Here is a 112,092-nt window from a genome sequence, read left to right as displayed (position 1 = left end):
CCGCCGCCCGGCACGGCTACCACTCGGTGCTGGCCACCGCCCTGCTCCCGGACGCCCGCGCGCCCCGGCTGTCGGGCGCGCTCAACATCTACTCGCGGACGCCGGGCGCGTTCGACACCGCGGCGATCGACACCGCGCTGCTGCTGGCGACGCACGCTTCCCTCGCGCTGGCCCACACCGAAGCGGTGGCTTCGGCCGAGCTGGAGTCGGCGCACCTGCGCCGGGCCCTGGACAGCCGCGACGTCATCGGCCAGGCGAAGGGCATCCTGATGCAGCGCCGCGGCATCACCGCCGACGAGGCCTTCGACGTGCTGCGCCGCGCGTCGCAGGACCTCAACGTCAAGCTCGCGGATCTGGCGACGACGCTCGCCTCCCGGCACGCCGAAGTGGATCTGCCGGCCTCCGAGGGCTGACACAGCCTGAGACACACCGAGGGCGGCACCTTCCCGGGAAGGTGCCGCCCTCGGTGTGGTGGTGCCGCCGTTACTGAGCGGAGTACGGGGACCGGTTCTCCAGCGTCGGGCTCGCAGCCGGGTACCGGCCGTCCTGGCCCGGTACCGGGGTGACCGTCGTGCCCTGCTGCTCCATCTCCGCCCGCGGCCGGGGACCGCGCTGGACGACCGCTTCGACCTCCTGCTCACCGCGGATGCGGGCCAGGACGCCGAGGGTGATCGCGTGGGCCAGCGCGAGGATCAGCAGCAGCACGCCGATCCGCCCGACCACGCCGGGCAGGTCGCTGCCGCCCATGTCGATGGTCGAGATCAGCGCCAGCACCCCCAGCGTCGCGAGGTGGAACAGCACCGTGACCAGGCGGGTCATCGAAGCGCCCGCCGCCGGGTCGCCGTAGGAGTTCTCCAGGTAGCGGCGGCCGCTGCGGTAGATGATCTGCCCGTCTATCAGGACCAGCGCAACGCCGATCGCGAGGAACGACAGGTACGCGTTCGTGGTCATGCCGGACGCTCCTTCCTGGGGGACCTTGCGGGAGGAATACCCGGCAGGTCGCGCAGGGAAACGCCCCCGTCACGCGGTGAAGGTGTCCGGGTCCGGTCCGGTGCGGCGGCCTTCGTCCAGCCGGCCGATTTCCGCCATGTCCTCGTCGTCGAGTGCGAAGCCGAACACGTCGATGTTCTGGCGCATCCGGCCGGGTGAGGCCGACTTCGGGACGACGATGTTCCCGAGCTGGACGTGCCAGCGCAGCACGACCTGCGCCGGCGTCCGCCCGTGCTTCTCCGCCAGGCCGGTGAGCACCGGGTCGCCGAGCACACCGGCCTGCGCCAGCGGGCTCCACGCCTGGGTGGCGATGCCGTGCGCCCGGTGGTACTCGCGCAGCTCCGCCTGCTGCAGTGCCGGGTGCAGCTCGATCTGGTTGACCGCGGGCACCAGGGACGTCTCCTCGGCGAGGCGGTCGAGGTGGGCGGGCTGGAAGTTCGACACGCCGACGGCGCGGGCCTTGCCCGCCCGGACGATGTCTTCGAAGCCCTGCCACGTCCGGACGAACGTGTCCTTGGCCGGCAACGGCCAGTGGATCAGGTAGAGGTCGACGTAGTCGAAGCCGAGCCGGCGGAGGCTGCCTTCGAGCGCGGTGATCGCGTTGTCGTGCCCGTGCGCGTCGTTCGTCAGCTTCGTCGTGACGAACACGTCCTCGCGCGCCACCCCGGACTCCGCGATCCCGGCGGCGACCCCGGCTTCGTTGCGGTACGCCTGTGCGGTGTCGATGTGGCGGTACCCCGTTTCCAGGGCCGTCCGCACGGCTTGGGCGGTTTCCTCGGGCGGGATCCGGAAAACGCCGAATCCGACCTGCGGGATCCGCACGTCACGCCGTTGTCCGGCGCTGTTCAACTCCAAGGTGGGAACGCCGGCAGTGGTGGTCGTCATGCGTCCGGCCTACCCGGCGGTCCCCGGACGTGAAACGCGGCGGGGCGGGTGATCCCGCCCCGCCGCGACAACTCACCCCGAACGGGTGACTCGCGGGTCCTACCGCCCCGGGCGGTCCACGTCACCGCGCCAGCCGCCGGTCTCCCGGCCGCGCTGCTCGATGAACTCCTTGAACCGCTTGAGATCGCCCTTCACACGGCGGTCGAGCACGCCGAGCTTGTCGGCGACGTTCTCGGCGAAGCCCTCCGGGTCGATGTCCATCTGCGCGGTCACCCGGGTGTGCGAGTCGTCCAGCCGGTGGAAGGTGATGACGCCGGCGTGGTCCGGACCGGAGTCCGACGTCCAGGCGACCCGCTCGTCGGGGTGCTGCTCGGTGATCGTCGCGTCGAATTCGCGCGTCACGCCACCGAACCGCGTCACCCAGTGGGTGCGGGTGGCGTCGACCTGGCGGATCTCTTCGACGCCCTCCATGAACTGCGGGAATTCCTCGAACTGCGTCCACTGGTTGTACGCGGTCGAAACGGGGACTTCCACGTCCACGATTTCGGTGATCGTGCTCATGCACTCCTCCTCGTCGATGGTCGGTTCAAATCGGCTACCCGGTGCACCGGCGGTCAAACGCGGCGCGGTTGACGCACGGCCGAGCCGGGTACACGGCGACCAGGCAAGGAGGTGTTCGGTGATCGAAGAGGTGAACAAGAAGCCGGCTTCCGACCGCTCGGTCGGCGAACTGGTGACGGACCTGACCGACGAGGTCAAGCGGCTCGTCCGGGACGAGATGCGGCTCGCGGCCTTCGAACTGCAGCGCAAGGGCAAGAAGATGGGCCTGGGCGCCGGGTTGTTCGGCGCGGCGGGGCTGTTCGCGTTCCTCGGCGCCGGCACGCTGGTCGCGGCGGCCGTGCTGGCGCTCGCGCTGGTCGTGCCGGGCTGGCTGGCGGCGGTGATCGTCGCCGTCGCGCTGTTCGTCGTGGCCGGGATCGCGGCGCTGGTCGGCAAGAAGGAAGTGGCGCAAGGGGTGCCGCCGGTGCCCGAGGAAGCGATCAGCGGCGTCCGCGAAGACGTGGACACCGTGAAGCAGGGAGTGCGGACATGAGCGGGGACTTCCCGAAGAACGCCGAAGAGGCGCGCCTCGACCGGGACGCCACCCGGGAGGAGCTCACCGAGACGCTGGAGGCGCTCGGGCAGAAGCTCGACGTCAAGGCCAGGGTCAAGGAGAACGTCGACGAGAAGCTCGACCAGGCGACCGCGAAGGTCGCCGACGTGACGAACGAGCCGACCGCGGTCAAGTTCCGCCAGGGCGCCGACGCCGTCCGCGCCAACCCGCTGCCGGTTTTTGCCGGCGTGCTGGGCCTGCTGATCCTGATCCGCCTGATCCTGCGCCGGAGGAACTCGTGAACAAAGCGCTCTACAAGCCGCTGAGCTGGGTGGTGGGTGCCCTGGGCGGCATCCTCGCCGGCCAGGTGTTCAAGCAGGTCTGGAGCCGCGTGGCCGGGGAGGACGACGCCCCCGACGCCACCGACCGCGACTACACCTGGCGTCAGGTGGTCATCGCGGCGGCGGTGCAGGGGGCGATCTTCGGTGCCGTCAAGGCCGCCACCGAACGGGCCGGCGCCGTCGGTTACCGCAAGGCGACCGGCGACTGGCCCGGAGACGACTAGCCACAGTGGACGGTGGGAGGCGGGGCCGCCGGGCGGTCACGCCTCCCGGCCGGGCTCGAGGGCCAAGCCGGCGAGCGCGGCGCCGACGCGGGGGTGGATCTTCAGCAGCACGTCGGCGCCGGTGGCTTCGAGCGAGCGGGTGACCGCGTGGCCGCCGAGCACGACGGCGAGTTCGGTGCGGGCGTTGGCCTGCAGCAGCGCGCGGACCCCGGCGCAGCTCAGGAAGGCGACCCGGGTCAGGTCGACGACCAGCCGCTCGCCGGTGGCGAGGGCTTCGTCGAGGACGCCGACCGTGGCGGCGTCGATGTCGCCGACCAGGGTGAGGACGGTGACCCCGCCCGGCCGCTCGGTCGTGGTGACGGTGAGGCCGGAAGGTTCGTAGAGCGTGCGGAAACAGTCGTACATGGCGCTCCCTATTCTCAGCGGTGCAGGGGCGCTGACCGGAGCACGTGTCTGAACAACAGCCAACCCCCCTGACCGTACGCGCCTGGGCGGGGAGGTCAACCCCGCGGGTTTCCCGGCTCCGGCCTCGGGTAATCCGTTCGGGACGCGAATCCGGCCCGGAAGGAGATCCATGCGTGTCGTGATCGTCGGCGGCGGTTTCGCCGGTTACCACGCGGCGAAGAGCCTTCGGAAGGAAGCCGGCGAAGACGTCGAGGTCGTCGTGCTGAACCCGACGGATTACTTCCTCTACCTGCCGTTGCTGCCCGAAGTGGCGGCCGGCATCCTCGACCCGCGGCGCGTCGCGGTGTCGATCCCCGAGACGCTGCGCGGAGTCCGCCTGGTCCTCGGGGTGGCCACCGGCGTCGACTTCGACGCCCGCCACGTCACCTACACCGATCCCGAGGACAACGAACACCGGATCGGGTACGACCGGCTGGTGCTGGCCGCGGGCAGCGTCAACAAGCTGTTGCCGATCCCGGGCGTCCCCGAGTACGCGCACGGCTTCCGCGGCGTGCCGGAAGCGCTGTACCTGCGCGACCACATCACCCGGCAGATCGAACTGGCCGCCGCGGCCGACGACCCGGCCGAACGCGACGCGCGCTGCACGTTCGTGGTGGTCGGCGCCGGCTACACCGGCACCGAGGTCGCCGCGCAGGGTCCCGCGTTCACCGCGGCGCTCGCCGCACGCCACCCCGAGCTGACCGGGCAGCGGATCCGCTGGCTGCTGCTCGACGTCGCCGAGCGGGTGCTGCCCGAGCTCGCCGGGCGGCTCGGCCGGACCGCCGACCAGGTGCTGCGCTCGCGCGGGGTCGAGGTCCTCATGAAGACCTCGGTCGAGCACGCCGACGCCAAGGGCGTCACGCTGACCAACGGCGACGCCGTGCCGGCCCGCACCCTCGTGTGGTGCGTCGGCGTGCGGCCCGACCCGCTGGTGGCCGGCCTCGGGCTCGAGACCGCGAAGGGCCGGCTGGTGGTCACCGAGCAGCTGAACGTGCCGGGCCGCGACGACGTGTTCGCCTGCGGCGACGCGGCCGCGGTGCCCGACCTCACCCGTCCCGGCCAGTACACCGCGATGACCGCGCAGCACGCCGAGCGCCAGGGCAGGCTCGCCGGGCGCAACGTGGCGGCGTCGCTCGGGTACGGCCGGCGGGGTACCTACCGGCACCACGACCTCGGCTTCGTCGTCGACCTCGGGGCCGGCGCCGCCGCGGCGAACCCCCTGCACATCCCGCTGTCCGGGCGCCCGGCGAAGGCCGTGACCCGCGCCTACCACCTGATGGCGATGCCGGGCAACCGCGTGCGCACGGCCGCCGACTGGGTCCTGGAGGCGCTGACCGGCCGCCAGACCGTCCAATTGGGACTCGTCCGCTCCGGGGCCGTGCCACTCGACACGGACAGCCCGGAACTCCCCCGTCGCTGAAACCCTTTCGGTGAAAGGAACGCTCATGCCCGCCGAACCCGAACCCGTCCGCTCCGAAGGCCCCGCCGTGGTGACCGCCGGGGACCCGTCGGGCGCCAAGGTGATCGTCCTCGACCCGGCGGGCGCCGCGAAGCACGACGAGCTGCCCGCGACCTGGCGGCCGCTGGCGGAAGAGCGCGCCGTGTTCTGGTGCCGCATGCCGGCCGGCGGCGCGCTGACCGAAGCCGACGACCTCCTCGGCGACGCCGGCCCGCACGATCCCGAGATCGCCGTGGTGGCGAGCGGCCCGTTCGCGGCGGAGGCGCTGCAGCTCGTCGAGCGGCACCCGGGTGCGGCGACGCACCTGCTGCTGGTCGACCCGGCCTCGGACGCGTTCCTGGCCTCCGACGACGCCCTCCAGGCCAATGACGCCTGGCTGGCCGAACACGACGACGTGGTCGCCAAGCTGCTCGAGACGGGTACGGAGGTGCGGGTGGTCGCGTCGAGCACCATGAGCCCGGAAGACCGCGTGCCGCCACCGCTGCCGCTCGGCCACCCCGACGTCGTCTCGGCGGTGCGCAGGGCGCTCGGCGGGAACTAGCCGGCCGAAGCGAGCGCGACGAAGGCCCGCACCACCGGGGACGCCGAGCCGGCCCGCCAGGCCAGGCCCAGGTCGATCCTCGGGGGCGGGTCTTCGAGCCGCCGCAGCACCACCCCGCGGCGCCGCAGCGCCCGGGCCCGGTGTTCCGGGACCGCCGCGAGGCCCGCCCCTTCGGCGACCGCGCGCATGAGCTGCTCGTCCTCCGGTTCTTCGCGGACGATCGGCGGCAGCCCACCGGGCCAGATCTGGCCGCTGATCGCGTCGTACTGGCCGGGGCCGTTCTCCCGCGGCCAGAACACCACCGGCTCGGCGGCGATCGCGGCTCGCCGGACCCGGCCGCGGCGATGGGCGAGCGGGTGCCCGGACGGCAGCGCGAGCAGGACCTCCTCGGACCCGACCACGGCGACCTCGATGCCCGGCACGGTGACCGGCGGCCGCACGAAGCCGACGTCGATCTCGCCCGCCGCCAGCCGGGCGAGGTTCAGGCTGGTCCAGCCGGTTTCCAGGGCGAGTTCGACGTCCGGGTGCCGCTCGCGGTACGCCGCGACCAGGTCGCCGGCCAGCGGGCCGGGCGCCGAGCGCGTGTAGGCGATCCGCAGCCGCCCGGCGTCGCCGCGGCCGGCCGCGGTGATCGCGCCCCGGGCCCGGTCCAGCCGATCGAGCAGGTCGCGGGCCTCGGCGGCGGCCACCCGCCCGGCGTCGGTCAACGCGAAGCGCGGGCCCGTGCGGTCGAGCAGCGCGACCCCCAGCTCCGCCTCGAAGGCGCGGATCTGCTGGCTCAGCGACGGCTGGGACACGAACAGCCGGGCGGCTGCCTTCGTGAAGTGCATTTCCTCGGCGAGCACGGCGAAGTAGTGCCATCGGCGCAGGTCCACCCAGCGATTATAAGGTCCTCCTATGATTTGATCGGGACGAAGTCTTGGACGCCCCGCCCCGCCTGCTGCTGTCCTGGATCCCGTGACCACGACCAGCGCGCCCCTGACCCGCACCGACCGCAAGCTGCTCGCCCTCGCCGCCGCGGCGGACCGGCGGCTCACCGCCCCGATGGCCGGGTTCGTCGACCTGGCCGCCGTCCGGGAAGCCGCCGAAGACCTGACGAAGGCGTTCGCACCTCTCGGCCGGATCCAGCACACGGTCGCCGCCAAGGCGTGCGGCCTGGCGCCCCTCCTGCGCTTCCTGGGCGACCTCGGGATCGACGCCGAGGTCGCGAGCCCGGGCGAGACGGCGGTCGCGGAAGCGGCGGGCCTGCGCGGCCAGCGGCTGGTGCTCGACTCCCCCGCCAAGACGACCGCCGAGCTCGCCCACGCGCTGGCCGAGGGCACGGCGGTCAACGCCGACAACTTCCAGGAGCTCGCCCGGCTCGACGCACTGGTCGGCGCGACGCCGCCGCGGTCGGTGCTGGGCCTGCGGATCAACCCGCAGGTCGGGGCCGGCCGGATCGGCGACACGAGCACCGCCACGGCGGCGTCGAAGTTCGGCATTCCGTTGCGGGACCCCGGAAACCGGGGGCTGCTGCTCGAGTCGTTCGCGCACCGGCCGTGGCTGACCCGGCTGCACGTCCACGTCGGCTCGCAGGGCTGCCCGCCGGAGCTGATGGCCGACGGCGTCGCGGCGGTGCACGAACTCGCCGAAGAGATCAACGCCGAAGCCGGGTACCGGCAGGTCACCAGCCTCGACCTCGGCGGCGGCCTGCCGGTGGACTTCACCTCCGAAGAACCCGGCCCGACCTACGCCGGCTACGTCGCGACGCTGCTGGCCCGGGTCCCGGCCCTGGCCGACGGGCGCTACGCGTTCGTCACCGAGTTCGGCCGGTCCCTGCTGGCGAAGAGCGGCTTCCTCGTGAGCACGGTGGAGTACACGAAGGTCGCCGGCGGACGGCACATCGCCGTGACGCACGCGGGTGCGCAGGTGGCGGCGCGCACGGTGCTCCAGCCGGAGCACTGGCCGCTGCGGATCGGCGCGTTCGACACGACCGGCACGCCGAAGACCGGACCCGAGGTACCGCAGGACATCGCCGGGCCCCTGTGTTTCGCCGGGGACCTCCTCGCCCGCGAGCGGCCCCTGCCGCTGCTCGAACCGGGCGACCTCGTCGTCGCCCACGACACCGGCGCGTACTACTTCGGCGCGCACTACGCGTACAACACGCTGCCGCGCCCGGCCGTGTACGGGTTCACCGTGTCGCCGCGCGGTGACGTCCGGTTCACGCCGCTGCGCCGCGCGCAGACCCTCGCCGAACTGGTCGCCGACGCCGGCGGCGAATTCCTCGGAGTGCTCCCGGCGGCCTGATCCCCGGCGTACGATCCTCCACACGCCGAGGGGAGTGCGATGGGGGTCGGTCGGGACTTGCCGCGGTTCGCCGCGCTGCCAATCGGAATCGTCGTCGCCGTCCAGGCCGTCGTGCTGACGGCATTTTCCGGGCGCTACGGCTTCCACCGCGACGAGCTGTACTTCGTCGCCGCGGGCCGCCGGCCGGACTGGGGGTACGTCGACAACCCGCCGATCACCCCGTGGCTCGCCCGGGCGTCGACGGCGTTGTTCGGCGAAACGCCCACGGGCCTGCGGGTGATCGCGACCCTGCTCGGGATGGCGACGGTGGTGGTCGTCGCGCTGATCGCCCGTGAGTTCGGCGGCGGCGGCGGTGTCCAGCTGTTCAGCGCGATCGCGACGGCGCTGTCGTCCTATGTCCTGGTCGTGTCGCACATGCTGGCGACCAACTCCGCGGACGTGCTGCTGTGGTCGCTGATCGCGCTCTTCGGCCTGCGGTTGCTGCGCACCGGCGACGGCCGGTGGTGGCTCGCCGCCGGTGCCGCCGCGGGTCTCGGCCTGGCGAACAAGTGGCTCGTCCTGCTCCTGCTGTCCGGGCTCGGCATCGGCGTCGCCATCGCCGGGCCGCGCCGGGTGCTGCGGACCTGGTGGCTCGCCGCCGGCATCGGGGTCGCCGCCGTCCTGGCGGCTCCGGTCGTGCTCTGGCAGGCGTCGCACGGCTGGCCGATGCTCACCGTGGCCGGCGGGATCAGCGAGGACGACGGCACCGAGAACCGCCTCCTGTTCGTGCCGATGCAGCTGCTCCTCCTTTCGCCGCTGCTGGTGCCGGTGTGGCTCGCCGGGCTCGTGCGGCCGTGGCGTGACCCCGCCCTGTGCTGGGCCCGCCCGCTGGCCATCGCCTACCCGGTGGTCTGCGCCGAGCTCCTGGTGCTCGGCGGGAAGCCGTACTACTCGGTGCCGTTGCTGCTGCCGCTGGTCGCGCTGGGCGCGGAACCGGCGCTGCGGTGGCTGGGCCGGGGCGGGACCCTCCGGCGGGCGCTCACCGGCGCGGCCGCCGCGGTGTGCGTGGCCGTGTCCGTCCTCGTCGGACTCCCGGTCGTGCCGGCGTCGGCGCTGAACGGCCCGCTGCTGGCGATGAACAAGGAGCCGGGCGAGCAGGTCGGCTGGCCGGGCTTCGCCGGCAGCGTCGCGGGGGCGTGGCGGCGGATCCCGGACGCCGAGCGCGACACCGCGGTCATCCTCGCCGGCAACTACGGCGAAGCCGGCGCGATCGAGCGCTACGGCCCCGAATTCGGGCTGCCGCAGCCGTATTCGCCGCACATGTCGTACGCGGACTGGGGACCACCCCCGGACCGGCTGGTCGGCCCGGTGCTGCTGATCGGCCGGGTGCGGCCCGGCTCGCCTGCGTCGAGGCTGATCACCGGCTGCCGAGCAGTCGCCAAGCACCACAACGCCGAAGGCGTCGACAACGACGAAGAAGGTGTCGTGCTTTCGCTGTGCACGCTGACGCGGCCGTGGTCGCAGGCGTGGCCCCAGCTGCGGCACTACTACTGAGCGGTTCGTCCGGTTCGCGCTACCCTCGGGCGCATGGTGGCGAGGCGCACGGCGGTGGCCGTGGTGGGGGCGGGCCCGGCCGGACTCACGGTGGCGAACCTCCTGCGGCGCGCGGGGATCGGCTGCGTGCTGCTGGAGGCGCAGAGCCGGGCGTTCATCGAACAGCGGCCACGGGCCGGGTTCATCGAGGAGTGGGCGGTCCGCGGGCTCACCCGGCGGGGCCTCGGCGAGCAGCTCCTCGCGAAGGCGCCGCGGCACGAGGAGTTCGAGTTCCGGTTCGCCGGGCAGCGGCACGTCTTCCGCTACGGCGATGTCACCGGGCAGCGGCATTTCGTGTACCCGCAACAGCTTCTGGTGACCGATCTGGTCGAGCACTACACCGGCTCCGGCGGTGACGCGGTCTTCGAGGTCTCGGACGTCGAACTGCACGACCTGACGTCGGACTCCCCCGCCGTCACGTTCCGGGCCGGCGGCGGCGAGCACCGGATCGACTGCGATTTCGTGGCCGGCTGCGACGGCGCCCGCGGCGTCAGCCAGGGCTACCTGCCGGCGGAATCGACGGTGAAAGCCCACCACGACTACGGAATCGGCTGGCTGGCGCTGCTCGCGGAGGCACCCCCGTCGGCCGACGGCGTGCTGTTCGGCATCCACCCACGCGGGTTCGCCGCGCACATGGCGCGCACGCCGGCGGTGACGCGGTTCTACCTGCAGACCGCGCCCGGCGAGACCGAGGCGGACTGGCCCGACGAGCGGGTGTGGCGGGAACTGCACGCGCGGCTGACCGTGCCCGGCGGCGAGATCATCGAGGGAAAGCTGTTCGAGAAGCGGATCCTCGACATGCACAACTACGTCGTCGAGCCGATGTCGCACGGCCGGCTGCATCTCGCGGGCGAGTCGGCGCACCTGGTCGCCCCGATCGCGGCGAAGGGCATGAACCTCGCCCTGCACGACGCTTTCCTGCTCACCGACGCGTTCGAGGCGTACTACGCGGGCGATCCGGCGCCGCTGGCCGGCTACTCCGCCGCGTGCCTGCCGCTCGTGTGGCAGTACCAGGAGTTTTCGCTGTGGCTGTCCGACATCTTCCACCACACCGCGGCCGCGGGCGAGAACCCGTTCGCGGCGCGCATCGCGGAGGCCCGGATGCGCCGCCTGCTCGGTTCGCCCGCGGCCGCGGCGGCGTTCGCGGAGCTCTACATCGGCAAGAACGCGGACTTCTGAGGCGCGGCTGACGCTGTCAAGAAGAACAAGACTGCACTTCCCGCGAGATTGCGGGCACGCTCTCCGGCATGCCGGAAATCGCCGCGGAGCAGGACCACGTGAACGTTCTTTACGCCCGCCTCGACGCGTTGCGCGAGGAGGCGGCCGCCGCCCTTGCCCGCGGTCACTCTCCGGACGTGTGGCGGGCCGAGGTGGCGCGGCTCGCGGCGATCGAGGACGGGCTGTGCTTCGGCCGGCTGGACCTGGCCGGCGGCCGGCGTGTCCACATCGGACGAGCCGGGCTGTTCGAGAAGGACAAGGCCCTGCTGGTGGACTGGCGCTCGCCCGCCGCCCGGCCCTTCTACACCGCGACCGCCGCCGAGCCGGGCGAAGTCCTGCGCCGGCGGCGGATCACCACCCGTGGCCGGACCGTCGTCGCCGTGGACGACGAACTGCTCGGCCCGGCCGGGCCGGGCGACGGGCTGGTCGGCGACGCCGCGTTGCTCGCCGCGGTGACGGCCGAGCGCACCGGACGCATGCGCGACATCGTCACGACACTCCAGGCCGAGCAGGACCGCATCATCCGGGACGGCGCCCGGGGCGTGCTCGTCGTGCAGGGCGGCCCGGGCACGGGCAAGACGGCCGTCGCCCTGCACCGGGTCGCCTACCTGCTGTACACCCACGAGTACCTGCGCACCCGCGGCGTGCTCGTCATCGGCCCCAGCCGGGTGTTCCTCGACTACATCGGCCAGGTGCTGCCCGGGCTCGGCGAGAACCGGGTGGTGACGGCGACCGTGCCCGATCTTCGTCCCGGCGTCGCGGTCACCCGGGTGGACTCGGCGGCGGAAGCCGCCCGCAAGGGCCGGGCGGACATGGCGTCCCGGCTGGCCGAGGCGGTGCGGGCCACCGTCCGGGTGCCCGAGGAGCCGATGGTAGTCGAATTCGAGCAGCAGGCCCTGCGGCTGGATCCGGCGACGCTCCGCCGGGCCGTGCGGAAGGCCAGGGAGACCGGGCTGCCGCACAACCCGGCACGGGACGTGTTCCACCGGGAGGTCGTCGCCACGCTGACCGGGGAACTGGCCGCCCGGATGGAGGCGGTGGTGTTCACCGAGACCGGCGAGGCGCTCGACGGCGGCAGTGCGGACGGCCGCCTCGGCGAGGCCGAACTGCGGGCGCTGGCCGCCGCGGGCCTCGTGCTCGGCCCGGACGACGACGACAGCCCGCGTACGCTGCTGGACGAGGTGGATCGGGAAGCGTTGCGGACGGCCCTGCTCGGCGACGCCGGCGTCCGGGACGTGCTCGACGGGCTGTGGCCGCCGTTGACCCCGGCGGAGGTGGTCGAGGGACCGTGGAGCGCCGCGGACATCCCGTTGCTGGACGAAGCCGCCGCGCTGGTCGGCGAGAGCGTGCCGGTGTTCGGGCACGTGGTGGTCGACGAAGCCCAGGAACTGTCCGAAATGGACTGGCGGATGCTGGTGCGCCGGTGCCCGTCCCGGTCCATGACCGTCGTCGGGGACCCGGCCCAGACCGGGAGCGCGGCGGGTGCCACGTCGTGGGAACGGGCCCCGCGGCCGCACCGGCTCGCGGAGCTGACCGTCGGCTACCGCACCCCGCGGGAAATCATGGAGGCCGCGGCGAAGCTGCTCGCCGCCCACCACCCGGCGTTGCGGGCGCCGACATCGGTGCGGGCGAGCGGAGAGCCACCGTGGCGCCGAGCCGCCGACGACCTGCCCGGTGTGCTCGCCGAACTCGTCGACGAGCACACCGGGGGGCAGCTGGCGATCATCGCGGTGGCGACCCGCGAGCTGGCGGCCGCCCTGTCGCTCCCGGTGCCGCCGGACCTCTCGGGCAAGGTGGTGCTGCTGACCCCGGCCGAAGCGAAGGGCCTCGAGTTCGACTCGGTCGTGATCGCCGACCCTGCCGCCGTCCTCGCGGCCGGCCCGTGCGGACCCAACGACCTCTACGTGGCCATGACGCGCGCCACCCAGCGGCTGGGCGTGGTCCATCCCGGGCCGGTCCCGCGGGAACTGCGTTCGCTGACCGAACGGCGATCTTCAGGATGACACAGCGTTAGGGTGACACAGCGTTAGGATGACACAGCGTCAGCTCCAGGCGATCTTGAACACCCAGGTGTAGCGGCCCGCCTGCCGGGCCGCGGCGGGGACGTCGATCACCAGCGAACCGTTCTCGACCGTCCAGTGCAGGTTCCCGCGGTAGCCGAGCATGGTCACCCGGTCACCGCTGCGGATCGGCACCGGCGCGTCGACGACCACCCGGCTGCCCGGCGCGGTCAGCGAGTGCACGTAGAACGCCTCGTTCTGCTTGACCGTGAACCGCAGGTCGCCGAGCTGGGCCATCCTCGACCAGTACGTCGTCCCGTAGATCGCCTCGCCGTTGACCTTCAGCCACGCGCCCGCGTCCCGCAGGTGCGTCCGCATGACGTCCGGGATCGTGCCGTCGAAGTCCGGGCCGATGTCGAGCAGGAAGTTGCCGTTCTTCGAGACGATGTCGACGAGCGTCCGGACCACCTCCTCCGCCGTCATGTACCGGTCGTCGGGGGTCGCGCGGTTGTAGCCGTAGGAGAACGGGTCGAGGCCCCGGCTCGCCTCCCACTTCGCCACCACGGTGTTCGGGTACGTCGTGTACTCCGGCGTCGTGAAGTCGTGGTCCGGGATGCCGCCGCGGTCGTTGTAGGTGACGTCCTTGGGGCGCTTGCGGTTCTTCGCGTGGTTGAAGTACTCCGAGATCACCGCTCGGCTGTCGTTGACGCCGCCGATGTCGAACCACAGCACGTCCGGGTCGAACTCGGAGATCAGCTCGAGCACCTGCGGCGCCTGGTAGTCGCGGACGAAGTCCTTCCCCGCGGTGTAGCCGGTGTAGGGCAGCGACGCGCCGGTGTAGGGGTTGCGCGGCGCGTGGCCCATCCACGGGTTGTCGGGGTTGAACCATTCCGGCAGCGAGAAGTACAAGCCGTTGCGCAGCTGCGGGGTGTACTTCCGCGACGCCGTGAAGAGTTCGTTGACGATGTTGCGCTTCGGGCCGAGCTTGACGGAGTTGCGGTCGCTGACCTTCGTGTCCCACAACGCGAAACCGTCGTGGTGCTTGGACGTCAGGACGTAGTACTCCGCACCCGCGTCCGCGATGAGGTTCAGCCAGCTGCGGGGGTCGAACTTCGCTGCGGTGAAGAGCGGGATGAAGTCGTCGTAGGTGAAGTTCTCGCCGTACTTCTGCCGGTGGTAGGCGTAGGTCGCGCCGTTCGGGTCCTGCTGGTTCTGCCAGTACCACTCCGCGTACTGCTGCCCCACCGGCGCCCACGCGGGCACGGCGTACACGCCCCAGTGGATGAAGATGCCGAACTTGCTGTCGTTGAACCAGTAGGGCGCGCGGTGCGTCGAGAGCGACGCGTCGGCCGGCCGGAAGTCCGGGATGCCGAGGGTGATCGGGACCTGCTGCGTGGCGAGCGTGCCGCGGCCGGCGGTGACCCGGATCTGGCCGTTCGTGGTGGTGCCGGGCGGCACGGACGCGTTGGGGGCGAGGCCGAGCCGGACCGTCGCCTGTTCCCCCGGCGCGAGTGCCCGGACGGTCGCGGGCACGACCGTCCGGCCGCCGGGGACGTCGACGGTGACGCTCACCCGGTCGCCCGCGCCGAGCCACACGGTCCCGGCGTTGACGATGGTCGCTTCGGCGGCCTGGGGCCCGCCGTCGGTCAGCAGGTTCGCCGACGAGCGGCCGTCGAGGATCAGCGCCGAGCGGCCCACCGCGACCGGCTGGAGGGTGAGCGCGAAGACGTGCAGGCTGGCGACGTTCGGTGCGGGGTTCGCCGTCGTGGGCAGGGTCAGCGCGACGGCTTCGCGGGCCGGGTCGATCCAGACCTGGCCGGTGGCCACGGAAACCGGGTTGTTGTCGACGACACCGCCGGGCGCGTAGCGGAACGGCGAGACGAGCGCGCCGCTGCCGGTGTACCAGTCGGGGCCGGACAGGGAGCCGGTGCTCGTGCTGCCGTCGGCGTAGTGCACGGTCGCCGGGCCGCCCGCCGCGCCGTAGCTGCCGGCGACCAGGAAGTACGCGACGAAGTAGCGGCCCTTCGGCAGGTCGATCCGCTGCCCGGTGGCGGCGATGTTGTTCTTCGCCCCGGCGGCCGCGGAACCGAGCTTGAACGGGACGCCGCCGGCGGTGACGGTCTGCCCGGCCGGCAGGTGCTCGGCCGGGAAGGTGTAGCCGGACCCGTCGAAGTCGCCGCCGGTGGCCGACGCGCTGTCGATGCCATCGTTGGTGAACCAGGGATCGAGGGCCACCGGGACCGGCGGCGGGGGCGGGACGATCGGGGTGTCGGCGCGGTCCGGGGCGGCGTCCACGGGGATGGCGGCGCCGGCGGGGGTACGGCCGGCCGCGCTGAGCGCGACGGCACCACCCAGGGCGATGCCCAGAGCTTGGCGGCGGGGGAAGGTCGGCACTGAGCCTCCAGGGATCGGATGACTACGGCGGGATCTCGACAGAGTTCGTCCTCATGACGCTCATCTGGCGCTGGCGGAACTGATTCATCCGATGAATGAGCCTGCTTGCTGGCCTCCGCCGTGTCAAGGGGCCAACTGGCCTGATCGTGGTGAACCGTGCTCGTGTTCGCCGCGTATCCCTAGGTAACGAGCTGCAGCCCTCGCCGCCAGAAGCCAGCCGCACCGAAAGGCCAGACCGATGTCCACCGACCCGAACGCGCTGAGCCGCCGCGCGATCGCCATGCTCAAGGCGATCGCCGACGGGCGCGCCGAGATCCGCTGCAGCTGCGAACCCGACCTCCGCGTGGACGGCCTGTCGTGCTGCGACCAGAACACCGCCCACGACCTCGCCCGCGCCGGGCTGGTCAGGGCCACCCGGCTCGTCGCGCCCGGCCAGTGGGCCCCCGCCGAACTGACCGACGCGGGCCACCGGGCCCTGACCGGATTTCCCGCCGCCGCAGCTTGAGCCTCCCGCTCGACGCCGTGAAGGCCACCTCCAGGACACAGCGTCCCCGAGGTGGCCTTCACGGCTTTTCGGTGCCGGACGGAAGAGAAACCTTCGGCCTGCGCTGAACCGGGCCGGGCCGGCGGCCGTGCTTGGGGTGAGGGCGTCTCGCACACGCCCTCCGGGGTCACCACGACGCAACGATCCGGGCCAGCCTCCGCCCGATCGGGACCGGGTAACCCCGGCGAGCGGCCGTCGCGGCAACGGCCACCTCGCGCGGGCCCGTCCGGCATCCCCAGAATCCCGGACGGGCCCGCCCCGGCCCCGCTTCTGTCCACCGGCACTGTTGTCCACCGGCACTTCTGTCCACCGGCACTGTTGTCCACCGGCACTGTTGTCCACCGCGACTGTCCAATGTCACCTGATCAGCGGTCGCCGCTCCCGCGGATCACGGGCAACTGTGGGGACATGCGACGTTTCGTGGCCGTGAGCGCGGCCGTGCTGGCGGGAATCGGCCTCCTCACGACGTCCGGCAGCGCGAACCCCGAAAGCGCTGCCCCGCTGCTCGCCGAGCAGGCCGGCGGCTGGGCCGGTACGTGGGCCACGGCGCCCGCGGCCGGCGTGGCGAACACCCCGGACGGCTACCCCGGCTACTCGATCCGCAACGTCGTGCACACCAGTGCCGGCGGCGACCGCACCCGCGTCCACCTGTCGAACGCCTTCGGTGCCGCTCCCCTGACCTTCGGCCACGTCACCATCGCGGTCCAGCGCACCGGACCGGACGCCGTGCCGGGCACCCTGCGGTCGCTGGCCTTCGGCGGCGCCGCGAGCGTCGTGGTGCCGGCCGGCGCCGAGGTCGTGAGCGATCCGGCCGACCTCCGGGTCCCGGCCGACGCCAATCTGCTCGTGACGACGTACGTGCCGGCGAAGTCCGGGCCGGTGACCTATCATCCGCTCGCGATGCAGACGTCGTACTTCACGCGCAACGGCGACTTCGCGGCCAGCGAGTCCGGCGCCCCGTACACCGAGCAGACTTCGGTGTGGCACTACGTCACCGGCGTCGACGTCCAGGGTGGGCACCCCGGCTCGAACGCACGCGCCTCGATCGTGACACTGGGCGACTCGATCACCGACGGATACGGCTCGGCCACCGGCGCCAACCACCGCTGGCCGGACTACCTCGCCGACCGGCTGCACGGCCGCTACGGCGTGCTCAACGCCGGCATCAGCGCCAACCGGCTGCTGCTCGACGTGCCCGGCTCCAGCGCCGGCCAGAACGCGCTCTCCCGCTTCGACCGGGACGTCCTGAGCGTCGGCGACGTGCGGGCGCTCATCGTGCTGGAGGGCATCAACGACATCCAGCAGGAGCCGCACCAGACCGACCCGGCCGCGATCACCTCGGCGTACCGCCAGCTGGTCACCCAGGCGCACGCCCGCGGTATCCGGGTGCTCGGCGGCACGCTCACGCCGTTCAAGGGCTGGCGGGTCTACGACGACACCTTCGAAGCGACCCGCCAGGCGGTGAACGCGTTCATCCGCACCGGCGGGGTCTTCGACGCCGTCATCGACTTCGACGCGGCGCTCCGCGACCCGGCCGACCCCCTCCGGCTGCTCCCGGCCTACGACTCCGGCGACCACCTCCACCCGGGCGACGCGGGCTACGAGCGGATGGCCGCCGCCGTCCGGCTCGACCGGCTCTGATCGCGCGGGATGAACAGCACCGCGACCAGGCTCGCCACCGCCACCGCCACGAGGTAGAGCGACACCGAAAGCGAAGTGCCGGTGGCCGCCTGCAGCGACACCGCGATCGACGGCGCGAAGGCGCCGCCCAGCACCGCGCCCACGGCGTATGAGAACGAAGCGCCGCTGTAGCGGTAACGCGGCTCGAACAGCTCCGCGAACAACGCCGACTGCGGTCCGTAGGTGGCACCGAGACCGATGTTGAGCACGATCACCGCCACGAGCAGCCACACCGTCGCGCGCGTGTCCACGAGCAGGAAGAACGGGATCGGCCAGACCACCAGGAGCACCGATCCGGCCAGGTACACCGGTTTGCGGCCCACGCGATCGGACCACGCGGCGGCGACGAGGATGCTGACCAGCCACGTCACGCTGCCGACGATGACGACGACGAGCAGGGTGGTGCGGTCGATCTTGAGCACCGAGGTGCCGTAGGACAGCAGGTACGCCAGGAAGATGTAGCCGATGGCGGTGTTGGCGATGAAGCTGCCGGACGCCACCAGCAGCGCCCGCGGCCGCTCGCGCAGCACGTCGACCATCGGCCGGCTGCTGCGCTCCTCCGCCTCCCGCAACCGCGAGAACACCGGGCTTTCCTCGATCCGCAGCCGGATCACCAGGCCGATGCCGACGAGCACGATGCTCGCCAGGAACGGCACCCGCCAGCCCCACGCGGCGAACTGCGCGTCGGTCAGCGTGCGGCCGAGGACGAAGAACATCAGCTGCGCCAGGATCAACCCGGCCGGGACGCCGATCTGCGAGAACGCGCCGTACCGGCCGCGGCGGTCCTCGGGCGCGTGCTCGACCGCCATCAGCGCCGCGCCGCCCCATTCGCCGCCCGCGCTCAGCCCCTGCAGCAGCCGCAGGACGAGCAGCAGGACGGGCGCCCAGACCCCGATCGCGGAGTACGTCGGCAGCAGCCCGACGCCGACGGTGGCCACGCCCATCAGCAGCAGGGACAGCACCAGCATCGCCTTGCGGCCCACGCGGTCGCCGAAGTGGCCCCAGAGGATCCCGCCGACCGGGCGGGCCAGGAACCCGACCCCGAGCGTCGCGAACGCGGCCAGGGTCCCGGAAGCGGGCGACAGCGTCGTGAAGAACAGCTTGCCGAACACGAGCGCCGTCGCCGTGCTGTAGATGAAGTAGTCGTACCACTCGATGGTGGTCCCCACCGCGCTCGCCACGGCGACCCGCCGCAAGGGCCGGGCCGAGACCGCGCGGCCGCTCACGAGCCGGCTAGTGCGGCTGCCGGGACCAGGTCGTCCACGAGCAGGTCCATCAGCAACCCGTCGTGCCAGTTGCCGTCCGGACCGCGCTCGTAGGACCGCATCGTGCCGACCGGGCGGAAGCCCAGCGACCGGTAGAGCCGGATCGCCGCCTCGTTGCCGGCCGCGGGGTCGATCACCAGCCGGTGGTGCCCCCGCTCCGTGAACAGGTACCCGGCCAGCGCGCGGATGGCGTCCGCGCCCAGGCCGCGGCCCTGGAAGTCCGGGTGCACCGCGATGTCGATCCCGGCGTGGCGGTACTGCGGATCGGCCTCCTCGAAGGCCAGTTCGATGCCGATTACGTCGTCATCGTGTTCGATGGCGTAGGTCGTGGTGCCTTCGTCGGGGTCCAGCAGATAGGACACCTGGGCGGCCACCGGCTCCTCGGCGTCGGCCCACCAGCGGGCGACTTCGGGGTGCGACAGGATCTCCTCGAACCGGGCGGCGTCCGGGGCGGCAGCTGGCCGCAGCCGGACACGGCTTCCGGTGATCAGGCCGGTCATCGGCCCAGTGTCGCCCGCCCGGGCGCCCGCTGTCGAGACCCCGAACGGACCGCTCAGGCGTACACCGTGATGACGTCCTGCCCGGCATCGGCCACCTTGCGCAGGGCGGTGAGCACCGCGTCGACCACCTCGGCGTCGTCCTCGTCCAGGTCGCCGGGCCGGTCGCCCCCCGCCTTCGCGAGGGCTTCGGCGAGCTCGTCGGCGAGCACGAACCCGACCATCGGGTAGTCGGTCCAGACGATCCCCTCGAGGTTGCGCGAGAGCAGGTGGTCCGCCACGTCGGCGCCCAGCAGCCCGGCGAGCACGTCGTCGAACAGCTCCTCCCGGAACCGGTCGCCGCCCGCGGAGGTGTGCCCGGTGCGGCCGGCCTCCTCGCCCATCGCCAGCGCCGTGCGCGCGACGGTGTCGGCCACCTCCGGCGTGGGTTCGCCGCCACCCGCGTCGCGGAACGCCGCCACCACCGGGTCGGCGGCCACCCGCGCCCGGAACTCGGCCGCCGACGCGGCGCGGAAGACCAGCTCGTAACCCATGCGCTACTCCCCGTACCCCGGCGTCACCTTGACGACCGCCTTGCCGTCCGGGCCGACCGTCGTGTTGACCGGAACGTACTTGACCGGCGGATGGCCGTTGTGGATGGCGTTCCAGATCGAGGTCCCGACCTCGCCCCGGCCGTCGTAGGTCGCGTTCTCCGGCTTGCTGTTCTTCATGTTCGCGGCGACGTCCTTGAGGTATTCCGTGCTGCCCTGGTCCATCCGGTGTTCGTTGGGCCGGTTCGCGGGGGGCACCGGGGCGCCGGTGTCCGGGTCGAACTTCTGCACGCGGCCGTGCATCGGGCCGCCGGTCAGCGTCGACCCGTTGCCCTTCGCCTCGACGACGTGCATGGTCTTGCCGTCCCAGTAGGCGACGTCGGCGACGTTGTTGCCGTTGAAGGCGACCGCGTTCGGCCACGGCTCGCCCGGCTTGGTGCCGTACTTGCCCGCCGGCAGCGGGTTGGCCTTCGTCGGCGTGATCATGTCGAGGTCGTCCTTGCCGGTGACCTTCTTCAGGTAGTCGTGGGCACCGGCTTCGCCGACGTCCTCGGACCGCTTGACCTTCGTCTTGCCCTCGGAGTCCTTCAGGCGCCTGCCGAGCGGGTTGTTCGGGTCGTCCTTCGGGAAGTTCTTGTACTTGTCGATCGCCGGGTCCTTGAGGTCGTCGTTGACGATGTCCCCGGGCTTGAAGTCCTGGCCGGTCTTCGGCTTCTTGTTCGAGCCGGAGCCGGACGCGTTCGTCGAGTCGTCCTCGGACCGCTGGCGCTTCGGGGGCGCCTTGTCGCTGACCTTCCCGCACGGGGACACCGTCGGCGTGAGCCCCAGCGGGTCGGCCGCGAGGAGCGGGTTCGCCACGTAGGCGACCGGGTTCGGGGCGGGCTCGAGACCCAGCGGATCCGGGCTCAGGTACCGCCCGGTCGCCGGGTCGTAGTAGCGGTAGACGTTGTAGTGCAGCCCGGTTTCCGCGTCGCGGTACTGGCCGGGGAACCGCAGCGGCGTGCCGGCCGGGTCCGCCGGCTCTTGAGGTGTCACCGGCGCGCCCCACAGGTCCGCCTGGCCGCGCCACAGCAGCGTGCCGGCCGCGTCGACCAGCTCGATCGGCGTGCCCACCTGGTCGGTGACGACCGTGGCCAGCCGGCCGGAAGCCAGCTGCGCCAAGGGCTTCCCGTCGTCCGGGTGGTACTCCCAGGTGGTGACCCGGGAGCCGGCCTGCTCCTCGACGAGGGTGGTGCCGTCCCAGGCGAACAGCACCTGCTCGGCCACCACCGGGGCACCGCCCGGGCCCGCGGCGATCCGCTGCTTCGCGGTCCGCCGGCCGAGCGGGTCGTACCGGTAGCGCCACTGGCTGCCGTCCGGCGTGACGACGCCGGTGAGCCGGCCGAGGGCGCTCCACGTGTAGTGCCAGACCGCGCCCGAGGCGTCGCGGCGGGACACGAGCCTGCCGTGGGCGTCGTACTCGTAGGCTGCCCGCTGGTGATCGGCGCTCTGGTGATTGGCGCTCTGGTGATTGGCGCTCTGGTGATTGGCACTGTCGGATGCGGTCAGCCGGGTGCCCGTGTAGAAGCGGCGTTCCCGCGCGGTGCCGGTGATGTTGCCCGCGCCGTCGTAGCGGTAGTGCTCGGCGCGGTTCGGGCCGGTGACCGCGGTGACCCGGCCGGCGGCGTCGAGCTGGTAGCGCACCGGGCCGGTCACGTCGTCGTCGACGCCGGTGAGCTCGCCGTCGGGCCGGTAGTCGTAGCCGCGGGCATGCACGCGCCGCCCGGCGACCGTCACGGCCTGGCCGGTGAGGCGCTCCCCCGCGTAGGCCTGTTCGAGCACGACGTCGCCGAAGACGCGCCGGGTTTCGGCGCCGCCCTCGTGCCCGAAGCGGATCGACTGGCCGGCCGTCTCCAGCGCCACCGGGACGCCGTCCGGGTCGAACCGCCACAGGCTGTCCACTCCGGACGGTGTGCGACGGTGCACGAGGTGGTTTTCGTCGTCGTAGCCGAAGGAGACGGTCCGGCCGTCGACGGTGTGGGCGAGCACGCGGCCCTGGTCGTCGCGCTCGATGTCCACCCGGGACTCGGCGTTCGCCGCGCCGGCGAGCCGGCCGACCGGATCGTGCGCGAACGTCGTGAGCTCGTCGGCCGTGCGGCGCGAGATGACGTTGCCGAGCACGTCGTAGGCGTACTCGACGACCAGGCCGCCGGACTCCGACCGCACGAGCCGTCCCGCGGCGTCGTGGGTGTAGCGGGTCACCCGGCCGTCGAAGTCGGACTCGGCGGCGAGGCGCCCGGCCGGGTCGTAGGTGTAGTGCCAGGTCAGCCCGGCCGGGTTGGTCACCGCGACCGGCCGCAGCTCGGTGTCGTAGGTGTACACCGTGCGCGCGCCGGTCGGATCGGTCACCGCGGTCAGCAGGTCGAACGGGCCGTACTCGCGGGCTTCGGCCTGGCCGAGCAGGCCGGTGTGGCCGAGTTCGTTGCCCTGCCGGTCGTAGCGCCAGACCTCCTGGGCGCCGGACGGCGTGGTCCGGGCCAGCAGCTTACCTTCGACGCTCCAGCGCAGCGCGGACCGGCCGCCGGCGGCGTCGACGACGGCCTTCGGGCGGCCGAACAGGTCGGTGCCGGCCCCGCGCTCGCGCAGCTCGGCGGCGGTGGCCGCCGCGGTGCCCGGCTCGTCCGTGCCCGGTGCTTCTTCGGCGGAACCGTCGGCGATGCCGGGCAGCGTGGTGTACGGATCGGGTGCGCTGCCGGCCGGGTAGTGGCGCCGCCAGACGCGGCCGCCGGCCTCGACCGCGATGTCGAGGGCGCCGTCGAGGTGCCGGGTGAGGGCGACGCGGCTGCCGTCGGGCCGCACGACCGCCCGCAGCTCGCCGGCTTCGCCGTGCTCGAACAGCGTCGTGTGGCCGAGCGGGTCGGTCCGGCTCAGCATGCGGTCGTAGCGGTCCCAGGTGTACGCGGTGACCGCGCCGAGCGGGTCGACATCGCGCACGAGCTGGCCCAGCTCGTTGAAGTGGTGTTCGCTGGTGTGACCGAGCGAGTCGGTGAACCTCGTGACGCGCTGAGCCGGGTCGTAGGCGAACCGGCCGTCGAGGAAACCGCCGTCCCCGACGGTGACCACGCAGCGCCCGGCCGCGTCGTAGACGTAGCGGTACCAGACGCCGTTGCGGTCGTGCCAGCCGGTGATCCGGCCGGCGTCGTCGTATTCGAACCGGACCGGGGTGTCCGACGAGTCGACCACGGCGACGAGCCGCCCGCGTGCGTCGTAGTCGTAGCGCACGGCGCGGACGCGGTAGCCGGTGTCGCCGTCGACGACGTCCACCGCGACCACGCGGCCGCGGTCGGTGGTGAGCGCCACCTCGTAGCCCGCCGAGTGCGTCAGGCGCGACGGTTCACCGGACGGCGTGTAGGCACACGAAAGCACGGCGCCGCCGGCGTCTTCGACCTGCTGCAGCGGCTGCAGCGCGCCGCCGCGGCCGGGCAGCGGCGCGAAGGTGAGCGTGCGCCGGGCCAGGGGGTCGTGCAGCGTGTAGCCGCTCGGCGTGCGGGTCAGCGGCCGCCGCGGTCCTTCCAGCGGCAGCACCGGGACGCCGGGCTCGGCGTGCGGGTACACCAGGATCAGGCCGTCGGCGGAGAAGTAGCAGACGTGCTCGTCGTCGAGCTCGAGCCGCTGGTCCACAGTGGACGTCCACGTCGGACCGAACCACAGCCCGGCCCGGTAGGACGAGACGTGCGTGCGGTCGAGCACGAGCGGGAGGGGATCCGGCAGCTCGAGGTCGCGCTGCTCCAGCACGACGTCGCCGTTCGCGACGTCGACCGGGTCGGACTTGCAGACGCGGTCGTCCGGGCCGACGCCGCGGTCGCGCGGGTTGTCCGGCTTGTTCGACGAGCCCCCGCCTTTGCCGCCGTCGCCCTTGCCCGCGCCCGAGGGCGTGGTCGAGCCGCCGGGGGCCGGGTTGTCGTCGGGGCCCTTCGACGCCGGCGGCGGATCGGTCTTCGGCGGTGGATCGGTCTTGGGCGGCGGGTCGCCCTTCGCGCCCGCCGCGCTGGTGCTGTCGCCGCCCTTGGGTGGTGGGTCGGTCTTCGGGGGCGGTCCGTCCGGGTCACCCTTGCCCTTGGGGCCACCGATGTCCTTCGGACCGCCCTTGATGTCGGCGTGCTTCGGCGGCGGCGCGGCCTTGCCCGGCTTGATCTTCCGCAACGCCTTCGCCGCATCCGCGAACAGATCACCGGCTCGCTTGAGGAGCGGAATCAGCGCCTTCAGCGCCGTCACCAGCCGCTTCACCAGGTCCGCGATCTTCGACGCCGTCTTCGCCACCGCATTGATCACCTGCGGCACAACCCACGTCATCCCGATGCCGAGGGTGAACAGCACCTGCAGCGCCCAGCTGATCAGGTGCCCGACCAGCTCCGCGATGATGTCCCGCACCAGCGCGCGCACCGCGGCGACGACCTCGCCCGCGGTCTTCACCCCGCTGGACGCGCCTTCACAGCCCTTCTGCGCCGTCTCCAGCAACGTCACGGTGTCCTGGGCGCGCTGCCGGTAGGTGTCCGCGGCGGCACCGGTCCAGGACACGGTGTCGGCCTTGACCATCCCGGTCAGGTCCTCGCCGATGCTGCCCAGCTCGGCGGCAACGTTCTTCCACGTCTCGGATTGCGCGGCGATCTCGTCGGCGTTGCCGGTGAGGCCGTTCAGGGCTTCCTTGAGCGGGCCGACGTGTTCCATGAGCCAGCCGACCCCGGCGGCGAGAATCGCGCCGAACGGGTCCATCGCCATCGACAACGCGTCCAGCGCCGTCCCGACGGCCCCGAGCGCCACCGACGCCCAGTCCCCGCTCTCGATGGCCGACTTCAGGTCGTTCGCCGACTCCAGCAGCGAAATGCCCGAATACGCCTTCGTGGAATCCTTCGTCTCCGCCACCAGCGGATTCACCACGGATTGTTGTCCTCATCGTCGGCGGTGGCGGGCCGCCGCGGCGGCGTCGGCGGGGTTCCGGGGGCGGGCGGGGCGGCCGCGCCGCCCGACGGGACCGGTGGCACGGGAGCGGGCGGGACAGGCGGCTGCTCGTCCGGTTCGTCCGGGTCCGGGAACCGGCCGCGCAGGGAGTCGAGCAGCGCGCCGCGGGTCTCGGGGTCCTCGTCGCCGAGCCGCTCGGCCATCACGCCGGCGACGCGGTCGGCGATCCCGGACTGCGCCCGGCGCATCGTCGTCAGGATCTGCCGCGACAGCTCTTCCAGGGGGAACGACTTGACCTTGTTCGAGAACGTCAGGTCGGTGACCGTGCCGTCCGCGCCGACGGTCACGCTGACCGCCCCGTCGGAGCTGGTCGCGGTCAGCCGCAGCCGTTCGGTCTCCTCCTGGGCCGCCTGGTAGCGCTCGGCCTTCGCCGCGAACCCGGCCGCCCAGTCGTCCATCCGGCGGATCGTCTCGTCGGGGTCCCGCATCAGGTCCCCCAGCCCGTGGGGCCCCGTCATGACCGCACCTTCTCTTCCACCGTGCGCGAAGACGACGCGAGCTGACGCTCGAACGGCTGCGCGTTGCCCTCTTCGCCTTCGCGATAGGACTTCGCGGCCGACGTGACGTTGTCGGCCAGCCCGCGCACGCCTTCGATCGACGCCGTCAGCGCGTCCTTCGCCTCCTCACCCGTCGGCCGGATGATCGGCGGGAGAAACGCGCACAGCAGTCCGTAGGCGTGGTCCGACATCGCCGTGTCCGCCGCCGAGCTCGCCGTGTTGAGCCGGTCCACCAGGCTCTCGACGTGACTCGCGTGCGCGACCAGGTCATCCGGTTCGACCTCGAAGCCGGGGGCCGTCATGCCGTCACTTCCAATCCTGGTTCTTCCAGTCCCCGATCACCGGCGGCGCGACCGCCTCTTCGCCGGCGAAGAAGTTCGGGTCGTCGCTTTCGAGGTAGTCGGCGGCCTTGTGTTCCTTGTCGTCTTCCTTCTTGCCGCCCTTGCCGGCGCCCATGCCGCCCATGCCCGGCGATCCCGCGGCGCCGGCCGCACCGCGGCCCGACGTCGCGTTGCGCGCGGCCGCCGCTTCGGCTTCCGCGGCCGCGCCCGAGGCGGCACCACCGCTCAGGTTGCCCGCACCCGTGCCGCGCACGCCGGCACCGGCTCCCCCGGCCCCGGAGCCGCCGCCGATCCCGCCGAGCGAGCCACCGCCGGCGCCCCCGCCGCCGCCCAGGCCGCCGAGCCGGCTGGCGATGCTTTCGCCGTTGATCCCGCCGCCGCGCCCGATGGTGGGCATCTTGGCGCCGCCGGGCGTGTTGAGCCCGCCGGTGCCGGTGGGCAGCCCGGTGATCGGGTCGATGCCGGGCGGGGTGAACCCGGGGATCGGGCCGCCGCCGCGGACGGTGCCGCCGCCCCCGCCGGAGATGTCCGGGATGTTCGGGATCGACGGCGGGGTGAACCCGCTGCCGCCGGTGCCCCCGCCCCCGCCGATGCCGGACGGCGTGAAGCCCGACGACGACGTCGAGTCGTCGAAGTGCGGCAGCGACGAGCCGGGGATGCCGGCGCCGCTGAAGTTGCCGCCGGCGGGCGTGTCGGGGACGTCGAAGTTCGGCGGGGTGAAGCCCGCGCCGCCCCCGCCACTGCCTGGGATGCCACTGCCTGGGATGCCGCTGCCTGGGATGCCGCTGCCTGGGATGCCACTGCCGGAGAAGCCGGAGCCGCCGCCCGGAATGCCGCTGCCCGGGATACCACTGCCGGGGGCGCCGCTGCCCGGGATACCACTGCCGGGAATGCCACTGCCGGAGAAGCCGCTGCCGCTGCCGCCGCCCGAGCCGTCGCCGGCACCCGGGATGCCGCTGCCGGAGAAGCCGGAGCCACCGGCGCCCGGGCCGTCGCCGGGGATGCCCGCACCGCTGCCGCCCGCGCCGCCGCCGAGCGCCGCGGCATTGGCGTCGAGCGGGGTCTGCGGGGTCACGCCGTCCAGCGCGGTCCGCGCCATCAGCGGCTGGTCGGCACCACCACCCGCACCGGAGCCGCTGCGCGCGACGACGTTCTGCCTGGTCGCCGTGGCCGTCGGCAGCTTCGGCGGGGCCGGGAACCGCGGGGTGGCGACCGCGCTGCCGATGGTCTCGTCGTACTGCGTCATGATCTGCGCGGCGTGCTCCCGCGCGGCCTGCTGCGCCCGGTAGGTCTGCATGGCTTCGCCCGCGGCCGACGCGTACTGCACCGGGTCGGTCATCGACATCAGGCGCTGGTTGGTCGACTGCAGGTCGAACTGCACCGGCGGGTTCGCGACCATCTGCCGCTGGGTCTCGTTGAGCGCCTGGGAGTGGATCTCCTGCTGCCGGCCGGCGAGCGTGGCGCCCTGCGCGGTCGCGCCCAGCCACTTGCCGACGCCGGCGAGGTGCTCGCGGACGGCGTCCCCGGCATCGCCCTGCCAGTTGTCGGTGCTGGCGTTGATGGCGTCGGCGAGGGTCTTCTGGTGGGTGCCGAGGTCGTTGCCGACGCTCACCCATTCTTCCGAAGTTTCCGCGACGGTCGCCGGGTTGGCGTCCAGGGTGATGGCTTCGTTCATCTGTTCGTGGCTGGCATTGTTCCACAGCGTGCGCGGCGCCCCGCCGGTTTCGCGCATGGCGAGGCCCTCGTCGAGGCCGTGTTTGGCGTCGGCGAGGTGCTGCTGGTAGAGCTCCTGGATCTTCCGGTCGCGCAGCACGGGGTCGACGACGGGACCGAGCCAGCCGCGCCGGATCTCGTCGTCGACCTGCCTGGTGGCCATCTCGCGGATCTGGTCGCCCGACGGCGAGTTGTCCGTGGTCAGCGGTCCGACGTAGTACTTCGACGACGAATCGGCGGTCACGTCGTAGAGCGGACTGCGCGGGTTGTAGTCCGGGGACGACGGGTCCGAGACGGACTCGGCGGTGGGTGCCACGGTCTCCCTCAGCTCTGGTCGGCGGTCGGGAGCGAGGTCAGCGTCGTGCGCGTGGTCTCTTCCCGGGACTTGTAGTTCTTCTTGGCCAGCCGGATGGCTTCGATGTAGGTCGGGAACTCCTGCCGCGCGGCCTGCAGCTGGGTGACGAGGCCGTGTTCGTCGGCGGCGGTGCTGACCATGTGTGCGGACACCCACTGGCCGGTCGCGGTCCGGCTCATCGCCGGCGCGTCGTGCAGTCGCTGCAGGTTCGCCCAGCGCTGCTCGAGCGACTCGAGCACGCCTTCCAGCGCCTCGATCAGCTGGTTGCCCGTGGTGTCGTCGATGGCGAAGCCACCGCTCTGGGCAAGCCGCTTCAGCTGCGCCCCGGCGAGCCCGACCCGCAGGGCGGCCATCGTCTTGGCCTCGGGGGTCGCGGCGGTCTGCATCTGCACGGCGGCCTGGAGAGCCTGCGTCGTGGCCGCGGTCTCTTCGGTCATCTGACTGTTCCTCCCCGATCAGTAGACAGCGGCGATCGCGTCGCGGATGGCGCGCGCGAGGTCGGCCCGCCCGGCGGGCACGTATTCCGCGGTGAGTTCCCCGCCCTCACCCGTCCGGGTGTGCACGAGGTACCGGCCATCGGCGGTGTCGAGCCAGCTCAGCGGCTCGTTGGCGAGCCGTTCGCCGCGCCGCCCCTGAGCACTGACGGCAATGTGCCCCCCACCCAGCCGAGGTTCGGCGAGCACCCGTTCGAGCACGGCGACATCGGACGGTTTCGGAGCCGGCGGCCGCCGCCCGGGCCGCACGACGGCCTTGACCTCGATCATCCCGAAGGCATCGGTCTCTTCTTCGTCGAACTCGGCGTCCGCGATCCGCTTCGCGGTCATGGCGGAAACCTCCCGCCCGGCGGCCCGGTGCACGACGTGTTTCCCGGTACTGGCGGCGGGAGCCGGCGGCAGCACCCCGGTGACGACCTCGACGAGGTCTTCGTCGGCGAACAGCGAGAAAAGCAGGTCATCGGTGTCGGGAGCCTGCGTGATCCCGAGCGCCTGAGCACCGTCACTGACGACGAGAACGGCCACATCGGCCCCCAGCCCATCGATCCCGCTGACGGCGACCGAAACCCGGGGTTCGGCGAGCAGTTCGAAGGCGGCCCGGACACCGGGGTGCAGCTCACCGGAGACGGACAGCCGCCGCTCCTCGAGCGCGTCGTAGACCTGCCGCGCCACGCGCACGAACCGCACGGGATCGGTGGGCAGGTTCCCGGCCCGGAGCGGGTACCGCCGGACATCGCCCCCGGTAGCCCGCCCGACGACGAGTGCTTCGAAGACCTCGAGGACGAACTCGAACCGCTCCGCCATTTCCCCTCGCCGGATCCTTTTCGTCAAACCTTCAAGCAAGTTCCGTGATGAACATTAGCAGTGCGGCCGGGACGGGCGTCGGCACCGCCACCCGGATGCCCGAAAGACCACGATCCCCTGGACCAGGCGGGCAAACAAGCGGATCACCCGAGGGCTAGGGGGCGGGTGGTCCGTTTGGCGAGGTTCACGGGAGTCTGGCTGGTGGACGGGGTCCTGGGGTGCGGGGGCGGGCGGTGGAAGCGGTGGGCTGGCCGGGCCGAGCCGGGTTGGCAATGCCGCTTCGCTGTTCGCTCGGCTCGCGCACGTCACTGCGAATTCCGCAGCAGAGGCAGCCGGCAACCGCGACGACAAAGGCGCAGGTGGTCACGACGATCCCAACGGCGGCGGCGATCCACGGCGGCGCTGGTGACCATTGCGGTCGCGGCGGAGGAGTGGGCAACAGCGCGGCGAACGCGGCCCGGAAGCAGCAGCGATGGCGCCGGTCGGCGCGGCAACGACCGCGGCAGCGATTTCCGCTGGTAGCAGCAGCGGCAACCGCGGCGAGGACGACACAGGCACGGCGGCGAGTGCGATGGCGGCAGTCATGGTGGTGGCATCAACCACCTCAGCGGACATGACAGCCCGAGGCACACCGTTGATGCGAGATCTAGCGAGTTCAGTGAGCTGTCTGGCGGCGGTCAATTCCGACGGGCTGTTGTCGGCCAGGGGCCGGCGAGCCCGCGCCGTGCCAGGGCCATCGACTTCCGCTGCCCACAGCAAGCAACCGGTCGACCATGCGCGGGCACGGGTGTGGGCCCGTAGCCGTGTGGCTGCGGGCCTTTCCCGTGTCCGGTTGGCTCAGGCTGCGCATGGGAGTGGTTCGTGGATGTTGTTGCGTCTGGGTTTTCGGCGCCGGTCGATGAATACCGGTGGGAGGAATTCGGGGAGGCCGTCGGGGGCGATGCGGACTTCCCAGCCGGAGCGGTGCAGGAGCCGGTGGTGGTGGGCGCACATCAGGACGAGGTTGGTGAGGTCGGTGGGTCCGCCGTCGGCCCAGTGGCGGATGTGGTGACCCTGGCAATGCCGTGGCGGCCGACGGCAGCCGGGGAACGCGCAACCACGGTCGCGCAGGTACAGGGCACGGCGGAGCCCAGCGGAGATCAGGCGGCGGAGGCGACCGAGGTGGAGGGGTTCGCTCTTGTTGCCGAGGACGGCGGGGATGAGCATGCTGTCGCAGGCGTGCACCCGGGCTTCGGCGGCGGTCATCTCACCGGTGTCGCCGAGGGTGGCTGTCCCGACGCCGGTCTTGAGGTCGGTGAGGGATACCGCGACCATCACATGCGCTCGTTCCCCGGCCTGCATGGGCAGGGCCGGGGAGTTGAGGGCGAGGTCGACCGCGTCGGAGAAGGCGTCGCCGTAACGCTGAGGCAGAGTCCGGTGGTCAGGGCCCTCGTCGCTGATGCGGCGTTCAGCGAGCGTATCGAGTAGGGCGCTGGTGCGGGTGCCGGTCTCGTCGTCGAACCTGCCGTTCAACTCCCAGACCCCGGTTCGCTTGCGACGAAAGAACAGTTCCCGGGGCGGGATGGCAGGTTCGGTGTCGTCCGGTTCGGCGCCGTCAGGAGCGAGATGGGCGAGGATGCGGGCACCGAGGGCCGCAACCTGTCTGTGTCCGGCATCGGCGGCGAAAGTCAGAAGGTCGAGCTCGACGCTCGCGTGATGCTCGGGCGGGACTTGGGTGAGCACGCCGGTGATCACATCGATCATCGGGGTGCTCAACCGCCCCGCCAGCGCGGCAACACCCGTCGCGGGCGCCAAAGCGGGAATCGGGCTGCCGTCGAGATTCCGGCCCGGATTGAGAGCCCGAGCGCGTTTCACCATCCGTTCGCCGGCCTGCCTCGGAACATCGCCGAGATGCTCCAACAGTCGCGCGACAGAGCGGTAGCCGAACAGCTCCATCACCCCACGCTGTTCGACTTCCACCAGCAGCGCACCAAGTTCCGCTTCGGCGGAGCGCATGCACGCGAGCAGCTCACCGATGCGGTCGGCGATGGCCACCGCGTCGGAGGAGAGAGCCGCGTTGTCGGACATAGCTCAAGATTACCGACCATCGAACACAGGTTCATCACACGAACGGTACGAGATCCCCCGAAACACCGGAAAGCCAACCAGGGCAACCAAAGCAGCAGGCCTCAAAGAGCCACCCGCCGAGCCCGCTCGATATCCGGACCACGGTAGAGCCGCTCAGGAATCCTTGCCAGGGTTGATGGATGAACCTGCGGCCCCAACCCGTAGAACTTCTGGAAACTCATGATCAACGGCCGCCAGGCGTCGGGGTCTATGCGGTCCTCTTCACCCACCATCCGGATCGACTCGTGCACGAATACCCGCTGTACCCGCACCTCGAAGGCGACCACTCCCCCGTCGTCGCCCACCGGGTGCACCGCCTCGACGACGACCTCCATGGCCACCGGGCATTCCGCGACCCGAGGCGGCTGCACCGTCGACGACGCCACCGGCGTCAGCCCGGCGCGCGCGAACTTGTCCGCCACGTGGAAATACCCCCGCCGGAGCTTGCCGTCGGGCACCGGGTCCGAGCCGGTCGTCAGGGCCAGCCGATCGACCGCCGGGGCCATCGACTCCGACGGCAGGTTCAGGACTGCTTCCCGGGTGCGCAGCAGGTTCTGCGCCGTCTTCGACCGGACGCCCAGCCCGAGCACCGCCCGCCAGCCGAGCCAGAACGCCGAGGACATCGGGGCCAGATTGGCCGAACCGTCTTCGTTGGTACTGGAAATCACCACCACCGGAGTACCGAAATACAGGATACCGGGCTCGATGGCCGTGTGCGCGACAGTGTTCACGCCTCCGATCCTGCCGTCCACACGGGACTCGCCGCTGGCGGGAATCGGCCATTGCGATCAAGGGGGCGGCACCGGCCAAGGTGCCGCCCCCTGCCGCTCACCGCGAGGCTTGCGTCAACGCCCGCCGGGTCAGTACCCGGGCCAGGTGGCGGCGGTACTCCGCCGTCGCGTGGGGCTCGTCCGGCGGGTTCGTCCCTTCGGCCGCCAACGCCGCCGCGTCCTCGATCGACGCCCCGGCCGCCAAGGCCTCCTCCGTGGCCGTGGCGCGCAGGGGTACGCCGCCCATGTTCACCAAGCCCACGCGGCCGCCCACCACCGTCACCCCGACCATCGCCCAGTCGATCGCGCGGCGGGTGAACTTCTCGAACGCCCAGCCCTGGCCCGTCTGGGCCGGGAGGCGGATCTCCGTCAGCAGTTCCGCCGGCTCCAGCGGTGTCGTGAACGGGCCGAGAAAGAACTCCGCCGCCGGGATGCGGCGCTCCCCTGACGGGCCCCGGACCACCAGGACCGCGTCGGAGGCCAGGACCGCCGCGGGGAGGTCCGCCGCCGAGTCCGCGTGGACCAGGGAGCCGCCGATCGTGCCGCGGTGGCGGACCTGGCGGTCGCCGACCTCGCCGGACACGTGGGCCAGCAAGGGCGCGTGCTCGAGCAGCACCGGGTCCTGCACCAGCGCGCTGTACCGGGACAACGCGCCGATGACGACTTCGCCGCCCTCCAGCCGGACGTAGCGCAGCTCGTCGAGCGGGCCGATGTCCACCAGGTACTCCGGTGCGGCCAGCCGCAGCTTCATCAGCGGCAGCAGGGAGTGGCCGCCCGCCAGCACTTTCGCGTCGTCGCCGTGCGAGGCGAGCAACGTCAGTGCCTCGTCCACAGTGGACGCCCGCAGGTACTGGAACGAAGCGGGGATCACCGGTCCACCTCCTGACCCGACGCCTCGACCACGGCGCTGACGATGTTGTGGTACCCCGTGCAGCGGCAGAGGTTGCCCTCGAGCCCGGCGCGGACCTCGTCGCGCGTCGGCTTCGGGTTGTCGGCCAGCAGGGACACCGACGCCATGATCATCCCCGGTGTGCAGAACCCGCACTGCAGGCCGTGCTGCTCCCGGAACGCGCGCTGCACGGGGTGCAGCGCACCGTCCGAAGCAGACAGTCCCTCGACGGTGGTGACGGTGTGGCCGTCGGCCTGCGCGGCCAGCACCGTGCACGACTTGACCGACTCGCCGTCGAGCAGCACCGTGCAGGCGCCGCAGGACGTCGTGTCGCAGCCGATGTTCGTGGCGGTCAGGCCGGCGGTGTCGCGCAGGAAGTGCACCAGCAGCGTCCGGTCGGGCACCTCCTCGGTCACCGGCCGCCCGTTGACCTCGATCGAGACCTTCACTGCGCGCTTCCCTTCCCAGCTTCCTCGAGTGCCGCCCAGACCCGGATCGGGGTCGTGGGCATGTCCAGGTGCGTGACCCCGCGCGCGGACAGCGCGTCCACCACGGCGTTGTGCACCGCCGGCGTCGAACCGATCGTCGCCGCCTCGCCGATCCCCTTGACGCCCAGCAGGTTCCGGTCGGTCGGGGTGGCCATGTCGACGAGCTCGAAGTCCGGCAGCTCGACGGCGGTGATGAACGAGTAGTCCGCCAGCGTCGCGGTCGTCGGGTTCCCGTCCTCGTCGTAGGTGACGACCTCCATCAGCGCCTGCGCCGCGCCCTGCCCGAGCCCGCCGTGGCGCTGGCCGCGGAAGGTGAGCGGGTTGACGATCGGACCGGCGTCGTCGACGGCGACGATCCGGCGGAGCTCGACCTTGCCGGTCTCGGTGTCGACCTCGACGACGGCGAGGTGCGCGCCGAACGGGAACGTCGGCGTGCCGCCCCCGAACCAGACGTCGGCGGTGAGCTTGCCGTCGGACGCCGTCTCGGCGACCTGCGCCCAGCTGAGCACGGAGCTCGACGGCGCGCCGCGGACCTGCCAGACGCCGCGCCCGGCGTCCAGTTCGAGGTCCTCCGGGGCCGCTTCCAGCAGCTCGGCCGCCAGCTCGCGGGCCTGCGTGATCACCTCTTCGGCCGCCTGCCGGATCGCCGAGCCGCCCAGCTGCAGCGACCGGGAGCCGAACGTGCCGATCGCCTTCGGCACCTCGTCGGTGTCGCCGTGCCGGACGGTGATCTTCTCCAGCGGGACGCCGAGCTGGTCGGCCAGCAGCATCGCCAGCGACGTGCCGAGCCCCTGCCCGTGCGGCGAGCTGCCGGTCCACGCGACGACCGAGCCGTCCGGGTGGATGTCGACGCGGCCGCTCTCACCGCCGCCGTCGCCGCCGGTGATCTCGACGTAGGCGGCGATCCCGAGGCCGAGTTCCACCGGGTCGCCCGCTTCGCGTCGCCGCCGCTGCTCGGCCCGCAGTTCCGCGTACCCGGCGGCGTCCAGCACCTTGTCCAGCGCCGCCGCGTACTCGCCCGTGTCGTAGAACGCCCCGGTCGGCGACCGGTACGGGAACTCCTCCGGCCGGATGAAGTTGACCCGGCGCACGTCGGCCGGGTCCAGCCCGAGCTCGGTGGCGAACAGGTCCATCGCCCGCTCGACGGCGGCGGTCGCCTCCGGACGGCCCGCGCCGCGGTAGGCCGCGACCGGCGTGGTGTTCGTGACCACCGCGCGGCTGCGGGTCTGGACCCGCGGGAACCGGTAGACGCCGACGGCCATCAGCTCGGTCAGCGTCGGCAGGAACAGCGTCCGCGGGTACGCGCCGGCGTCCTGGACGACGTCGAGGCGGTACGCGAGGACCGTGCCGTCGCGCTTCCCGCCGATGGTCACGGTGTTGAGCTGCGCGCGGCCGTGCGTCATCGACGTCAGGTTCTCGCTGCGCGACTCGACCCAGCGCACCGGCCGCCCGAGCCGTTTGGCGGCCCAGCCGAGCACGGTCGCCTCGGGGTCCGCGCCGATCTTCGCGCCGAACCCGCCGCCGACGTCCGGCGCGATCACCCGCACCGACTCCTCGCCGACGCCGAGGCTCGCCGCCAGCTGCATCCGGGCGATCTGGGCATTCTGCGTGGACAGCCAGGCCGTCAACCTGCCGTCCGCGCCCCAGGCGCAGGACGCGCCGCGCACTTCCAGGGGTGCGGGGGCGACGCGCTGGTTGGCGATCGTCCGCGTGACCACGACGTCGCAGTCCTCGAAGATCGCGTCGTCGAACTCCTCCGCGCCGTTGACCTGCACGATGTTGCTGCCGGTCTCCGGGTACAGCAGCGTCTCGCCGTCCAGCGCGGCGCCGATGCTCGCCACCGCGTCCAGCGGCTCGTAGTCGACGTCGACCAGCTCGGCGGCGTCGGCCAGCTGGTAGCGCTCTTCGGTGAGGACCAGCGCGACGGGCTCGCCGACGTAGCGCACCACCCCGTCGGCCAGCCAAGGTTCCTGCACCGGCCCCGCCGCGTGCGGATCGAGGCCGAGGTCGGCGGCGGTGAACACGCCGAGCACCCCCGGTGCCGCCTTCGCCTCGCTCACGTCGATGCCGCCGATCCGCGCGTGCGCGATCGGACTTCGCACGAAAACCGCGTGCGCGGCACCGGAAAGCGCTTCCGCCCGCAGATCGTCCACGTAGGTGCCGCCCGCGGTGATCAGGTTCTGATCTTCCTGGCGGACCACCCTGGTCCCGACAATGCTCATCTGGTCTCCTGCTCGCCGCGATACCCCGCCGATCATGCCCTCAGGGCGAGGACGACCGCCAGGCCCAGTCCGCCGATCCCGATCCCGATCCGCAACGGCGTCGCCGGCAGCCGGCGCACGAGCGCGGACCCCAGCCACGAGCCGCCGAGCGAGCCGAGGCAGACGGCGAGCGCGGCCGGCCAGACGACCTTGCCGGTGGCCGAGAAGACGATCGCGGCGAGGAGGTTCGCCGAGCCGGTGATCAGGTTCTTCGCCGCGTTGGTGCGGGCCAGCGGCTGGCTCCAGACGGTGACCAGCAGCGCGAGCATGAGCACGCCGGCGGCGGCGCCGAAGTAGCCACCGTAGATGCCGATCAGGAACGCGACCACGCCGGTCGCCGGGCGGAGGCCGTGGTGTTCGGCGCCTTCCGCCAGCCGGCGCAGCCGCGGCCCGGCCATCAGCACCAGCGACGCGCCGCCGATCAGCCACGGCACGATGAGGGTGAACGCGTCTGACGGCGTCAGCAGCAGGATCAGACCGCCGCACGCGCCGCCGACGGTGGTGATGGCGCAGAGCGGGATGAGCCTGCTGCGCTGCCCGGCCAGTTCGGGGCGCGCGCCGGCCGCGGCGCCCACGGTGGTGCCCAGCATGGCGACGGTGTTGGTGACGTTGGCGGTCACCGGCGCCAGGCCGGCGGCGAGCAGCGCCGGGTAGGACACCAGCGACGCGAGCCCGGCGGTCGCCCCGGTCAGGCCGGCCCCGACGCCGGCCAGCACGAGCAGGGGCAGCACCCACGGGTCGGTGATCACGTTGTCATCCCACCACGTCGTCCCGCCAAGCCGCCCGCGGCTGTCGATCCGGGCCACCACCGTTCGTCTGGGCGGTGACAACCGGCAATGCGGAAGGACATCTTCGATGCGTTCGATCACCGTCACCATGAGCGTCACCCTCGACGGCGTCGTGCAGGGCCTCGGCCGTCCCGACGAGGACACCCGCGGCGGCTTCGCCCACGGTGGCTGGGGCACCCGCTACCAGGACGACGTCCTGGCCCGGGAGATGGGCAAGGGCATGAGCCGGCCCGGCGACATGCTGTTCGGCCGCCGCACGTGGCAGGACTTCACCACCACCTGGGGCGGGCGCACCGACGGGAACCCGTTCACCACGCACCTGAACGCCGCCACCAAGTACGTCGCCTCGACCACGCTCGAGGACGCCGGTGCCTGGGAAAACTCGATCCTGCTGCGGGGCGAGGCGGCCGAAACGGTGGCCGAGCTGAAGACCCGCCCCGGCCGGGACCTGTCGATCATCGGCAGCGCGTCGCTGGTCCGGGACCTGCACGCCGCCGGGCTGGTCGACCACTACACCCTGCTGATCCACCCGCTGACCCTCGGCACGGGGGCCCGGCTCTTCGGCGACGCGCCGCTCACCGAGTTCACCCTCACCAGCTGTGCCCCGACGACCAAGGGCGTCCTGATCGCACGGTACGACCGCCGGGTATAGAGCGTTATACGAATTACTCCGGGGCCTGTCCGAAACCGGACGGGATCGCGCGCGGGACTTGCCCGGTGGGCGGAGGGCGTCCCAGAATCCGCGCTGACAAGGTTGTCAACGAGCGGAGGCGGGCATGGGCGAGCTGGACCGGCGGCGAGCGCTCCGCCTGCTGGGCGCGGGCGGAGCGGCGGCCGCGCTGGCCTCGGGCCTGCTCCCGGGCCTCGGGCGAGCGGCGTCCGGCGGCGGGCCGCCCGATCCGGTCGCCGCGACGTACCTGCGCGTCCTGCTGCGGCACACGCGCTGGGCCGAGCAGCAGTTCGACCCGGCCGCGGGCACCTACCCGGCCCGGGACTTCACCTTCGCCGTCGTGCTCGGCAACGCCGTCCTGCTCACCCGCGACGGCTACGACGCCACGATCGCCGGCGTCGACCGGGAGACCCTCCGCGCGCACACCCTGGCCACGATCCGGCGCTTCGCCGCGTCGAACCGGCTGGCCGGCGGGACCGAGTGGGGCCGGAAGCTGTTCTTCGACACCACCTTCCAGTCGTACTTCGTGCTCGCCGCCCGTCTCTTGTGGACGGACCTCGACGACCCGGCGCGGCAGAACGTCGAACGCATCACCGCCGGGCAGGCCGCCTACACCACCGCGCTCGGCACCGGTGACGACCCGGACTCCGGCAGCTGGACCCCGCACGGCCTGCTCGGCGGCCACGTCGGCGACACGAAGCTCGAGGAGATGGGCGTCTACGCCCAATCCCTCGCCCCCGCGCTCGCGTGGGCCGCCGACGACCCGCGGGCGGGCGAGTGGCGGACGGCCTTCGGCGCGTGGAGCCGCAACGAAGCCGGGCTGCCCGCCGCCGACCTGGCCAACCCGCGGCTCGTCGACGGCCGTCCGGTCAGCGCGAACACCGCCACGAACCTCTACGACACCTTCCTCGTCGAGAACCACGGTTCGTTCGGCCCGCACTACCAGGAAGAGCTCTGGCGCACCTCCGGCCGCAACGCGATGCACTTCCTCGCCGCCGGCACGCCGCTGCCGGAGGTGCTCACCGCGCAGCCCAACGGTGAACTGCTCTGGCGCACCATGCTGCTGATGACCAGCGACGCCGGCGAGCCGCTGATGCCGATGGTCGCCGACCGCGAGCACCTCTACGGCCGCGACGTCATCCCGCTGGCCTTCCGCGCCCAGGTGCTCGGCGACCGCCACGCCGCCCGCGCCGAGGCCGACCTCGCCGCCCGCCTCGAGCCCTACCAGGCCTACCCGCCGGCCGAGCGGATCACGAAGTTCTCCGGCGAACCGAAGTACGAGCCGGAGGCCCGCGCCGAACTCGCCATCAGCTACCTGCTGCACGAATGGCGCGCCGCGCACGGCGGCCCGGTCGTCCCGGTGACCGGCCGGGAGTTCGACGCCCACGCGGCCGGGGTCGCCGACTTCGGTGCCGGGCCCGGCCTGCTGGCCCACCGCTCCCCCGCCGCCTGGGCCGGGACGGTCAGCAAGCCCGGGTTCGTGAAGTTCGCCTGGCAGCCGCACCACGACGACTGGCTGTTCGTGCTCGGCGGCGCGAACCCCGTGCTGCTGCCGTCGACGAACCTCGCGGTGCGGGAACGACACGCCACGACGTATTCGAAGGTCCGCGACGGCTTCGACGGCACCGTCGGCCTCCTGCGCTTCGCCACCGGGTACGCGGCGCTGGCCACGCTGCCGACCGGCACCGCCGTCTACGCCAGCAGCGGGGTCGCCGCGGGCGAAGGCGTGCTGGACGTCTACAACCTCGCGATGCCCGGCGTCCCCGGCCTCGACGGCGATCGCACCTACACCGCCGCCGAAGGCACGGTGACCATCCAGGCGCAGGCCCCGCCCGGCGGGGCCCGGACCGACGAGCTGACCTTCTCCCCGGTCACCGCCCGGCACGTCCGCATGCTCGGCGTCGAGCCGGACCCGCAGTACGGCTATTCGCTCTGGGCGTTCGAGGTCGGCGACGGCCCGGACCTCGCGCGAGCCGGCACCGCGTCGGCTTCCTCGTCGTCGCCGGGGAAGGAGGCGAAGTACGCCGTCGACGGCAACGCCGCGACGAGATGGGCAGTGTCCACATCGGACCGGACGCGGACGGACAGCTGGCTGGCGGTCGACCTCGGCGCACCGGTGACCTTCGGCCGCGTGCGGCTGAGCTGGGAGGCGGCCGCGGGCCGGAGGTACCGGATCGAAACCTCGCCCGACGGCGTGACCTGGACGCCGGCGGGGAGCTACCCGGTGCCCGCACTGCGCAGCACCGGTGGCCGGCTGGACATCGACGGCCGGGCCGGGATCACCGTCGCGGGCCCGAACCCGCTCACCGTCACCGGAGACCGGGTCACGCTCTCCGACGGCCCGCCCGCCCGGTTCGTCGCCGAGCTGCGGCCCGGTCCGCCGCAGCCTTCCGGCCGGGTCGCCACCGGCGCGGCCGCGGTCGAAGCCACCGTCACCGACGGCTTCCTCGTGCTGCTGAACCTCGGCGACGCCGCGGTGCGCGGCACCGTGACCATTCCGGGCGCCACCCGCCGGCTCTACCGCGGCGAGCAGGTCGTCACCCGGACCGGCACGGAATTCTCCTACGCGCTGGCCGCGGCGGAGGGCCGCATCGAGCCATCGCGGTTCACGCTGACCGGCCCCGCCGGGGTGGAAGCGGTCGTCCGCGACGCGAGCCGGGTCGACCTCACCGCGCCGGCCGGGCTGCTGCCCGTGCTGGTCACGGTGACCCCGGACGGCGGGCGCGCCCGGCCGGTGCTGCTGCCGCCGCGCCGGACCGTGCCGGTCGTCTTCGGCGAACTCCGCCCGTACCCGCTGGCCGACCGCGCGCTCGGGCGGACCACCTTCCCCGCCGGGCCCCTGCCGCCGGGCATGTCCGCCCCGGCCGCGGCCGTCGACGACGACCCGGCGACCGCCTGGCGGCCGGGCCCGGACGGCCGGATGGTCGTCGATCTCGGGGCGGTGACGGAGGTTTCCGCGGTCGAACTGACCTGGACCCGGGGACGCGTCCCCGCCGCCACCGTCGAAACCGGCGTCGACGGCGTCACCTACGCGACGGCGGACACCGGACCGGCCCGGTACGTGGCGGTCCGGACGCGCTGGAAGGCCGGCGACGCGAGCCTCACGCGGTTGTCGGTCCGCACTTGATCGATCTCGGACACCTCGCGACGGGCCCGCGGGCGAGTACCTTGGCACCACGGAGCTTTCCACCCGCCCGATCGGGAGGACGGATGCGCGTCACGATCGCCGAAGTCGCCCGCCGCGCACGGGTGAGCAAGACGACCGTGTCGCGGGTGCTCAACAACAAGGCCGACGTGGACGCGGCGACCGCGATCCGGGTGCGCGAAGTGATCGCCGCGACCGGGTACATCCCCAGCGCCGGCGCGGTCGGGCTGGCGCGCGGGGTGACGCGCACGGTCGGGATGCTGGTGCCGGGACTGACCTGGCCGTGGATGGGCGAAGTGCTGCAGGGCGTCGCCGACGTCGTGGAGTCGAAGGGCTACGGCCTGCTGCTGTCCACCGCCAACCGCGGCGCCGACTCCCTCGGCGAGTTCTCGCGGCAGGTTTCGGCGAAGGCGTTCGACGGGCTCCTGCTGGTGGAACCGCCGGACGCGGTGCGGCACCTGCGCGTGCTGTACGACTCCGGGCTGCCGGTGGTGGTGATCGACGACCGCGGCCGCCGTCCGGCGTTCCCGTCGGTGGGCACGGACAACCGGCAGGGCGGCGCGTCCGCGGCGCGCCACCTGCTGGACACCGGCCGCACCCGGCTGGCCACGGTGACCGGGCCGCGCGACTTCGGCTGCACCGCCGACCGCCTCAACGGCTTCAACGAGGTCGTCCTCGACGCCGGCCGGACCCTCGACCCGCGGTTGATCATCGAAGGGGACTTCACGAGCGAAAGCGGTGAGGCGGCGATCCTCCAGCTCCTCGAAACGGGCCCGGAGTTCGACGCGGTCTTCGCGCACAACGACCTGACGGCGGCGGGTGTGCTGGCCGGCCTGCGCAAGGCGGGCCGCGCGGTGCCGGGGGACGTCGCCGTGGTCGGCTTCGACGACATCCCCCTGGCCGCACACACCCAGCCGCCGCTCACCACGATCCGCCAGCCGCTGCGGCAGATGGGCGAGACGGCGGCCGGGCTGCTGCTGGACCGCCTGGCCGGCGCGCCGTCCCCGGCCGCCCCGCTGATCGTCCCGACGGCGCTGGTGGTCCGCGAGTCGACTCAGGAGACGGTCAGCGTTCCCGCCGGGGGGACGGTGCGCGACGGATCACCGACGTAGCCGCGGTACCGGCCCGGGAAGCTGATCGGCAGCTTGCCCGGACGCGCCCGCGAGGAGCGCGAGCCGCCGCCGGAGCCCGGCGGTCACTGGTACACCCGCACGTAGTCGATCACCATGTCCTGCGGGAGCACGGTCCCGGCTCCCGGTGGGCCGGGGAAGTCGCCGCCGATGGCGTTGTTGAGGATCAGGAAGAACGGGTGGTCGTAGACCCACGGCCCGCGGGTGCTCTCGACGGTGGCGCGGTTGATCGTCTCGAACGCGTTCCCGTCGACGTAGAAGGTCATGTGCGACGCGTCCCAGTCGAGGCCGAAGCGGTGGAAGCCGACCGAAACGTCCTGGCCGAGGTCGAGCGGCGCGCCGATACCGCCCGCGCCGTTGTACGCCGGGGCGTGGATGGTCGAGTAGGCCAGGTTCGGGGACTTGCCGACGTGCTCCATGATGTCGATCTCGCCGCAGTTCGGCCACGGCGTGCCGCTGAAGAAGTTCGCGCCCAGCAGCCAGAACGCGGGCCACAGACCCTGTGTGCCGGACACCTTGATGTTCGCCTCGACGTGGCCGTAGGTGAAGCTGAACTTGCCCGCGGTGTTGATCCGGCCGGAGGTGTACTGGCAGGTGCCGCTGCCGCTGATCGGGTCGACCGGGCAGGCGCTGCCCGGGGTGGCTTCCCGGCGGACCTGGATGACGAGGTTGCCGCGGCCGTCCTGCTTGGCGTTGTCGTTGTTCGTGTAGTACTCGAGTTCGTTGTTGACGCCGGGGCCGGTCTCGGCGGTCCACTTGCTCGCGTCCGGGTTCGCGCCCGCGGCGCCGTTGAACTCGTCGCTCCAGACCAGGGTGCCCGGGAAGTGCGGGGCCGGCGGCGCGGGCGGTGGCTGCGTCGGGTTGCCGCCGGTGCCGTAGACGTCGAAGCCCCACAGCGAATACCCGTAGCCGTTGGACCGGGCCGTGCCGTACATCCGGACGTACCGGCCGGAACCGTTGACGGTCAGCGTCTCCTTGAAGCCCTTGCCCGTGGTCGTCGAGTAGAGGGACGTCCAGTTCGCGTTGTCGTTCGACACCTGGAGCTGGTACGCGACGGCGTAGGCCGGGTCCCACTGCAGGACGACCTGGTGGATCGCCGCCGGGGCGCCGAGGTCGACGGTGATCCAGCCGGGGTCGACCCAGCCGGTGGTCGCGCTGGTCGCCCAGCGCGTGGCCGGATCGTGGTCGAACGCCTTGGCCGGGAGGCAGCCGGGGCAGTTGCCGTCGTCCTGCGAGGAGGAGGCGGTGCCGGGCTTGCCGTAGGACAGCAGGACGTCACCGGGCTGGGTCGTGCCGCCCCCGCCGTAGACCTGGAACTCCCACAGCGAATAGCCGTACTGCGTGGCGCGCTGGGTGCCGGTCAGCCGGACGTACCGGCCGCTGCCGGTGACGTTCAGGGTCTGGGTGCCGCCGGTCGCGGTGGTGGTCGAGTAGAGCGACGTCCAGGTGCTGCCGTCGGCGGACGCCTGGATCGTGAACGCCTTGGCGTAGGCGGCTTCCCAGTTCAGCACGACCTGCGCCAGCTGCTGGCCGGAGCCGAGGTCGACCTGGAGGTACTGCGGGTCGCTGAAGCCACTCGACCAGCGGGTACCGGGGTCGCCGTCGACGGCGGCGGACGCCGGGAACGCGGCGGACTCGGCGGAGGACGCCGTCACCGGACGGCCTTGGGAGAGCAGGACGGGCGCGGCCTGCGCCACCGGCGCGGTGAGCAGGGCGGCCAGGGTCAGGGCGAGGACGGCGAGAACGCGGATCCTCGGCATGCGGCGTTGCATGGGCACCTCCACGGCGAACCGGCGCCGGGGCGGCCTTGCCCCGGCGCGGATCGGCTCACGTGGTCTCCGGCGCGGGTGTGGGTCCCGGCCGTCGGCACGCTCTTAGTTCAAGATATAAATAAAGAGCCGTAAAATGTCAACGCCGCAGCGCCGGACGGTCACGGACCCACCCGCGGACTGGTCCGGGCGAGGAGAATCCGCGCCGGACCCTTGACTCCGCCGAACCCCGCGCTGTTAACTGCGATCTCATCGACGGAACCGGTTCCGTGACCGCCAGCCGGGACGGCTCCGCCGCGACACACCCTTTCGGGCTGACTGGTTCGCGCTCCTCGCACCACCCGGTACCGCTCTTCCGGCTCACGGCGCCGGGCGGGTGCCCGGACGCGAACCCGCCGCACCACCCGACGCCGGCGCGAGCTGTGGGGCTCGCCCGGCCCGCCGTCGTTTCGCCCGTCCCCCCGATCCAGCAGGCAGGCTCATGAGATCAACGACGTTCTCCCCGGTACACCGCCTCCTCGTCATCGCCACCACCTTCGTCACCGCGGTCACCACCGCGGCGGTGGTCGGCTCCGCACCGGCCCAGGCCGCCGCGTGCGGCACCACGAACCTCGCGCAGGGTCATCCCGCGACCGCGTCCTCGGCCGAGAACGGCGGGACACCCGCGTCCGCCGCGATCGACGGCGACCCCGGCACGCGCTGGTCCAGCGCGTTCGCCGACCCGCAGTGGCTGCAGGTCGACCTCGGCTCCGCGCAACAGCTCTGCGACGTGGTCCTCAGCTGGGAAGCCGCGTACGCGAAGGCGTTCAGCGTCCAGCTGTCCGCCGACGCGAACAGCTGGACCACGGCGTACTCGACCACCACCGGCACCGGCGGCACGCAGACCGTGCCCCTCACCGGCACCGCGCGGTACCTCCGCGTCTCCGGCACCCAGCGCGCCACGCAGTACGGCTATTCGCTGTGGGAAGCCGCCGTCCACGGCACCGGCGGCGGGACGACCATCCCGCCGACCGACCCGCGCAACCCGGACCTCGGGCCGAACGTGTCGGTGTTCGACCCGTCGACCCCGGCCGCGACGATCCAGAACCGGCTGACGCAGCTCGCGAACCAGCAGCACACCAACCAGTTCGGCAGCGAGCGCTACGCCGTGCTCTTCAAGCCGGGCACCTACGACGCCGACGTCAACCTCGGCTTCTACGAACAGGTCGCCGGGCTCGGCCTCTCCCCCGACGACGTCAACCTCAACGGCCACGTCCGCGTGGAGGCGGATTGGCTGCAGCAGGGCGACAACCCGGCCAACAAGGGCAACGCGACCCAGAACTTCTGGCGGTCGGCCGAAAACCTGTCGGTGACACTGCCGGCCGGCCAGGTCGAGCGCTGGGCCGTCGCGCAGGCCGCGCCCTACCGCCGGATGCACCTCAAGGGCAGCCAGATCCAGCTGTGGAACGGCGGCGACGGCTGGGCCAGCGGCGGCCTGATCGCCGACAGCAAGATCGACGGCGTCGCCGTTTCCGGTTCGCAGCAGCAGTTCCTGACCCGCAACAGTGAGCTGGGCGGCTGGCAGGGCGGCGTCTGGAACATGGTGTTCGTCGGCTCGACCGGCACCCCGCCGGCGTCGTTCCCGAACCCGCCGGAGACGGTCGTCGGACAGACCCCGGTGATCCGCGAGAAGCCGTTCCTGTACGTCGACGGCTCGGGCAGCTACAACGTGTTCGTCCCGGCACTGCGGCAGAACTCGTCCGGCACCAGCTGGGGTCACGGCGCACCCGCCGGGCAGTCGATCTCGCTGAGCGAGTTCTACGTCGCGCACCCGTCCGACTCGGCCGCGACGCTCAACGCCGCGCTGGCCGCGGGCAAGCACCTGCTCGTGACGCCGGGTGTCTACCACCTCGACCAGGCGCTGAACGTCACGCGCCCGGACACCGTGGTGCTCGGCCTCGGCCTGGCGACACTGATGCCCACCAACGGGACCGCGGCGATCACGACGTCCGATGTGGACGGCGTGAAGATCGCCGGGCTGCTGATCGACGCGGGCGCGGTGAACTCGCCGGTGCTGGTGCAGGTCGGCCAGCCGGGGTCGAACGCGAACCACGCGGCCGACCCGACGTCGCTGCACGACGTGTTCTTCCGGATCGGCGGCGCGGCCGTCGGCAAGGCCACGCAGACCCTGGTGGTCAACTCGAACAATGTCCTCGGCGACCACATGTGGCTGTGGCGCGGCGACCACTCGAACGGCGTCGGCTGGAACGTCAACACCGCGGCGAACGGCCTGGTCGTCAACGGTGCGAACGTGACGATGTACGGCCTGTTCGTCGAGCACTACCAGCAGTACGAGGTGCTCTGGAACGGCAACGGCGGGCGGACGTACTTCTTCCAGAACGAGATGCCGTACGACCCGCCGGACCAGGCGTCCTGGTCCAGCGGCGGCGGCCGGCAGGGCTGGGCGGCGTACAAGGTGGCCGACTCGGTGACCAGCCACGAAGGCTGGGGCCTGGGCAGCTACTGCTTCTTCAACACGAACCCGTCCATAGTGGCCAGTCATTCGTTCGAGGTGCCGAACAACGGCGGGGTCCGGCTCCACAACCTCGTCTCGGTGTCACTCGGCGGCGTCGGCACGATCGCCCACGTCGTCAACGACACGGGTGACGCCGCGAACACCGGGCACCAGGTGAGCCCGCTCGTCTCCTACCCGTAACACCGCGGCGACGTACGCGTCCGGGCGGACCAGCCAGGCTTCGCCCGGACGCGCACCCAGCGCCCCGCCCAGCGGGATTTCCACCGACCGCACGCCCTCCGCCCGCACACCCGGCGTCGCCAGGAGCAGGAACCCCTGCCGCGCCAGGTCCCGCAACCGTCCACTCGCGACGGTGACGTCGGGGAGCAGCACGCCCGGTCCCGGCGGCGGCAAGGCCCCTCGCGGCGGCCGTCCCGCGAACGGCCGTTCCGGGTCTGGCGTGGTCAGCGGCGAACCGGCGTACCAGAACGGCTCGGCCAACCGGCCCGAGTCGACCTGCTCGCAGGCGGCCGGGTCGTGTGCCGCCCGGGTGAGGACGTCGAGCCGGCGACGGCGCCGCTCGTCGTCCGGGGGCACCAGGAAGTCCATCGTCGCGGTGGTGACGGCCGCGTTCTCCGCCGCCGCCGCGTGCCGCTCGGTGTGGTAGCTCTCCAGCAGCTCCTCCCCCGCGTCGCCGCGCAGGACGGCGGCCAGCTTCCAGGCCGCGTTCTCCGCGTCGGCCACGCCGGAGTTGAGGCCGCGTGCCCCGAACGGCGCGACGAGGTGCGCGCAGTCCCCGGCCAGCAGCACGCGCCCGACGCGCATCCGGTCGACGAGGCGCGTGTGGAAGCGGTACACCGAGCGCCAGACCACCTCGTAGGGCCGGTCGCCGATGATCGCGCGGATCCGGTGGCCGAGGGCGCCGCCCGTTTCTTCGGCGGCGAGGTCGTAGTCCTCCGGGACCTGCCAGTCGATGCGGAACTGCGAGCCGGGGCACGGGTGGATGAGCACCTGGCGGCCCGGGTTCCACGGCGGGTCGAACCAGAACCGCCGTTCGGCCGCCCAGCCCGGCAGGTCGGCGCGGATGTCGCAGATCAGGAACAGGTCCCGGAACGACACGCCGGCCAGGCGCTGCCCGAGCGCCCGGCGCACCACGTCGCCGTGGGCTCCGGTGCAGGCGATCGCGTAGTCGGCCTCGATCCGGCGCGGCCCGGTTTGCGTCTCGCAGTGGATCTCGACGCAGCCCGGCTGGGTCAGGCCGGTGACGCGGTGACCGCGGCGGACGTCGATCAGCGGCTGCCGCGCGATCAGCCCGTCCAAGACCTCTTCGACGCGGGCTTGGGACAGGTTGACGAACGGCGGGAGCGCGGAGCCCGCGTCGGGCAGGGTCAGCGAGAACAGCTCGCGGTCGTGGTGGAACGTCCGCGCGGTCGTCCAGGTCAGGCCTTCCCGGGCGAGGCAGCCGGCGCCGAGCGACGCCCAGACGTCCAAGGTGTCCCGCTGGTGGCAGATGGCCTTGGAGCCCACGGGATCGCGCCCCTCGTGCTCGTCGACGAGCACGACCGGCACGTCCCGGCGCGCGAGCAGCAGCGCGGCCGTCTGGCCGACCGGGCCGCTGCCGAGGACGGCGACCGTCATCCTTGGAGCTGGTCCCAGACTTCGCGGTCGCGCTCGGCCGTCCACACCACCGGCCGCTCGACGCCGGACAGCTCGTCCCACAGCCGCGAGACGTCGAAGGGCAGGCAGTGCTCGAAGATCGGCCAGTGGCCGTACTGGTCGTTCAGCGCGGCGTGCGTGCGTTCGAAGGCCTCCTTGAGCGTGCCGCCGGCGGCACGGACGGCGCCGACCTCGCGGAGCATCGTGTCCAGGAAGTGCCGGGTCTGCGCGATGGCGGCGTCGACCGCCGCGCGGCCGCGGCTCACTCCGCCGCGGCCGCCGATCAGGGTCTCGGCCCCGAAGGCGGCCACCCGGTCCAAAGTGGACGACGCCCAGTCGCGGTGGAACGCGTCGCCGGTGTACAGCGCGGCTTCCGCTTCCACGAGGTCGCCGGCGTAGAGGATCTTCTGCCGCGGCAGCCAGGCGACGATGTCGCCTTCGGTGTGCCCTCGCCCGCAGTACTGCAGGACGAGGTCGCCGCGGTCGCCGCCGAGGTCGATCGTGAGCCGGTCGGAGAAGGTCAGCGTCGGCCAGGTCAGGCCGGGCACCGATTCCGCGCCCTTCGCCAGCCGCGGCATCCGGCCGAACTCGCTCTCCCAGTCCTCCTTGCCGCGCTCGGCGACCAGGGCACGGGTGTTCTCGTGCGCGACGATCACGTCGGCGTCGAAGGCGGACGCGCCCAGCACGCGCACGGCGTGGTAGTGGCTCAGCACCAGGTACCGCACCGGCTTGTCGGTGTGCTCCCGCAGTTTCGCGAGCCACTCGCCGGCCGCGACGGGCGTGGCCAGTGCTTCGAAGCAGACGAGGAAGTCCTCGCCTTCGATCGCGCCGATGTTCGGGTCGCCCTCGGCGGTCAGCGCCCAGACGCCGTCCGCGAGGTTCTCGAGGGTCTGCGCTTTCTCCGCCAGGTCGGCCGAAGAGGCGAAGGCTTTCTTCGTCACGGCGAGCGCTCCTTGATCGTCAAAGGATTGACTATCGAGCCAGGCTAGCCCGCCGTACCGCCGTGCGGAACCCTCCTTCCCTTAACCTGGCCGCATGACCGACCGACCGGCCGACCTCGACTACCTCTCGTTCGTCGACTACGCGATCGGGAAGACGCAGGCCGAGCTGCCCACGACCGACCCGGTGGCGATGCGCCTCGGCCTCACGCTGCACCGGCTGGCCGGCGCGCTCGTCTACGACTGGGAGTCGACGGTCCACCGCCCGCGCGGCTGGAGCTGGGCCGGCTTCCGGGTGCTGTTCGTCCTGTGGCTGGCCGGCCCGTTGGAGTCCCGCCACGTGGCCCGGCTCGCCGGGATGAGCCGTGCGGCGGTGTCCGCGCTGGTCAAGACCCTGGAGCGGGACGGCCTGGTGGCGCGCACCGCGGTCCCCCACGACCGCCGCGCGGTGCAGCTGGCGCTGACCGAAGCGGGCCACACCGCGGTGACCGACGCCTACCAGGAGCACAACGAGCGCGAGCAGGCCTGGGTGGCGTCCCTGACCCCGGCGGAACAGGCCACCCTGATCGGCCTGCTGGAGAAGCTCACCACGAGCCCCGCGGCCGCGGCGGCCCAGCGCCTCACCTGAGCCGGCCTTCCAGGTATGCACCCCGACCCTCCGGGTACGCGACCGGCCGCCCAGGCACGCCGGCCGACCCTCCGGGTACGCGACCGGCCGCGTGGCTCAGCTGGCCAGGCCCGGCAGGCTCAACGTGTGCCCGGTCTGCTCGGCCTTCGCCCGCAGGTACCGGACGTTGTTCTCGGTCGCGAAGACCCCCGTCGGGACCCGGTCGCGCACCGCGATCCCGGCCGCCCGCAGCTGCGCCGCCTTGTCCGGGTTGTTCGACAGCAGGTCGACCCGGTCCACCCCGAGCGCACCCAGCATCTGCGCGGCGACCGTGTAGTCGCGGGCGTCTTCGGGCAGCCCGAGCGCGGCGTTCGCGGCGTAGGTGTCGAGGCCGCCGTCTTGCAGGGCGTACGCGTCGAGCTTGTTGTACAGCCCGATTCCCCGGCCCTCCTGGCGCAAGTACAGCAGGTATCCACCGGTCTCGGAGATCCGCGCGACCGCCTCGGCCAGCTGCGGGCCGCAGTCGCAGCGCGCCGACCCGAAGACGTCGCCGGTCAGGCATTCCGAGTGCGGCCGCACCAGCGGCACCTCGCCGGGCGTGCCCAGGACGAACGCCAGGTGCTCACCGCCGTCGGCCAGGCCGCGGAAGGTGACGGCTTCGGCGTCGACCGCGATGCCGCCGTCGAGCCGCAGCGGGATCCGCACCCGCGTCCGCACCTCGGCCGTCATGCCCTCGCCCCTGGAGTCACCCACAAGATCGACCCTACACGAAGTTCAAATTCGAACTTCAGGGGGAAATGGGGTGGCGGCCGGGTCGTATTCTCGGGGTCATGATCCCCGGTGCCACCGCCGCTTCGTTCCTGTTGGTCGTCGTGCTCGGGGCGATGTCGCCCGGGCCCGACTTCGTCGTCGTGACGCGCTCGGCGCTCGCCGGCGGGCGGCGGGCCGGGATCGCCGCGGGCACCGGGATCGCGCTCGGCGTCTTCGCCTGGGTGGTCGCGATCGCCCTGGGCGTCGCCGCCGTGCTCACCGCGTCGGCGGTCGCGTTCACCGTGGTCAAGCTGGCCGGCGCGGCCTACCTGGTGGTGCTCGGCGTCAAGGCGTGGCTGGCCGTGCGCCGCGGCGAGTACCGGGACCTCACCGAGACCACCGGGGTGCGCCGGCTCGAAGCCGGAGCCGCCTTCCGGCAGGGCCTGGTGACGAACCTGCTCAACCCCAAGGTCGCCGTGTACTTCCTGGCTCTGCTCCCCCAGTTCCTGCCCGCCGACGGCTCGACCCTGCAGACGCTCGAACTGGCCGCGATCGCCACCGCCGGCACGGTCCTGTGGTTCGTCACCCTCGCCGTCGTGGTCGGGGCGCTGAAGCGGTTCTTCAGCGCCGGCCGCGTCCGCCGGGGTCTCGACGCCCTCCTGGGCACCGTGCTCGTCGCCCTCGGGCTGAAGGTCGCCGCCGAGACGGCGTGAGCCCGGGCCGGGCTCACGCCGTCCGCTCAGCCGAGCTGCTCCGACGCCAGCCGCGTGCCCTCGACCCGCGCCGCGATCTTCGCGAACGCGATGTCGCGCGAGGTCGACGTGTCGTCGGCGAACGGCGAGAACCCGCAGTCGTCGCAGGTGCCGAGCCGCTCGGCCGGCACGTACTTCGCCGCGGTGAGCACCCGGTCCCGGACCTCCTCCGCGGTCTCCACCCGCGGGTCGATCGGGTCGATGACCCCGACGAAGACCCGCTGATCGGCCTTGAGGTGCTCGGCGATCACCCGCAGCGCCCGCTCCGGGTCGGCTTCGCTGGCCAGCTGGACGAAGAAGCGCCCGGCCTTCAGGTCGAACAGCGCCGGCAGCAGGCCCGCGTAGTCGACGTCGAGGCTGTGCACGGAGTCCTGGTCGCCGCCCGGGCAGGTGTGGACGCCGATCTTCGCGCGCTCCTCGGCGGTGAACCGGTCCAGCACGGCGTTGTTGAGCTCGACGAACTGGCGCAGCAGCCCGCCGGACGGGTCGAGCTTCAGCGACAGCCGCCCTTCGGTGAAGTCGATCTGCACGCTGTCCGCGCCCGCGTCGAGGCTGCCCCGGATGTCCGCCTCGGCCTCGTTCACCAGGTCGGCGACGAACTGCTCCTGCGAGTACCCCTCGATGCCGTCGCCGGGGTAGATCAGCGAGAGCGCGGACGCGGCGATCACCGCCTGCTTGACGGGCCGCTCGGTAAGCGTTTTCGCGCGCGTCAGGTACGAGCCGGCGTGCGTCGCGTAGCGGAACGGGCCGGCGGTCAGCCGCGGCAGCTGCCGGGTGTGCCCGTCGGCGAACGGGATGACGACGCCGTCGGGCGCCAGGGCTTCCAGCCCGGCCAGCGGGTACGTCGCGAAGCTCGGCTTGCCCTGTTCTCCGTCCGTCAGCACCGGCGAGCCGGTTTCCTCGAACCGGCGGATGGTGTCGGCCAGCGCCCGGCTCTCGAGTTCGGCGAGCGCGGCGGCGTCGAGCCGGCCCGCGGCGAATTCGCCGAGGCCTTCGACGAGGTAGGCGGGACGCGGGATGCTGCCGATCGGTTCGGTGGGCAGGGTCATGAAGTCCTCCGGCTGGTTGACAGGGCCGGCCGGCCACCGGCACGACGGCAGGACCTGGCCACCCGGCCGCCCCCACCCGCCGTCCGGGCCGTGACCGGCGACGTTCTCGGGGCAACTTAACGTGGCCGGAGCCGGTCACAGAGCGCGGATCACCCGGTCGGACCAGAGAAAAGCACGAAACAAGAAGGCGTTTGGCGGTTCGCCGGGAGGACGATTGGGTATTCGCTACGGCGATACGGCGGGTTCGGCGCCGAAGGAGGCCCGATGCTCAGTCACCACGACCGCACCGAGCTCGAGAAGATCGAGCGCAGCCTGGAGCTCAGTGATCCGGATCTGGCTGCCGCGTTGCGCGACGGCCGGCGCCCGAAGTCGCGCGGGCTCCGGAGCGCCGTCCTGATCTTCTTCGACATCACCGCCGTGACGCTGCTGGTCCTGGGCCTGGTGCTGCCCGACCCGGGCGTGACGCTGTGCGGGATCATCGCGCTCACCGCCACCGTCTGGACCCACGTGGCGCGGCACCGGATCTGAGAACCTTATTCTGGTCAGGACGGCGCTACGGGCCGCAGGCCGCCCACCTGTGGTGACACTCGCGCCGGCCGACGGCTGAATAAGGTTCTGAGGCAGACTGGGCGGGGTGAAGTGGGTCCTGCACGTCGACCTCGACCAGTTCATCGCCGCGGTCGAGGTCGCCCGCCACCCCGAGCTGCGCGGGAAGCCCGTCGTGGTCGGCGGCAACGGCGACCCCACCGAGCGAGCCGTCGTCGCGACGGCGTCGTACGAGGCCCGCGAGTTCGGCGTCCAGTCCGGCATGCCGCTGCGGATCGCCGCCAAGCGCTGCCCGGACGCCGTCTTCCTGCCCAGCGACCCGGACGCCTACCTCGAGGTGTCGGCGCGCGTGATGGCCGCGGTCCGGGAGCTGCCGGTCGTGGTCGAGGTGCTGGGCTGGGACGAGGCGTTCGTCGGCGCTGAGACGGCCGACCCCGAGGCGCTGGCCGCCGCGATCAAGGAGGCGGTGGCGCGCGAGACGGGCCTGTCGTGCGCGGTCGGGATCGGGGACAACAAGCTGCGGGCCAAGCTCGCCACCGGGTTCGGCAAGCCGGGCGGGATCTACCGGCTGACGCGGGAGAACTGGTGGGAGGTGATGGCCACCCGCCCGACCGACGCGCTGTGGGGCATCGGCGGCAAGACGGCGAAGAAGCTCGCCGAGCTGGGCATCACGACGGTCCTGGACCTGGCCGGGGCCGACGCGGCGGAGCTCGCCGCGCGGTTCGGCCCGAAGACCGGCCCGTGGCTGCGGCTGCTCGGCGGCGGCATCAGCGACGCCGAGGTGAGCGCGACCCCGTGGGTGGCCCGCTCCCGCAGCCGCGAAACGACGTTCCAGCGCGACCTGACGGACCCGGCGGAGGTGGCGGCCGAGGTCACGGCACTGGCCAAGCGCGTCGCCCAGGACGTCCTCGACGAGGGCCGCCCGGCGGCGCGGGTCGCGGTCAAGGTGCGGTTCGTGCCGTTCCTGACCCACACGCACAGCATCACGCTGCCGGAACCGACGTCGGACGCGGCCGCGCTCGACCGCGCGGCGCGGGAGGTGCTCGGGATGTTCGAGCTGACCCGGGCGGTCCGGCTGCTGGGCGTGCGGGCCGAATTCCCGCGCGAGGACTAGAGCCCCTCCGGCAGCGGCAGCGGCCGGTCCGGGTCCAGCTCGACACCGCCCGCTCGCAGGGTGTGGTCCAGCATCGCCCAGATCGTGCCGGTGAGCTGGGCGGTCAGCTGGGGCAGGCTCAGCGCGCCCGGGTGGTCGAGCCAGCGGGTCGTCGCCGATTCGACGTAGCCGACCAGGCCGAACGCGATGGTGTCCGCCGGGGCCGGGTCCAGCCCGAGCGCCGTCAGGTAGCCGGTGAACAGCCGGCTGAGGTGGCGGGCGATCGCGCCGCGGACGTCCGGGCGGTCGTCCGCGGCGGCCGGCTGCGCGCGGGCCAGGTAGCGGTGCAGGTGGGCGTGCTCGGTCAGCCAGCGCAGGTGCGTCGAGATCACCGTGGAGATCATCTCGTTCGGTGAGCCCTCGGGGTGCCAGAGCGGCGCCAGGTCGGCCGTCACCAGCTCGGCCGCCCGCTGGGCGATCGCCCGCCGGAGGTCTTCCGCGCCGTCGAAGTGCCGGTACAGGCGCGTGCGCGCGACGCCCGCGCGTTCGGCGATCTGCTCGGTGGACACGTCCGGGCCGTGCTCGGCGATGGCGGCCAGTGCGGCGTCGACGAACTCCGCGCGCCGCCGTTCCTGCTGGCCCGCCCAGCGCGTCGCCCGTCCGTCGACCTTGGTCACGGCGAAAGCCTACTCACGCGCCGCCGGGCGGTGTACGCTCCCGAAGTAGCTAGTACATCGCGTACCCCCTACTTTCTTCGGAGGCCGCCATGGGCGTCGAGGCCCAGGACCGGGACGTCACCGCGGCTCGCCTGCTCAAGAGCTCGGCGAAGAACAGCTACGACCCGCACGTCGACATCGACTGGGACGCGCCGCTCGCCGAGGGCAAGGCGTACATGCCGCTCGAGCGCGTCTCCCTCTACGGCACGGACCTCTGGGCGAAGCTGACGCCGGAGCAGCGGATCGAGCTGTCCAAGCACGAGATCGCCAGCATCATGAGCGTCGGCCTGTGGTTCGAGATCGTCCTGATGCAGCTGCTCGCCCGGTACGTCTTCGACCTGGACGCGCGCACCGAGCACGCGCAGTACGCGATGACCGAGATCGGCGACGAGACGCGGCACTCGGTGATGTTCGCCCGCACCGCGCAGCGGCTCGGCGTCCCGCGGTACGGCGTCCCCAAGGTGGTCCACCGCGCCGCGAAGGTGTTCGGCGCGACCGCCGCCGGCCCGTCGATGTTCGCCAGCGTGCTGGTCGCGGAGGAGACCACCGACCGGCTCCAGCGGTCGATGATGGACGACGACGGCATCCAGCCGCTGATCCGCTCGGTCAACCGCATCCACGTGGTCGAAGAGGCCCGGCACGTCCGGTTCGCGAAGGAAGAAGTGCTGCGCGAGACGCCGAAGCTGTCGAAGGCGGCCCTGCAGCGGCACCGCCTGCGGACCGCCCTGGTCGCGTTCGGCGTGATCGACAGCATGGTCGACGCGCGGATCTACCGCAGCGTCGGGATCGACCCGCGGGAGGGCCGCGCGGCGGCGCTGGCGAACCCGCACTTCCACGAGACCCGCCGCTGGATGGCGGAGAAGATCGTGCCGTTCCTGCGCGACGCGGGCCTGATCGGCGGCCGCTCCGAGGGCATCTGGCGGCGCGCGAACCTCATCTGAACGCCGTCCGGAGAATTCCCTTCGCGCCGGATGCCGGATTCCGCCAGGATTCCCTGGTGACCGAGGACTCCCCGCAGGACTTCCCGCTCGAACCCGCACCCGGGCAACGGGCCCACACTCCGGCTCCACACCGCCGCTCGCTCCTCGCCCGGCCGGCCGTCACCGGCCTGCTCGGCTTCCTCGCCGGCGCGGTGCTGGTCGGCGTGCCGTGGCTGGTCCTGACCCTGCTCGGCGGCCCGAGCAGCCGCCCGCTGACCGCCCCGGCCGCTCTCGGCGGGCTGGGCAAGGTCCAGGACGTGATCGCGAAGATCGACAAGACCCTGGGCCAGGCCACGATCGAACGGATCGGGAAACCGATCGGGAAACCGCGGCCCGCACGTCGACGGCCTACGGCGGGGCCGGCGCGGTCGTCCAGCAGTACCAGGACGACCGGCTGGAGCGCAGCCTCCAGCTGGTCGCCGTCCGGGCACCCTCACCGGAGCTCGTGGCACCGTACGAGGACGCCGAAGCCCTCGGCCTGGCCGCGCCGAGCACCGAACTCGTGCACTTGGGCGACGTGCAGTGCCTGCGGCACAACGACCCCACGCCGGCCGGTTCGGCACCGGACCCGGCCCGGTCGGTCGTCACGAGCGGCCAGCGCACCGGCCCCGCCCTGACTGTCACGCTGCGGGCGCTGAGCTCCGAGGGCAACCGCGACCCGCGCGAACTGGCCGCGCTCGTGAACCAGGCCTGGCGGGAGCTCGCGTGACCGTCACCATCCGCCTGGCCCGCCCCGAAGACGAAGCCGCGCTCGCCGAGATCGACCGGCGAACCTGGACCTCGGCCATGTCCCCCGCTCCCCCGCCGCCACCCGGCACGCCCTTCTTCGACGGGGCAGCCCGGCCCGAAGACGTCCTGGTCGCCGAGCAGGACGGCGTGGTGACCGGCTACGTCCGGCTCGCCGAAGGGTTCGGCATCCCCGCCCACCGGCACGTCCGGGTGATCGGCGGGCTCGCCGTCGACCCGCGGCGGCAGCGGCTCGGCATCGCGCGCCGGCTCGTCGACGCCGCCGTGGCCGAAGCGCGGGAGCGTGGCGCCCGCAAGCTGACGCTGCGGGTGCTGGGTCACAACACCGGCGCCCGCCGGGTCTACGAACGCTGCGGGTTCGTCGTGGAAGGCGTGCTGCGGGGCGAATTTCGCATCGACGACACCGACGTCGACGACGTTCTCATGGCCCGCTCGCTCGCTTGACAGCCTCGCCGCGGCTTTGCCATCCTGGTTCCGGGCCGAGAGGCGCTGCGACGGAATCCTTTCCGCCACGCTCGGCCCGTGACACGACTCCAAGGGCGCCTCCCGTGCGGGAGGTGCCTTTCTCGTTGTCCGCAAGGACTTCGTGCTGCCTCCCGAGCGTTTCGCCGACGAACTCCGGAGTGCATCGAAACATGAGTGACAAACTGCAGAACTCGGGTGGCCTCGACTTCGCCGTGGCCGACCTCGCACTGGCCGACGCCGGCCGCACCCAGCTGCGGCTGGCCGAGCACGAGATGCCCGGCCTGATGGCGATCCGCCGCGAGTACGCCGCCGCGCAGCCGCTGAAGGGCGCGCGCATCGCCGGGTCGCTGCACATGACCGTGCAGACCGCCGTGCTCATCGAGACCCTGGTGGCGCTCGGCGCGCAGGTGCGCTGGGTGTCCTGCAACATCTTCTCCACCCAGGACGAGGCCGCCGCCGCGGTCGTCGTCGGCCCGCAAGGCACCGTCGACGCCCCGGCGGGCACCTCGGTGTTCGCGTGGAAGGGCGAATCCCTCGAAGAGTACTGGTGGTGCACCGACCAGCTCTTCGCCTTCCCCGGCGGCCAGTCCCCGAACATGATCCTCGACGACGGCGGCGACGCCACGCTGCTCGTCCACAAGGGAGTCGAGTTCGAGGCGGCGGGCGCGGTCCCGCAGCCGTCCGAAGAGGACCCGGAGGAGTACCGGATCGTCCTCGAAACCCTCCGCGCGAGCGTGGCGGCCGACGGTGACCGCTTCACCCGCATGGCCAAGGAGATCCGCGGCGTCACCGAGGAGACGACCAACGGCGTCAAGCGGCTCTACAAGCTCGCCAAGGACGGCGAGCTGCTCTTCCCGGCGATGAACGTCAACGACTCGGTGACGAAGTCCAAGTTCGACAACAAGTACGGCATCCGGCACTCCCTTGTGGACGGCCTGAACCGGGCCACCGACGTGATGATCGGCGGCAAGCGCGTGGTCGTCTGCGGCTACGGCGACGTCGGCAAGGGCGCGGTGGAGGCGCTGCGCGGCCAGGGCGGCCGGGTCGCGGTCACCGAGATCGACCCGATCTGCGCGCTGCAGGCGGCGATGGACGGGCTGGACGTCGTCGAGCTCGACGACGTCGTCGAGACGGCCGACATCTTCATCACCACCACCGGCAACTTCGGCATCATCTCCGCCGGCCAGATGAGCCGGATGAAGCACAACGCGATCGTCGCCAACGTCGGGCACTTCGACAACGAGATCGACATGGCCGGGCTGGCGAAGCTGCCGGGCGTCGTGAAGAACGAGATCAAGCCGCAGGTGCACGAGTGGACGTTCCCGGACGGCCACGCGATCATCGTGCTGTCCGAGGGGCGCCTGATGAACCTGGGCAACGCGACCGGGCACCCGTCCTTCGTGATGTCGAACTCGTTCACCAACCAGGCGATCGCGCAGATCGAGCTGTTCACCAAGCCCGGCGAGTACGCCACGGACGTCCACCGGCTGCCGAAGCACCTCGACGAGAAGGTGGCCCGCCTGCACCTCGACGCGCTCGGGGTGAAGCTCACCAGGCTCACGAAGGCGCAGGCCGAGTACATCGGCGTCGACGTCGAAGGTCCGTACAAGCTCGATCACTATCGGTACTGATCCAAGATTGCTCCATTCGCCGTAGTTTGGTTTATCCGGAAACTGGCCATCCTCCCGTCGAGAGCGCATCCGCCCGGACGGCACGGAGCCGGGCCGGGTCTCATGCGAAGGAGTGTGTCAAGTGATCATTCTCGGTGTGATTCTGCTTGTCATCGGGTTCATCGTGGGCATCCCGGTGCTGTACACCATCGGTATCATTCTCGCGGTGGCCGGCGTGGCACTGGCCATCCTGGGCGGCACCGGCCGCCGGATCGGTGGCCGGGCGCACTGGTACTGATCCCGAGACTCGCCACGGCCTGGCGCGGTCAGCAGCAATGCTGGCCGCGCCAGGCCGTTCGGCCTTCTTGCACCGCCACCCCGGCGATCGCGAGCGCGACGAGGGGGTCGGCCCACCACCAGCCGAGCAGGGCGTTGAGCAGCAACCCCGCCAGCAGGACCGCGGAAAGGTAAGCGCAGAGCAAAGTCTGCCGCGAATCCGCCACCGCACTGGCGGAGCCCAGCTCCCGCCCGGCCCGGCGCTGCGCACCCGACAGCACGGGCATCACCACGAGGGAAATGGCCGCGAGCACGATTCCGGTCCGCGAAGTTTCCGGCGAAGCGCCGGTTAAAAACGTACCAGCAGCCTCCCCCGTCACGTAAATCGCGAGCGCGAAGAAGGAAATCGCGATCGCTTTCAACGCGCGTCGTTCCCGCGCGTCGGGATCACGGCCGGAAAACTGCCACGCGACCGCGGCCGCCGACGCGACCTCGATCACCGAATCCAGCCCGAAGCCGATCAGCGCCCCGGACGAAGCCGCGGCGCCGGCCGTCAGGGCGACGACGGCCTCGACGACGTTGTAGGTGATGGTCGCGGCCACCAGCAGCCGGACCCGCCGCACCAGCCCCACCCGGCGATCCGGCCCGGCCCCCGGCGGTGCGCAGCACCCACCGGCGCAGGCCTCCGCGGCCGGTTCCGGCGTCATCGCGCCACCACGTCGTCTTCGCAGGCCGCCCGCGGTTCGACCGCCAGCACGACCTGGACGAGTTCCCGCAGCGCACGGGCCAGGTGTTCGTCGGCGATCTCGTACCGCACCTGACGACCCTCGTAGCCGGCCACCACGAGCCCGCAGCCGCGCAGGCACGACAGGTGGTTCGAGACGTTGGACCGGCTCAGCCCCAGCTCCCCGGCCAAGCGGCCCGGGTAGGCGGGCCCCTCGAGCAACGAGGTCAGGATCCGGCAGCGGGTCGGGTCCGCCAGCGCGCGCCCGATGCGGGCCAGCGCCGACTCACGCGTCTCACAGGTCACCATGCAGTGAACTGTACAGCCCCGACTGACGTATCCACAACGGACGGACGCCACCGGCGACACCGCGCCGCCCGGAACACCGGGAAACCCGGAAAAGAAAGGGTCCTCCGGCTCCGAGGGGGAGGGAGAGCCGAAGGACCTCGTTAGTGTTAGCACATCGCCCAGCCGCTGTACACAGCTGCATACACGATCGTGTCACCGTCTTGACGCCATCCGAACGCCGTGCAGGCCTCCCCGCCCGGTGCGGAACCCGGCCGGGAAGGCCTGGACGGATCCTGGCGGGAGGCTCAGGAAGCCTGGTGCAGCAGGGTTTTCCGCGGCGCGGTGGCGCAGCCGCACCCGCCGCCGACGCCCCGGCAGTCGACGATCAGCCCGTGCCGCACGCGGTCACCGTCCGCACAGGCCGGATCGGTGCACTCGGCGAATCCACCGTCCGGGTGGACCCCGAGCGTGCCGTGGCAGTGATCGATCCCGGCGCCACAGGAAGCACACTCCATGACCGGCCGCCTTTCCGCGCTCGTGGACGACGTGCACCCCAAGGTAAATCCGGGCGGCACGCGGGCACGGTATCCGGGCGGCGTGTCGGCACGACCACCCGTCCGAGAGCGGCTCAGGCGGGTTTCGGCGCCCGCTTGCGGGCCGCCGGCTTCTTCTTCGCCGGTTTGCCGTCCTCTTCGGACGCCTCCGAAGAGGACTGACGAGACTTCTTCGCGGCGTCCACACTGGCCTGCAGCGCCGCCATCAGGTCGACGACGTCGGCCTTGGCGGTGACCGCGGCGGGCTTCGTCGTCTCGTCGCCGGTGACCTTGGCCTCGATCATCTCCTCGAGGGCCTCGCGGTAGTGGTCGTGGTACTTCTCCGGCTCGAACACCGGCTCGGCCAGCGAGTCGATCAGCGACCCGGCCATGGTGAGCTCCTGCGGCCGGATCTGCGGCGGGTCGTCGCGCAGGAACGGGAAGTCGGGCTCGCGGACCTCGTCCGGCCACAGCATCGTCGTCATCACCAGCACGTCGGCGTGCACACGCAGCACCGCCATGCTCTCCCGCTGCCGGACCGCGACCTTCGCGATGGCCACCTGGCTCGACTTGTGCAGCGCGTCCCGCAGCACGACGTACGGCTTGACCGCGTTCTTCTGCGGCTCCAGGTAGTAGGTCCGGTCGTACTGGATCGGGTCGATCGATTCGAGCGGCACGAACTCCAGCACGTCGATCGTGCGCTGGGTGGTCAGCGGCAGCTCCGCCATCTCCGCGTCGGTGATCACCACCATCTCGCCGTCGGGCAGCTCGTAGCCCTTGGCGATCTCGGCGTACGGCACTTCCTGGCCGTCGATCGTGCAGAACCGCTTGTACTGGATGCGGCCGCCGTCGGCCTCGTGCACCTGGCGCAGGGAGACGTTCTTGTTCTCGGTCGCCGCGTACATCTGGATCGGAATGCTGACCAGCCCGAAGGACACCGAGCCCTTCCACATCGCCCGCATGCCCAGTACCTCCGAGGTCCGCCTTCACGCTACGTGACAACCGTAGCCCGAATCGTCCCTCGACGACAGTCTGATCTAGACCTCTGCCAGGTATTTCTCCCAGAGCGCCGGATCCATGAACCACTGCTCGAAATCGGTCGGATCGCCGAATCCGTTCACGAACCGCCGGGCGACCGCCGGGTTCTGCCCGGCCACGCCCAGGATCTGGAGCACGTGCGGGGGCGGCGGCAGGAGGAGTGCGTTCGTCCATTCGGTCACGTGCCGGGCGTACTCCCAGTAGCGCTCGAACGTCGCTTCCATCCACGCCGCGTCGAACGGCCGGTCACCGCGGGAGACGATCGCGTCGAGGTAGGTCGCCGCGCAGTGGCTCGCGTTGTTCGAGCCCTGCCCGGTGATCGGGTCGTTCGCCACGACGACGTCGGCCATGCCCAGCACGATCGCCCCGCCGGGCAGGGTGCCGACCGGGTGGCGGACCACCGGCGGGTACCCGCCGGCCAGGGTCGCCTTGGCGTCGGTCAGCTCCGCGTCGCGGCAGCGGTCGTACTCCCACGGCACGAACTGCCGCATCAGGTCCAGCACGCGCGCGAAGTGCTCGTCCGGACCCGGGTGGTCGCCGAAGCAGTCCAGGGGCCCGCCGGGCACGCCTTCGAAGAAGAGGATGTCGCAGTTCCCGCTCAGCGTGTACGCCGGGATCATGAACAGCTCGCCGACGCCGGGGACGATGTTGAACCGCACCCCCACCTGGTCCGGGTGCTCCGGGCGCCGGCCCACCCCGTGGGCGTAGACCAGCGAAAGCGCGCGCATCGGCCGCGTGAACGGCGAGCGCTCGGGCACGCGGTCGAACAGCTGGACCAGCTCGCCCTTGCCGGCCGAGATGATCACCAGGTCGTACAGCCGGGACAGCGCGTCCAGCTCGGACGTCATCACGCCGTGGATGACGAGCTTGCCGCCGCGGTCTTCGAACAGCTCCAGCCAGCCGGCCATCTTCACCCGCTGGTCGACCGACTGGGCGGGCTTGTCGAGTTCGGCGAACCAGTCGAGCGCGCGGCCGCCGTCCGGCGCGGCCACCGAGACGCCGAGGCCCTCGACGTCGACCGTGTCCGCTTCCCACAGGTTGATCCCGAGGTCACGCTCGTGCTGCAGCGCGTCGTGGAACATGCACTGCGTCGACATCACCCGCCCGGACCGGATCTCCTCCGGCGTCCGCGCGGACATCACGGTGACGTCGTAGTCCTTCGCCTGCAGCCCGAAGGCCAGCTGCAGGCCGGACTGCCCGGCGCCCACGACCAGGACCTTGCGCATGGGGAGCTCTTCACCTTCCGGGGACTGGGACGTGCGGGGCTGAGACATGCAGGGAGTTAGGCGTGCGGGGCGCTGCCGGCGAGCTCGCGGCCCACCGGACCGGAGAGCACCGCCAGTGACAACGTGTGACCGACCAGTTCGGTCAGGGTGGCGATCGTCGACGCGCGATCACGGGCATCACAGGTGACCAGCGGGACGGCAGGGTCGAGGGCGAGGGCGTCGCGCACCTCGTCGAGGTCGTGCACCGGCTTGCCCTCGAACTGGTTGACCGCCACGACGAACGGCAGCTCCGAGTCGTTCTCGAAGTAGTTGATCGCCGCGAACGACTCGTCGATCCGGCTGGTGTCGACGAGCACGACCGCGCCGAGCGCGCCGCGGCTCAGGTCGTCCCACAGGAACCAGAAGCGCGCCTGCCCCGGCGTGCCGAACAGGTACAGCAGCAGGTCCGGGCGCAGCGTGATCCGGCCGAAGTCCATGGCGACGGTCGTGGTCGACTTGCCGCCGGGCGGGATCTCGTCGATGCCCTCCCCGGCCTCGGTCATCCACGCCTCGTTGCTCATCGGCGGCACTTCCGACACCGCGCCGACGAACGTGGTCTTGCCGACACCGAAGCCCCCGGCGACGACGATCTTCGCGGAGATCGTCAGCAGATCGCCCTCAGGCGGGGAGCCGCTTGAGCCCATCAAGGATCCTCTCGAGCACGTTGGTGTCGTGGTGGTAGGCGTGCGCGGTGGGGTGCACGAACACCGCGCCCTGGGTGGCGAGGTCGCCCAGCAGCACCCGCACCACGCCCAGCGGCAGGTCCAGCCCGACCGACAGCTCGGCGACCGAGCAGCGCAGCCGGGCGCGTTCGTAGAGCGAGCGCGACTCCGGCATGAGCGAGTCGCTCAGCGCGGGGTCGTACCGCGGCACCGAGATCAGCGTCTCCACCAGCAGCTGGTGGCGCGTGCCGGTGCGGCCGCCGGTGAGCGCGTACGCGCGGATCCGGCGGCTCCGGCGCGGCAAAGCGGTGTCCTTCTCGGACACGGCGATCACATCCTGTTGCGTTCCGGGGCTCCGCCCCGGGCCGGGGGCTTCGCCACCCGGACCCCCGAAAGACATGTCAGGCACGGGCATCACATCCGGGGCCGGCGGGCGGTCAGCACCTGCCGCAGCTCCGCGCGCACCTCGGGGGTGAGCGCGTGGCCGGCGTTGGTGATGAACTGGGTCATCTCGTAGGCGACCACCTTCATGTCCGCCTCGCCCGAGGTCAGCACCGCGAGCCCGGCACCGGAACCGATGCCCATGAACAGGAAGTAGCCGTGGGTGAGCCGGATGATGATCTGCTCGCAGGCGCCCTTCCCGAACAGCGCCGCACTGTTGCCCGCCAACGAAAGCAGGCCGCTGGCGATCGCCGCGAGCTGTTCGGCCTCGGCCTCGCCGACCGAGTCCGAGGCGGTGAGCGGAAAGCCGTCCACGCTCATGATCAGCGCGTGGCTGACGCCGTGGACCTTGCGCACGAAGTCGTCGAGCAGCCAGGCGAAGTTCGCCGTGGCGGAGTGGGGAGCGCTCACCGGGCGGTTCCTCCGGGCGTCTCGTCCTGGCGGGCGCGGTTCTCGGCGAGCGCCGCCTGCTCGCCGTCGGCGAACGCACCGAGGTCGGCGAGCAGCCGCTCGTGCCCGCTCGCGGTGGTTTCGCCGGCCGGGGGCGGCGGTGGCGGCGGTGGTTCCGGGGCGGCCCCGCGGATGCTGCCGGGCACGCGGCGCGGCAGGCCGTTCGCCGTGATCCCGCCGACGGTTCCCGCGGTGATCGGGCGAGGCCGCGGGCTGGGCTTGCGCGGCGGCGCCGGCGGCTCCTGCGTCTCCCGGGGGAAGGTGCCGGCGCGCCGCCGCGGCAACCCGCCGACGGTGGCCGGCTCGCGGCCGCCCTCGGCCGGTTCGGCGGTGACATCGCCATCCGCGGCCCCGCCCCCCGTCGGGGGCTCCACTCCCCGAACCCCCGGACCGGAGACGGTCCGGGTGCCCGACCACGCGTGCTCGGCGAGCTCGGTGACGACACCGGTGGGCAGCAGCACGGTGGCGACCGTGCCGTGCGGGCTGCGCCGGTCCAGCCGCACCGTGACGCCGTGCCGGGCGGCCAGGCGAGCGACCACGGCGAGCCCCATGTGCCGCGCCGCGGCGTCGTCGAGGTCACCGCCCGCGGCCAGGCGCGCGTTCAGGTCCCCGACGCGGTCGGCCGGGATGCCGATGCCCTCGTCCTCGATCCGGACGAGCACGCTGCCCTGCTCGGTCAGGTGCGCGCTGACGTGCACCGGCGAGCTCGGCGAGGACTGGTTGGCGGCGTTGTCGAACAACTCGGCCAGCACCCGGCCCAGGTCTTCCGCGGCGAAGCCGACGACGCCGAGGTTGACCACGCGGCCGATGGTGATCCGGGCGTAGTGGTTGATCGACGACATCGCCTCGCGCATGAGGTCGAGCACCGAGGTCGCGCGGGCGGCGTCGTCGGCGGTGTCCTGCCCGGCGAGCACCCGCAGGTTCTCGGCGTTGCGCCGCAGCCGCGTGGCGAGGTGGTCGAGCTGGTAGAGCTCGGCGAGGCGGTGGTGGTCCTCCTCCCCCGCTTCCAGCTCTTCCAGCCGCGCGAGGAGCTGGTCGAGGAGGTTGAGGTCACGCAGGGCGACGCTGGCGCAGATCTCGGCCAGCACCCCTTCGCCCGACGGCGCCGCCACCGGCTCCGGCCGGGTCAGCTCCACGAACGCCGGTCCCGCCGGGGGCGCGTAGCCGGGATGCTTCGGGGGCGCGGTCAGGAACTGCGCCGCGGCGACGCGCGAACGGTCCAGCAGGACGCGTGATCGATCCAGGAGTTCCCGGGCCCGGCTCGCCATGTGGTCCCACTTCTTCCGTGACTGGTGCGACTGTGCTGGTTGAACAGATGGCTGGTCGAACAGATGGCTGGTCGAACGAACGTGCTGGCGCCGCCCCCGGCGGCGATGCGGGACATGCAAGCAGAAAGGTTCGTGGGATGTCCACAGCCGGTCCCCGCACGATCGCCCTGCGTGATCATGAATCCGGAGCGTCGCTGCTGGTGAGCGCAGTGGATTAGGCCATACGGCTCATTTTTGCAAATTGCGGGTCGCAACAGAGCGCACACGGCGGCCGTACCCGCAGCTGAGGCAGGCCCTGGCCCCGAAATCCCAGGTCGTGCCCGATTCGTCCGGAAATTGCGGGGCACGCAGTTTTTTGCGGGGCACGCAAGTTTTTCGCTACACTCCGTTCATGCCGCCGGAAGAACCACCCAAGCTGACCCTCCGGGAGCGGAAGAAGCGCGAAGCCCGCCGGGCGCTCGCGCAGGCCGCGCTGCGGCTCACGCTGGAGCGGGGGCTGGAGAACGTCCGGGTGGAGGACATCGCCACCGAGGTGGGCGTCTCCCCCCGCACGTTCAACAACTATTTTTCCAGCAAGGAGCAGGCGGTCTGCTCGGTGGTCATCGACCGCCACGAGGGGATGCGCGAAGCCCTGCTCGACCGGCCGGAGGGCGAGCCGCTCTGGGAGTCCGTCAAACAGGCGGTGCTGGAGCAATATTCACGTGAAGGCGAGCCGGATCGCGCGTATGTTGCGCGTATCCGGGAGCTGATGGGCCAGCTCATGCTGCGTGGCGAGTTCCTCAACGCCCACGCGGCGGTCGAGCGGGTCCTCGCCGAAACGATCGCGAAACGGGTGGGCGGTGTGGACCACCTGCTGTGCCGGCTGATGGCCTCCTCGGTGGAAAGTGCCGTCCGCGTCGCCTTCGTCAACTGGTTCACCGAAGGCGAACCGCTCCTGCCGACCCTGGAGCGGTTGCTGGACGAGCTGGCCGCCGGGATGCCGACGCTGACCGGCGGCGCCGAAGGAACACCCGACCCGAACACCACCACTCCACTGGGGGAATCGTTGTGCTAGTCAAGCTCCTGCGCACTCACCTGCGCCCGTACCGGGGGACGCTGTGGGTGATCGTCCTGCTGCAGCTCGTGCAGACGATCGCCATGCTCTACCTGCCGACGCTGAACGCCGACATCGTCGACAACGGCCTGATCAAGGGCGACATGCCCTACATCCTGCGGGTCGGCGCCATGATGCTCGCCGTCACGCTGGCCCAGATCGTCGGCTCGATCGGCGCGGTGTACTTCGGTGCCCGCACGGCGATGGCGATCGGCCGGGACATCCGCGCCGGGGTCTTCCACCGGGTGCAGGACTTCTCGGCCCGCGAGGTCGGCCAGTTCGGCACGCCGTCGCTGATCACCCGCACCACCAACGACGTCCAGCAGGTCCAGATGCTGGTCCTGATGACGCTGACGCTGATGGTGTCCGCGCCGATCATGTGCGTCGGCGGCATCATCCTGGCGCTCAACCTCGACGTGCCGCTCTCGTCGCTGCTGCTGGTGATCGTGCCCGTGCTCGCCGTCTCGGTCGGGATCATCATCGCCAAGATGCGCCCGGCGTTCCGGCTGATGCAGGTCCGGATCGACCGGATCAACCAGATCCTGCGCGAGCAGATCATGGGCATCCGGGTGATCCGCGCGTTCGTGCGGGACAAGCACGAACGGCAGCGCTTCGACGTCGCCAACGACGAGCTGCTCACCGTCTCGCTGCGGGTCGGGCGGTTGATGGCGCTGATGTTCCCGATCGTCATGCTGGTGATGAACGTGTCCAGCGTCGCCGTGCTGTGGTTCGGTGGCCAGCGGATCGACTCCGGCAGCATGCAGATCGGCGCCATGACGGCGTTCCTGTCCTACCTGCTGCAGATCCTGATGGCCGTCATGATGGCCACGTTCATGTTCATGATGGTGCCGCGCGCGGAGGTCAGCGCCGAGCGGATCAGCGAAGTGCTCGACACCGAGTCGAGCGTGCGCCCGCCGGTGTCGCCGATCCGTCCCGGCGCCGTGCACGGGCACTTGGAGCTCTCCGGCGTGGAGTTCCGCTACCCCGGCGCGGAAAAGCCGGTGCTGTGCGACATTTCGCTGATCGGGCGGCCGGGTGAGACCACCGCCGTGATCGGGTCGACCGGCACGGGCAAGACCACGCTGCTGAACCTGATCCCGCGGCTGATGGACGCCACTCGCGGCACGGTGAAGGTCGACGGCGTCGACGTGCGCGACCTCGACCCCGCGGTGCTCGCCCGCGCGGTCGGGCTGGTGCCGCAGAAGCCGTACCTGTTCGCCGGCACGGTGGCGAGCAACCTGCGCTACGGCAACCCGGACGCGACCGACGAAGAGCTGTGGCACGCGCTGGAAGTGGCCCAGGGCAAGGACTTCGTCGAAGCGATGGCCGAGGGTCTCGAAGCGCCGATCGCCCAGGGCGGCACGAACGTCTCGGGCGGCCAGCGGCAGCGGCTCGCGATCGCCCGGATGCTGGTGCACAAACCGGAGATCTACCTGTTCGACGACTCGTTCTCGGCGCTCGACTACGCGACCGACGCGGCCCTGCGCCGCGCGCTGGTGTCGGAGACCAAGGACGCGACGGTGGTCATCGTCGCGCAGCGGGTCAGCACCATCCGGGGCGCCGACCGGATCATCGTCCTCGACGAGGGCCGCGTCGTCGGCACCGGCACCCACCACGAACTCATGGACGGCAACGAAACCTACCGGGAGATCGTGCTGTCCCAGCTCACCGAGCAGGAGGCGGCGTGAGTACCACGGAATCGCCCGAAGCCGCCGTCACGGAGGCCGGGGAACGGCCGACCGCGCAGCGGCACAAGAACACCGGTGCCGCGGCCGCCGGGCCGGCGGCCCGCTGGATGAGCGGCGGCGCGCCGGCGGAGAAGGCCCTGGACTTCAAGGGATCCCTCAAGCGGCTGCTGCAGCTGCTGCGACCGCAGCGGGCCATCCTGATCGCCGTCCTGGCGCTCGGTGCGGCCAGCGTCACGCTGACCGTGATCGGGCCGAAGATCCTCGGCCAGGCCACCGACGCCATCCTCGCCGGCGTGCTCGGCAAGCAGGTGCCGCCGGGGGTCACCAAGGAGCAGATCGTCGCCGGCCTGCGGGCCCGCGGCGACGGCACGCTCGCCGACATCTACAGCCGGGTCGACCTGGTGCCCGGCGTCGGCATCGACTTCGACAAGGTCGGCCAGATCCTGCTGACCGTGCTGGCGCTGTTCGTGATCTCGTCGTTCTTCGGGCTCATCCAGGCCCGGCTGACGACGACCCTGGTGCAGCACGCGGTGTACCGGCTGCGCCAGGAGGTCGAGGACAAGTTCGCCCGCCTGCCGCTGAAGTACTTCGACCGCCAGCCGCGCGGTGAGGTGCTTTCCCGCGTCACCAACGACATCGACAACCTGGCGCAGTCGCTGCAGCAGACGCTGTCGCAGATCGTCTCGTCGCTGCTGACGGTGGTCGGCGTGCTGATCATGATGTTCCTGATCTCGCCGCTGCTGGCGCTGATCGCGCTGCTCACCGTGCCGCTGTCGGCGGTCGTGGCGGCGAAGGTCGGGAAGCGGGCGCAGCCGAACTTCATCAAGCAGTGGTCGACGACCGGGAAGCTGAACGCCCACGTCGAGGAGATGTACACCGGGCACTCGCTGGTCAAGGTGTTCGGCCGCCGCGACGAGTCCGGGGCGATCTTCGACAAGCAGAACGAAACGCTGTACCAGGCGAGCTTCAAGGCGCAGTTCATCTCCGGGATGATCCAGCCGGCGATGATGTTCATCGGCAACCTCAGCTACGTGCTGGTGGCCGTGATCGGCGCGCTGCGCGTCGCGTCGGGCAACCTGACGCTGGGCGAGGTGCAGGCGTTCATCCAGTACTCGCGCCAGTTCAGCCAGCCGGTGACGCAGATCGCCAGCATGGCGAACCTGCTGCAGTCCGGGGTCGCTTCGGCCGAGCGGGTGTTCGCGCTGCTCGACGCCGGGGAGCAGGCCCCGGAGCCCGAGCACCCGGAGCGGCCGGCCGAGATCCGCGGGCGCGTCGAGTTCCAGGACGTCTCGTTCCGCTACCTGCCGGACAAGCCGCTGATCGACGACCTCTCGCTGACCGTCGAACCCGGTCAGACGGTGGCGATCGTCGGCCCGACCGGTGCGGGGAAGACGACGCTGGTCAACCTGCTGATGCGGTTCTACGAGCTCGACAGCGGGCGGATCACGCTCGACGGCGTCGACATCGCGAAGATGCACCGCGAGGAACTGCGCGACCAGACCGGCATGGTGCTGCAGGACGCGTGGCTGTTCGGCGGCACGATCGCGGAGAACATCGCCTACGGCGCCGACGACCCGACCCGCGAGGAGATCATCGAGGCGGCACAGGCGACGTACGTGGACCGCTTCGTCCGGACGCTGCCGGACGGCTACGACACGGTGCTCGACGACGAAGGCGGCACGGTCAGCGCGGGTGAGAAGCAGCTGATCACGGTGGCGCGGGCGTTCCTGGCCAAGCCGGTCATCCTCATCCTCGACGAGGCGACCAGCTCGGTCGACACCCGCACCGAGGTGCTCATCCAGCGGGCGATGAACTCGCTGCGCAGCGGCCGCACGAGCTTCGTCATCGCGCACCGCCTCTCGACGATCCGCGACGCGGACGTGATCCTGGTGATGGAGAACGGCCACATCGTCGAGCACGGCGATCACGAAACGCTGCTGCACAGCGGGGGTGCCTACGCTCGGCTGTACGCGGCGCAGTTCGCCGAAGCCATGGCCGAGACGGACTGAGGTCGTCGCCCCGGTACCCTGGACGCTCTTCGAGCGGAAGGGGTACCGGGGCGGCCATGGCCGACAATCTCGAGGAATACCGCCGCAAGCGAGCCCGCGACCGCACCCCCGAACCCTGGCCTGACGGCCCGCCCGTGCCCGGGGCGGACAACCTCTTCGTCATCCAGGAACACCACGCCACCCGGCTGCACTGGGACTTCCGGCTCGAGCGTGCCGGCGTGCTGGTCTCCTGGGCGGTGCCGAAGGGCCTGCCGCTCTCCCCCGGCGTGCCCCGGCTCGCCGTGCACACCGAAGACCACCCCCTGGAGTACCTCACCTTCTCCGGCGAAATCCCCGCGGGCGAGTACGGCGGCGGCCGGATGACCGTGTGGGACACCGGGACGTACGAAACCCTGCACTGGAACGACCACAACGTCGAGGTGGTCTTCCACGGTGCCCGCACGCGCGGCAAGTACCTGTTCCGGAACCGGCACGACGAGGACGGCCGCGACTGGACCCTGCGGCGTCTCGACCCCGCCGAACCCGGCCACGAAGACGCGCCCGAATTCCTCGAGCCGATGACGGCGGAACCGGGTGAGCTGCCCGCCGACGACGACGAGTGGGCCTACGAATTCGCCTGGGGCGGCCTGCGCACGATGCTGCTGGTCTGCGGCGGCCGCGTCACCGCGCACGACGAAACCGGCGCCGACGTCACCGACCGCTACCCCGAACTGCACAAGCTGGGCGAGCAGTTCGGGTCGACGGAAGTGCTGCTGGACGGCGAAATCGTCGTGATGAAGGACGGCAGGCCCCACCCCGCCGGCCTCGACCAGCGCCGGCGGGCCGACGGCGCGGCCGCCAAACGCCTCAAGACCGGCTGCCCGGTCTTCTACTTCGCCTCCGACGTCCTGCACCTCGACGGCCGGGCGACGCTCGAGCTGCCCTACACGAAGCGCCGCGAACTGCTGGACGGCCTGGCGATCGAGGACCGGCACTGGCAGGTGCCGCGCTACTACCTGGGCGGCGGCGAGGCCGTCGCCGGCGCGAGCCGCCAGCACGGTCTCCCCGGCGTCGTCGCGAAGCGGGCCGACAGCCCGTACCGGCCCGGCGGCGGCCGGGGCGACTGGCTGCTCGTCGAAAGCTGAGCCGCGGCTCGCCCCGGCCCGGTCAGCAACCGCAGGTGTAGTACGTGATGTCCCAGTGGTTGCCCTCGTCGCAGTAGAGGTTGCCGGACGCCGCCTGCCACTGCGGGTAGCCGTCGCCGCGTACGCCGGCGTAGGCGAAGGTGTTCTTGATGTAGGCGTCGATGCAGCTGTTGTGCGCGATGTCCACCTTGTAGCCGTTCCAGTGGCTGTAGGTGCCGGACGCGTGCCCGGTCTCGGTGCCGCCGGTGATGTTGACGGCGCAGCCGCTGGCCCGCTTCAACGTGATGACGCCGCTGACCGTGCTCTGGTTGATCTGCTCGTACGACGTGCACGTCGAGTTGCTGCGGCTGGTGCAGCCGCCGCTGGACGAGTGCGTCACGCCGGCCGCGGACAGCTGCGACGCGGCCTGCGCCTGGGTGAGCTTGGTGACCTCGACGCTCGCCGACGCGGTGCCGATGGTCGCGAACACCGCGGTCGCCGCGGTGGCGGCCAGCGTCAGTGCCGCCCGCGCCAGCATCGGTTGTCCCGGCATGAGCTGCCTCCCTCTCCTGCGACGATCCGGACGCCGGTGAGCCAAATCGGGCCGGCCATAACTTCGCCAAACTCCGGGCGCCGCTCCCCCGGCCGGGACGCCGTCAGGTCCTGATCTTCGTCAAGACTTCACGAGTCCGGTCGCGGTCCGGGGATGCGCTGGTGACGGCGTCGAGTTCGCGCAGCGCCCGCAGTTCCCACAGCGGGAACCCGAGCTCCCGGAACAGGCCGGCCGAGGTGCGCAGCAGCCGTTCCGCTTCGCCGCCGAGACCGTCTTCGGCCTCGGTCCGCCCGAGGCTGAGCAGGGCGTACCCGGCGCCGCGGCGGTCGCGCAGCTCCCGGAACACCTCCAGCGCGAGCAGCAGGTGCCGCCGCGCGCCCGCCGGGTCGCCCGCGCGGCGGCGGGCCTCGGCCAGGCTGCGGTGGGTGTAGGCGGCGGCGTGCCGGTGCCCGATCTGCTCGAACAGCGCCAGTGACCGCGTCAGGAAGCCGTGTCCGTCGGCCACTTCCCCGGCGTCGGTGTGCAGGTCGCCGAGGCTGCGCAGGACGTGCGCCTCCCAGTGCCGTTCGCCGGTGCGGATGGCGCCGCCGAGCGCGCCGGTGAGCAGGTCGGCCGCCTGGTCGCGGCCGCCGTGCCGGCGCAGGACGTCGGCGTAGCGCTTGGCGGCGTGGTCGTGCCCGCGGCCGTCGTCGCAGTCCCGGGCGAGCAACATGCTCACCTCGAAGCTTTCGACGGCGCGCCGCACGTGGCCGACGTCCTCGGCCAGCGAGCCCAGCTGCGCCGCCGCGGCCGCCTGCCCGCGGCGGTCCCCGCACTCGCCCAGCAGCCCCAGTGCTTCCCGCAGCTCGGCCTCGGCGGCGCCCGGCTCACCGCCGTCGAGGTGGACGTCGGCGAGCGCGGCCAGCACCGCGCCGGTGCCCTGCGGGTCGGCCAGGGCGCGGTAGCGCTGCTCGGCCAGGACGAAGCAGTTCCGGGCCCGGTGCCCGTGGCCGTGCTGCCAGTGCACCGTGCCGAGGTTGTAGAGCTTCTCGGCCTCCGCGCGCGGGTCGCGGCGGCGGCGCGCCGCGGCCAGCCCGAGCACGGACACGGCGTGGGCGGCGTGGCCGAGCCACGGGCGGCCCGCCAGCGCGGTGCAGGCGTCGGCGAGCCGTTCGGTCAGCTCGTGCCAGCCGTGGGCCCCCGCCACCCGGACGGTGGCGGCGAGGTGCCCGGTCTCTTCGGCCGCCCAGGCCGCCGGGTCGGCGGCGATCCGCCGGGCGAGGGCCGGATCCGGCTTCGGCAGGCCGGGTGCCGGACGGCCACGGGCGTGCTCGGCGTACGCCAGCGCGGCCTCACACGCCCGGCGCATCGCGGCCTGATCGGTGTCCGCCGGCCGTTCGGCCAGCACCAGGCGCACGAACGGGGCCACCGCCCAGCGCGGCCCGGCCGGGGCGACCAGGTGCGTGGCGGCCAGGTCGTCGAGGCGGTCGCGGGCCTCGGCGAGGGACCGGCCGAGCAGTGCCGCGGCGCACCAGTCCGGGACGGCGGCGCCGAAGGCGGCGAGCTGCCGCAACAGCGACACCTCGGCGGCGGAACGCTCCCGCAGCGCCGAAGTCACCGCGGCGCGGACATCGAGGTCGCCGGCGGTCAGCTCGTCGAGCCGGCGGCGGTCGTCGGCGAGCCGCGCGGCGAGGTCGCCGACGCGCCGGTTCGGCCGCGTCGCGAGGTTGACGCCGGCGATCCGGACGGCGAGCGCGAGCCCGGCGCAGTGCTCGAGAAGCCGGTGCACCGCTTCGGGTTCCGCCCGCAGCCGCGCCTCGCCCGCGATGGCCGCCAGCAGCGCCCAGGCGTCCTCTGTGGACAGTTCCGGCACCGGGATCGCCCGTGCCCCGCACAGTCCCGGCAGCTCGCGGCGGGTGGTGACCAGCGTGGCGCAGCCGGGCCCGCTCGGCAGCAGGGCACGGACCTGGGCCTCCGACGCGGCGTCCTCGAACAGCACGAGCAGCCGCCGGTCGGCGGTGTAGCCGCGCCAGAGCCCGGCCAGCCCGGCGCGGTCGGCCAGTTCCGCCGGGGTCGCGCCGAGCCCGCGCAGGAAGCCGGCCAGCACGGCCGCCGGTTCGGCCGGTGTCCCGTCCGGGGCCCGCAGCGAGGCGGTCAGCTGGCCGTCGGGGAACCGGCGGCGGGCCCGCCAGGCGGCCTGGACCGCCAGCGCGGACTTGCCCGCCCCGGCGGCGCCGTGCAGCACGACCGGGGCCGGGCCCCGCAGCGCCCGGGCGACGTCGGCGAGTTCGGTCGCGCGGCCGGTGAAGTCGGGCACCGCGGCCGGGAGCTGGGCGGGCGGCCCCGGCGTCGTCCACTCGGTGCCGGCGATCCGGCGGTAGACGGCGACGAGGTCGGCGCCCGGCCACACGCCCGCCTCGTCCCACAGGGCCCGCCGGGTCCGGCGCAGCACCTCCAGCGCCGATTCGCGGCGGCCGACGGCACCGAGCGCGGCGGCGAGGCGGGCGGCGAACCGTTCGTCGGCGGGCCGGGCCGCGACCACCGGGTCGAGCCGCTCGACGACGGACCGGCCGTCGCCGTCGGCGAGCTCCAGCTCCACCAGCTGCAGCAGCGCGGCCGAGCGCCGGTCGTCCAGCCACAGCTTGTGCGCCTCCAGCAGCGGGCCGCCCGCGATGTCGGCGAACGCGTCGCCCCGCCAGCAGGCCAAGGCCCGTTCGAGCGCGCGACGGCGTTGGGCCCGGTCGTCGGCGCCCGAGGCGAGCAGCGCGAGGAAGTCGTCCGCGTCCAGCTCCCCCGGCTCGACGGCCAGCGCGTAGCCCCGGGGCCCGGACCGCAGCCGCTGCCCGGCCTCGGCGGCGCCGAGGCCGGGTGAGAGCGTCTTGCGCAGCTTCGACACGGTGACCTGCACGATCGCCGCGGCGCTCGAGGGCGCGCCGTCCGGCCACAGCTCGTCGACCAGGGTGTCGCGGCCGACGAACCGGCCGGCGCGGGTGAGGAGGACGGCGAGCAGCCGCCGCGGCTGGGCTGCCGACGGCAGCGGGACGGAGGCCGTCAGCGGGCCGAGGACCTGGAACCGCACGGCTACAACACCCCACCCGCGAGATCACCTGATCGAGCGAGCTGAATCTAACCTTCCGGCGCGCCGGCGGAAGCCCGCTCACCCGGATGGCGGACGACGTTCGCCTCAGGCGTACGCGAGCAGCTTCGCCAGCAGCGCCGGGTTCTCCTTCAGCCCTTCGCGCAGCGTGTGTTCGCGCAGCGGCGTCAGGTCGCCGTACGGCTGGTTCGCCCAGTCCAGCGGACCCTGCGGCGGTTCGGGGTCGTATTCGACGGCGAACTGGATGTTCGTCGCGATCCGGCGGCCGGCCAGCCGCTCCACCAGGTGCAGGGCCAGGTCGATGCCGGCCGAGACGCCCGCCGCGGTGACCACCGGGCCGTCCTCGACCCACCGCCGGGCGACCGGGGTCGCGCCGAGCGCGGCCAGCAGGTCGCGGAACATCCAGTGCGTCGTCGCCTGCCTGCCGTCCAGGAGCCCGGCCGCGCCGAGGACGAGGGAGCCGGTGCACACCGACGTCACCAGCTCGGCACCGCCGGCGGCGGTGCGCAGCCAGGCGAGGAGGTGCTCGTCGGCCATCGCGTGCAGCGTCGGGACGGTGCCGCCGGGCACCAGCACGGCGAAGGGCGACGGCACTTCGTCGAACGTGTGGCTCGGCGCGATCCGCAGCGGCGTGTCGGTGCCGACGGTGTCCTTCGTGGCGCCCACGACGACGGTCCGGTACCGCGGGTCCAGCTGCGCCAGCGCACTCAGCACCTGCAGCGGGCCCACGAGGTCCAGCGGCGTCAGGCCGGGGTAGACGACGAAGGCGATGGTCTTCTGCTCAGCGGTCATGCCGTTCACCGTGGCGTTCGTGCGGGTGGCGGGCGGCGGGGATGTCCGAATTCCTGCGAACCACGTCCGAGCGCCGGTCCGGCTGCTAGCGTTCGATCATGCCAGGCTCACCCAGACGGGTCGTGATCGTCGGTTACGCCGACGCCGAGCTGCTGGACATCGCCTGCCCCGCCGATGTGTTCGACGCCGCCAACCGGCTCGGCGCGCGACCACCGTACGACCTCCAGCTCGCCTCGGTCGACGGCCACGGCATCCGCACCTGCTCCGGGCTGACGCTGCAGCCGCACCTGCGGCTCGACCAGGTCGCCGGCGACCTGGACACGCTGGTCGTCGCGGGCGGCTGGGGCAGCCCGGCCGCGGCGGCCGACGAGCGCGTCCTGGCCCACGTCCGGCGGCTCGCCCGCACCAGCCGCCGGGTCGCCTCGGTGTGCACGGGCGCGGAGGTGCTCGCGGCGGCCGGGCTGCTCAACGGCCGCCGCGCGACGACCCACTGGCGGTACGCCGCGCGCCTGGCCCGCGACTACCCGTCGGTGACGGTGGACCCGGTGCCGCTGTACGTCCGCCACGGCAACGTCTACACGGCGGCGGGCGTGACGAGCGGGCTCGACCTGACGCTGTCGCTGGTGGAGGCCGACCACGGCCCGTCGCTGGCCCGCGAGGCCGCCCGCGCGTTGGTCACGTACCTGCAGCGGCCGGGCAACCAGGCCCAGGTCAGCCTGTTCCTGGCCGGGCCGCCGCCGGAGCACCGCGAGGTCCGCGACCTCACCGCGTACATCGCCGAGCACCTCGACGCCGACCTCGGCACCCCGGCCCTGGCGGCCCGCGCGCGCATCAGCACCCGCCAGCTGACCCGCCTCTTCGACGCCCACCTCGGCACCACCCCGGGCCGCTACGTCCGCACGATCCGCACGGAGCAGGCCGCCCGCCTCCTCTCGGGCACGGACCTCCCGCTGGCGACGATCGCCCGCCGCTGCGGCTTCGGCTCGACGGAGACGTTGCGCCAGGCCTTCCTCGACCACTTCGACACACCACCGTCGGCTTACCGCCGCGTCCACGTCCGCCAGGCCTACGGCTGACCCCGTGTCGGCCCTCCAATCACACGAGATGCCCCTCCAGTCACACGAGATGCCCCTCCAAGCACGCGAGTTGCGGTTCTGATCACGGAGGTTGGCCGTGCCGGAGCGGACGACACGCGTGCTTGAGCGGACGACACGGCGCTTCAGGACGAACCGGGCCGTCGGCGGCCCCTCGCGCGAGCTGCGGAATCCCGCTGTCAGGATGTGCAGGTGGACCGCCCCGACCTGGACGACGACGCAACCGGCCCGATTCGCCGGATCACGGACGAGGTGTCCCCTTCCCCGGCCCGCGGCGCGTCCGGAACGCCGGGAACGTCCCGGAAGCCCGCCCGCCGCACACCGCCCGAGGGCACCCGCCGGGCGGCCGATCCCGCCCGCCGCCGGACCGACACGGGAGCCCAGCAAGTCCCGCCCGCGGACAAGCGAGCCGACACCGGCCCCCAGCGCACCGCTCACTCCGGATCGCTGCGGGTCCCGGCCGAGCCCGGTCGCGCCGCCACCCCACGCCGCCGCGGGGACACCGGGCCACAGCCAGTCCATGCCGACACCGCCGCACCGCGCGCACGTCGCGGGGACACCGGGCCACAGCCGATCCCCGGGACCGGCGCCCAGCCCCGGCGCAAAGCCGTGGTCGCCACTCCGGAAGCCGGGCACGGCCATGGACACGGCCACGGCCCCGCCGCCCCGGCCTCCCGGCGCGTGCGGCTCCTCCTGATCTGGCTGCTCGCCCCGCTCGCCCTGGCCACCGTCGTCGGCATGATCGTCCTCTACCCCTGGGGCAAGGCCGCCCCCACCAGCGTCGTCCCGCAGGGCACGCCCGTGCACGCCGACATCCGCACCACCACCACCGGCCCCTGCCTCGCCCAGGGCCAGGTCCAGGTCGGCGACCAGACGGACCCGAACGCGAAACCCTGTCTGACCGTCGAGCTCGTCATGACCGACGGCCCCGCCTCCGGGAAGCCGCTGCGGCTGACCGTGCCCATCGAGCCCAGCACCCCGCGCTTCGCCACCGGGGACGCCGTCGTCCTCGCCTACAACGGCGGGAACGCCGGTGATCCCGCCAGTTTCCAGCTGGTCGACTTCCAGCGCGGCACCCCGCTGCTCGTGCTGGCCGCCCTCTTCGCCGTCGCCGTGCTCGTGCTCGGCCGGTGGCAGGGCATCGCCGCGCTCGTCGCGCTCGGGCTGTCCTTCGTCGTCATCGCGCTGTTCATCCTCCCGGCCATCCTCGCCGGGGAAAACCCCCTGGTCGTGGCCATCGCCGGGGCCGGCGCGATCATGTTCATCGCGCTCTACCTGACCCACGGCCTCTCCGCGAGAACCTCCGCGGCGGTGCTCGGCACCCTCGTCAGCCTCGCGCTCATCGGCGTCCTGTCCGCGATCTTCTCCGCCGCGGCCTCGCTCACCGGGCTGGACGACAGCACCTCGACGCTGATCGGCTCGCTCGGCCACGGCATCGACGCGCGCGGGCTGCTGCTCGCCGGCGTCGTGATCGGCGCCCTCGGCGTGCTCGACGACGTCACCGTCACCCAAACCAGCGCGGTCTGGGAGCTCCGCCGCGCCAACCCGGACCTGACCTGGCGCGAGCTCTACAGCTCCGGCCTGCGGATCGGCCGCGACCACGTCGGCTCGGCGGTCAACACCCTCGTGATGGCCTACGCCGGGGCCGCGCTGCCGGTGCTGCTGTACTCGTCGATCTCCGGCGTCGGGCTCGGCGCGCTGCTCGGCAGCGAAGACATCGCGCAGGAGATCATCCGGACCCTCGCCGGCAGCGTCGGCATCGTCGCGGCCGTCCCGGTGACCACCGTCCTGGCCGCGCTGATCGCCTCCCGCGAGCCGGCGGGCCACCTCAGCACGGCGAAAGCGGCCCCGGCCTGACAGTGACAATGGGGGCGACGGGTTCGCCCGTCCGAGTTGCCCCTTCGGCTGACCGACGTTGGTGTCCTTGCTGAGATCTGTCGCTCGGTGCGAGTGACCCCGTCGTGCACGTCACCTGCGTGAGCGGCGTGACCTCATAGGAGCCTGGCCAGAGGCCCCATCACTGTCTTGTCCGCCCGCTGGGGTGGGTGCCGTGCCACCACCGGATGAGGGAGATGGCCTGTCCACGATGACAAATCTCGGTACTCACGTCACGGTCGGCGTCGACACCCACCTCGACAACCACGTCGCAGCGGCCCTCGACCAGGTCGGGCGGGTGCTCGCGCAGCAGTCCTTCACCGCCGACCCACCCGGGTACCGATCACTGCTGCGCTGGAGCCGCGCATTGGGCCAGGTCCACGCCTTCGGCATCGAAGGCACCGGCTGCTACGGCGCCGGCCTGGCCCGAGCGGCACGGCAGGCCGGGCGCCGGGTGATCGAGGTCGACCGCCCGGACCGGCGGACCCGGCGAGCCCGCGGCAATCCGACCCGGTCGATGCCGAAGCAGCAGCACGCGCCGTGCTGGCCGGCACCGCGACCGCAGTCCCGAAGAGCCACCACCGCCGCGCTGCGCCCCGGACCCGGCCTCGATCCGGCCGCGGCCACCAAACACGCCCTGGCCCGACGCCACCAGGACGCCGACCACGACATCGCTGTCCTGGACGAACTGCTCCAGCAGCTCGTGCCGCGGGCCTGCCCTCGGCTTCTCGGATTGTTCGGCGTCGGAACCGACACCGCCCGGCGCGTTGCTGGTGACCGCAGGCGACAACCCCACCGGCTCCACAGCGATCCCGCCTTCGCCAACCTCTGCGGGGTAGCGCCGCTTCCCGCCAACAGCGGCAAAACCACCGGTCGCCACCGACTCAACCGCCGAAGGACTGACCAAACCCGAAATCATCCGCTGCCTCAAACGCCACATCGCCCGCGAAGTCCGTCACGCACTCCTCGCTTGACGATCCATAGGAGCATCTCAGTCGAGCGTCGCCACGAACCGGCTGACGGCTTCCATGGTGAAGCGCTGCACGTACTTGCCCGACGGCGCCACCGACGCCAGCCGGTAGAGCGGGCGCTCCGCCACGCCGGAGCCGCGTGCCTCCGCCTTCAGCTCGGCGACCAGGAGCTCGCCGAACACGATGCCGTTCGCCTCGGTGTTGTTCATCAGCGCGTTCGCGAGCTTCCGCAGCTGCATGATGCCGAGCTCGCGCCCGCCGGTCCCGGAGAAGACGGCGAGGTCCACCTTCGCCACCTTGCCGCGCTGGCCGGCGTTGACCAGCAGGCTCACCGTGCGGCTGCCCCGGACGTCGCCGATGACGAGGTCGAGGCGGGTCGCCGTCGACAGGTCGACACGGCGCAGCCCCCAGGTGCGCACGAGCAGCGTCGAACCCTCCAGCCAGACGCGGCGGCGGATGCTGACCGCCATCACGTACAGGAGCGGCAGGGCGATCACCAGCGCGACGACCAGGCCGGTCACCGTGCCGCCGATCAGGCCGGCGATCCCGCCGAACGCCGCCGCGACGATCACCACGCCGATCAGGCCCGAAATGCCGCGGCGACGGCGGCCGCGCGGATCCTCCTCGAACAGCGCGATTCGCTCGGTCATCGGTGCGCCCCCGTCCCGGCGAGGAACGGGTTGCCCGCGCGTTCCCGGCCGATCGTCGTCGCCGGGCCGTGGCCCGGCAGCACCACCGTGTCGTCCGGGAACGCCGCCAGCAGGTCCCGCAGCGCCGCCGTCACGTCCCCGCGGCCGATCGACCCGGCGAACAGCGTGTCGCCGGTCAGGGCGAGCCGGCCGCCCTCGGGCGTCTCCAGGCCCAGCACCACCGAGCCCGGGGTGTGGCCCGGCACCGGCCGGACGTCGACGTCCAGCCCCGCGTACACGCCCGGGGAAAGGGGCACGCTGTCGCCGTCGTACAGCGGCGCGTCGGCCGGGTGCAGGTGCAGCGGGACGCCGTGCTCGGCCGACAGCGCGGCCGCCGAGGCGACGTGGTCGGGGTGCCCGTGGGTGGCCAGCAACGCCGCCGGGACCAGCCCGTGCTCGCCGAGCGCGGCGGCCAGCGGCGCGGCCACCTCCTGGCCCGGATCCACGACCACGCACGGCCCGCCGGCGGCCGCCGCCAGCAGGTAGCAGTTGGCCTGCAGCGGGCCGCTGCCGAACCCGACGACGAGCACCGAACGCCTCCCCGGACTTCCGCGCCGGATGGCGCCGATCACGATCGGGTTGAGACTAGCGGGCCCTGTACATGGTCCTCACAGGCTGTGCCCATACACTGCCGCTACCTCAAACGTGTGAGACGAGCGGAACCTGGGAGGGTACGGGGTGGCGACCAACCAGCAGCGCCGCGAAGCTGCGAAGCGCAAACTCGAGCGGCAGCTCGAGCGCCGACTGGAGCAGCAGAAGCGACGCCGGATGATCGGGGCTGGGGTAGTCGGCGTGGCCGTCCTCGTCGTCGCCGGTGTCGTGGTGTGGATCGTGAGCGCGAACGGCAGCGACAGCACCAACACCGCGGCGTCGTCGTCCTCGGCCGCTCCGCCGCCGACCGACCTCCAGATCCCGACGCAGCGCACCGCGCTGCCGAAGCGCGCGACGCCGTTGCCCAACCCGACGACGTGCGACTTCAAGGCCGACGCGACGGGCAAGGCGCCGAAGAAGGTGAACCCGCCGGACGGCAAGAACGTCCCGTCGACCGGCACGGTGAACGTGACGCTCAAGAGCACCGCGGGCGACATCCCGCTGACGCTCGACCGGGCGCTCGCCCCCTGCGCGGTGCAGAGCTTCGTCAGCCTCGCCCAGCAGAACTTCTACAACGACACCATGTGCCACCGGCTCGGCACCGAAGGCCTGCAGATGCTGCAGTGCGGTGACCCCTCGGCCACCGGCGACGCGACCCAGGACGGCCAGGGCGGCCCCGGCTACACGATGCCGGACGAGGCGTTCCCGGAGATCAAGTACGGCCGCGGCATCCTCGCCATGGCGAAGACGCAGGCCCCGAACTCCGGCGGCAGCCAGTTCTTCATGGTCTACGGCAGCGCCGACGGCCTCCCGGCGGACTACTCGGTGTTCGGCAGCATCAGCGACGAGGGCCTGAAGGTGCTCGACGCGGTGGCGAAGGCCGGCATCGCGAACCCGAGCCCGCAGGACGGCACCGGAGCGCCGACCAAGCAGGTCAAGTTCACGGGCGTCACCGTCTCGTAGTCCGATGCCGCCCCGCTTCGAGCTGAACGGGGATCCGGTCGGCCCGGACGCCGCACTCGCGGGAATGGTCTCCTACGGCCACTTCACCGCGATGCAGGTCCGGGACGGGCGGGTCCGCGGGCTCGCGTTCCACCTCGAGCGGCTCGCCAGGAGCACACGGCTGCTGTTCGGCACCGAACTCGACGTCGGCCTCGTGCGGGCCTACGTCCGGCAAGCGGTCGCCGGGGAATCCGCGCTCTCGGTCCGGGTCGTCGTGCTCACGCGGTCCTTCGACGAGCCGATGATCCCCGAAATCCTGGTCCGGACGGGGCCGCCGCGCCCGGCCGACCCGGCACCGCTGCGCCTCCGGACCGTGCGCTACCAGCGCGATTTGCCGGAGGTCAAGCACCTCGGCACGTTCGGCCTGATCCACGAGGCCCGCCAGGCCCGGTTGGCGGGCTTCGACGACGCGCTGTTCGTCGACCACCAGGGCCGGATCAGCGAAGCCTCGATCTGGAACGCCGGCTTCCTCGCCGGGAACACCGTGGTGTGGCCGGAAGCCGCGGTGCTGCCCGGGATCACGATGCTGGTGCAGCGGGAAGCCCTGCGGCGGCTCGGTGTGCCGCAGGAGACGCGCGAGGTCTCCCCCGCCGACCTCCGCGATTTCGACGCCGTGTTCGTGACGAACTCCGAAACGCCCGGACGCGCGGTCGCGTCCGTCGACGACCTCGTGCTGCCGCCTGCCGACCACGCCGTGGCCCTGCTCGCCGAAGCGTACGAGACCGTGCCGTGGGACAAGATCTGAACCGCGTCCGCACCCGCCCCGTGTAGGGGGCAACACCGGAGGCCCGCCGGGTCGCCGGGGAGAGGTGCCGACGATGGTCGAAAACCGGGTTCCCGCGGTTCGCCGCGTCCTCGGGCGGGCCGGTCAGGCCGGCTGCGCCGGTGTTCTCTTCGCCGTGCTCGCCGGCGGTCCCGCGTTCGCCCAGGCCGACCCGCCGCCGGTCAAGTACTACATCGTGCCGCACGCCGACAACCCCGAGGACATCACGCTGTTCAAGATCGCCGAACGCGCGCTCGGCGACGGGCGCCGCTTCCCCGAGATCTTCCAGCTCAACCAGGGCCGCCCACGGCCGGACGGCACGCCGTTCACCGATGCCGCGGCGATCGAGCCCGGTCAGGTGCTCCAGCTGCCCGAGGACGCCGTCCAGAAGCCGGGTGTGCAGTTCGGCCCGCTGCCGGCCCCCGCACCCGTCGCTCCGGCGGCCAAGCCGGCTCCGGTGGCCAAGCCCGCTCCGGCCGGCGAGACGTCCGGTCTCGGTGTCGGCCTGGCTTCGGCCGTCAGCGGCACCGGCGGCCTGCTGACCGGCCTGCTCGCCGGGCTCTGGTGGCGGCGCCGCCCGCAGCTGCTTCCGCCGGCCCCGTTCGAACCGCCGGCGGACGAAGAGGACGACTTCGGCAGCGGCTCGGTCAGCGGCACCCTGCCGCTCCCGATCGTCGTCCCCGAGCCACGCCCGGACGTCGTGCTGCGCCCGGAGCCGAAGACCACCGAGCTCGCGATCATCGTGCTGGACACGGCCGAAACCCAGGTGATCGCCGCGGTGCGGCCGGGCTCGCGTTTCCACTTCCGGATCGGCCCGCAGCCGGACTTCGCGGACTCCGCCACCGTGCTCGTCGTCGACGGCGAAGGCGACCGGTCCTGACGCTCCTGACGCTCGGGCGTGCGTGCCCGGTCACTCTGCGCTGAACGGATCAACCGGCGCCGGAACACTGGCCATCGGGGCGCCGGGCCCGCGATAGTCGTCCCATGACCCGGGATCCGTTCGGCACCCTCCGGAAGGCGCTGTGGATCGGTGGCGCACCCTGGACCGGCAAGTCCACCGTCGCGCGGCTGCTGGCCGAGCGGCACGGCCTGACGGCCTACCACCACGACGACCGGGCCCGGCCCGGCTCCCCGCTGCCGGACGACCTCCCGGCGGGCGACCAGCTGGCCGCGCTGCTGGCCGAGTTCGGGCACCGCTTCGACCGGGCCCTCGACGACCTTCGCACGCTGGCCTCGCCGCGGCCGATCGTCGCCGAAGGCCGGGGACTGCGGCCGGAGCTGGTCGCCCCGCTCGTGGACTCCCCCGGCCGCATGGTGGTGCTGGTGCCGACCGAGCTGTTCCGCCAGCACCAGCTCCGGCACCGGCCGGACGCACCCGCGATCCCCCAGCAGCGCACCCGGCTCACGCGCGACCGGATGCTCGCCGCGCAAGCCGTGCGGGCGGCGCGGGAGCTCGGCATCCGCGTCATCGAGATCGACGGCAGGCTCGGCCCCGCCGGCGTCACCGACGTCGTCGCCGAGCACTTCCACGCCTACCTGGACGGCTGAGGCTCAGCGGAAGGTGAACCGCGGCGGGCGCCGCGCCAGGAACGCGGCGACCCCCTCGGCGTAGTCCTCGCCGTGCAGGGCTTCCGAGCGGATCTCCTCGACCTCGGCGTCCGGGGTTTCCTGCCCGGCGACGATCTTTTCGATGATCCGGTTCATCCCGCGGATCGACGCCTGGGACCGCGCGCACAACGTCTCCGCGAACGCCAGCGTCGAGGCTTCGAGGTCATCGGCCGGGAAGACGTCGTTGAGCAGGCCGATCTCGCGGGCGCGGACGGCGGTGATCAGCTCACCGGAGAGCAGGAAGTACTTGGCGTGGGCCGGCCCGACGAGCGAGACGATCTGGCGCGTCGAGTCGAAGTGGTAGACGATGCCGAGCTTCGCGGGGGTGATGCCGAACCGCGCACCCTCGGCGGCGAACCGGAAGTCGCAGGCGACCGAGACCTGGCAGCCGCCGCCGATGCAGTTGCCCCGGATCATCGCGACCGACGGCTTGCGCATCGCGGTGAGGGCGGCGACCGCGCCTTCGACGGCCTTGTCGTAGCTCGCCGCGCCGTCGGCCGTGGTGCGCAGCTCCCCGAATTCGCTGATGTCGGCGCCGGCGGAGAAGTGCTCGCCCGCACCGGCGATCACCAGCACTTTCAGCGCCGGATCGGCCTCCACCTCGGCGACCACGTCCGGGATCGCCGCCCACATGCCGTAGGTGATGGCGTTCATCTTCTCCGGCCGGGTCAGCGTCAGGCGGGCGGCTTCGCCGTCGCGCGTCAGGTCGAATCCGTCGGTCATGACCGGCACCTTATCCGCTCGCCCTCAGCGAAACCGGCGGTGTGTGACGCGGTCGGGTGGCTAGTTTGGGGCCATGGCGGCGATCGAGGTGGGCGGGACGGCGTTCGGCTACGACGACGCGGGAGAGGGGCCCGCGGTCGTGCTGCTGCACGCCGCACTGGGCGACCGCCGGATGTGGGACGCGCAGTTCACCGAGCTCGCCGCCACCCACCGGGTGATCCGCTACGACCGCCGCGGGTTCGGGGAGACCCGCGGCGAAACCGGTGAACACGCCCACTACGAGGATCTGCTGGCGTTGCTCGATGCTTGGGGGATCGAGCAGGCCGCGCTGGTGGGGGCGTCGATGGGCGGGGCGTGCGCGCTGGACGCAGCCCTCGCCGCACCGGAGCGGATCACCCGGCTGGCGCTGCTCGGCTCGGGTCTCACCGGGCACACCTGGCCGGACCCCATGCTGGCGGACTTCGCCCGGCTGGCCGCCGAGGCCGTCCCCGCCGACCGGTTCGCCCGCTACCAGGCCCGGCAAGGGGAGGTGGACCCGGCGGACGCGCGGGCCATGGCGGAGGCCAACATCCGGTACCTGGTCGCCGGGCCGGCGCGAGAGGTCTCCGTGCTGCCGGGCGAAATGCTCGCGCTGGTCCGGGAAATGTGCACGCAGATGTACCGCCACGACTGGACGGCTCCACAGTGGACGGAGCGGATCCCCGGCACCCGTTACCGGCTCGCCGAGATCACCACGCCGGCCATGGTGGTGATCGGGACGTCGGACGCGCCGGGGCTGGTGGAGCTGTCGGCGCACCTGACGGAGTCCTTGCCGCACGCCGAACTCGTGGAACTGGCCGACACCGGGCACCTGCCGTCGATGGAACGGCCGGACGAGGTCAACGCCCTGCTGCGGAAGTTCCTCTAGCCGAAGATCTTCTGCACTCGACCAGATCTTGTCCGAGCAATTCCGCGCCATCGCGCCTTCGGCTGCTTATGGGTAAGGCGTTTGGTGTCCTAGCATGGCCGCCATGCCCGACCAGCGCACGACCGGTGACCGGCCGAGACCAAAACAACGCACTTTTCCGGACATGATTGTCCCCCGAACTCCCCTTGGGCGGATATTTTCCTGGATTTGCGGAGACTTTCCTCGCATCGACAGGGCGACATTCGAGGCCAGGCTCGCACTCTTCACCACCCGGGAGGCAACCTCGGAACAGTTCCAGGCGTTCCGAAGACTCCGCTTCAGGCGCCTGAGAACGGTTGCCATCACCACAGGAGTGTCCTCACTGCTCATCCTGGTGAGCTTTGCCGTCTTGAGGGCCCGCGACATGGACAGCTCGACGCCTCGCCCGCAACAGCCGATCGACTTGGTGTTTTTGCCGGCTTCGCCGACTTGGACGAATATCACCTTGATCGCTTTGGGTTTCTACACAGTGGCGACCGCGCTGTATCTGTCAGCCAAGTCGATAAGGTTCAGCATCCGGTTCGCCAAAGGCGCGGACGACCGCAGCCAGGTGCGCTTCTACCGAAGTGTCGGCGCGATGTTCGCCGCCTGGCGGAACGACGGTGACGCGAGTCGCGCGCTCAAGCTCGCCGGATCGGCGGCTCGTGCGCTGTTCCTCGTCATCCAGACGGAGCAGTGGACCTGGGCATCACCGCCGGCACTTTCCGAGCGTGCCGCACGACTCGCCCGTCCACTGCTGGACGTCGACACACCCGATTATCTGGAGCCCGAGCAGATCGACGCTCTCTGCAGCTTCTTGCTCGACGTGACCATCGTCGTCATCGCCGGACGGGAGGACCTCATTCCGGAAGTACGCCGCGGGTATTCGGGCCTCAAGTCGCGCTCCGATGCCGCGGAACGAGCGATCGAGCGTGACATCCTGTTCCTCGATCCCATGCGGGATCGAGGCCGGTGGGAAGTAATGAAAGACTTCGTGTTTCCCTTGGCTTCCTGGCTCAGCCTCGGCATCTCGTTCGTCGCCCTGCTGGTGTCGACGACTTCCGGATGACCCGGCTGAGCCCGGGCCGGTGCCGGCGTCGCCGTGGGACCGGTCGAGTCGGTGCATCGACTCTGGGGTTGAATCGGCCGATGGACATGTCTTCCCGAGAGATCCGCATGCCCCTCAGCGAGGTCGTCGCCGTGCTGCGGGACCTGAACGAGTTCGTCGTTTCCCTTGACCGGCTCGGATCCCGTCGGGCAGCCGGAACCGTCGACGGGTACGCCGTCGGCGAATTCATCGCAGACTGGGACGTCGCTCGGCGATTGGCTCGGGCCCGGCGCGTCATCAGTGAGGCGCTCGAGACACAACTGAGCGAAGACGACAACGCCGAGATCGACGCACTGTGCGACCAAGGCCGCTTCTACGGCCCGGACAGCGCCATCAGCCCCTCCGCCGACCAGCCCGGCTGAGCCAGGCCCCGGTACCCGACCGGCATGATCGCGGTCTACAGCCGGAGCACTAGCCCGGCTCGACGCGCTCGATCAGCTGCTCGCTCCAGGACCGGATGGTCGCCGCCTGGTCGGGGGTGAGGTGGTCGAGGACGGACCGGCGGATGTTGGCGCCGTGGACCCTCGTCGCGCTTCCGGCCAGGCGGCGGCCCTCCTCGGTGAGCTCGATCCCGGTGCGCCGGCCGCCGGCCCCGTCCTCGGTCCGCGCGACCAGGCCGCGCTTCTCCATGCGCGTCAACAGGTGCGCGACCCGGCTCTTCTCCCAGCCGAGCGCGTCGGCGAGCTCGCCGACGCGCATCGGGCGCCGCAGCGTCACCAGCACGCTGAACTCGGCCTTCGAGATGCCGCAGTCGCGCTGCAGGCCGCGGTCGAGCTCGCGGACGAGCAGGCGGTGCGCGCGCATCCAGGTGTCCCAGAACGCCCAGTCCTCGGGGCTCATGTCCATGCCGGAGAGTCTAAGCTAGAGTTGACACATCAACTCTTGGGAGGACGCTGATGAACACACTCGTGCGCGGTGGCCTGGTGGTCAGCATGGATCCGGCGGTCGGGACGCTCCCCCGCGGGGACGTGCTCATCGAGGACGGCCGGATCGCCGCGGTGGGCCCGGGCCTGGACGCGGCCGGGGCCGAGGTCGTCGACGCGGGAGGCAAGATCGTCCTTCCCGGGTTCGTGGACACCCACCGGCACACCTGGCAGACCGCGTTCCGCGGTCTCGGTGCCGACTGGACGTTCGGGCAGTACCGCGTCGCCGTGCACGGCACACTCGGGCCGCACTACCGCCCGGAAGACGTGTACCTGGGCAACCTGCTCGGCCGGATCGAAGCGCTGAGCTCGGGTGTCACCACCCTGCTCGACTGGTTCCACCGCGCCGACCGCCCCGAGAACGCCGACGCCGCGATCCAGGCACTGCGTGACGCGCCGGGCCGCTCGATCTTCTGCTACGGCGCCGCGGGTCCGGACATCGCGCCGGAGATCCGGCGGGTCCGGGCCCTGCTCCCGGGCGAAGACATGGCCCTCGGCCTGCGCGGCCCGGTGATGTCCACACTGGACGAAACCGCCGCGGACATCGCGCTGGCGCGGGAACTCGGCCTGCCGGTGAGCATGCACGTCCACGGCACCGCCGGCTGGCCGCACGGCGACCGGCCGATCGCGGAACTGCACGAGCGCGGCCTGCTCGACGACCACACGACCGTCGTCCACGGCAACGGCCTCTCCGACGACCAGCTGGTGATGCTGGCCGACGCGGGCGGCTCGGTGTCGGTCAGCCCGGACGTCGAGCTGAAGATGGGCTTCGAACCGCCCATCACCGGCCGGGCCCTGGCGGCCGGGATCCGCCCGTCGCTGTCGATCGACGACTGCCCGTCCGCCGGCGGCGACATGTTCTCCGCTATGCGCACCGCGCTGGCCGCCGAACGCGGCGCCCTCACGACCCGGGACGTCCTCGCGTTCGCCACGGTGGACGGTGCCCGGACCTGCGGGCTCGGCGCCCGGACCGGCAGCATCACCGTCGGCAAGGACGCCGACCTGGTCCTGCTCGACGCCGAGGACCCGGCGGTCTTCCCCGTGGGCGACGCCATCGGCACGATCGTCAGCGCCGGTCACCCCGGCCTGGTCGACAGCGTCTTCGTCGCCGGAACGGCGGTCAAACGCCACGGCAGGCTGCTCGGCCCGGACCTCCCGGCCCTGCGCGCGCGGCTGCTCGAGTCCCGCGACCGGATCGCCGCGGCCGCGGGCATCCCGGTCGACGGGTCGTGGCAGCCTCAGGAAGCGGACGTCACGCGGTAGACGTCGTAGACGCCTTCCACGCCGCGGACCACCTTGAGGACGTGGCCGAGGTGCTTCGTGTCGCCCATCTCGAACGAGAACCGGCTGACCGCGACCCGGTCCCGCGACGTTGTCACCGAAGCCGACAGGATGTTGACCTTCTCGTCGGCCAGCACCTTGGTCACGTCCGAAAGCAGGCGGTGCCGGTCGAGCGCCTCGACCTGGATGGCCACCAGGAACACCGAGGACGCCGAGGGCGCCCACTCGACCTCGACCAGCCGCTCGGGCTGGGACTGCAGGTCGCCGGCGTTCGTGCAGTCGGTGCGGTGCACCGAAACACCGCCGCCGCGGGTCACGAACCCGAGGATTTCGTCGCCCGGCACCGGCGTGCAGCAGCGGGCCAGCTTCGCCCAGACGTCGCTGGCGCCCTTGACCACCACGCCGACGTCGTTGGAGCCGCGGCGGCGGGTCACCGTGGACGGCGTCGCGCGCTCGGCGAGCTCCTCCTCCGCGGCGTCGACACCGCCGATCAGCGCGACCAGGCGCTGCACGACGTGCTTCGCGCTCGTGTGGCCCTCGCCGACCGCCGCGTACAGCGACGAGATGTCGGCGTGGCGCAGCTCGGTGGCCACCGCGCCCATCGACTCCGCGGAGACCAGCCGCTGGATCGGCAGGCCGACCTTGCGGATCTCCTTGGTGATGGCTTCCTTGCCGCCTTCGATCGCCTCGTCGCGGCGTTCCTTGGCGAACCACTGCCGGATCTTGGCACGCGCCTTCGGTGAGCCGGCGAACTGCAGCCAATCCCGCGACGGCCCGGCGTTCTCCGCCTTCGACGTGAAGATCTCGACGACTTCGCCGTTCTCCAGCTTGCGTTCGAGCGCGACCAGGCGGCCGTTGACGCGGGCGCCGATGCAGCGGTGGCCGACCTCGGTGTGCACGGCGTAGGCGAAGTCGACCGGCGTGGACTCGACCGGGAGCGTGATCACGTCTCCCTTCGGCGTGAACACGAAGATCTCGCGCGAGGCCAGCTCGTAGCGCAGCGACTCGAGGAAGTCGCCCGGGTCCGCCGCCTCCCGCTGCCAGTCGAGGAGCTGGCGCATCCAGGCCATCTCGTCGACGTCCATGCCGTTGCCGCTGTGGGTGCCCTTGGTTTCCTTGTAGCGCCAGTGGGCGGCGATGCCGTACTCGGCGGTGCGGTGCATCTCGTAGGTGCGGATCTGCACCTCGAGGGGCTTGCCGTCGGGGCCGATCACCGTGGTGTGCAGCGACTGGTAGACGCCGAAGCGCGGCTGCGCGATGTAGTCCTTGAACCGGCCGGGCACCGGCTGCCACAGCGCGTGCACGACACCCATCGCCGCGTAGCAGTCGCGGACGTCCTCGACCAGGATCCGCACGCCGACCAGGTCGTGGATGTCGTCGAGGTCGCGGCCGCGGACGATCATCTTCTGGTGGATCGAGTAGTAGTGCTTCGGCCGGCCCTCGACCTTCGCGGTGATCCGCGACGACACGAGGTTGCTGGTCAGGTCCGTGATCACCGACCGCAGGTAGATGTCACGCGAGGGCGCGCGGTCGGCGACCAGGCGGACGATCTCGTCGTACTTCTTGGGCTGCAGGATGGCGAACGCGAGGTCCTCCAGCTCCCACTTGACCGTGGCCATGCCGAGCCGGTGGGCCAGCGGCGCGAGCACTTCCAGGGTCTCGCGGGCCTTGCGGGCCTGCTTCTCCGGCGGCAGGAAGCGCATGGTGCGCATGTTGTGCAGCCGGTCGGCGAGCTTGATGACCAGCACCCGGGGGTCCTTGGCCATCGCGATGACCATCTTGCGGATGGTCTCGGCTTCGGCGGACGAGCCGAGCTGCACCTTGTCCAGCTTCGTGACGCCGTCGACCAGCTCGGCGACCTTGTCGCCGAAGTCGGCCTTCAGGCTCTCGACGGCGTAACCGGTGTCCTCGACCGTGTCGTGCAGCAGGGCCGCGACGAGCGTGGTCGTGTCCATGCCCAGCTCGGCGAGGATGGTGGCGACGGCCAGGGGGTGGGTGATGTACGGGTCGCCGGACTTGCGCCGCTGGTTGCGGTGCAGTTCCTCGGCGACGTCGTAGGCGCGCTGGAGCAGGCCGAGGTCGCCGTTGGGGTGCAGCTCGCGGTGGATGACGGCCAGGGGTTCGAGGACCTGCTTGACCGGGGCGGCGCGCTGCGCGGTGATCCGCCGGGCGAGCCGCGCCCGGACCCGCCGGGTCGCGGACGGGTTCGGCGCCGCACCGTTCGGCTTCGGCGGCGCGGGCGTTGCCGCCTGCCCGTTCTGCGGGGCGCCCTGCTTCGCGGGCACCGCGGCGTCGAGCTCCTGGCTCACCCGCACCTCCTGCTGCTCGTGCGGCCTTCGGACCACCAGGGTAGCCGTTGCACCTCGCAGCCCTGTCGGGTGCGCCCGTTCAGGGGGACGCCGGAGCCCGGACCAGCCGGTTCAGCAGACCTGCAGGGCGTGGACCTTCCAGTCGCCGAGGACCTGGCGGCCGCCCAGGGCGGCCAGTTCCAGGACGACCGACACGCTGTCGACCACCGCGCCCGCGTCCTCCAGGAGCTTGCCGGTGGCCGCGACCGTGCCGCCCGTGGCCAGGACGTCGTCCAGGACCGCGATCCGCTGGCCCGGCTTGACCACGCCGGCCGGGAGCTCCACCGTCGCCGTGCCGTACTCCAGGGCGTAGTCGACGCGGCCCGCCACCTGCGGCAGCTTGCCGGGCTTGCGGATCAGCACCACGCCGAGGCCGCGGGCGTACCCGACGGCCGCGGCGAGGAGGAAGCCGCGGGCCTCCACGCCGGCGAGCGCCTCGACGCCAACGTCGAGGGTGCCCGCCAGCGCGTCGGTCACCGCTCTGAACGCACCCGCGTCCGCGAACAGCGGGCTCAGGTCGCGGAACAGTACGCCGGGCTCGGGGAAGTCCGGCACCTCGGCGATCAGGCCGAGGGCATCGTCGAGCTGCACGTCAGCGCTTCCGCTTCCCGGCCGGGCGCTGCTTCTGGATCCGGGCGGGGACGCTGGACGCGGCCGCGTACGCCTTCTCCTTGCGCAGTTCCTTCGCCAGCGCGTCGTCGTCCGAGGCGTCGAAGTCTTCGCCCGCGGCCTTGCGCTCCTGGCTGACCCGGCGCTGCCGGACCCGCTCGGCCTGCTGCTGGTACTTCGGGTCGCGCATCTTGAAGTCGACCAGCAGCGGCGTCGCCAGGGCGACCGACGACAGGACGCCGACGAGGGTACCGGTGAGCTGCACCAGGGCCAGGTCCTGCAGCGTGCCCGAGCCGAGCAGCACGTACCCGACGATCAGCAGGCCGAGGATGGGCAGCAGCGCGATGAACGCCGTGTTGAACGACCGCATCAGGGTCTGGTTCAGCGCGAGGTTCGCGGCCTCGGCGTACGTGCGGCGGGTCAGCCCGAGCAGGCCGCGCGTGTTCTCGCGGACCTTGTCGAACACCACCACCGTGTCGTACAGCGAGAACCCGAGGATGGTCAGCAGGCCGATCACGGTCGCCGGGGTGACCTCGAAGCCGACCAGCGAGTACACCCCCGCGGTGACCAGGATGTCGTGCAGCAGCGAGACCAGCGCGGCCACGGCCATCCGCGCGTCGAAGTAGATCGCCAGGAAGATGACCACCGCGACGAGGAACACCGCGAGCGCGAGCAGTGCCTTCTGCGAGATCTCCCCGCCCCACGACGCGCTCACCGCGCTGTCGCTGATCGCCTGGACGCTGGGCTGGCCGTTGGTGCCCTTCGGGCCCAGGTCCTGGAACAGCCCCTGCTTGAGCTTGCCGACGTCGGCCGCGTTCAGCGTGTCGGTGCGGATCTGGATGGTCGACGCGGCACCCGTGCCGACCTTCTGCGTCTCCGCGGCCGGGTGGCCGAGGGCCTTCTGGAACGACTCCTTGGCCTGGTCCTCGGTGATCACGCCGTGGATGCCGTTGGCCGGCAGCTGGATCTGCGTGCCGCCCTCGAACTCGATGCCGATGTTGAAGCCGCGGAAGATCATCGAGGCGAGGCACACCAGCACCAGGGCCGCGAAGAAGATGTACCAGCGCTTGCGCTTGCCGACGACGTCGAACGCGCCGGTGCCCACGTACAGCCGGTGGAAGACGCTTTCCCTCTTGCCGGGCTTCGCCGCCACCTTGGCGTTGCCTTCGGCGTCCGTGCCCAGTTGTTCGACCCCCACGTCAGGCCTCCTTCACGTTCGCGCGGCCGACCGAGGTCGACTTCTTCCGCTGCGAACCCAGTTGCTGCACGGCGCCGAGGCCCAGGTGCCTCGGATTGGACAGGAACGCGTTCTTGGACGTGGACACCATGGCCACCAGCGGGTGCGTCACCAGGTACACGACGACCAGGTCGAGCACCGTGGACATGCCGAGGGTGAACGCGAAGCCCTGGACGTCGCCGACCGCGATGACGTACAGGATGGCCGCGGCCAGGAAGCTCACGCCGTCCGAAGCCAGGATGGTGCGCCGGGCGCGGACCCAGCCGCGCGGCACCGCGGACCGGAACGTCCGGCCCTCCCGGATTTCGTCTTTGAGCCGTTCGAAGTAGATGACGAACGAGTCCGCCGTGATGCCGATGGCGATGATCAGGCCGGCGATGCCCGCGAGGTCCAGCGTGTAGCCGATCCAGCGGCCGAGCAGCACCAGCACCGCGAACACCAGCGCGCCGGACAGGGCCAGCGACAGGATGGTGAGCACGCCGAGCAGCCGGTAGTAGAACAGGCAGTAGATGAAGACCACCAGCAGGCCGATGCCGCCGGCGATCAGGCCGGCCTGCAGGGAAGCCAGGCCGAGGGTGGCCGACACCGTCGTCGCGTCCGAGGAGGCGAACGACAACGGCAGCGAGCCGTACTTGAGGATGTCCGACAGGTCCTTGGCCTCGGCCTGGGTGAACTTGCCGGTGATCTGGGTGTTGCCGTCGACGATCGCGACCTGGATGTTCGGCGCGGACACGACCTGCGTGTCGAGCACGAACGCGGCCTGCTGGTTGACGTTCTTCGTCGTGAAGTCCGCCCAGATCTTGGTGCCCTCGCTCTTGAAGTTGAGGTTCACCACCCACTGGCCGTTCTGCGAGTTGTAGCTCGAGTTCGCGTCCGCGATCTCGGTACCCGGCAGGAACTCCGGCTCCATCAGGTACTTGTAGGTGTCGTGGTCACCGCAGGCGACCAGCGGCAGCCGCGGGTCGTCGTTGCCCTCGAGGGGGTCCTTGGCGTTCGGCGCGCAGGTGAGCGCCGCCATCGCCTTCGAGACGAGCTCCTGGTTCGGCTGGCCGTCGGCGCCGACCAGCTGCGGGTTCTGCCGGAGGGCCTTGGCGGCCTGGATCTCCTTCGCGGTCTCCGCGTCGACCGAGCCGTCCGAGGGCGCCGGTGCCGGGGTCGACGCCGGCGGCGGCGGGGTGCTGCTGCTCGGCGCGGCCGGCGTGGTGCTCTGCTGCTGCGCGAGCGCCGCGCCCGGGGTGCCACCGCCACCGGGCTTGCTGGTCGGGGCACCCGAGCTCGCTGCCGGCGCGCCCGAAGACGGCGGCGTCGAGCTGTTCGGGGCGCCCGACGTGGGCGGGGTCGTGGCCGGCGGCGCGGTCTGCGGCGGCACCACCGGCTGGGTGGCGGCCGAGACGACCTTCCGGAAGCCCAGCTTCGCGGTCTTGCCCAGGCTCTTCGCCTGGTCGCCCTGCTCGCCCGGAACGGTGATGACGACGTTGTTGCCGTCGAGGAGGACCTCGGTGCCGCCGACGCCGATCCCGTTGACGCGCCGTTCGATGATCTGGCGCGCCTGGTTCAGGGACTCGCGGGTCGGCTGGCCGCCGTCGGGAGTGCGGGCGGTGAGCGTGACCCGGGTGCCACCCTGCAGGTCGATGCCCAGCTTCGGGGTCGGCTTGTGGTTGCCGGTGAGGAACACCAGCGCGTACAAGACGATCACGATCAGGGCGAACAGGGCGAGATAGCGTCCCGGGCGGAGATGCCCGGCTGAAGCTGCCACGGTTGCTTCGGTCTCCTCGGACGGGGTGGACCCCCACGTTGCGGTGCCCGCCCGGAGGGTTACCGGGAGGGACTGTGTGCATTCACCGACCGTGTGCGATTCACTCCCGGGCACGGGTATGACGGCGGACACGCACGCAGCACCGAGACACTACTCGGTGCTGCGTGAGCCCGGCGTGCGAGGCCGTACCGACTTTCGTCGGGATTCCCCCGCTCCCGCCCAGGAGTGCCGCGGAAGGCTACTTCTTGCCGTGCTCCAGCGGCGGCGCCACCTGCGCGGTGGTCTGCGGCTCGTCGGCCTTGATGCCGGAGGTCGACTCGATGATCGAGGGCTCCTCGGCGGGGGTCTCCGCCACCTCGTCGACGGAGTCCTCTTCGGTCTCGACGACCGGCTCGACCTTCTCGCGGACGGCCAGCCGCAGCCAGGTGGTGACGACACCGGGAGCGATCTCGATGTCGATCGTGGTGTCGCCCGAAGTGTCGGCGACGGTGCCGTACAGACCGGACGTGGTCATCACGCGGTCACCGGGCGCCAGGCTGCTCTGCAGGTCCTGCTGCGCGGCCTGCTGCTTCTTCTGCTTTCGCGTGCTCATCACCAGCGGCACGGCGAGGACGAGCACGAGCAGCAGGGGCAGCAATAGCTGTTGCATGATTCTCCGTTCGACGGACACCCGGGCCCAGCCGAAATGTCCGGTTTTTGGGTATGTGCTCCTGTCGAGTGTGCCAGGTACCAGCGCGGACGCCAGCACCCACCCGCCGGTACGGGCCGCTTGGCCGGTTCGAACTCAGTCCTGCTCGAACAGCGACGGCCCGCCCGGGTCCGGGCGCCCCGGGAGGTCCGCGGGCGGCACCATGCCGAGGTGTTCCCACGCGGTCGCGGTCGCGACGCGGCCACGCGGGGTGCGGGCGAGCATACCGGCGCGCACGAGGTAGGGCTCGCAGACCTCTTCCACCGTGGTCGCCTCCTCCCCCACGGCCACCGCCAGCGTCGAGATGCCCACCGGCCCGCCGCCGAAGGACCTGGTCAGCGCGGTGAGCACGGCCCGGTCGAGCCGGTCGAGACCCAGCTCGTCGACGTCGTAGACGGCCAGCGCGGCGCGGGCGACGTCGCGGGTCACCTTGCCGTCGGCGCGGACCTCGGCGTAGTCGCGGACGCGCCGCAGCAGCCGGTTCGCGATCCGGGGCGTGCCCCGCGAACGGCCGGCGATCTCGGCGCAGCCGTCGCGGTCGATCGGGATGTCGAGGATCGTCGCGGCGCGGCGGACGACCAGCTCCAGCTCGGCGTCGGTGTAGAACTCCATCTGGCCGGTGAAGCCGAACCGGTCCCGCAGCGGGCCGGTCAGCGAGCCGGACCGGGTGGTCGCGCCGACCAGCGTGAACGGGGCGATTTCCAGCGGGATGCTGGTGGCGCCCGGGCCCTTGCCGACGACGACGTCGACGCGGAAGTCCTCCATGGCGAGGTAGAGCATCTCCTCGGCGGGGCGGGCGATCCGGTGGATCTCGTCGATGAACAGGACGTCGCCGGGCGCGAGGTTGGACAGCATCGCGGCGAGGTCGCCGGCCCGCTCGAGGGCCGGGCCGGAGGTGATCCGGATGGCCGCGCCCAGCTCGGCCGCGACGATCATCGCCATCGACGTCTTGCCCAGCCCGGGCGGCCCGGACAGCAGGACGTGGTCGGGCGGCACGCCGCGGCGGCGCGCGCTCTCCAGCACCAGCTCGAGCTGCTCGCGCACGCGCGGCTGGCCGACGAACTCGTCGAGCTTGCGCGGCCGCAGCGTGCCCTCGACGTTCTCTTCGCCGGTCTGGGCCCACGCCGAGAGGGCTTCCTCTTCCTCCACGGCTTCATACTCCATGCCCGCCCCTACCGCTTCCGGCCGAGGGTGGCCAGGGCGGCGCGCAGCACGCCGGCCGTCGTGTGGCCGTCACCGTCGGCGAGGACCTTGTCGACGGCCTGCTCGGCCTGCTTGGCCGGGAACCCGAGCCCGGCCAGCGCCTCGACGACCTCGGCGCGCAGGGCGCCGGGGGCGGTGACGGCGGGCGCGTCGCCGGGGCCGCCGCCGAGCGCGGTGACCTTGTCGCGCAGTTCGAGGGTGAGCCGTTCGGCGCCCTTGCGGCCGATGCCGGGCACCGAGGTGAGCACGGTGATGTTGCCTTCGACCAGCGCGGCCCGCAGCTTGCCGGGGTCGAGCACGGCGAGGGTGGCCAGCGCGAGCCGCGGCCCGATCCCGGACACCGTCTGCAGCAGCCCGAACAGCTCGCGCGCGTCGGCGTCGGCGAAGCCGAACAACGTCAGCGAGTCCTCGCGGACGATCAGCGCGGTGTGCAACCGGGCCTCTTCGCCGCGGCGCAGGGTCGCCAGTGTCGCCGGGGTGGCCTGCACGGCGAAGCCGACCCCGCCGACCTCGACCACGACGTGGTCGAGGCCGACCGACAGGACTTCTCCGCGTACCGACGAGATCATCGTGCTGCTCCTGGGTTCTTGGCTTGGTTCGCCAGTTTCGCCGCCGCGGCGAGGCGGGCTTTGTGCGTGCGGGCCATCTCGGCCGCGCGGGCTTCGGCCTCGGCGAGCCGGGCCCGCATCGGCTCCCGCCAGAGGTGGCAGATGGCCAGGGCGAGGGCGTCCGCGGCGTCGGCCGGGTGCGGGGCGACCTCGAGGTTGAGCAGGCGCATCACCATGGCGGTGACCTGCGCCTTGTCGGCCCGGCCGGACCCGCTGACGGCGGCCTTGACCTCGCTCGGGGTGTGGAAGACGACCGGCAGGCCCCGGCGCGCGGCGGCGAGCGCGACCACGCCACCGGCCTGGGCGGTCCCCATAGCGGTGCGGACGTTGTGCTGGGCGAAGACGCGCTCGACGGCCACGGCCTGCGGCTTGTACTTGTCCAGCCACCGCTCGACCTCGTCGGAGATGCCGAGCAGGCGGTGCGCCAGATCGGCGTCCGCCGGCGTCCGCACGACGTCGACCGCGACGCAGCGGACGGCCCGGCCCTTGCCGCCGTCGACCACCCCCAGGCCGCACCTGGTCAGACCGGGGTCGACCCCGAGCACGCGCACCCGTGTTTCCTTCCCGCCGCGAACACCAGTTCGAGCTTGCAGGCTACTGGCCGGGCCTGCGGCAGGATGGGTGACATGCCGGAGCCATCGGATTTCGTCACCCACCTGGGCCTTCAGCCGCTGCCCGTCGAAGGCGGGCGGTGGGCGCAGAGCTGGCGGTCGGAGACCGGCTCGGCGATCTACTACCTGCTCGTCGCGCCGGAGTCCTCCGCCCCGCACCGCCTGGACCGGGTCGAGGTCTACGCCCACCACGCCGGCGCGCCCGCGGCCATGCTGCTGCTGCACCCGGACGGCTCGGTCGAGCGGCCGGTGCTGGGGACCGACGTCGCCGCCGGGGAACGCCCGCAGGTCGTGGTGCCCGCCGGGACGTGGCAGGCCACCGTCACGTGCGGCGCGTGGAGCCTGCTGGGCACGGTCGTGGTGCCGCCCTACACCGACGACTGCGTGGAGTTCGCGGCCGCGGCCGAGCTGGCGCTGAAGTATCCGGAAGCGGCCGCCGACCTGCGGAAGTTCTAGGGCCCGTCGACGCCGGGGGTCCAGCTTTCCGGAGCACCGCTCTCGGTCAGCACCAGCTGCCACCGCGCGAACCCCTCGGGCGCGTCCGGGTGCCAGGGGAACTTGCCCTCCGGCGTCGCGACGATCAGCTGCAGCGCCGGGAAGTCGCCGTCCGGGTAGATGAGGAACGCCGTGCCGAAGTACTCGGGGTAGTGCCCCTTGTTGACGCGCTCGAGGACCACCGGGACGCCGTCGAAGAAGTCGTCGTAGCGCCGGCCGACCTCGAAGATCTCGCCGTTGGCGGCCCGGTCGACGTAGGCGTCGAGCAGCACCTGGCCCATCTGGCCGGGCAGCCCGACCACGACGGCCTCCGGCACGTTGTGCAACGCCCACGCGCACGCGGTGAAGCTGTAGCCGGCACCCTCGTCGTCGGCGGCGACGTTGATGACGGCGTTGCCGCGCTCCTTCGCCTGCCCCTCGATCCATTCGATGAGGCGCAGTTCTTCCGCGGACAGTTCGGCGGTGATGTCGGCGGGAGCGGCGGGGGTCGTCGAGGTCACGGCGCACATTCTGCCTGACGAGCCCGCCGGAGCCCAGTGCCCGGGCCGGAAAGTTTCCGGCCCGGGCACGAAAGCGGTGCGGTGCAAGGGAAAATTCAGCCGACTTCGGCGAGCACCTCGTCCGATACATCGAAGTTCGCGTAGACGTTCTGGACGTCGTCGCAATCCTCGAGGGCGTCGATCAGCTTGAAGACCTTCTTCGCGCCGTCGACGTCGAGGGGGACGTTCACCGTCGGGAGGAAGGTGAGCTCCGCCGACTCGTACTCGAACCCGGCCTCCTGGAGCGCCTTGCGCACCGGCACCAGGTCGCCGCCCTCGCAGACGATCTCGAAGCTCTCGTCGAGGTCGTTGACCTCTTCGGCGCCGGCGTCGAGCACCGCCATGAGGACGTCGTCCTCGGTGGCGTCGCCCTTCGGCATGATCACCACGCCCTTGCGGTTGAACATGTACGCGACCGACCCCGGGTCGGCGAGGGAGCCGTTGTTGCGCGTGAGCGCGGTGCGGACCTCCATCGCGGCGCGGTTCTTGTTGTCGGTGAGGCACTCGATCAGCACCGCCACGCCGTTGGGGCCGTAGCCCTCGTACGTGATGTCCTGCCAGTCGGCGCCACCGGCCTCTTCACCGGCGCCGCGCTTGCGGGCGCGCTCGATGTTGTCCTGCGGGACCGAGTTCTTCTTCGCCTTCTGGATGGCGTCGTAGAGCGTGGGGTTGCCATCCGGGTCGCCACCACCGGTGCCGGTCCGCGCGGCCACCTCGATGTTCTTGATCAACCGCGCGAAGAGCTTGCCGCGCTTCGCGTCGAGGTTGGCCTTCTTGTGCTTCGTGGTGGCCCACTTGGAGTGGCCGCTCATCTCTCCTCCATCTGTTCCGTACCCCGGCCGGGCACCGCGTCTCAGCCGGCCTTTCGCACAAGGTCGACGAACAGCCGGTGCACCCGCACGTCGGGCGTGAGTTCCGGGTGGAACGCGGTCGCCAGCACCGCCCCTTGCCGGACCGCGACGATCCTAGCGGTCTCCTCGTCCACGCCGGGCACGCCGCTGACCGTGGCCAGCACCTCGACGCCGTCCCCGGCCTTCTCGACCCAGGGCGCGCGGATGAACACGGCGTGCACGGGCCCGCTGTCGACCTCGGCGAAGTCGAGGTCCGCCTCGAACGAGTCGACCTGCCTGCCGAAGGCGTTGCGCCGGACGACGACGTCCAGGCCGCCGAGCTGCTGCTGGTCGGGCCGCCCGTCGAGGGTCTGCCGCGCCAGGAGGATCATCCCGGCGCACGACCCGAAGGCGGGCAGTCCCTCGGCGATCCGCGCTCTGAGGGGTTCCAGCAGTTCGAAGCTCTCCAGCAGCCGCGACATGGTGGTGGACTCGCCACCGGGCAGCACCAAACCGTCCACTTCGGACAGCTCACCGGCCCGCCGGACCGGCACGGCCCGCGCCCCCGCTTCGGCCAGCATCGCGACGTGCTCGCGCACGGCACCCTGCATGGCGAGCACACCGATGACCGGCTCCGACGACACCCGACCTCCCGAAAGACCTTCCCACCAGCCTAGACGCACCGGCTCGGCGGCTTACCGGCAGGTCAGAACCGCCTCCCGCCCGCCGTCACCGACACCCGGCCCGATCGGGGCATCACCGTGTCCGGGGCGGGCATCACCCGTGATTGGGCGGGCATCACCCGTGATTGGGCAGGCATCACCCGTGATTGGGCAGGCATCACCCGTGATGCCCCTTGGCTCACGCATGATGCCCGCTGGAACACGCGTGATGCCCGCCTGATCACGCCTGATGCCCCTTGCCGCACGCCGGCCCGACCCGGCGCGGGCTGTCAGGGCACTCCGGCCAGCCTCAGCAGCGCCGCCGTCGCCGCGGCGGCCACCACCACCAGCGCGAACGGCGCCTTCCGCCACGCCAGCACCCCGGCCACCAGCACCCCCGCCGGCCGGGCGATTCCGGCGAACCCGTGTCCCTCGGTCAGCGCGCTGACCGCGACCAGCGCCGCCAGCAGCACCACGGCCGCCAGTGCCATCAGCCGCTCGGTCTTCGGGGTCAGCTTCACGCGGCTGCGCAGCGCCGGCCCGGCGAACCGGAACGCGAACGTCCCGAGTGCCAGCACCCCCGTGGCGATCAGCAGTTCCACGCCGTCCATCAGCGCGCCTCCTCCAGCTCGGGCTCCTTCGCGGCCACCCCGGCCAGCACGCCGGCCAGCGCGAGCAGCACCGGCAGTCCCGCGGGCAGGAACGGCGTCGCCACCAGGGCGACCAGCACCCCGATCAGCACCGGCAGCCGGGCCGCCTTGTCGCGCAGCGAGGGCAGCACGAGCGCCAGCAGCACCGCCGGGAACGCCGCGTCCAGGCCGAACGCGTCCGTGTCGCTGATCGCCGTCCCGGCGTACGCCCCGCCGACCACGCCGATGTTCCAGCAGAGGAACAGGCCGATCCCGCACGCCCAGTACGCGGCGCGCCGGCGGTGCGCCTCGCGCTGGGCCAGCGCGAACGCGACCGATTCGTCGATCATCAGGTGGCTGCCCGCCAGCCGGGCCGCCCACCGCTTCCCCAGGACGTCGCCGATCGCGAAGCCGAACGGCAGGTGCCGCGCGTTGGCCAGCAGCCCGGCCAGCACCGCGGCGAACGGGTTGCCGCCCGCGGCGACGATGCCGATGAACATGAACTGCGACGCCCCGGCGAAGACCACCAGCGACATCAGCATCGGCAGCCACAGGGGGAAGCCGGAGCTCACCGCGATGGCGCCGTAGGAAACCCCCACGAGACAATCGGCGAGACAGACCAGGCCGATGTCACGGGCGAGGCCCCGATCGAGTGTTCGCCATATCGAACGCATGTGTTCTAGAGTGAACGCAAGGCCCCGTGTTCGTCAAGACGAACGAAAAGACCGATGGAGCGAACAGCATGTCTCAGGAAGCCACCGGGGCGCCGCTGGAGATCATCGCGGCCTCGCTGCGCCGCGAACGGACGCGCGCGGGACTGTCGCTGACCGAGGTCGCGCGCCGCGCCGGCCTGGCCAAGTCGACGCTCTCGCAGCTCGAGTCGGGTACCGGCAACCCGAGCGTCGAGACGTTGTGGGCCCTCGGCGTCGCTCTCGACGTACCCTTTTCCCGGCTGGTCGAACCGGATCGGCCGAAGGTCCGGGTGGTGCGCGCAGGCAAGGGGCCGACGGTGTTCGCCGAACACGCCGACTACGCGTGCACGCTCCTGTCGGCCTGCCCCTCCGGCGCCCGCCGCGACATCTACGTCGTCCGCGGCGAGCCGGGCACCCCGCGCCGCTCCGACCCGCACATGACCGGGGTGGTGGAGCACATCGTGCTGTGTGCCGGCCGCGCCCGGATCGGCGTCATGGACGACCCGGAGGAGCTCCTGCCCGGCGACTACATCTGCTACCCCGGCGACGTCCCGCACATCTTCGAAGCCCTCGAGCCGGGGACCTACGGCGTCGAGATCTCCGAATACATCTGAACCGCCACCGGTTTCGGGGACGGCGGCCGAAGAGCACGGTCGAAGTGGGTCCGCCCACGCTTTCCCCCATAGGTTGGCACCGGTCGCGACGCCGCTCCGGACCAGCCGTCCGCCCTCGCCGCGCCCGCCGATCCCGTCCCTCGCGAGCCAGGGGCTCGCTGACGTTCGTTGTGAGGCAGCCGCATGTACGACGTCATCGTGGTCGGGGCGCGCTGCGCCGGTGCGCCCACCGCCCTGTTGCTGGCCCGCGCGGGCCACCGGGTGCTCCTGCTCGACAAGTCGGCCTACGGCTCCGACACCCTCTCCACGCACCTCGTCCACCAGCCCGGGATCGCGGCCCTCGCTCGCTGGGGAGTGCTGGACCACGTCCGCGCGTCGGGCTGCCCGCCGCTGGAGCGAACCGTCTACGAGATCGCCGACGTCCACATCGACGGGCGCGCCGGCGGCGTGGCGGGACAGCGGGCGAAGTTCGCCCCGCGGCGCCGTGTCCTGGACGCGTTGCTGGTGGACGCGGCCGTAGCGGCCGGGGCCGAGTTCCGCGACCGCTGCCGGGTGACCGGGCTGCGGTGGGACGCGACGGGCCGGGTCGTCGGGGTCGAAGGCCGGCACGGGGGCCGGACCTTCACCGAAGACGCGCGTCTGGTGGTGGGCGCGGACGGCATGCGCTCCACCGTCGCCCGGCTGGTGGGGGCGCCGTACCACGTGCAGGACCCGCTCATGACCTGCGCCTACCACACGTACTGGCCCGACGTGCCCGCCGACGGCGTGGAGCTGTACGAGCGCCCCGGCGGCTGGGTGGCCGCCGTGCGCACCAACGACGACGCGACCATCGTGCAGGCGTACTTCCCGCAGTCCCGGTTCGCGGAGGTCCGCACCGACGCGCGCCGGGCCTACGAGGAGCAGATCCGCGCCACCGCGCCCGCGCTGTACGAGCGGCTGCGGGGCCGGGAGCCCGCGGAGCGCCTGCACGGCAGCGGTGACCAGCAGAACTTCTTCCGGCAGGCGACCGGGCCCGGCTGGGTCCTCGCCGGCGACGCCGGGCACCACAAGGACTCCATCACCGCCCGCGGCATCAGCGACGCGTTCCGGCAGGCGGAAAGCCTGGTGACCGAGGTGGGCAGCGCGCTCGGCGGCGATCCCGCGCGGCTCGACGCCGCCCTCGCCCGGTTCGCCGAAGACCGGGACACGTCCCTCACCCCCGGCTACCAGGCCACGCTCGGCGTCGCCCGGCTGGCTCCGGCCCACCAGCAGCGGCTCGCCCTCCTGCGGGCCGTGCAGTCCGATCCGGAACTCGTCGCGACCTACCTCGACACGGTGGCCGGAATAGTGCCCCCCGACGCCCTCTACACGCCGAAGCTGCTCGCCCTCCTCTGAAGCCACCGGAGCGAAAATGGTCACCTTCACCGCCGAGCACGTCGCGCTCCGCAAGCTGGTCCGCGAGTTCTCCGAAAAGGAAATCGGGCCGTACGCCGACGAATGGGAAGCGAACGGGAGCTTCCCCGCGCACGAGCTGTTCCCGAAACTGGCCGAGCTCGGCCTGCTCGGCCTCGAGTACGACCCGGCGTACGGCGGCCAGGGCGCGGACCACCTCTGCACGGTGATCCTGCACGAGGAGCTCGGCCGCGTCGGACCCGCCGGCGTGGCCCTGGGTATCGGCATCCAGACGGACATGGCGACCCCGTCGCTGCACCGGTACGGCAGCGAGGAACTCAAGCAGCGGTACCTGGTCCCCGCGCTCAACGGCGAGGCGGTCTGCGCGGTCGCGGTGACCGAGCCCGATTCGGGCTCCGACGTGGCCGCCTTGACGACCCGTGCGGTGCGCGACGGCGACGACTGGGTGATCAACGGCTCGAAGGCCTACATCACCAACGGCACCCAGGCGGACTGGATCTGCCTGCTGGCCCGCACATCCGACAGCCCCGCCGGCGGGGCCGGCGGCGGCGTCGGCCTCTCGCAGATCATCGTCCCGGCGGACACCCCGGGCTTCCGGGTCTCCCGCAAGCTCGACAAGCTCGGCATGCGCTCCTCCGACACCGCCGAGCTGACGTTCACCGACGCGCGGGTCCCGGTCGCCAACACGATCGGCGAGATCGATCTCGGTTTCTACCAGCAGATGAGCCAGTTCCAGAACGAGCGCCTCGCCCTGAGCTACGCGGCGGTCGGCGGCATGGAGACGGCCCTCACCCGGACCGCGGACTACCTGAAGACCCGCAAGGTCTTCGGCAAACCACTGATCGACAACCAGCACCTCGCCTTCACGCTGGCCGAGCTGAGTGCGCGGCTGGACGTCCTGCGGCACTACAACTACGCGGCCGCGGAGGCCTACGTCCGCGGCGAGGACGTGAACCGGTTCGCGACCGTGGGGAAGCTGGAGGCGGGCCGCCTGGCCCGCGACATCGCCGCGACGTGCCTGCAGTTCCACGGGGCCATCGGGTACATGGAGGAGATGTGGACCGCCCGGTACTTCCGGGACAGTCCCGTGTGGTCGATCGGCGGCGGCGCCGACGAGGTCATGCTGTACGTCCTGTCCCGGCTGGACGGCTACCACGCTTGAGAAGCACGGCTGCCGGCCGGCGCCGCCGAGGCGGCGCGGGCCGGCAGCCGGTCAAGCGGCCCGCCGGCCCTGCTTGGCGAACCAGCCGACGGGCCGGGCGGCGGCCACCAGCCGGCGTCGATCGATCTTCCCGGTCGTCGTGATGGGCAACTGGTCCACGACCGCCCAGAGGGCGGGGACCATGTACGACGGCAGTTCGTCCCGCAGGCGGTCGCGCAGGCCCACCGGCGTGACCGCCGTTCCCGGCGTGAGCCGGACGGCGGCGACGAGCCTCTTGTCGGTGCTGTCGCCTTCCGTGACCGTCACGAACGACTCCTCGACTCCGTCCTGGGCGCGCAGCACCTCGCCGATCGCGGACAGCTCGATGCGGAAGCCGCGGATCTTGACCTGGTCGTCCGCCCGGCCCAGGAAGTGGAGCCGGCCGGCCCCGTCGAGACGAGCCAGGTCACCGGTGCGGTACAGCCGGGCCGGGACGTCCGGGGAGAAGAACCCGAACGCCCGCTCCGTCTCCGCCCGGTCGTTCAGGTAGCCCGAGGCGAGACCCGCTCCGGCCGTGTACAACTCCCCGACGGCACCGGGCATCAGCAGTCTCCCGCGGTGGTCCAGGACGTACACCTGCGTTCCCCGGATCGGCGAACCGATGGGCAGCGGCCCGTCGACGTCCGCGGGTTCGCGCACCGAACAGGACGTCGTGACGACCGTGTTCTCGGTGGGACCGTAGCAGTTCGTGATGACGAGACCCGGGTTTTCCGCCAGCGCCTGCTTGACGTGCTCGTGCGGCACCACGTCACCACCGGTCATGAGGTGACGCAAGCCGGCGAACGACCGGCTCGCGAATTCGTGCACCAGCCCGAAAAGGCCCGCCGTGAGAAACGCCACGGTGACCCGGCGCTCCTCGAGGAAAGCGCCGATCTCGTTCGGCAGCAGCACGTCCGGTGGGCAGATCTCCAGCGTCGCCCCCGTCAGCAGGGTGCCCCAGATCTCCAATGTGGACGCGTCGAAGGCCAGGGGCGCCAAGCGAAGGGAGCGCTCGCCCGGGCCCAGCGCCAAGTGCTTGCCGTCGTGGACCAGCCGGAGCACGCCGCGGTGGGGTATCGCCACTCCCTTCGGCGAACCGGTCGAGCCCGACGTGAAGGCGACATACGCCAGCCGGTCGGGATCGGGCCGGACGGGCGGTGCCGCCTCGCCACCGGCCTCCCAACCCCGGTGCCAGGAACCGACCAGCGGCACGTCGAGCCGGCCGGCCGCGTCGCCGGCCGCGATCGCGGCGGCCGGGCGGGCCTTGGCCAAGATCCTCGCGGTGTGCGATGCGGGCTGAGCCAGGTCGGCCCCGAAGTAGGCGGCGCCCACCCAGAGCGTGCCCAGCACGGCCACCACCTCCGCGACCGACCGAGGAACCGCGATCAGCACGGTGTCGCCTTCTCCGACGCCGGCCGCGCGCAGCAGCCGGGCCTGCTCCGCCACGGCGACGGCCAGCTCGGCATACGTCAGCACCGAGTCCGCGTCGCGCACGGCCACCGCGGACGGCCACCGGTCCGCCGCGTCGCGGAAGAGCTGGTCCACCGACGAGCCGGGGAGGACGACACCGGTGTCGTTGACGGTGTCGAGGATCGCCCGCGACCGGGCGGAGAGGCACCGGATGTCCGCCAGCGTCACCTCCGTGCCGGCCGCCACCAGTGCCTCGGCGAGTTGTTCCGCGGCGGCCGAACAATCCAGGAAGAACCGCTGTGCCTCGTCTTCCTCCCACAGGTCCGACGCGCAGTCGGCGAACGACCCGCCGGTGTCCTCCAGCCGCACGGCGATGTCGAACCCGGATCCGGGGTCCGGCGCCCGCGTGCCGGGCAGGGCCACGAAAACCTGGACCAGCGGGTGACTGCGCCCGGACCGCTCGACGCCCAGCCGCGTGACGACGTCGTCGAGGGGAAAGCCGTCCCGGTCCAGGCTCCACGCCAGCGATTCGCGCACCCGGCGGGTGAACGCTTCCGGCGTCAGCTCGTCGATGTCCAGGCGCACCGGGATCGGGTCGGCGGGATCGCCGACACCGACCAGCAAGGTGCGCACCCCGGTCAGCCTGGCCAGCGTGAGACCGAACGCGGCGAAGAGAACGGAAGACGGCGGCACGTTCGCGGTGCGCGATAGCTCGCGGAGCAACGCCTCGGTTCGCGAGGACAGCTCGATGGGCTGCCGGCGACCGGGTGCGGGCGCGGGCGGTGGCCGGCGTTTCCCCGACGGCACCTCCAGGACCGTCGGCACCTTCGCCAGTCTTTGCGCCCACAGTTCGACCGTGTGCTCGTCCCGGCCCTCAAGGGTTTCCATCAGCCCGCCCCGCCTCGGCTTCGCCACGGCCGTCGGCTCTCATCCGGTCGAGCAGGGCCGCCTGTGCCCGGATCGTGGGGGCCCGGAGGACGTCGACGGGCGTGATCGTGATTCCCGAGCTCTTCGCCATCTTCGCGATGAGGGAGATGAGGACGAACGAGTCGCCGCCCGCGTCGAAGAAACTCGTGTCGTCGTCGGGGGTGTCGTAGCCGAGGGTGTCCCGCCAAGCCGAACGGACGAGACCGAGGAGACGAGGTTGCTCGTCGACCTGCTGAACACTTGCCGCGTCTGCCATGAATTGCACCTCTCCGGTTGGTTTTCGTGCGGTTCTCCGGCCGGCTCAGGCGGTCGTCGTACCGGACCGCACGGTCTCCAGTACGCCGGTGAGGTCCGCGAGCAGCGCGGCCTCCTGGGGTTTGAGGTAAAAGTGCCCGCCGGGCAGCACCCGGAGCCGGAAGGCGCCGTCCGTCAGGTCCGCCCAGCGCGCTATCTCCGCCGGGGTCACCTCGGAGTCGTCCTCACCGGCGTACGCGTAAACGGGGCAGGCCAGCGGCGGCCGCGAGCCACCGGAATAGCCGGCCACCAAGCGGTAATCTCCGCGGACCGCCGGGAGCACGGCTTCTCGCATGCCCGGGTTCTCGAAGGCTTCGGCGCGGCTCGCGTCCAGGCCCACGACGTGCGCGATGATGTCCTCGTCCGCGCTGGGCACCGTGCCGCCGGGCAGCGCGTGCGGCGGCTGCGTCCCGGACACGCACAGGGCGGCCGGCGCACTGCCCCGGTCCTGCAGGCGCAACGCCACCTCGTGCGCCACCGTGGCCCCGAAACAGTGGCCGAACAGCACGATCCGGTGCCGTGCCAGCTCGCCGAGCGCGTCGGCGATGTCCTCCGCGAGGGCTTCCAGCCCGGGCGGGAACGGGTCGTCGAACCGATCCTCCCGGCCGGGGTACCGGACAGCCAGGACGCCGACGTCCGACGGCAGTCCCGCCGGCCAGGTGCGATACGCCCCCGCCACGGCACCGGCGTGGGGAAAGCAAACCAGTTTCGTCTCGCACCCGTCGTCGTCGCGGAAGCGACGTACCCACTTCTCCTCCACCGCGTTCTTCATCGGCTGAGCCCCTTTCCACGGCCGGCTGCCGCAGCCAGGAGTCTCGCGCTGAACGGCGCCGGTCGCGCCTCTGAGCGTGCGAAGTCCTCGAACGGCGTCCCCTCTGCCGCGGTCGCGGGCGTCGTCCAGGAACCCGGACAGCCGCGAGCACGCCGGACGCGAACAGCGGCGCGGTCCCCCTCAGTTTCGCGATGTCCGCCGCCCCGGCCGAGGCGAGATGCTCCAGCCGGCGCCGCACGCTGCTGTGGTGCGCCCGAGCGAAGGCCACGTGACGGCGGCGACCAGTACCCGTTTCAGGTCCTCGGCGGAGCAGCCGGGCAGGACGGCCGGAAGGATCTCGGCCGGCCACCGGGCCCGGGCCGCCGCCGGCTGCTCGCGCAGCATCACGAGCCGGAACCGCGGGTGGCCATTCGACTCGCCGGCCGCTGATCGACGAGATTCCCGTCCGAGACCGGCAAAGGCCCCGTGGCGAACCGCCACGGGGCCTTTGCCGATCGGAATGGTTTACCAGCCGCGCTCGGCGAGGCGGTGCGGTTCCGGCAGTTCCTCGACGTTGATGCCGACCATCGCCTCGCCCAGGCCGCGCGAGACCTTGGCGAGGACGTCCGGGTCGTCGTAGAACGTCGTCGCCTTGACGATCGCCGCGGCGCGCTGGGCCGGGTTGCCGGACTTGAAGATGCCCGAGCCGACGAACACGCCCTCGGCGCCGAGCTGCATCATCATCGCCGCGTCGGCCGGGGTGGCGATGCCGCCCGCGGTGAACAGCACCACCGGCAGCTTCCCGGCCTGCGCCACCTCGCGCACCAGCTCGTACGGCGCCTGCAGCTCCTTGGCCGCCACGAACAGCTCGTCTTCCGGCAGCGAGGTCAGCCGCCGGATCTCCTGCCGGATCTGCCGCATGTGCGTGGTGGCGTTGGAGACGTCGCCGGTGCCGGCCTCGCCCTTGGAGCGGATCATCGCCGCGCCCTCGGTGATCCGCCGCAGCGCTTCGCCGAGGTTGGTCGCGCCGCAGACGAAGGGCACGGTGAAGGCCCACTTGTCGATGTGGTTGGCGTAGTCGGCCGGGGTGAGGACCTCGGACTCGTCGACGTAGTCCACGCCGAGGGACTGCAGGACCTGCGCCTCGACGAAGTGGCCGATGCGGGCCTTCGCCATCACCGGGATCGAGACGGCCTCGATGATGCCGTCGATCAGGTCGGGGTCGCTCATCCGGGCGACGCCGCCCTGGGCGCGGATGTCGGCGGGCACGCGCTCGAGGGCCATCACCGCGACCGCGCCGGCGTCTTCGGCGATCTTCGCCTGCTCGGCGGTGACCACGTCCATGATCACGCCGCCCTTGAGCATCTCGGCCATGCCGCGCTTCACCTTGGCGGTGCCGGTGACGGACTGGACGGTGCCGCTGGAGGGGGTGGGCTGCTGCTCGGACACGACGAGGCCTTTCGACACGGTTCAGAGGTGGACGAATCCGAGCGTAGGTCGGCGGTGGACCCTTGAAGCAGGCCAGTCCGCGGGTATCTCAGCAGTCCACTTCACCGGCGCCCGCGACCAGGGACTCCGCGAGCGCGGTGCGCACGTAGAGCACGTGACGTCCGGCACGATGCCGGTTGACCAGGGCCGCGGCCTTGAGCACGCCGAGGTGCTGCGACACCGCCCCGGCGCTCAGCCCGGTCCGGCGGGCCAGTTCCGCGGTGGACGCCGGGGCGGCCAGTTCGGCCAGCAGCAGCGCGCGGCCGCGGCCCACCACGGCGGCCAGCGCGCCCGGCGCGGTGGCCGTGCCGGTCTCCCACAGCGTGGCGATCCCGCGCGGCGGATAGCGCAGCACCGGCTGCCAGCGCGCGTCGGTCTTGGAGAACACCCGCGGCCAGACGAACGCCGAGGGCACCAGCACGAGGCCGCGCCCGTCGAGCGGGACGGCGGCGTGCAGGTGCCGGTGCGCGACCGTGAGCGTGCCGCCCTGCCAGCGGACCAGCGGGGTGAGGTCGTTGAACAGCTCGGCGGCCCCGCCCTGGGCCAGCAGCCGGGACCGGTACAGCACGTCGGCTTCGAGCAGCGCCCGGATCCGCGGCCAGTCGGGGGCCAGCACGAGGTGCCAGTACCGCTCCATCAGCGTCGCGAGCCGCTCCAGGCCCGCCTCCGGCTCGCGGTGGAGGCGGGTCAGCGCGGGCGAGCGCGGCCCGGCCATCGCGTCGAGCTCGCGCCGGACCAGGCGGGCGGGCACGTCCCGCAGGTCGGCGAGCTCGTCGGCCAGTTCGGGCAACGGCGTCGACGGCGTCCCGGCCAGGAACCCGGGCAGGTGCCGCAGCGGGACGAGGTCGCGCAGGAACCCGATGTCGAGGCCGGCTCCGGCCAGCGCCGCGGTGGCGCGCTTGATCCACGGCAGGTGCAGGGCGTGCTGCCCCGGCTGGTTCAGGACGCGGACGCTCGCCACGATCTCCCAGGCCGGGGAGAACGCGAACCGGGTGTGCGCCAGGTCCTCTGTGGAGAATGCCAGGTCGAGCACTGCTGCCTCCTGCCGGCGGGATCCGGCGCAGTCTAAGACCCTCCCTTGTGGACGATCGGCCGGGGCTCGGAAAGCCCTTGCGGGAAGGCGAAAAGCCCGCGCGGGTCATACTTCCGGGCGACGGCGCGCAACCGCGGCAGGTTCACCCCGTAGTACGCCCGGGCCCAGTCCGGCATGTCCGGGTCGAGGTAGTTGACGTACCCGGTGGTGCCGAACTCGGGCCCCAGCCCGTCGCGCACCGCGGCCAGCGCGCGCCGGGCTTCGGCTTCGCCGCCGTCCTCGGGCGTGGCGCCGTGCAGGAACTGGAAGCTCGCCAGGGCGGACCGGTGGGGGAAGGCGGTCTCGCGGTCTCCGACGCGGGCGATCGCGCCGCCGGCGGAGTCGACGAGCGTGCCGACGCGCGGCGCCCGGGTCAGCACCTCGACGACCGCGGCCGGATCGGTGACGGGCCGCAGCAGCATGCGCGAAGTCCCGACGTAGGCCGCGCGCGCCGCGACCGCGCCGGGCCGGCCCTCGTGGTCGTCGAACGAGCGCATCGCGGCGAGGTGGCCGGTGACCCGCGCCTCCCGGTCGGCCGGTGGCGTGCCCACGCGGCGGACGAGGTCGTCGAGCAGTTCCTTCAGCCGGGCTTCGCTGCCGAGGAACGTCCCGCTGGTGACGGCGGTCGCCGCGTCGATGTTCACCCCCGACCACAGCTCGTCCGGCATCCCCGGCAGCCACTCCTGCCAGGCGGCCAGCAGCGCGGCCTGCGTGCCCGGCGGGAAGGTGAGCTTGAACGTGCCGACGTCCGCGATGGGCACGGTCCGGAAGGTGAAGCCGGTGACGATCCCGAAGTTGCCGCCGCCCCCGCCGCGCAGCGCCCAGAACAGATCCGGCTCCGCCGCCCGCGACACCGTGCGCACCCGGCCGTCGGCGGTGACGATCCGCGCCGCCTCCAGGTGATCGCACGTCAGTCCGTGCTTCCGGTCGACCAGGCCGACGCCGCCGCCGAGGGCGAGCCCGGCGATGCCGACGGTTTCGCACGAGCCGGCCGGCAGGACCCGGCCGTGGGCGGCCAGCGTGGCCGCGATCGGCCCCAGCCGGGCACCGGCGCCGATCGCCGCGCGGCCGTCCGGACGCACGTCGATGCCCGAAAACCGGCTCAGGTCCACCACGATGCCGCCGTCCACAGTGGAATACCCGGGATAGCTGTGCCCGCCGCCGCGTGCGGCGACCGGCAGCCGGTGCCGGGCGGCGAACCCCACCGCGGCCTGGACGTCCTCGACGCGCGCCGCGCCGACGACCGCGGCCGGCATCCGGTCGTCGTACATCGTGAAGAAGCCCTGCTTCGCCTCCGGGTAGGCCGGGTCACCGGGCCGGAACAGCGGCCCCGAAAGCCGGGCGCGGAGCCGCTTCCAGTCGTCCGGCGGCGGCCACCCCGCCAGGCCCGCCACCGGCACCGCCCCGGAAATCCGCAAGAAAGCCCGCCTGTCCACGCCACCACTCCCCCGCGCCGCGCCTCCCCCGGGGGCATTCGGCTGGTCCCGGGGGCCTTGCCTTGCCGTGACCAGGGTAGCGGGTGTGTGATCGAGGACACATCTCGTCCACCAGCCGTTCGCCGAGGAGTCGTCATGGCCGACAAACAAGCCAAGAACGCCGACACCGGGGCCGCCGTCGCTGTAAACGACCCCGCCAAGGTCCGCAACGTCGTGCTCGTCGGC

Annotated in this window: 106 protein-coding genes, 2 pseudogenes and 1 riboswitch (2 of these 109 cut by a window edge); of the genes and pseudogenes, 46 read left to right on the top strand and 62 right to left on the bottom strand. The window is 72.1% G+C overall.

Annotated features, from left to right (window positions below):
- Nucleotides 1-413, top strand: partial view of a GAF and ANTAR domain-containing protein gene (locus AB0F52_RS36995; protein WP_360181003.1) — the 3' portion only. The gene continues 388 nt to the left of window position 1, outside the view; only the last 413 of its 801 coding nucleotides appear in the window; the start codon falls outside the window, past its left edge; the stop codon is at nt 411-413.
- Nucleotides 414-483: 70 nt separating this feature from the next.
- Here AB0F52_RS36995 and AB0F52_RS36990 read toward each other — a convergent pair whose 3' ends face one another.
- The 3 genes from AB0F52_RS36990 to AB0F52_RS36980 all read right to left on the bottom strand — a co-directional run bounded on the left by AB0F52_RS36990 (nt 484) and on the right by AB0F52_RS36980 (nt 2,436).
- Entirely contained in the window at nt 484-951 is a 468-nt protein-coding gene (locus tag AB0F52_RS36990; RefSeq protein ID WP_360181001.1) for a hypothetical protein, read from the bottom strand.
- Nucleotides 952-1,020: 69 nt separating this feature from the next.
- A complete protein-coding gene (locus AB0F52_RS36985; RefSeq protein WP_360180999.1) occupies nt 1,021-1,875 on the bottom strand; it encodes an aldo/keto reductase in 855 nt (284 codons plus the stop codon).
- 99 nt (nt 1,876-1,974) lie between these two features.
- The gene (locus AB0F52_RS36980; protein WP_360180997.1) at nt 1,975-2,436 is read right to left on the bottom strand and encodes an SRPBCC family protein; all 462 of its coding nucleotides are present in this window, start codon (nt 2,434-2,436) and stop codon (nt 1,975-1,977) included.
- A gap of 118 nt (nt 2,437-2,554) precedes the next feature.
- On the opposite strand from AB0F52_RS36980, the gene AB0F52_RS36975 reads away from it, so the two are divergent.
- Genes AB0F52_RS36975 through AB0F52_RS36965 form a run of 3 tightly spaced genes read left to right on the top strand, consistent with a single transcriptional unit; the run spans nt 2,555 to nt 3,533 of the window.
- Complete coding sequence (locus AB0F52_RS36975) at nt 2,555-2,968, top strand: phage holin family protein (protein ID WP_360180995.1); 414 nt, start codon at nt 2,555-2,557, stop codon at nt 2,966-2,968.
- Nucleotides 2,965-3,270, top strand: a complete 306-nt coding sequence (locus AB0F52_RS36970) for a DUF3618 domain-containing protein (RefSeq protein WP_013227044.1) — start codon at nt 2,965-2,967, stop codon at nt 3,268-3,270. The genes AB0F52_RS36975 and AB0F52_RS36970 overlap by 4 nt, the downstream gene beginning before the upstream one ends.
- A complete protein-coding gene (locus AB0F52_RS36965; RefSeq protein ID WP_086853791.1) occupies nt 3,267-3,533 on the top strand; it encodes a DUF4235 domain-containing protein in 267 nt (88 codons plus the stop codon). The genes AB0F52_RS36970 and AB0F52_RS36965 overlap by 4 nt, the downstream gene beginning before the upstream one ends.
- Before the next feature lie 36 nt (nt 3,534-3,569).
- On the opposite strand, the gene AB0F52_RS36960 is transcribed toward AB0F52_RS36965, so the two are convergent.
- Complete coding sequence (locus AB0F52_RS36960; RefSeq protein ID WP_360180992.1) at nt 3,570-3,938, bottom strand: STAS domain-containing protein; 369 nt, start codon at nt 3,936-3,938, stop codon at nt 3,570-3,572.
- A gap of 169 nt (nt 3,939-4,107) precedes the next feature.
- Between AB0F52_RS36960 and AB0F52_RS36955 the strand changes: the two genes are divergently transcribed.
- Complete coding sequence (locus tag AB0F52_RS36955; RefSeq protein WP_360180990.1) at nt 4,108-5,397, top strand: NAD(P)/FAD-dependent oxidoreductase; 1,290 nt, start codon at nt 4,108-4,110, stop codon at nt 5,395-5,397.
- A 25-nt stretch (nt 5,398-5,422) separates the two neighbouring features.
- Nucleotides 5,423-5,977 carry a hypothetical protein gene (locus AB0F52_RS36950; RefSeq protein WP_360180988.1) on the top strand — a complete coding sequence of 185 codons (555 nt, stop codon included), beginning with the start codon at nt 5,423-5,425 and terminating at the stop codon, nt 5,975-5,977.
- Here AB0F52_RS36950 and AB0F52_RS36945 read toward each other — a convergent pair.
- Nucleotides 5,974-6,852 carry a LysR family transcriptional regulator gene (locus tag AB0F52_RS36945; protein ID WP_360180986.1) on the bottom strand — a complete coding sequence of 293 codons (879 nt, stop codon included), beginning with the start codon at nt 6,850-6,852 and terminating at the stop codon, nt 5,974-5,976. The genes AB0F52_RS36950 and AB0F52_RS36945 overlap by 4 nt on opposite strands.
- Nucleotides 6,853-6,934: 82 nt before the next feature.
- Here AB0F52_RS36945 and AB0F52_RS36940 point away from each other — a divergent pair, with 82 nt between their 5' ends.
- The 4 genes from AB0F52_RS36940 (at nt 6,935) to AB0F52_RS36925 (ending at nt 13,056) form a co-directional block, all read left to right on the top strand.
- Nucleotides 6,935-8,263: a diaminopimelate decarboxylase gene (locus AB0F52_RS36940; RefSeq protein WP_360180984.1), complete on the top strand. Its 1,329-nt coding sequence runs from the start codon at nt 6,935-6,937 to the stop codon at nt 8,261-8,263.
- 39 nt (nt 8,264-8,302) lie between these two features.
- Nucleotides 8,303-9,796, top strand: coding sequence for a glycosyltransferase family 39 protein (locus AB0F52_RS36935; RefSeq protein WP_360180982.1), 1,494 nt, complete (start codon nt 8,303-8,305; stop codon nt 9,794-9,796).
- A 33-nt stretch (nt 9,797-9,829) separates the two neighbouring features.
- Nucleotides 9,830-11,014 carry a 4-hydroxybenzoate 3-monooxygenase gene (locus tag AB0F52_RS36930; protein ID WP_360180980.1) on the top strand — a complete coding sequence of 395 codons (1,185 nt, stop codon included), beginning with the start codon at nt 9,830-9,832 and terminating at the stop codon, nt 11,012-11,014.
- A gap of 68 nt (nt 11,015-11,082) precedes the next feature.
- Complete coding sequence (locus AB0F52_RS36925; protein WP_360180978.1) at nt 11,083-13,056, top strand: UvrD-helicase domain-containing protein; 1,974 nt, start codon at nt 11,083-11,085, stop codon at nt 13,054-13,056.
- Between the two features lie 39 nt (nt 13,057-13,095).
- On the opposite strand, the gene AB0F52_RS36920 is transcribed toward AB0F52_RS36925, so the two are convergent.
- Nucleotides 13,096-15,447, bottom strand: coding sequence for an alpha-L-fucosidase (locus AB0F52_RS36920; protein WP_360180976.1), 2,352 nt, complete (start codon nt 15,445-15,447; stop codon nt 13,096-13,098).
- Between the two features lie 238 nt (nt 15,448-15,685).
- Here AB0F52_RS36920 and AB0F52_RS36915 point away from each other — a divergent pair, with 238 nt between their 5' ends.
- Complete coding sequence (locus AB0F52_RS36915) at nt 15,686-15,952, top strand: hypothetical protein (RefSeq protein ID WP_360180974.1); 267 nt, start codon at nt 15,686-15,688, stop codon at nt 15,950-15,952.
- Between the two features lie 447 nt (nt 15,953-16,399).
- On the top strand, nt 16,400-17,632 hold the full coding sequence (locus tag AB0F52_RS36910) for an SGNH/GDSL hydrolase family protein (protein WP_360180972.1): 1,233 nt from the start codon (nt 16,400-16,402) through the stop codon (nt 17,630-17,632).
- Here AB0F52_RS36910 and AB0F52_RS36905 read toward each other — a convergent pair.
- The 15 genes from AB0F52_RS36905 to AB0F52_RS36835 all read right to left on the bottom strand — a co-directional run bounded on the left by AB0F52_RS36905 (nt 17,590) and on the right by AB0F52_RS36835 (nt 36,428).
- Nucleotides 17,590-18,897, bottom strand: coding sequence for an MFS transporter (locus AB0F52_RS36905; RefSeq protein ID WP_360180970.1), 1,308 nt, complete (start codon nt 18,895-18,897; stop codon nt 17,590-17,592). The genes AB0F52_RS36910 and AB0F52_RS36905 overlap by 43 nt on opposite strands.
- Entirely contained in the window at nt 18,894-19,436 is a 543-nt protein-coding gene (locus AB0F52_RS36900; protein WP_360180968.1) for a GNAT family protein, read from the bottom strand. The genes AB0F52_RS36905 and AB0F52_RS36900 overlap by 4 nt, the downstream gene beginning before the upstream one ends.
- Before the next feature lie 53 nt (nt 19,437-19,489).
- On the bottom strand, nt 19,490-19,966 hold the full coding sequence (locus AB0F52_RS36895) for a hypothetical protein (RefSeq protein WP_360180966.1): 477 nt from the start codon (nt 19,964-19,966) through the stop codon (nt 19,490-19,492).
- 3 nt (nt 19,967-19,969) lie between these two features.
- Nucleotides 19,970-24,880, bottom strand: a complete 4,911-nt coding sequence (locus AB0F52_RS36890; RefSeq protein WP_360180964.1) for an RHS repeat-associated core domain-containing protein — start codon at nt 24,878-24,880, stop codon at nt 19,970-19,972.
- Nucleotides 24,874-25,419 carry a YbaB/EbfC family nucleoid-associated protein gene (locus tag AB0F52_RS36885; RefSeq protein ID WP_360180962.1) on the bottom strand — a complete coding sequence of 182 codons (546 nt, stop codon included), beginning with the start codon at nt 25,417-25,419 and terminating at the stop codon, nt 24,874-24,876. Before AB0F52_RS36885 ends, AB0F52_RS36890 begins: the two co-directional genes overlap by 7 nt.
- Nucleotides 25,416-25,760 (bottom strand): type VII secretion target, encoded by a 345-nt coding sequence (locus tag AB0F52_RS36880; RefSeq protein ID WP_360180960.1) that lies wholly within the window; start codon nt 25,758-25,760, stop codon nt 25,416-25,418. The genes AB0F52_RS36885 and AB0F52_RS36880 overlap by 4 nt, the downstream gene beginning before the upstream one ends.
- Nucleotides 25,761-25,764: 4 nt before the next feature.
- Nucleotides 25,765-27,828 carry a hypothetical protein gene (locus AB0F52_RS36875; protein WP_360180958.1) on the bottom strand — a complete coding sequence of 688 codons (2,064 nt, stop codon included), beginning with the start codon at nt 27,826-27,828 and terminating at the stop codon, nt 25,765-25,767.
- An 8-nt stretch (nt 27,829-27,836) separates the two neighbouring features.
- Nucleotides 27,837-28,304: a hypothetical protein gene (locus tag AB0F52_RS36870; RefSeq protein WP_360180956.1), complete on the bottom strand. Its 468-nt coding sequence runs from the start codon at nt 28,302-28,304 to the stop codon at nt 27,837-27,839.
- Nucleotides 28,305-28,322: 18 nt separating this feature from the next.
- Nucleotides 28,323-29,165, bottom strand: coding sequence for an ESX secretion-associated protein EspG (locus tag AB0F52_RS36865; protein WP_360180954.1), 843 nt, complete (start codon nt 29,163-29,165; stop codon nt 28,323-28,325).
- Between the two features lie 837 nt (nt 29,166-30,002).
- Nucleotides 30,003-31,232 carry a DUF222 domain-containing protein gene (locus AB0F52_RS36860; protein ID WP_360180952.1) on the bottom strand — a complete coding sequence of 410 codons (1,230 nt, stop codon included), beginning with the start codon at nt 31,230-31,232 and terminating at the stop codon, nt 30,003-30,005.
- A gap of 101 nt (nt 31,233-31,333) precedes the next feature.
- Nucleotides 31,334-32,002 (bottom strand): flavin reductase family protein, encoded by a 669-nt coding sequence (locus tag AB0F52_RS36855; RefSeq protein WP_360180950.1) that lies wholly within the window; start codon nt 32,000-32,002, stop codon nt 31,334-31,336.
- Between the two features lie 97 nt (nt 32,003-32,099).
- On the bottom strand, nt 32,100-32,912 hold the full coding sequence (locus tag AB0F52_RS36850; RefSeq protein WP_360180948.1) for a xanthine dehydrogenase family protein subunit M: 813 nt from the start codon (nt 32,910-32,912) through the stop codon (nt 32,100-32,102).
- The gene (locus AB0F52_RS36845) at nt 32,909-33,379 is read right to left on the bottom strand and encodes a (2Fe-2S)-binding protein (protein WP_360180946.1); all 471 of its coding nucleotides are present in this window, start codon (nt 33,377-33,379) and stop codon (nt 32,909-32,911) included. Before AB0F52_RS36845 ends, AB0F52_RS36850 begins: the two co-directional genes overlap by 4 nt.
- Complete coding sequence (locus AB0F52_RS36840; protein ID WP_360180944.1) at nt 33,376-35,640, bottom strand: xanthine dehydrogenase family protein molybdopterin-binding subunit; 2,265 nt, start codon at nt 35,638-35,640, stop codon at nt 33,376-33,378. The genes AB0F52_RS36845 and AB0F52_RS36840 overlap by 4 nt, the downstream gene beginning before the upstream one ends.
- A gap of 32 nt (nt 35,641-35,672) precedes the next feature.
- Entirely contained in the window at nt 35,673-36,428 is a 756-nt protein-coding gene (locus tag AB0F52_RS36835) for a sulfite exporter TauE/SafE family protein (protein WP_360180942.1), read from the bottom strand.
- A 106-nt stretch (nt 36,429-36,534) separates the two neighbouring features.
- On the opposite strand from AB0F52_RS36835, the gene AB0F52_RS36830 reads away from it, so the two are divergent.
- From AB0F52_RS36830 to AB0F52_RS36820, 3 genes are all read left to right on the top strand, one after another.
- Entirely contained in the window at nt 36,535-37,119 is a 585-nt protein-coding gene (locus AB0F52_RS36830; protein WP_360180940.1) for a dihydrofolate reductase family protein, read from the top strand.
- 124 nt (nt 37,120-37,243) lie between these two features.
- The gene (locus AB0F52_RS36825) at nt 37,244-40,264 is read left to right on the top strand and encodes a discoidin domain-containing protein (RefSeq protein WP_360180938.1); all 3,021 of its coding nucleotides are present in this window, start codon (nt 37,244-37,246) and stop codon (nt 40,262-40,264) included.
- Between the two features lie 83 nt (nt 40,265-40,347).
- Nucleotides 40,348-41,394, top strand: a complete 1,047-nt coding sequence (locus tag AB0F52_RS36820) for a LacI family DNA-binding transcriptional regulator (protein WP_360180936.1) — start codon at nt 40,348-40,350, stop codon at nt 41,392-41,394.
- Between the two features lie 83 nt (nt 41,395-41,477).
- Here the strand turns inward: AB0F52_RS36820 and AB0F52_RS36815 are convergent, their stop codons facing one another.
- On the bottom strand, nt 41,478-43,184 hold the full coding sequence (locus tag AB0F52_RS36815) for a discoidin domain-containing protein (protein ID WP_360180934.1): 1,707 nt from the start codon (nt 43,182-43,184) through the stop codon (nt 41,478-41,480).
- Between the two features lie 478 nt (nt 43,185-43,662).
- Here AB0F52_RS36815 and AB0F52_RS36810 point away from each other — a divergent pair, with 478 nt between their 5' ends.
- Nucleotides 43,663-45,876, top strand: coding sequence for a discoidin domain-containing protein (locus AB0F52_RS36810; protein WP_360180932.1), 2,214 nt, complete (start codon nt 43,663-43,665; stop codon nt 45,874-45,876).
- Here AB0F52_RS36810 and AB0F52_RS36805 read toward each other — a convergent pair.
- On the bottom strand, nt 45,778-47,313 hold the full coding sequence (locus AB0F52_RS36805; RefSeq protein ID WP_360180930.1) for an FAD-dependent monooxygenase: 1,536 nt from the start codon (nt 47,311-47,313) through the stop codon (nt 45,778-45,780). The genes AB0F52_RS36810 and AB0F52_RS36805 overlap by 99 nt on opposite strands.
- Nucleotides 47,310-48,272, bottom strand: coding sequence for an MBL fold metallo-hydrolase (locus tag AB0F52_RS36800; protein WP_360180928.1), 963 nt, complete (start codon nt 48,270-48,272; stop codon nt 47,310-47,312). Before AB0F52_RS36800 ends, AB0F52_RS36805 begins: the two co-directional genes overlap by 4 nt.
- A gap of 94 nt (nt 48,273-48,366) precedes the next feature.
- Between AB0F52_RS36800 and AB0F52_RS36795 the strand changes: the two genes are divergently transcribed.
- Complete coding sequence (locus AB0F52_RS36795; protein WP_360180926.1) at nt 48,367-48,897, top strand: MarR family transcriptional regulator; 531 nt, start codon at nt 48,367-48,369, stop codon at nt 48,895-48,897.
- Nucleotides 48,898-48,993: 96 nt separating this feature from the next.
- Here the strand turns inward: AB0F52_RS36795 and ribA are convergent, their stop codons facing one another.
- A complete protein-coding gene (ribA, locus tag AB0F52_RS36790; protein ID WP_360181136.1) occupies nt 48,994-49,605 on the bottom strand; it encodes a GTP cyclohydrolase II in 612 nt (203 codons plus the stop codon).
- 101 nt (nt 49,606-49,706) lie between these two features.
- On the opposite strand from ribA, the gene AB0F52_RS36785 reads away from it, so the two are divergent.
- Complete coding sequence (locus tag AB0F52_RS36785; RefSeq protein WP_360180924.1) at nt 49,707-50,339, top strand: LysE family translocator; 633 nt, start codon at nt 49,707-49,709, stop codon at nt 50,337-50,339.
- Between the two features lie 26 nt (nt 50,340-50,365).
- Here AB0F52_RS36785 and AB0F52_RS36780 read toward each other — a convergent pair whose 3' ends face one another.
- The gene (locus AB0F52_RS36780) at nt 50,366-51,427 is read right to left on the bottom strand and encodes a cobalamin-independent methionine synthase II family protein (protein ID WP_360180922.1); all 1,062 of its coding nucleotides are present in this window, start codon (nt 51,425-51,427) and stop codon (nt 50,366-50,368) included.
- A 264-nt stretch (nt 51,428-51,691) separates the two neighbouring features.
- Here AB0F52_RS36780 and AB0F52_RS36775 point away from each other — a divergent pair, with 264 nt between their 5' ends.
- Together AB0F52_RS36775 and AB0F52_RS36770 are read left to right on the top strand one after the other, a co-directional pair.
- Nucleotides 51,692-51,955: a DUF3040 domain-containing protein gene (locus AB0F52_RS36775; protein ID WP_360180920.1), complete on the top strand. Its 264-nt coding sequence runs from the start codon at nt 51,692-51,694 to the stop codon at nt 51,953-51,955.
- Nucleotides 51,956-52,061: 106 nt separating this feature from the next.
- Nucleotides 52,062-53,087, top strand: a complete 1,026-nt coding sequence (locus tag AB0F52_RS36770; RefSeq protein WP_360180918.1) for a DNA polymerase IV — start codon at nt 52,062-52,064, stop codon at nt 53,085-53,087.
- On the opposite strand, the gene AB0F52_RS36765 is transcribed toward AB0F52_RS36770, so the two are convergent.
- Nucleotides 53,084-53,743 (bottom strand): TetR/AcrR family transcriptional regulator, encoded by a 660-nt coding sequence (locus AB0F52_RS36765; protein ID WP_360180916.1) that lies wholly within the window; start codon nt 53,741-53,743, stop codon nt 53,084-53,086. The genes AB0F52_RS36770 and AB0F52_RS36765 overlap by 4 nt on opposite strands.
- Nucleotides 53,744-53,832: 89 nt before the next feature.
- On the opposite strand from AB0F52_RS36765, the gene AB0F52_RS36760 reads away from it, so the two are divergent.
- The 5 genes from AB0F52_RS36760 (at nt 53,833) to AB0F52_RS36740 (ending at nt 57,882) form a co-directional block, all read left to right on the top strand.
- Nucleotides 53,833-54,723: a diiron oxygenase gene (locus AB0F52_RS36760; RefSeq protein WP_360180914.1), complete on the top strand. Its 891-nt coding sequence runs from the start codon at nt 53,833-53,835 to the stop codon at nt 54,721-54,723.
- Nucleotides 54,724-55,207: 484 nt separating this feature from the next.
- The gene (locus AB0F52_RS36755) at nt 55,208-55,471 is read left to right on the top strand and encodes a hypothetical protein (protein WP_360180912.1); all 264 of its coding nucleotides are present in this window, start codon (nt 55,208-55,210) and stop codon (nt 55,469-55,471) included.
- Entirely contained in the window at nt 55,468-55,953 is a 486-nt protein-coding gene (locus tag AB0F52_RS36750) for a GNAT family N-acetyltransferase (protein ID WP_360180910.1), read from the top strand. The genes AB0F52_RS36755 and AB0F52_RS36750 overlap by 4 nt, the downstream gene beginning before the upstream one ends.
- A 31-nt stretch (nt 55,954-55,984) precedes the next feature.
- A riboswitch (S-adenosyl-L-homocysteine riboswitch) is annotated at nt 55,985-56,061 on the top strand.
- Nucleotides 56,062-56,144: 83 nt separating this feature from the next.
- Nucleotides 56,145-57,605, top strand: coding sequence for an adenosylhomocysteinase (ahcY, locus tag AB0F52_RS36745; RefSeq protein ID WP_360180908.1), 1,461 nt, complete (start codon nt 56,145-56,147; stop codon nt 57,603-57,605).
- Nucleotides 57,606-57,726: 121 nt separating this feature from the next.
- Nucleotides 57,727-57,882, top strand: coding sequence for a hypothetical protein (locus AB0F52_RS36740; protein ID WP_004559113.1), 156 nt, complete (start codon nt 57,727-57,729; stop codon nt 57,880-57,882).
- 28 nt (nt 57,883-57,910) lie between these two features.
- On the opposite strand, the gene AB0F52_RS36735 is transcribed toward AB0F52_RS36740, so the two are convergent.
- The 9 genes from AB0F52_RS36735 to AB0F52_RS36695 form a co-directional block, all read right to left on the bottom strand.
- Nucleotides 57,911-58,567, bottom strand: coding sequence for a cation transporter (locus tag AB0F52_RS36735; protein WP_360180906.1), 657 nt, complete (start codon nt 58,565-58,567; stop codon nt 57,911-57,913).
- On the bottom strand, nt 58,564-58,893 hold the full coding sequence (locus tag AB0F52_RS36730; RefSeq protein WP_360180904.1) for a metalloregulator ArsR/SmtB family transcription factor: 330 nt from the start codon (nt 58,891-58,893) through the stop codon (nt 58,564-58,566). The genes AB0F52_RS36735 and AB0F52_RS36730 overlap by 4 nt, the downstream gene beginning before the upstream one ends.
- Nucleotides 58,894-59,177: 284 nt before the next feature.
- Entirely contained in the window at nt 59,178-59,387 is a 210-nt protein-coding gene (locus tag AB0F52_RS36725) for a hypothetical protein (RefSeq protein WP_360180902.1), read from the bottom strand.
- 113 nt (nt 59,388-59,500) lie between these two features.
- Nucleotides 59,501-60,367 (bottom strand): Ku protein, encoded by an 867-nt coding sequence (locus tag AB0F52_RS36720; RefSeq protein ID WP_360180900.1) that lies wholly within the window; start codon nt 60,365-60,367, stop codon nt 59,501-59,503.
- Between the two features lie 75 nt (nt 60,368-60,442).
- Nucleotides 60,443-61,669: a styrene monooxygenase/indole monooxygenase family protein gene (locus tag AB0F52_RS36715; RefSeq protein WP_360180898.1), complete on the bottom strand. Its 1,227-nt coding sequence runs from the start codon at nt 61,667-61,669 to the stop codon at nt 60,443-60,445.
- Nucleotides 61,670-61,725: 56 nt separating this feature from the next.
- On the bottom strand, nt 61,726-62,352 hold the full coding sequence (locus AB0F52_RS36710) for an ATP/GTP-binding protein (protein WP_360180896.1): 627 nt from the start codon (nt 62,350-62,352) through the stop codon (nt 61,726-61,728).
- Complete coding sequence (locus tag AB0F52_RS36705; protein ID WP_360180894.1) at nt 62,327-62,695, bottom strand: DUF742 domain-containing protein; 369 nt, start codon at nt 62,693-62,695, stop codon at nt 62,327-62,329. The genes AB0F52_RS36710 and AB0F52_RS36705 overlap by 26 nt, the downstream gene beginning before the upstream one ends.
- An 89-nt stretch (nt 62,696-62,784) precedes the next feature.
- A complete protein-coding gene (locus AB0F52_RS36700) occupies nt 62,785-63,222 on the bottom strand; it encodes a roadblock/LC7 domain-containing protein (protein ID WP_103341531.1) in 438 nt (145 codons plus the stop codon).
- Entirely contained in the window at nt 63,219-64,529 is a 1,311-nt protein-coding gene (locus tag AB0F52_RS36695; RefSeq protein ID WP_360180891.1) for an ATP-binding protein, read from the bottom strand. Before AB0F52_RS36695 ends, AB0F52_RS36700 begins: the two co-directional genes overlap by 4 nt.
- Nucleotides 64,530-64,920: 391 nt before the next feature.
- On the opposite strand from AB0F52_RS36695, the gene AB0F52_RS36690 reads away from it, so the two are divergent.
- From AB0F52_RS36690 to AB0F52_RS36675, 4 genes are read left to right on the top strand one after another with little or no spacing between them, the layout of a single operon-like run.
- A complete protein-coding gene (locus tag AB0F52_RS36690; protein WP_360180889.1) occupies nt 64,921-65,583 on the top strand; it encodes a TetR/AcrR family transcriptional regulator in 663 nt (220 codons plus the stop codon).
- Nucleotides 65,577-67,310 (top strand): ABC transporter ATP-binding protein, encoded by a 1,734-nt coding sequence (locus AB0F52_RS36685; protein ID WP_360180887.1) that lies wholly within the window; start codon nt 65,577-65,579, stop codon nt 67,308-67,310. Before AB0F52_RS36690 ends, AB0F52_RS36685 begins: the two co-directional genes overlap by 7 nt.
- Nucleotides 67,307-69,319 (top strand): ABC transporter ATP-binding protein, encoded by a 2,013-nt coding sequence (locus tag AB0F52_RS36680; protein WP_360180885.1) that lies wholly within the window; start codon nt 67,307-67,309, stop codon nt 69,317-69,319. The genes AB0F52_RS36685 and AB0F52_RS36680 overlap by 4 nt, the downstream gene beginning before the upstream one ends.
- 56 nt (nt 69,320-69,375) lie before the next feature.
- Nucleotides 69,376-70,443, top strand: a complete 1,068-nt coding sequence (locus tag AB0F52_RS36675) for a DNA polymerase ligase N-terminal domain-containing protein (RefSeq protein ID WP_360180883.1) — start codon at nt 69,376-69,378, stop codon at nt 70,441-70,443.
- Between the two features lie 22 nt (nt 70,444-70,465).
- On the opposite strand, the gene AB0F52_RS36670 is transcribed toward AB0F52_RS36675, so the two are convergent.
- The 3 genes from AB0F52_RS36670 to AB0F52_RS36660 form a co-directional block, all read right to left on the bottom strand.
- Nucleotides 70,466-70,975, bottom strand: coding sequence for a hypothetical protein (locus AB0F52_RS36670; protein WP_360180881.1), 510 nt, complete (start codon nt 70,973-70,975; stop codon nt 70,466-70,468).
- Nucleotides 70,976-71,078: 103 nt separating this feature from the next.
- Nucleotides 71,079-74,033 (bottom strand): BTAD domain-containing putative transcriptional regulator, encoded by a 2,955-nt coding sequence (locus AB0F52_RS36665; RefSeq protein ID WP_360180879.1) that lies wholly within the window; start codon nt 74,031-74,033, stop codon nt 71,079-71,081.
- A gap of 105 nt (nt 74,034-74,138) precedes the next feature.
- On the bottom strand, nt 74,139-74,843 hold the full coding sequence (locus tag AB0F52_RS36660) for a DJ-1/PfpI family protein (protein WP_360180877.1): 705 nt from the start codon (nt 74,841-74,843) through the stop codon (nt 74,139-74,141).
- Between the two features lie 98 nt (nt 74,844-74,941).
- Here AB0F52_RS36660 and AB0F52_RS36655 point away from each other — a divergent pair, with 98 nt between their 5' ends.
- The 4 genes and pseudogenes from AB0F52_RS36655 to AB0F52_RS36640 all read left to right on the top strand — a co-directional run bounded on the left by AB0F52_RS36655 (nt 74,942) and on the right by AB0F52_RS36640 (nt 78,786).
- Nucleotides 74,942-75,919, top strand: coding sequence for a GlxA family transcriptional regulator (locus tag AB0F52_RS36655; protein ID WP_360180875.1), 978 nt, complete (start codon nt 74,942-74,944; stop codon nt 75,917-75,919).
- Nucleotides 75,920-76,129: 210 nt separating this feature from the next.
- Nucleotides 76,130-77,794 (top strand): YibE/F family protein, encoded by a 1,665-nt coding sequence (locus tag AB0F52_RS36650; protein ID WP_360180873.1) that lies wholly within the window; start codon nt 76,130-76,132, stop codon nt 77,792-77,794.
- Between the two features lie 229 nt (nt 77,795-78,023).
- A pseudogene (locus AB0F52_RS36645) lies at nt 78,024-78,242 on the top strand (transposase); the annotation flags it as partial.
- A gap of 87 nt (nt 78,243-78,329) precedes the next feature.
- Nucleotides 78,330-78,786 (top strand): annotated as a pseudogene (locus AB0F52_RS36640) (transposase).
- 17 nt (nt 78,787-78,803) lie between these two features.
- On the opposite strand, the gene AB0F52_RS36635 reads toward AB0F52_RS36640, so the two are convergent.
- Both AB0F52_RS36635 and AB0F52_RS36630 read right to left on the bottom strand, forming a co-directional pair.
- On the bottom strand, nt 78,804-79,433 hold the full coding sequence (locus AB0F52_RS36635; protein ID WP_360180871.1) for a hypothetical protein: 630 nt from the start codon (nt 79,431-79,433) through the stop codon (nt 78,804-78,806).
- Nucleotides 79,430-80,002 carry an MBL fold metallo-hydrolase gene (locus AB0F52_RS36630; protein WP_360180869.1) on the bottom strand — a complete coding sequence of 191 codons (573 nt, stop codon included), beginning with the start codon at nt 80,000-80,002 and terminating at the stop codon, nt 79,430-79,432. Before AB0F52_RS36630 ends, AB0F52_RS36635 begins: the two co-directional genes overlap by 4 nt.
- Nucleotides 80,003-80,150: 148 nt before the next feature.
- Here AB0F52_RS36630 and AB0F52_RS36625 point away from each other — a divergent pair, with 148 nt between their 5' ends.
- The 4 genes from AB0F52_RS36625 (at nt 80,151) to AB0F52_RS36610 (ending at nt 83,376) form a co-directional block, all read left to right on the top strand.
- Nucleotides 80,151-81,026 (top strand): peptidylprolyl isomerase, encoded by an 876-nt coding sequence (locus AB0F52_RS36625; protein ID WP_360180867.1) that lies wholly within the window; start codon nt 80,151-80,153, stop codon nt 81,024-81,026.
- A gap of 4 nt (nt 81,027-81,030) precedes the next feature.
- Nucleotides 81,031-81,810, top strand: coding sequence for an aminotransferase class IV family protein (locus AB0F52_RS36620; RefSeq protein WP_360180865.1), 780 nt, complete (start codon nt 81,031-81,033; stop codon nt 81,808-81,810).
- Nucleotides 81,811-81,883: 73 nt separating this feature from the next.
- On the top strand, nt 81,884-82,708 hold the full coding sequence (locus AB0F52_RS36615; RefSeq protein ID WP_360180863.1) for a hypothetical protein: 825 nt from the start codon (nt 81,884-81,886) through the stop codon (nt 82,706-82,708).
- 104 nt (nt 82,709-82,812) lie between these two features.
- Nucleotides 82,813-83,376, top strand: a complete 564-nt coding sequence (locus AB0F52_RS36610) for a hypothetical protein (protein ID WP_360180861.1) — start codon at nt 82,813-82,815, stop codon at nt 83,374-83,376.
- Between the two features lie 3 nt (nt 83,377-83,379).
- On the opposite strand, the gene AB0F52_RS36605 is transcribed toward AB0F52_RS36610, so the two are convergent.
- The gene (locus AB0F52_RS36605; RefSeq protein ID WP_360180859.1) at nt 83,380-84,159 is read right to left on the bottom strand and encodes an enoyl-CoA hydratase-related protein; all 780 of its coding nucleotides are present in this window, start codon (nt 84,157-84,159) and stop codon (nt 83,380-83,382) included.
- A 73-nt stretch (nt 84,160-84,232) separates the two neighbouring features.
- Between AB0F52_RS36605 and AB0F52_RS36600 the strand changes: the two genes are divergently transcribed.
- The 3 genes from AB0F52_RS36600 (at nt 84,233) to AB0F52_RS36590 (ending at nt 86,554) form a co-directional block, all read left to right on the top strand.
- Nucleotides 84,233-85,066: an alpha/beta hydrolase gene (locus tag AB0F52_RS36600; RefSeq protein WP_360180857.1), complete on the top strand. Its 834-nt coding sequence runs from the start codon at nt 84,233-84,235 to the stop codon at nt 85,064-85,066.
- 103 nt (nt 85,067-85,169) lie between these two features.
- A complete protein-coding gene (locus tag AB0F52_RS36595; RefSeq protein ID WP_360180855.1) occupies nt 85,170-86,153 on the top strand; it encodes a hypothetical protein in 984 nt (327 codons plus the stop codon).
- Nucleotides 86,154-86,233: 80 nt separating this feature from the next.
- The gene (locus AB0F52_RS36590) at nt 86,234-86,554 is read left to right on the top strand and encodes a hypothetical protein (RefSeq protein ID WP_360180853.1); all 321 of its coding nucleotides are present in this window, start codon (nt 86,234-86,236) and stop codon (nt 86,552-86,554) included.
- A gap of 49 nt (nt 86,555-86,603) precedes the next feature.
- On the opposite strand, the gene AB0F52_RS36585 is transcribed toward AB0F52_RS36590, so the two are convergent.
- Complete coding sequence (locus tag AB0F52_RS36585) at nt 86,604-87,038, bottom strand: MarR family winged helix-turn-helix transcriptional regulator (RefSeq protein WP_360180851.1); 435 nt, start codon at nt 87,036-87,038, stop codon at nt 86,604-86,606.
- 50 nt (nt 87,039-87,088) lie between these two features.
- Here AB0F52_RS36585 and AB0F52_RS36580 point away from each other — a divergent pair, with 50 nt between their 5' ends.
- Nucleotides 87,089-88,378 carry an amidohydrolase family protein gene (locus AB0F52_RS36580; protein ID WP_360180849.1) on the top strand — a complete coding sequence of 430 codons (1,290 nt, stop codon included), beginning with the start codon at nt 87,089-87,091 and terminating at the stop codon, nt 88,376-88,378.
- On the opposite strand, the gene AB0F52_RS36575 is transcribed toward AB0F52_RS36580, so the two are convergent.
- From AB0F52_RS36575 to ruvC, 8 genes are all read right to left on the bottom strand, one after another.
- Complete coding sequence (locus AB0F52_RS36575) at nt 88,354-90,705, bottom strand: bifunctional (p)ppGpp synthetase/guanosine-3',5'-bis(diphosphate) 3'-pyrophosphohydrolase (protein ID WP_360180847.1); 2,352 nt, start codon at nt 90,703-90,705, stop codon at nt 88,354-88,356. The two genes, AB0F52_RS36580 and AB0F52_RS36575, sit on opposite strands and share 25 nt — an antisense overlap.
- Nucleotides 90,706-90,816: 111 nt before the next feature.
- Nucleotides 90,817-91,335, bottom strand: a complete 519-nt coding sequence (locus AB0F52_RS36570) for an adenine phosphoribosyltransferase (protein ID WP_360180845.1) — start codon at nt 91,333-91,335, stop codon at nt 90,817-90,819.
- Between the two features lies 1 nt (nt 91,336).
- The gene (gene secF / locus AB0F52_RS36565; protein WP_360180843.1) at nt 91,337-92,551 is read right to left on the bottom strand and encodes a protein translocase subunit SecF; all 1,215 of its coding nucleotides are present in this window, start codon (nt 92,549-92,551) and stop codon (nt 91,337-91,339) included.
- Between the two features lies 1 nt (nt 92,552).
- Nucleotides 92,553-94,346, bottom strand: a complete 1,794-nt coding sequence (gene secD / locus AB0F52_RS36560) for a protein translocase subunit SecD (protein ID WP_360180841.1) — start codon at nt 94,344-94,346, stop codon at nt 92,553-92,555.
- 238 nt (nt 94,347-94,584) lie between these two features.
- Complete coding sequence (yajC, locus tag AB0F52_RS36555) at nt 94,585-94,995, bottom strand: preprotein translocase subunit YajC (protein WP_360180839.1); 411 nt, start codon at nt 94,993-94,995, stop codon at nt 94,585-94,587.
- Nucleotides 94,996-95,130: 135 nt separating this feature from the next.
- Nucleotides 95,131-96,198 (bottom strand): Holliday junction branch migration DNA helicase RuvB, encoded by a 1,068-nt coding sequence (ruvB, locus tag AB0F52_RS36550; RefSeq protein ID WP_360180837.1) that lies wholly within the window; start codon nt 96,196-96,198, stop codon nt 95,131-95,133.
- 8 nt (nt 96,199-96,206) lie between these two features.
- The gene (gene ruvA, locus AB0F52_RS36545; protein ID WP_360180835.1) at nt 96,207-96,806 is read right to left on the bottom strand and encodes a Holliday junction branch migration protein RuvA; all 600 of its coding nucleotides are present in this window, start codon (nt 96,804-96,806) and stop codon (nt 96,207-96,209) included.
- On the bottom strand, nt 96,803-97,396 hold the full coding sequence (gene ruvC / locus AB0F52_RS36540) for a crossover junction endodeoxyribonuclease RuvC (protein WP_360180833.1): 594 nt from the start codon (nt 97,394-97,396) through the stop codon (nt 96,803-96,805). The genes ruvA and ruvC overlap by 4 nt, the downstream gene beginning before the upstream one ends.
- A 75-nt stretch (nt 97,397-97,471) precedes the next feature.
- Between ruvC and AB0F52_RS36535 the strand changes: the two genes are divergently transcribed.
- Nucleotides 97,472-97,912 (top strand): cupin domain-containing protein, encoded by a 441-nt coding sequence (locus AB0F52_RS36535; RefSeq protein WP_360180831.1) that lies wholly within the window; start codon nt 97,472-97,474, stop codon nt 97,910-97,912.
- Here the strand turns inward: AB0F52_RS36535 and AB0F52_RS36530 are convergent.
- From AB0F52_RS36530 to AB0F52_RS36510, 5 genes are all read right to left on the bottom strand, one after another.
- Entirely contained in the window at nt 97,909-98,460 is a 552-nt protein-coding gene (locus AB0F52_RS36530; protein WP_360180829.1) for a DUF4262 domain-containing protein, read from the bottom strand. The genes AB0F52_RS36535 and AB0F52_RS36530 overlap by 4 nt on opposite strands.
- 86 nt (nt 98,461-98,546) lie before the next feature.
- Nucleotides 98,547-99,302 carry a YebC/PmpR family DNA-binding transcriptional regulator gene (locus AB0F52_RS36525; RefSeq protein ID WP_013227126.1) on the bottom strand — a complete coding sequence of 252 codons (756 nt, stop codon included), beginning with the start codon at nt 99,300-99,302 and terminating at the stop codon, nt 98,547-98,549.
- Between the two features lie 41 nt (nt 99,303-99,343).
- Nucleotides 99,344-99,964 carry a pyridoxal 5'-phosphate synthase glutaminase subunit PdxT gene (gene pdxT / locus AB0F52_RS36520; protein ID WP_360180827.1) on the bottom strand — a complete coding sequence of 207 codons (621 nt, stop codon included), beginning with the start codon at nt 99,962-99,964 and terminating at the stop codon, nt 99,344-99,346.
- A gap of 308 nt (nt 99,965-100,272) precedes the next feature.
- The gene (locus tag AB0F52_RS36515) at nt 100,273-100,593 is read right to left on the bottom strand and encodes an AzlD domain-containing protein (protein WP_360180825.1); all 321 of its coding nucleotides are present in this window, start codon (nt 100,591-100,593) and stop codon (nt 100,273-100,275) included.
- Nucleotides 100,593-101,285, bottom strand: a complete 693-nt coding sequence (locus AB0F52_RS36510) for an AzlC family ABC transporter permease (protein ID WP_360180823.1) — start codon at nt 101,283-101,285, stop codon at nt 100,593-100,595. The genes AB0F52_RS36515 and AB0F52_RS36510 overlap by 1 nt, the downstream gene beginning before the upstream one ends.
- A gap of 68 nt (nt 101,286-101,353) precedes the next feature.
- Here AB0F52_RS36510 and AB0F52_RS36505 point away from each other — a divergent pair, with 68 nt between their 5' ends.
- The 3 genes from AB0F52_RS36505 (at nt 101,354) to AB0F52_RS36495 (ending at nt 104,471) form a co-directional block, all read left to right on the top strand.
- Nucleotides 101,354-101,917: an XRE family transcriptional regulator gene (locus tag AB0F52_RS36505; RefSeq protein ID WP_360180821.1), complete on the top strand. Its 564-nt coding sequence runs from the start codon at nt 101,354-101,356 to the stop codon at nt 101,915-101,917.
- Between the two features lie 183 nt (nt 101,918-102,100).
- Nucleotides 102,101-103,291, top strand: a complete 1,191-nt coding sequence (locus AB0F52_RS36500) for an FAD-dependent oxidoreductase (RefSeq protein ID WP_360180819.1) — start codon at nt 102,101-102,103, stop codon at nt 103,289-103,291.
- Nucleotides 103,292-103,307: 16 nt separating this feature from the next.
- Nucleotides 103,308-104,471 (top strand): acyl-CoA dehydrogenase family protein, encoded by a 1,164-nt coding sequence (locus AB0F52_RS36495; RefSeq protein ID WP_360180817.1) that lies wholly within the window; start codon nt 103,308-103,310, stop codon nt 104,469-104,471.
- Nucleotides 104,472-104,522: 51 nt separating this feature from the next.
- Here the strand turns inward: AB0F52_RS36495 and AB0F52_RS36490 are convergent, their stop codons facing one another.
- The 6 genes from AB0F52_RS36490 to AB0F52_RS36465 all read right to left on the bottom strand — a co-directional run bounded on the left by AB0F52_RS36490 (nt 104,523) and on the right by AB0F52_RS36465 (nt 111,867).
- A complete protein-coding gene (locus AB0F52_RS36490; RefSeq protein WP_360180815.1) occupies nt 104,523-106,787 on the bottom strand; it encodes an amino acid adenylation domain-containing protein in 2,265 nt (754 codons plus the stop codon).
- A complete protein-coding gene (locus AB0F52_RS36485; RefSeq protein ID WP_285992472.1) occupies nt 106,774-107,082 on the bottom strand; it encodes an acyl carrier protein in 309 nt (102 codons plus the stop codon). The genes AB0F52_RS36490 and AB0F52_RS36485 overlap by 14 nt, the downstream gene beginning before the upstream one ends.
- Nucleotides 107,083-107,127: 45 nt before the next feature.
- Nucleotides 107,128-107,892, bottom strand: coding sequence for an alpha/beta fold hydrolase (locus AB0F52_RS36480; RefSeq protein ID WP_360180813.1), 765 nt, complete (start codon nt 107,890-107,892; stop codon nt 107,128-107,130).
- Nucleotides 107,893-108,396: 504 nt separating this feature from the next.
- Nucleotides 108,397-109,320: a pyridoxal 5'-phosphate synthase lyase subunit PdxS gene (pdxS, locus tag AB0F52_RS36475; RefSeq protein WP_360181133.1), complete on the bottom strand. Its 924-nt coding sequence runs from the start codon at nt 109,318-109,320 to the stop codon at nt 108,397-108,399.
- Between the two features lie 88 nt (nt 109,321-109,408).
- Nucleotides 109,409-110,392, bottom strand: a complete 984-nt coding sequence (locus AB0F52_RS36470; protein ID WP_360180811.1) for a DUF5937 family protein — start codon at nt 110,390-110,392, stop codon at nt 109,409-109,411.
- A 32-nt stretch (nt 110,393-110,424) separates the two neighbouring features.
- Nucleotides 110,425-111,867, bottom strand: coding sequence for an FAD-binding oxidoreductase (locus AB0F52_RS36465; RefSeq protein ID WP_360180809.1), 1,443 nt, complete (start codon nt 111,865-111,867; stop codon nt 110,425-110,427).
- Nucleotides 111,868-112,002: 135 nt separating this feature from the next.
- Between AB0F52_RS36465 and AB0F52_RS36460 the strand changes: the two genes are divergently transcribed.
- Nucleotides 112,003-112,092, top strand: partial view of an elongation factor G-like protein EF-G2 gene (locus AB0F52_RS36460; RefSeq protein ID WP_360180807.1) — the 5' portion only. Its footprint extends 2,019 nt past the window's final position; 90 of the gene's 2,109 nt are visible here — the first part of the coding sequence; its start codon is at nt 112,003-112,005; its stop codon lies beyond the right edge, outside the window.

The sequence above is a fragment of the Amycolatopsis sp. NPDC024027 genome (genome assembly GCF_040638975.1).
Taxonomy (GTDB): Bacteria; Actinomycetota; Actinomycetes; order Mycobacteriales; family Pseudonocardiaceae; genus Amycolatopsis.
The sequence above is the reverse complement of the archived record's forward strand: the minus strand, read 5'-3'. Positions and strand labels throughout refer to the sequence as shown.

What these genes read in the sequence shown, in the direction of transcription:
- AB0F52_RS36990 (WP_360181001.1), bottom strand. Translation starts at nt 951, where the DNA reads ATGACCACGAACGCGTACCTGTCGTTCCTCGCGATCGGCGTTGCGCTG.
- AB0F52_RS36985 (WP_360180999.1), bottom strand. Translation starts at nt 1,875, where the DNA reads ATGACGACCACCACTGCCGGCGTTCCCACCTTGGAGTTGAACAGCGCC.
- AB0F52_RS36980 (WP_360180997.1), bottom strand. Translation starts at nt 2,436, where the DNA reads ATGAGCACGATCACCGAAATCGTGGACGTGGAAGTCCCCGTTTCGACC.
- AB0F52_RS36970 (WP_013227044.1), top strand. Translation starts at nt 2,965, where the DNA reads ATGAGCGGGGACTTCCCGAAGAACGCCGAAGAGGCGCGCCTCGACCGG.
- AB0F52_RS36960 (WP_360180992.1), bottom strand. Translation starts at nt 3,938, where the DNA reads ATGTACGACTGTTTCCGCACGCTCTACGAACCTTCCGGCCTCACCGTC.
- AB0F52_RS36955 (WP_360180990.1), top strand. Translation starts at nt 4,108, where the DNA reads ATGCGTGTCGTGATCGTCGGCGGCGGTTTCGCCGGTTACCACGCGGCG.
- AB0F52_RS36950 (WP_360180988.1), top strand. Translation starts at nt 5,423, where the DNA reads ATGCCCGCCGAACCCGAACCCGTCCGCTCCGAAGGCCCCGCCGTGGTG.
- AB0F52_RS36935 (WP_360180982.1), top strand. Translation starts at nt 8,303, where the DNA reads ATGGGGGTCGGTCGGGACTTGCCGCGGTTCGCCGCGCTGCCAATCGGA.
- AB0F52_RS36930 (WP_360180980.1), top strand. Translation starts at nt 9,830, where the DNA reads ATGGTGGCGAGGCGCACGGCGGTGGCCGTGGTGGGGGCGGGCCCGGCC.
- AB0F52_RS36925 (WP_360180978.1), top strand. Translation starts at nt 11,083, where the DNA reads ATGCCGGAAATCGCCGCGGAGCAGGACCACGTGAACGTTCTTTACGCC.
- AB0F52_RS36915 (WP_360180974.1), top strand. Translation starts at nt 15,686, where the DNA reads ATGTCCACCGACCCGAACGCGCTGAGCCGCCGCGCGATCGCCATGCTC.
- AB0F52_RS36910 (WP_360180972.1), top strand. Translation starts at nt 16,400, where the DNA reads ATGCGACGTTTCGTGGCCGTGAGCGCGGCCGTGCTGGCGGGAATCGGC.
- AB0F52_RS36900 (WP_360180968.1), bottom strand. Translation starts at nt 19,436, where the DNA reads ATGACCGGCCTGATCACCGGAAGCCGTGTCCGGCTGCGGCCAGCTGCC.
- AB0F52_RS36895 (WP_360180966.1), bottom strand. Translation starts at nt 19,966, where the DNA reads ATGGGTTACGAGCTGGTCTTCCGCGCCGCGTCGGCGGCCGAGTTCCGG.
- AB0F52_RS36885 (WP_360180962.1), bottom strand. Translation starts at nt 25,419, where the DNA reads ATGACGGGGCCCCACGGGCTGGGGGACCTGATGCGGGACCCCGACGAG.
- AB0F52_RS36880 (WP_360180960.1), bottom strand. Translation starts at nt 25,760, where the DNA reads ATGACGGCCCCCGGCTTCGAGGTCGAACCGGATGACCTGGTCGCGCAC.
- AB0F52_RS36870 (WP_360180956.1), bottom strand. Translation starts at nt 28,304, where the DNA reads ATGACCGAAGAGACCGCGGCCACGACGCAGGCTCTCCAGGCCGCCGTG.
- AB0F52_RS36865 (WP_360180954.1), bottom strand. Translation starts at nt 29,165, where the DNA reads ATGGCGGAGCGGTTCGAGTTCGTCCTCGAGGTCTTCGAAGCACTCGTC.
- AB0F52_RS36860 (WP_360180952.1), bottom strand. Translation starts at nt 31,232, where the DNA reads ATGTCCGACAACGCGGCTCTCTCCTCCGACGCGGTGGCCATCGCCGAC.
- AB0F52_RS36840 (WP_360180944.1), bottom strand. Translation starts at nt 35,640, where the DNA reads ATGAGCATTGTCGGGACCAGGGTGGTCCGCCAGGAAGATCAGAACCTG.
- AB0F52_RS36830 (WP_360180940.1), top strand. Translation starts at nt 36,535, where the DNA reads ATGCGTTCGATCACCGTCACCATGAGCGTCACCCTCGACGGCGTCGTG.
- AB0F52_RS36825 (WP_360180938.1), top strand. Translation starts at nt 37,244, where the DNA reads ATGGGCGAGCTGGACCGGCGGCGAGCGCTCCGCCTGCTGGGCGCGGGC.
- AB0F52_RS36820 (WP_360180936.1), top strand. Translation starts at nt 40,348, where the DNA reads ATGCGCGTCACGATCGCCGAAGTCGCCCGCCGCGCACGGGTGAGCAAG.
- AB0F52_RS36815 (WP_360180934.1), bottom strand. Translation starts at nt 43,184, where the DNA reads ATGCAACGCCGCATGCCGAGGATCCGCGTTCTCGCCGTCCTCGCCCTG.
- AB0F52_RS36810 (WP_360180932.1), top strand. Translation starts at nt 43,663, where the DNA reads ATGAGATCAACGACGTTCTCCCCGGTACACCGCCTCCTCGTCATCGCC.
- AB0F52_RS36805 (WP_360180930.1), bottom strand. Translation starts at nt 47,313, where the DNA reads ATGACGGTCGCCGTCCTCGGCAGCGGCCCGGTCGGCCAGACGGCCGCG.
- AB0F52_RS36795 (WP_360180926.1), top strand. Translation starts at nt 48,367, where the DNA reads ATGACCGACCGACCGGCCGACCTCGACTACCTCTCGTTCGTCGACTAC.
- ribA (WP_360181136.1), bottom strand. Translation starts at nt 49,605, where the DNA reads ATGACGGCCGAGGTGCGGACGCGGGTGCGGATCCCGCTGCGGCTCGAC.
- AB0F52_RS36785 (WP_360180924.1), top strand. Translation starts at nt 49,707, where the DNA reads ATGATCCCCGGTGCCACCGCCGCTTCGTTCCTGTTGGTCGTCGTGCTC.
- AB0F52_RS36780 (WP_360180922.1), bottom strand. Translation starts at nt 51,427, where the DNA reads ATGACCCTGCCCACCGAACCGATCGGCAGCATCCCGCGTCCCGCCTAC.
- AB0F52_RS36775 (WP_360180920.1), top strand. Translation starts at nt 51,692, where the DNA reads ATGCTCAGTCACCACGACCGCACCGAGCTCGAGAAGATCGAGCGCAGC.
- AB0F52_RS36760 (WP_360180914.1), top strand. Translation starts at nt 53,833, where the DNA reads ATGGGCGTCGAGGCCCAGGACCGGGACGTCACCGCGGCTCGCCTGCTC.
- ahcY (WP_360180908.1), top strand. Translation starts at nt 56,145, where the DNA reads ATGAGTGACAAACTGCAGAACTCGGGTGGCCTCGACTTCGCCGTGGCC.
- AB0F52_RS36735 (WP_360180906.1), bottom strand. Translation starts at nt 58,567, where the DNA reads ATGACGCCGGAACCGGCCGCGGAGGCCTGCGCCGGTGGGTGCTGCGCA.
- AB0F52_RS36730 (WP_360180904.1), bottom strand. Translation starts at nt 58,893, where the DNA reads ATGGTGACCTGTGAGACGCGTGAGTCGGCGCTGGCCCGCATCGGGCGC.
- AB0F52_RS36725 (WP_360180902.1), bottom strand. Translation starts at nt 59,387, where the DNA reads ATGGAGTGTGCTTCCTGTGGCGCCGGGATCGATCACTGCCACGGCACG.
- AB0F52_RS36720 (WP_360180900.1), bottom strand. Translation starts at nt 60,367, where the DNA reads ATGCGGGCGATGTGGAAGGGCTCGGTGTCCTTCGGGCTGGTCAGCATT.
- AB0F52_RS36715 (WP_360180898.1), bottom strand. Translation starts at nt 61,669, where the DNA reads ATGCGCAAGGTCCTGGTCGTGGGCGCCGGGCAGTCCGGCCTGCAGCTG.
- AB0F52_RS36710 (WP_360180896.1), bottom strand. Translation starts at nt 62,352, where the DNA reads ATGGGCTCAAGCGGCTCCCCGCCTGAGGGCGATCTGCTGACGATCTCC.
- AB0F52_RS36695 (WP_360180891.1), bottom strand. Translation starts at nt 64,529, where the DNA reads ATGGCGAGCCGGGCCCGGGAACTCCTGGATCGATCACGCGTCCTGCTG.
- AB0F52_RS36690 (WP_360180889.1), top strand. Translation starts at nt 64,921, where the DNA reads ATGCCGCCGGAAGAACCACCCAAGCTGACCCTCCGGGAGCGGAAGAAG.
- AB0F52_RS36675 (WP_360180883.1), top strand. Translation starts at nt 69,376, where the DNA reads ATGGCCGACAATCTCGAGGAATACCGCCGCAAGCGAGCCCGCGACCGC.
- AB0F52_RS36670 (WP_360180881.1), bottom strand. Translation starts at nt 70,975, where the DNA reads ATGCCGGGACAACCGATGCTGGCGCGGGCGGCACTGACGCTGGCCGCC.
- AB0F52_RS36660 (WP_360180877.1), bottom strand. Translation starts at nt 74,843, where the DNA reads ATGACCGCTGAGCAGAAGACCATCGCCTTCGTCGTCTACCCCGGCCTG.
- AB0F52_RS36655 (WP_360180875.1), top strand. Translation starts at nt 74,942, where the DNA reads ATGCCAGGCTCACCCAGACGGGTCGTGATCGTCGGTTACGCCGACGCC.
- AB0F52_RS36635 (WP_360180871.1), bottom strand. Translation starts at nt 79,433, where the DNA reads ATGACCGAGCGAATCGCGCTGTTCGAGGAGGATCCGCGCGGCCGCCGT.
- AB0F52_RS36620 (WP_360180865.1), top strand. Translation starts at nt 81,031, where the DNA reads ATGCCGCCCCGCTTCGAGCTGAACGGGGATCCGGTCGGCCCGGACGCC.
- AB0F52_RS36615 (WP_360180863.1), top strand. Translation starts at nt 81,884, where the DNA reads ATGGTCGAAAACCGGGTTCCCGCGGTTCGCCGCGTCCTCGGGCGGGCC.
- AB0F52_RS36610 (WP_360180861.1), top strand. Translation starts at nt 82,813, where the DNA reads ATGACCCGGGATCCGTTCGGCACCCTCCGGAAGGCGCTGTGGATCGGT.
- AB0F52_RS36605 (WP_360180859.1), bottom strand. Translation starts at nt 84,159, where the DNA reads ATGACCGACGGATTCGACCTGACGCGCGACGGCGAAGCCGCCCGCCTG.
- AB0F52_RS36600 (WP_360180857.1), top strand. Translation starts at nt 84,233, where the DNA reads ATGGCGGCGATCGAGGTGGGCGGGACGGCGTTCGGCTACGACGACGCG.
- AB0F52_RS36595 (WP_360180855.1), top strand. Translation starts at nt 85,170, where the DNA reads ATGCCCGACCAGCGCACGACCGGTGACCGGCCGAGACCAAAACAACGC.
- AB0F52_RS36590 (WP_360180853.1), top strand. Translation starts at nt 86,234, where the DNA reads ATGGACATGTCTTCCCGAGAGATCCGCATGCCCCTCAGCGAGGTCGTC.
- AB0F52_RS36585 (WP_360180851.1), bottom strand. Translation starts at nt 87,038, where the DNA reads ATGGACATGAGCCCCGAGGACTGGGCGTTCTGGGACACCTGGATGCGC.
- AB0F52_RS36580 (WP_360180849.1), top strand. Translation starts at nt 87,089, where the DNA reads ATGAACACACTCGTGCGCGGTGGCCTGGTGGTCAGCATGGATCCGGCG.
- yajC (WP_360180839.1), bottom strand. Translation starts at nt 94,995, where the DNA reads ATGCAACAGCTATTGCTGCCCCTGCTGCTCGTGCTCGTCCTCGCCGTG.
- ruvB (WP_360180837.1), bottom strand. Translation starts at nt 96,198, where the DNA reads ATGGAGTATGAAGCCGTGGAGGAAGAGGAAGCCCTCTCGGCGTGGGCC.
- ruvA (WP_360180835.1), bottom strand. Translation starts at nt 96,806, where the DNA reads ATGATCTCGTCGGTACGCGGAGAAGTCCTGTCGGTCGGCCTCGACCAC.
- AB0F52_RS36535 (WP_360180831.1), top strand. Translation starts at nt 97,472, where the DNA reads ATGCCGGAGCCATCGGATTTCGTCACCCACCTGGGCCTTCAGCCGCTG.
- AB0F52_RS36530 (WP_360180829.1), bottom strand. Translation starts at nt 98,460, where the DNA reads ATGTGCGCCGTGACCTCGACGACCCCCGCCGCTCCCGCCGACATCACC.
- AB0F52_RS36525 (WP_013227126.1), bottom strand. Translation starts at nt 99,302, where the DNA reads ATGAGCGGCCACTCCAAGTGGGCCACCACGAAGCACAAGAAGGCCAAC.
- AB0F52_RS36515 (WP_360180825.1), bottom strand. Translation starts at nt 100,593, where the DNA reads ATGGACGGCGTGGAACTGCTGATCGCCACGGGGGTGCTGGCACTCGGG.
- AB0F52_RS36510 (WP_360180823.1), bottom strand. Translation starts at nt 101,285, where the DNA reads ATGCGTTCGATATGGCGAACACTCGATCGGGGCCTCGCCCGTGACATC.
- AB0F52_RS36505 (WP_360180821.1), top strand. Translation starts at nt 101,354, where the DNA reads ATGTCTCAGGAAGCCACCGGGGCGCCGCTGGAGATCATCGCGGCCTCG.
- AB0F52_RS36500 (WP_360180819.1), top strand. Translation starts at nt 102,101, where the DNA reads ATGTACGACGTCATCGTGGTCGGGGCGCGCTGCGCCGGTGCGCCCACC.
- AB0F52_RS36495 (WP_360180817.1), top strand. Translation starts at nt 103,308, where the DNA reads ATGGTCACCTTCACCGCCGAGCACGTCGCGCTCCGCAAGCTGGTCCGC.
- AB0F52_RS36490 (WP_360180815.1), bottom strand. Translation starts at nt 106,787, where the DNA reads ATGGAAACCCTTGAGGGCCGGGACGAGCACACGGTCGAACTGTGGGCG.
- AB0F52_RS36485 (WP_285992472.1), bottom strand. Translation starts at nt 107,082, where the DNA reads ATGGCAGACGCGGCAAGTGTTCAGCAGGTCGACGAGCAACCTCGTCTC.
- AB0F52_RS36480 (WP_360180813.1), bottom strand. Translation starts at nt 107,892, where the DNA reads ATGAAGAACGCGGTGGAGGAGAAGTGGGTACGTCGCTTCCGCGACGAC.